This is a genomic window from Pseudoduganella aquatica (assembly GCF_009857595.1).
Taxonomy (GTDB): domain Bacteria; phylum Pseudomonadota; class Gammaproteobacteria; order Burkholderiales; family Burkholderiaceae_D; genus Rugamonas; species Rugamonas aquatica_A.
The window spans coordinates 173,014-282,558 of the sequence record NZ_WWCU01000004.1 but is presented as its reverse complement, the minus strand read 5'-3'; the positions used below and the strand labels follow the sequence as shown (position 1 = coordinate 282,558).

Below are 109,545 nucleotides of genomic sequence, written 5' to 3'. Positions count from 1 at the left end.
CGGCGCGGGCGATAGGCGCAACGCTGGCGCTGCGGCGGGCGGCGGGCTTGGCCGCCTGGCCGCCGCCGATGGTGAAGGCGGCCACTGCTTGCGACAGCTCCTCCGCCTGGTCGCGCAGCAGCTGGGCGGCGGCGGCGGTTTCTTCCACCAGCGACGCGTTTTCCTGCGTGACCTGGTCCATCTGCGTGATGGCCTGGTGCACCTGGGCGATGCCGGCGTTCTGCTCGTCGGTTGCGGCGCTGATGGCGGCGACGATGTCGGTCACCTGGCGCACGCTGGTCACCACTTCGCTCATGGTGGCGCCGGCCTGCTCCACCAGCTTGGTGCCGGAGCCTACCTTGTCCACGGAGTCTTCGATCAGCACCTTGATTTCCTTGGCCGCAGCGGCCGAGCGCTGTGCCAGGTTGCGCACTTCGGTGGCCACCACGGCGAAGCCGCGGCCCTGTTCACCGGCGCGCGCCGCTTCCACTGCCGCGTTCAGCGCCAGGATGTTGGTCTGGAAGGCGATGCCGTCGATGACGCTGATGATGTCGACGATCTTGCGCGACGAGTCGTTAATCGAGGACATGGTCATGGTCACCTGCTCCACCACGCTGCCGCCCTGCACCGCCACGTCGGACGCGGAACGCGCCAGCTGGTTGGCCTGGCGCGCGTTGTCCGCGTTCTGGCCCACGGTGGAGCTCAGTTCTTCCATGCTGGACGCGGTCTGCTCCAGCGCCGCCGCCTGCGAGGCGGTGCGCGAGGACAGGTCGCCGGTGCCGGCCGCGATCTGCTGCGAGGCCGAGCTGACGGTTTCGGTGGCGTTGCGCACCTTGCCGACCACGCCGCCGATATCGCTCAGCAGCTTGTTGAAGGCAACGGCGGTGTGGCCCACTTCGTCCATGCGCTCGACGCGCACTTGCTGCGTCAGGTCCAGCGACTGGCTCACGCTTTCCAGCGTGCCCTGGATGTTGCTCAGGCTGCCGCTGATGGTGCTATACAGCTGGAAGCCCAGCAAGGCGGTGACCACCAGGGCCGCGACGATCACGCCCACCAGCAGGTTGAAGGCGAATTTGTAGGCGGCGATCGATTCCTCGCGCACCTTGTCGATCAGGGTGTTGTTGTAGGCGATATGGTCGTCCAGCGCCTTCTTCACGCCGGCCGCGCCAACCGCCAGCGGCGAACCGCCCACCAGCGTGGCGCGCACGCCGTCCATATTGCCTGCGTAGGAAGCTTCCAGGAAGGGCACCAGCGCCTTGCGGTAGGTAGCCATAGCTTCGCGGTCCGCTTCCACCATTTTGCGGTCGGTGTCGTCGGTGGCGTTTTCTTTTTCGTACTTGGCCAGGATCTCGTCGAACTTGCCGTGGGCGTCGTTGTAGGCTTTGACCAGGGAGGCGCGGTCCGGCATCTTGCATGGGTCTGGGCACTCGGCTGGCGCCGGCGCGGAGAAGACCGACAGGCGGTAGCCTGCCAGGCGGCTGTCGGACACCGCGTTCTTTGCCATGTTCAGGCCGGCGATGCTCGGGATGAGCGAAGTCTGCACGGTGTCCAGGCGGGCCTGGGCGCGCTGCAGCTGCACTACGCCGCTGATGCCGACAAAGAGCAGCGCTAGCAGCGCCACGGACAGGGTCAGCATGAGGCGTTTGGTAATGGTCATGGTGTTTCTTCTCAGAGTGGATTGATACGGGCGATAGTTATCAAAAATGACTATCTTGTTACAAGGAAAGTAATTTCAGACTCAATTGTAACGAACCGTGTCCACTCTTGGCTATAATGCCCGGACCGCCGCTACGGCTTTTATCAAGGACTGTTGGGATGACACATCATGTTGCGGCTTGCCTCGCCTTTGCATCGATAGCGGCTTTTTCCATGCCAGCCACTGCGGGCGATGCGAACCCCTTTGAATTGGTCGAGGACAAGCCGCTGAGCGAGCTGTGGATCAACCCCGGGTTCTATTCCTACCATTTCGACCGCGAGCGCAATCTGAACGACCGCAATCCCGGCATCGGCGCGGAATACCGCTTCTCCACAGTCGCTGCCGCGACCGCCGGCCGCTTCTACAATAGCGACCGCAAATATTCCAATTATGCCGGCGTGTACTACCAGCCCTTCGCCATCGGCCCGGTGCGTTTCGGTGCAGTGGTGGGCGGCTTTAACGGTTACCCGAAAATGCGCGACGGCGGCTGGTTCCTGGCCGCCATTCCGGTGATGAGTTTTGAATACCAGCGCGTGGGCGCCAATATCGCCGTGATCCCGCGCTACAAGGACAGGCTGTACGGCGCCCTGTCGGTGCAGCTCAAATTCAAGCTGACCGACTAGGACTGCCTTGCGCCTTAGTTGGCTTTGCCCTTAGCCGAGACCGCGATCTGGTCAAGGATATGCTTGGGCACTTCGGCGTAATGCTTGAACTCCATGGTGTACGTGGCCCGGCCCTGCGTGAGCGAGCGTAGCGTGGTGGAGTAGCCGAACATCTCGGCCAGCGGCACAGACGCGCGGATGATCTTCCCGCCGCCGCCGGGGATCTCGTCCATGCCCTGCACCATGCCGCGCCGCGACGTGAGGTCGCCCATGGCGTTGCCCATGAACTCCTCCGGCGTTTCCACTTCCACGTGCATCATCGGCTCCAGCAGCACCGGCGACGCGCGCCGCATGCCCTCCTTGAAAGCCATCGAGCCGGCCATGCGGAAGGCGTTCTCGTTCGAGTCCACGTCGTGGTAGGAGCCGAAAGTGAGCGTGACCTTCACGTCCACCACCGGATAGCCCGCCAGCACGCCGTTCTGCAGCGTCTCCTGGATGCCCTTCTCCACTGCCGGAATGAATTCGCGCGGTATCACGCCGCCCTTGATGGCGTCCACGAACTCAAAGCCCTTGCCGGCGCCGGACGGCTCCACCGTCAGCACCGCATGGCCGTACTGCCCGCGCCCGCCGGACTGCTTGACGAACTTGCCTTCCACGTCGGTCGCCTTCTTGGTGATGGTTTCGCGGTAAGCCACTTGCGGCTTGCCCACGGTCGCCTCCACGCCGAACTCGCGCCGCATGCGGTCCACCAGGATCTCCAGGTGCAGCTCGCCCATGCCGGACATGATGGTCTGGCCCGATTCCTGGTCGGTATGCACCTTGAACGACGGATCTTCCTGCGCCAGGCGGTTCAGGGCGATGCCCATCTTCTCCTGGTCGGCCTTGGTCTTCGGTTCCACCGCCTGCGAAATCACCGGCTCGGGGAAGATCATTTTCTCCAGCACGATCACGTGGTCCGGATTGCTCAGTGTGTCGCCGGTGGTGACGGCCTTCAGGCCCACCGCAGCAGCGATATCGCCGGCGTACACTTCCTTGATCTCCTTGCGCTCATTGGCGTGCATCTGCAGGATGCGGCCCAGGCGCTCCTTCTGGCTCTTGGTCGGGTTGTACACCGTGTCGCCCGAATTCACCACGCCGGAATACACGCGGAAGAAGGTCAGCTGGCCCACGAAGGGATCGGTCATGATCTTGAAGGCGAGCGCGGAGAACGGCTCGTCGTCCGCCGGATGGCGCTCGATCGGGTTGTCCTGCTCGTCGTGGCCGGAAATGGCCGGCACGTCCAGCGGCGAAGGCAAATACTCGATCACCGCGTCCAGCATGGCTTGCACGCCGCGGTTCTTGAAGGCGCTGCCTGCCAGCATGGGCACGATCTCGTTGCGGATGGTGCGGTCGCGCAGGCCCTGCTTGATCTCGGCCTCGGTCAGCACGCCGCCGTCCAGGTATTTTTCCAGCAGCTCGGGCGAGCCTTCGGCGGCCGCCTCCACCATATGGTCGTGCCACTTCTGCGCCAGCTCTTTCAAGTCGGCGGGAATGTCCTCGTAGGTGAACTTCACGCCCAGGCTGGCGTCGTCCCAGTTAATGGCGCGCATCTTCACCAGGTCCACCACGCCGTGGAAATTGTCCTCGGCGCCGAGCGGAATCTGGATGGGCACGGCGGTGCCTTTCAAGCGGTCCTTGATCTGCTGCTGCACGCGGAAGAAGTCCGCGCCCACGCGGTCCATCTTGTTGATGAAGGCAATGCGCGGCACCTTGTACTTGTTGGCCTGGCGCCAGACGGTCTCGGACTGCGGCTGCACACCGCCCACCGAGTCGTACACCATGACGGCGCCGTCCAGCACGCGCATGGACCGCTCCACCTCGATGGTGAAGTCCACGTGGCCGGGGGTGTCGATAATGTTGATGCGGTGCTCGGGGAAATTGCCCGCCATGCCCTTCCAGAAGGCAGTGGTGGCGGCCGAGGTAATGGTAATGCCGCGCTCCTGCTCCTGCTCCATCCAGTCCATGGTGGCAGCGCCGTTGTGCACCTCGCCGATTTTGTGATTGACGCCGGTGTAGAACAGGATGCGCTCGGTGGTCGTGGTTTTACCGGCGTCGATGTGAGCGCTGATGCCGATATTGCGGTAACGCTCGATAGGTGTCTTGCGGGTCATCACAATCTCCTTGAAACGAGGCCCGGCTGCGGGTCGTCGTTGATTCTATCAGTAATGGATCACTGAAGTATGGCGTGCTTGGCCAAATTCAAGTGCATGCTGGCAAAAGTGCGCGGCATTTGCCAACAATCAATATAGACTGCCCACAAATATATTAAGCCCATCATCCCATGAAGATCAAAACCCCGCTGGCCATGCAATCCCTGATCGCCTTCGCCGCGCTGGCCCCTGCGGCCGCCCTGGCCCAGGACGCGTCCGAAATCGAAGTACTGCTGCAGCGCTGCTCGGTGCTGGGCGATCCCAGCTTGCGCCTGAGCTGTTATGACGCGCTGGCCAAGAAAGGCCCGCTGGCGTCCACGCCGCCCGCCGCCGGCGCAGCGGCCGCTACCGAACCGGCGGCGGTGATCGCGCCCGCCGTGGCGGCGGCGAAAGCCGAGGCGGCGGCCACGGCCATGGCGGCGGTGGCCGCCGCCGTGCCGGAGCAGCCATTGTCGCGCATGGTCCAGAAGTGGGAGCTGGACCAGCCGTCCAAGCGCGGCGTGTTCTCCTTCAGCCCGCACCGCGACACCTATCTGCTGCTGGCCAACTACAGCAACGGCACCAATGACGGGCCGTTCAAGGAATTTACGCCGGCCGGCCTGAAAAGCAAGCACGTGGAACTGAGCTACCAGCTCAGCTTCAAGATGAAGATGATGGAAAGTATCGCCGCCAGCCCCTTCGACCTGTGGTTCGCCTACACGCAGCAGAGCTTCTGGCAGGCCTACAACCGCTCGGCATCCAGCCCCTTCCGCGAAACCAACTACCAGCCCGAGCTGATGGCGGTGGCGCCGCTGAACGCCGGCATCGGCGAGGCGCGGCTGCGCTATGTGAATTTCGGCATGGTGCACCAGTCCAACGGCCAGACGTCCACGCTGTCGCGCAGCTGGAACCGGCTGTACGCCGAGGTGGGCGGGGAATGGGGGCCGCATTTCAGCGCCACCCTGCGCGTGTGGCAGCGGCTGGACAACGCCAAGTCGGACAACGACAACATCGACATCAGCGACTTCATGGGGCGGGGCGACCTGCGCCTGGCCTACCGCAACGCCGGCCACGAGTACGCGCTGCTGGCGCGGCGCAACCTGAGCACCAATCACGGTTTCCTGCAGCTGGGCTGGCACTTCCCGCTGCGCGACAATCTGAAAGGCTATCTGCAAGGCAGCACCGGCTATGGCCAGAGCCTGATCGACTACAACTATGCCCAGAAATCCGTGGGCGCAGGCGTGCTGGTGGAGTTCTAGCGGCCGGGAGAGCCGCGCAGCACGCGCGCAGGCAGCATGACGATGGCGCGCAGCAGGCCGAACACCGCATCCACGCCGATGCCGATCAGGCGGAACGGCAACAGCAGCAGCCAGACCAGCGGATAGAGCAGCAAAGCCAGCAAGGCCAGCGGCCAACACAGAAACAGCAGAACCAGCCACAGCATAAAACTCAGCATGATGCGCTCCAGGGAGGTACGTTTTCGACAACGTTAATGTAACCTAACTGGGCGCGCCAATTATGTCCATGCGACAAGCTGCAGCATGGACCGACCAATTGTGAAAATCCGGGGGTGAACGGCGCAGCGCCGGCGCGCTACAGTGCAATTAGTCCGGCAACTTGAGTGACAACAGGATGGCGCGTACGGCCGCCTTGAACAGCTCGTCCGGGTGCTCCTTTTTCAGGTAAAAACCCTTCAATTCCAGGCTGGCGATGCCGTGCAGCGCGGCCCACAGCAGGCGCGCGGCCGCCGTCGGACTGGATTTCGGCAGCAAGCCCTGCTCCATGCAGCGCTCGAACTGGCGTATCAGCGGCGTGAACGTGCCCCAGGCCGACACGCGCGACTCCAGCGGCGGGATAAAGCCGGCAATGGCGTCGCCGAACATCACCAGGTAGTAGCTGGGATTGCGGCGCGAGAAGTCCAGGTAGGCGCGTGCGCACAGCCACACGCCCTGTTCGGCATCCACTTTGGCCAGTTCCGCCTCGGTGGCCTCAAAGTCGCGCTTCAGGCGTTCGCAGCCCTCCAGGTAGAGCGCATTGCTGAGTCCGTCCTTGCCGCCGAAGATGGAATACAGCAGCGTGGTCGAACAATTGACGGCCTCGGCCACCTTGCGCACGGTGAGCGCGGCCGGCCCCTCCTCCACCAGCAAACGGCTGGCGGCGTCCAGCATGCCCTGGCGCAGCGCCCCCCGCAAATCTTCCTGTTCCTGGCGAAAATCGACAACTTTGGCTTTTGTCATGAAGTCATGCTCTAAAATTCAGTGGAAAAAACAGCGTTTTTTCTGATAACATCGTATCAGACCTAACCGGAGGAGCATATCATGACATCGAATCACATCCCAGAGGTACTGCGCAAACTGGCCCTGCCCGTGATCGGCTCGCCGCTGTTCATCGCCAGCGGCCCCAAGCTGGTGGCCGCGCAGTGCAAAGCCGGCATCGTCGGCTCCTTCCCGGCGCTGAACGCGCGCCCGGCCGAGCTGCTGGACACCTGGCTGACGGACTTGAAAGCCGAACTGGCCGCCTACCAGGAAGCCAACCCGGACGCGATAGTCGGCCCCATCGCCGTCAACCAGATCGTGCACCAGTCCAACACCCGCCTGGCGCATGACGTGGAGATGTGCGTAAAGCACCAGGTGCCCATCATTATTTCCTCGCTGCGCGCGCCGCCGAAAGAGATGCTGGACGCCATCCACAGCTACGGCGGCATCGTGCTGCACGACGTGGTGTCGATCCGCCATGCGAAGAAGGCGCTGGAAGCGGGCGTGGACGGCCTGATCCTGGTGGCGAGCGGCGCCGGCGGCCATGCGGGCACGCTGTCGCCGTTTGCGCTGGTGGGGGAAGTGCGGAAATTCTTCAAGGGTCCGATCGCCCTGTCCGGCTCGATCGCCACGGGCGACGCCATTCTGGCGGCGCAAGCCATGGGCGCGGACTTCGCCTACATCGGCTCGCGCTGGCTGGCCACGGAGGAAGCGAATGTGGACGACGGCTACCGCCAGGCCATTATCGAATCGACGGCGGCGGACATTGTCTACACCAACCTGTTCACCGGCGTGCACGGCAACTACCTGAAGAAATCCATCGTGGCGGCCGGACTGGACCCGGACGCGCTGCCCGAGGCCGACAAAACGGCCATGGACTTCGGCTCCGGCAGCACCGCCAAGGCCAAAGCCTGGCGCGACATCTGGGGCGCTGGCCAGGGCGTGGGCCTGATGGAAGACGCGCCGACGGTGGCCGAGCTGGTCCGCCGCCTGACAGCGGAATACGACAGCGCCCGCGCCCGCCTGCTGGACCTGCGCGCCGCTTAATAGTAGCCTACTGGCCGACGCAAATGATCTTGGTTTCGTACTCTTTTGCGTTCGGCTTCTTCTTCTGAGCCCAGGCGATAGCCTGCTCGGCTTCCGGCACGGTCAGGATGGTGGCCTTCTCCTTCGACTTAATGAAGGACACCCCTTCGAACACGCCTTCCTTGCTGCGCATCACCTTCGCAAACACAGGCGGCTTGTCGCCGTCGGCGATCTTCTTCTGCTGGATGATGTAGCGGCGATCTTCTTGTTCCATAGCAAATACGCTTTAATTAAAACCCCCGAGTATACAGCCATCCCGACGTCGGGGTCACGTCGGGGTCAGTTCTGTCATCACGTCATTTTGACGCAATGACAGAACTGACCCCGGGGTTGATCAACGAGTTTCAGGCGTAGGCAGGCGCGTAGTGGTGGGGCTGGAGGGCGGATTCGTACAGGACTTCGCAGCGCAGCGATGCTTGCAGCGAGGGCAGCGAGCCGCCGGCGCGGTATTGGAAGCTCACTTCCAGCACGTCGCCTTCTTTGGCCTGTACCGGCTTGGCCAGCGGTAGCGTCATGTAGTGGTTCAGCCAGTCTATCGTGCTGTTGCGCTCCTGGACCACGGAGAGGATGTTCTTGGTGACGAAGCGCATGGCGTTCACGCAGCCGCTGCGCTCTACCACGAACTTGCCTTGCCAGCCTATCATCATGTCGTTGGGCTGGGTGAAGTCGAGCACGCTGTACACGGCGGGCTGCGCCATTTCCACGGTGCCGGGGTAGATGACCTGGGTTTCCTGGAATTGCACGATGGGGGCGAAGAAGCCTTCAAAGTCGTATTCCTGCTGCAGCGGCTGGACCGCCATGATGACCGCTTCGGGCATGAACACCGGCAGCGGGCCGCCGAAGCGCTCGAGGTAGCGGCGCTTGAACGATTCGATCACTTCCACCTGCTTTTCACGCAGCATGCCGACGTGGATCATTTCGCAGATCACGACGTCCACCGGCTCGGGCGGCAAGTATTCGAAGGCGTCCGCGTGGATGACTTCGACCTTCTCGCCGTTCGGGTTGATGGCGAGGAATTTGCGCGCTTCCTTGACCATGTCCGGGTTGAATTCGACGCAATACACTTTGCTGGCCTTGGCCGCCGCAAAGAAGGAAAGCACACCGGTGCCGCCTCCCAGTTCCAGCACTTTCATGCCCGGCTTCACCGCGTAGGCTATGGCGGATTTGAAGCTGTGCATGCGGTTCTGGTCCATCAGCATATTGTGATGGTAGTGGACAGGGATAAACTGTCCGAGATAGCAGCTCTCTATTTCACGTTCATTCAGCATGGTTTTTCCTTGTTAGCGCAACGTAGCCATTATCTTTGCGGCAGGCGCAAAGCTAAGCGGCGAGTTGCGCCGGAAAAACCGTCTACTTTGCCGTTTTCGCGGCGAGATGGGCTTTGATGGCCTTGGCGATCCAGGGCTTTTCGGCGCGGATGGCGAACTCGGCGGCGTCCACGCGATAAGCGCCGTCCTTCAGCGTGGCGTCGGCGCCCTGCTCCAGCAGCAACTTGACGGCGTCTTCCATGCCTTCGCGCGCGGCCAGCATCAGCGGCGTGAGGCCGCTGGGCGAGCCGGCGTCGATGTAGGCGTGGTGCTCGAGCAGCATGTTCATGATGTCGAGGTCGCCCGCCGCCGCCGCGAAGTGCAGCGGCGTCCAGCCTTTGCGGTTCACTTGCGCGCCCTTGGCGATCATGGCGGCCACCGCTGCCTTGTTGTGCTTGAAGGCGGCCATCATCAGCGCCGTGCTCCCGTTGGCGGACTGCGCTTCGAGGTCGATCCTGGGATGCTGCAGCAGGATGGCGAAGACGCGGTTGGCGTCGTGCCGCATGGCGACGATGAGGCCGGTTTCGCCGCGTTCCGGCTCGTGCAGGTTGGGGTCCAGGCCGCGCTTGAGCACGTCGCGCACGACGATGACGTTGTCCACCTGGGCGGCGCGGAAGAAGTCGACCTGGTCTTCGGTTTCGGCAAGCGCCGGAACGGTCAGCATCAGGGCGATGGCGGACAGCAGCAGCCGGCGTTTGATGGTCATGTATTACCTGAGAAGATTAACGTACCACGTTGAATAATTTGAAGAAGTTGTCGCTGGTCTGCTGCGCCACCTGCTCCACGGACACGCCCTTGAGCTTGGCGATGTATTCAGCCACGTGGGCAACAAAGCCGGGCTCGTTCATCTTGCCCCGGTGCGGCATGGGGGCCAGGTAGGGCGAGTCGGTTTCGATCAGCATCTGTTTCAGCGGCACTTCCATGGCCACCGCCTGCAAATCCTTGGCGCTCTTGAAAGTGACGATGCCGGAGAAGGAGATGTAGAAGCCCATGTCCATGGCCGCGCGCGCCACTTCCAGCGATTCGGTGAAGCAGTGCATCACGCCCGCCACGCCGCCCTGGTCGGTGCCCGCGCCCTCTTCCTGCATGATGCGGATGGTGTCGGCGCTGGCGGCTCTTGTGTGGATAATCAAGGGCTTGCGCGTGATTCTTGAAGCTTTGATGTGGGTGCGGAAGCGTTCGCGCTGCCACTCCAGGTCGCCTTCCAGGCGGTAGTAGTCCAGCCCGGTCTCGCCGATGGCGATGATGCGCGGGTTGTCGGCCAGCTGCACCAGCTGTTCGACGCTGGGTTCCGGCGTGTCTTCATAGTCGGGATGCACGCCAACCGAGGCGTAGATGTGCGGATATTGTTCGGCCAGCGCCAGGACTTGCGGGAAGTCCGGCAGGTCGACCGACACGCAAAGCGCGTGGGTGACCTTGTTCTCGGCCATTTTGCCGAGTATCTCGGGCATGCGAGCAGCCAGCTCGGGGAAATTGATGTGGCAGTGGGAATCGATAAACATGCCGTGATTGTACGCGAGCGGCGGCGAGGCCGCCACGGCTAGGGTATCAGCCGGTTCGCCGCCAGGAAGGCCTTGATGCCGTTGGGGTGCGCTTGCTTCCACGCCTCGAACTCGGGGCGGTAGGCTTCGCGGTACATCAGCAGCAGCACGGCGGCCTCCAGCTGTTCCGGCGCGGCCAGCTTGCGCAGCGCCTGCAGCGCGGGCGTCACCGGCGCGGGGCCGCCGGCCTGCACCAGCTCGTCGGCCACCTTGAGGGCGGTGGTCCAGCCGGCCAGCTCCTGCGCGAACGGCGAGAGCTTGCGGCCGTCCTTTTCGGCGGCCGCGCGGGCGTTCACCTGGGCGACGGCGTAGGTCAGCCACATTGCGTAGTCGGTGTTGGCCTCGGCCTTGGCGTCCTTGAACTCGCCGTCCATCTGCACGGTGGACTTGCCGGACTTGGCGTCGAAGGACACCGAGGCCTTGCGTTCCAGGCGCAGGCGCGCGTAAGGCTGCTTGTCCAGCTCGGCGATCATGGCCAACCGCTCCCAGCTTGGCTGCTGTCCGGGCTGGGCCGCCACGGCGTTCAGCGCGGCGGCCTCGGCGCCGGCGCGGTTGCCCAGACGCATCAGCGCGTCGGCCTGGAAGCGCCAGGCCTGGGCGTTTTGCGGGTCGACCGCTGCCGCTTTCTGGAACAGCATTTCGGCGGCGGGCCAGTTTTTTTCGACGAAATAGGTGTCGCCCTCCATCAGCCAGGCGTTGGAGAACTTGGGATCGGCCAGCTGCGCTTCGCGGTATTTGACGCGCGCCGCTTCGTACTGTCCTTTATGGAACAGCACTTCGCCCTCGGCATAAGCCTGGCCCGCCGCTTCGCTGGGCTTGTAGGCGGGAACCACCGTCGGGTCCGACTGCATGCGCAGCACTTCGGCGGCCATGGGGTCGTTGGCGGCCAGTTTCAGCGCCGCGCGCGCCAGCGCTTCGGCTTGCTGCCGCACCTTGGCGGCGGACTCGGCGGGCATGCCGCCCGCCAGCGCCTGCAGCAGGTATGCCGCCGAGGACAGCGGGCTGGAAGCGTCCGGCGAAAGCTTGCGCGCCGCCTCGTATTTTTCCAGCGCTTCCTTGAACTGGCCGTTGGCCTGCAGGGCCTGGCCTTCTGACACCAGCTTCTGGCTTTCGGCGCTGCCCATCAGCACGGCCCTTGCCGGCTGTGCTGCGCAAATTCCGAGGGCTAGAACAAGGATGATTTTACGCAGCATGGCAGCTTTCGAAGGAGGTTGAAGGTTTAGGCCACGCGCTTGCCCAGGATGATAAGGTCGCGCTCTATGCCGTCCAGGTTGGCAACCTTGGGCAGATTGGCCCAGGTTTCAAAGCCGAAGCGGGAGAACAGGCCCAGGCTGGGCTGGTTGTGGCCGAAGATGAAGCCAAGCAGCGTGTGCACATTGATGCTGGGCGCGAAATCGATGGCTTCCTGCAGCGCGTAGCGGCCTATGCCCTTGCCGCGCGCCTCTTCGGCGATATAAATCGACACTTCCGCCGTGCCCGAATACGCGGGGCGGCCGTAGAAGTTGGAATAGGAAATCCAGCCCAGGATGGCGGGCGCAGCGGAATTGTCGTCCGCCCCTTCAATGACCCACAGCGGGCGGCGCTCCGGCGTGTGCTCATGGAACCAGGCCAGGCGGGACTCGACCGATACCGGCTCGGTGTCGGCGGTCACTTCGCGCGAGGCGATGGTGCTGTTGTAGATTGCGACGATGGTGGGCAAGTCGTTGAGCGTGGCGATGCGGTGGCGGTAGGACATGTATAAAAACGCGGAGATGGTTAAAGGGTGTGCGTGGCGCGCGACGAACGCAGCGCGGCGCCGAGGATTTCCTCGATGCGGGCGCGGACGCGGTGGCCGGATTCGTCGTCGGGGAAATGCAGGCCTATGCCTTGCGCCTTGTTGTGCGCGGCGCTGGGCGGCGTGATCCAGGCGACCTTGCCTGCGATCGGATATTTGGCGGTGTCGTCCATCAGCGCCAGGATCAGGTAGATCTCGTCGCCGATTTTGTGGGGCTTCTGGGTCGGCACGAAGATGCCGCCGTGTTTGAGGAACGGCATGTAGGCCGCGTAGAGCGCGGCCTTTTCCTTAATCGCCAGCGACAGCACGGTGGGCCGCGCTATCGGTACGGCATTGGGATCGATGGTGCTGCCGGTCAATTCGTTTCCTTTCAAGCGCAGCTGGCTGTGTAGTCCAGCAGCATATCCTCAATGAACAGCTTGGGCGACAAAGGATGGTCGGCAATCGCGCGGCGCTCGTTGACGCCCTTGATCGCCGCCATCAGCCTGGCGGTGTGCACCTTGTCCGCCAGTCCGGCCAGCTCCTTGCGGTAACGGGGATAATACCGGATGTTGCCTGATAGTTTGTAGGAAAACATATCGTAAAGCCAGCGCTGCAACCAGGAAACCAGGGAAGCGAGCGGCACTTTCTGCATTTTGTCGGCCGCCCGCAGCGCCGCCTCCACGCTGGGGTGGGCCAGCATCTGCAGCAGCATGTCCATTTCCTCGCGGCTGCCGGACTCGGACTGGGCCAGCGCGGCGAGCGGCGCACCGCCCTGCTCGCGCAGCCAGCTGTCGGCGTCGGCCACGCCTTGCGCCTTCAGCCAGGCCAGCGCCTCCTCGTGGCCCGGCATGGGCAGCGCGAACTTGCGGCAGCGCGACAAAATAGTGGGCAGCAAGCGGTCCAGGCTGTTTGACGAGAGCAGGAACACCGTGCCCGGCGGTGGCTCCTCCAGCGTTTTCAGCAGCGCGTTCGAGGCCGGCATATTCAGCGCCTCGGCCGGATACAGCACCACCACGCGCAAGCCCTGGCGGTGGGTGGAGATGTTCATGAAATCAGCCAGCGAACGGATCTGCTCGATCTTGATCTCTTTGGACGGGGTCTTGGACTTGGCGGCCTTCTTTTCCTCGCCCTCCTCGCCCTCGCCGCTCACTTCGTCCTCGAAGGACTCTGGACGCACGCGGCGGTAGTCGGGATGGTTGTGCTGGGCAAACCAGCCGCAGGAGACGCAGGCGCCGCAGGCATGGCCGCCCGGCCCGGCGTTTTCGCACAGCAGCGACTGGGCGAAATGCTCGATAAAGTCCGCCTTGCCGGTGCCCGCCGCGCCGTGGAACAGGATGGCGTGCGGCATCCGGGCGCGCAGCCCCTGCAGCTGCTGCCAGGCCGTTTCCTGCCAGGGGTAGATGGCCGTGGTCATACCAGCCCGTCCAGTATGCCTGCCAGTTCCTGCTGGATCTCGGCGATGCTGCGGGTGGAGTCGATCACGCGGAAGCGATGCGGCGCTTCGGCCGCGCGGCGCAGGTATTCGTTGCGGGTGGCATGGAAGAAGTCCTCCTGCTCGCGCTCGAACTTATCCAGCTCGCGGGTAGCGTCCAGGCGGGCGCGCGCCACTTCCAGCGGCACGTCGAACAAAAAGGTCAGGTCCGGCTCCAGGTCCGCATGCACCCAGTGCGCCAGTGTTTCCAGCTTGGCGCGGTCCAGGCCGCGTCCGGCGCCCTGGTAGGCGAAGCTGGCGTCGGTGAAGCGGTCCGTCAGCACCCAGTCGCCACGGGCCAGCGCCGGTTCGATCACTTGCGCCAGGTGCTCGCGGCGGCTGGCGAACACCAGCAGGGTTTCGGTTTCCAGGTGCATCTTCTCATGCAGGAACAGCTCGCGGATTTTCTCGCCCAGCGGCGTGCCGCCCGGCTCGCGCGTGCTGACCAGCTGCACGCCGCGCGCGCGGATAAAGTCGGTCACAAAGCCGATATGGGTGGATTTGCCGGCGCCGTCTATGCCTTCGAAACTGATGAACTTGCCGCTGTAGTGTTTCATGTAACTGTTGATTCTTTAACGTTGATACTGGTTCACTGCCCGGTTGTGGTCGGTCAGATTGTCGGAAAACTTGCTGGTGCCGTTGCCGCGCGAGACGAAATACAGCGCCGCCGTCTTGGCCGGGGCCAGCGCCGCCGTCAGCGACTGCACGCCCGGCAAGGCGATCGGCGTGGGCGGCAGGCCGGCACGGGTGTAGGTATTGTACGGGGTGTCGGTCTCCAGATCCTTTTTGCGGATCTTGCCGTCGTAGCGGGCGCCCATGCCGTAGATCACGGTGGGGTCGGTTTGCAGCAGCATGCCCAGGCGCAGGCGGTTGACGAACACCCCTGCGATCATGTTGCGCTCGGACTTCTGGCCGGTTTCCTTTTCCACGATGGAGGCCATGGTCAGCGCTTCATACGGGTTCTTGTAGGGCAGATTCGGATCGCGCTTTTCCCAGGCGTCGCTCAGCTTGGCGATCAGCATGGCGTGCGCCTGGCGGAAAATGGCCAGCTCGCTGGAACCCTTGGCGAACAGATAGGTGTCCGGGAAGAACAGACCCTCGGGTGCCTTGAACTCGGGGGACACCAGCGCCATCAGCTCGGTGTCGGACAGGGCGATGGTGTCGTGCTTCAAGCCCTTGTGGGCGGCCACGGCCTGGCGCATCTGGCGGAAGGTCCAGCCTTCGATGATGGTCAGCTGCTCCTGCGCGAACTCGCCGCGCACCAGCTGGTCGATCAGGCGCAGCGGCGTGGTGCCGGGCTTGAGCTCGTAGGCGCCGGCCTTGAGCTTGGACGACTTTTGCGTAAAGCGCGCCAGCAGGTTGAACAGCAGCGGCTGGATGGGAATGCCGGCCTCGGCGATCTGCTGGCCGGCCGCGTGCGCGCCGCTGCCCGGCACGATGGTGAATTCGATGGCGGGTTCTTCGGTGATAATCGGCTGCCCTGCCCACCAGGCAAAGCCGCCCCCTGCCGCCGCCGCGGCCAGGATGCCCAACATAATCGTCTTTTTTATGAATGCCATTTGCAAGCCACTTTAAGGCGGGGAAACCGCTTTTTTGCGGCGTCCGGCGCGAATTCTTCTACATCACTATAATTAGGCCGTAATGATAATGCTTTAATCGTCAAATTATTGGAATTTATGAGTAACTGGAATCAACTTTTAACGCCGCAGGGCAAGCCGCTGACCCCGACCGAACTGGCCGTGGGCTTTGTTGCCGCCGTCACCGACCAGGGCCTGATCGCATTGACCGGCCCGGATTCGGCCAGTTTCCTGCACAGCCAGTTGACCAACGACGTCGAGCACCTGGGCCTGGACGACGTGCGCCTGGCCGGCTATTGCAGCCCGAAAGGCCGCCTGCAAGCCACCTTCCTGCTCTGGCGCAATGAGGAATCCATCTTCCTGCAATTGCCGCGCGAAATCCAGCCCGCTCTGCAGAAACGCCTGTCCATGTTCGTGATGCGCGCCAAGACCAAGCTGGCCGACGCCACCGAGGCGCCCGCCACGCAGGTGGTGCTGGCCCTGGGCGGCGGCATGGCCGAGGCCGTGCTGCAGACCTGGTTCGAGCCGCTGCCGGAGCAGCCTTACAGCAAGATCGAGCACCCGCTGGGCACGCTGCTGCGCCTGGCGGACGCCTTCGGCGCGCCGCGCTACCTGTGGATCACGTCGGCCGAGATCGCGGAAACCGCCGCGCCCGTGCTGGCGGACAAGCTGAACGTGGGCGGCAACGAGGCCTGGCGCCTGGCCGAAATCCATGCCGCCGTGCCGCAAATCGGCGCCGCCACGCAGGAGCAGTTTGTGCCGCAGATGATCAATTTCGAGCTGCTGGGCGGCGTCAATTTCAAGAAAGGCTGCTATCCGGGCCAGGAAATCGTCGCGCGCAGCCAGTATCTGGGCAAGCTCAAGCGCCGCACGGCGCTGGTGCGCGTGGCCGATGGCGATGCCAAGGCCGGCACGGAAGTCTTTGCCGAGTCCGATCCGTCCCAGCCTTGCGGCATGGTGGTGAACGCCGCGCCGAACGGCCTGGGCGGCGTGGACGCGCTGGTGGAAATGAAACTGGAAGCGCTGGAACAGGGCGCGGTGCGCCTGGGTTCTGCGGACGGCGTGCAGCTGGAGTTCCTGCCCATGCCCTACGTGCTGGACAAGCTCGACGTCTAGCATGGCCGATTTGTACATCTACTACCAGGTGCGGGAGGCCGACACGGCCAGCCTGCACGGCGCGGTCACGGCCATGCAGGCCGGACTGGCCAGCGCCTGCGGCACGCCGCCGCAGCTGAAGCGCCGTCCGCAGGCCAAAGACGGCTTGCAGACCTGGATGGAAGTTTATCCGGCGGTGCCGGACGGGTTCGAGGCCGCGCTGGCGGCCGCCGTCCAGCAATCCGGGCTGCTGCCGCTCACGGCCGGCCCCCGCCACACCGAAGTTTTTACGGATTTCAACTCATGTGTTTGATCGTTTTCGCTTGGCAAGTGGTGCCGGCCGTGCCGCTGATCGCTGCTGCCAACCGCGATGAATATTACGCCCGCGAAGCGGCCCCGGCCGGGCCGTGGCCGGACCAGCCGCGCATCTACGCGGGCCGCGACCTGAAGGCGGGCGGCAGCTGGATGGGCGTCGCTCAAACCGATGCCGAAGCCGCCGGCGCATCGCCGCGCTTCGCCGCCATCACCAATATCCGCGCGCCGCTGGAGCACAAGGCCGACGCGCCCTCGCGCGGCCAGCTGGTGTCCGGCTTCCTGGCCGGCAGCATGTCGCCGGCCGAGTACGTGGAGCATATCCGCGCCGGCGCGGATGCCTACAACGGCTTCAACCTCGTCATCGGCGACCGCGACACCCTGATCTGGTACTCCAACAAGGGCGGCGACGACCCGCGCAACGGCCAGCCGCTCGCGCCGGGCATCTACGGCCTGTCCAACGCCACGCTGGATTCGCCCTGGCCCAAGGTGCTGAAGACCAAAGCCCAGTTCGCAAGCCTGCTGTGCCTGGGCGCGCCGGACGACGCCTACTTCGAAATGCTGGCCGACACCACCCGCGCGCCCGACCTGCGCCTGCCCGAAACCGGCGTGCCGCTGGAAGTCGAGCGCCTGCTGTCGGCCGTCCGCATCGAGTCCCCCGGCTACGGCACCCGCACCTCGACCGTGGTCAAGCTTTATGCCGATGGCCCCGCAGTGCTGCACGAAATGCTGATACAGTAAAGCGACGGCATTCAGCACGGAGGCAGTGATGAACACGAGAGACACAACGAGCTGGACGGTACGCATCCCACAGCCGCTCGCCGAGCGGATTTCTGCTTTGGCAAGCAGTTCCCAAATACCGGTGGACTCTATCGTGGAGCAAGCCCTGGTGCTGTGGGCGGAACGCGAGGACCGGATTTATCAAATGACCCTGGAAGGTCTTGCGGATGTTGATGCAGGCAGGGTCGTGGACCATTCAGTGATAAAAGCATGGGTTGAGGGCCTGAATACGGAAAATCCCCTACCTTTGCCTTAAGCATGAAAATCCTATGGACCAGCAAGGCGCAGTCTGACCTGGGCAGGCTGTATGCGTTTCTGGCCCCTCTCAACCCCTCGGCGGCGGCTCGCGCGATGGCGCAACTCTACGCCGCGCCAGAAAAACTATTCGCGAATCCACGCATAGGCGAACAGCTTACTGGATTCGGGAATCGAGAAGTGCGGCGCATTCTGGTTGGCAAATACGAACTGCGTTACGAGATCCGGGATTCAGCTATTGCCATCATCCGCGTTCGCCATACCCGCGAGCAACTGTAATCGATTCCCCCCTGCTGTAACGACCGCATGGACTAGACTGCGCAGCCAGCGGTGTGCCGGGTCGGCATCCATGCGGGGATGCCAGAGCATGGAGACCGTGATTTGCGGCGCCTCCAGCGGCAGCGGGAAGCTGTGCAGGCCGTCGCGCAGCTTCCCGGTCTGGCGCTCAGGGACGCTGGCGACCAGGTCCGAGCCGCGCACCAGCGCCAGCGCCGCCGAGAAACTGCCGACGATGGTGGCCACCTTCCGCTCCAGCCCGGCCCGGCTCAGCGCCTCGTCTATCTGCCCTCTTTCCTGTCCCTGCCGCGACACGGCAACGTGCCGTCCTTCGGCGTAGCGTGCCGCCGTTACCGTGCCTGTACTGAGCGGGTGCCCGGCGCGCACGACGCCCACGAAACGGTCCCGGAACAGCGCGCGGGTGCGCACTTCGGGGCCGGTCGCCTTGCCCACCACGCCGGTTTCCAGATCCACCGTACCGTCGCGCAAGGCCGTGCTTTCCTTGTCCAGCTTGTCCACGAAACACAAGCGCACGCCGGGCGCTTCGGCGGCGGCGCGGCAGATCAGCTCGGCGCCGAAATTGTCGATGAAGCCTTCCCTCGCCCGTATCGTGAATGTGCGCACCAGCGCGGCAAGGTCCAGCCGCTCCGCTGGCCGGAGGACGGATTCAGCGTCCTGAACCAGCTGGCTGACGCGCTCGCGCAGCTCCAGCGCGCGCGGCGTGGGCACGAGGCCGCGTCCGGCGCGGACCAGCAGCGGGTCTCCGGTAGTCTCCCGCAGCCGCGCCAGCGCCCGGCTCATGGCCGACGGACTGAGCCGCAAACGCCTGGCGGCGCGCGCTACGCTGCCCTCGGCGAGCAGCACGTCCAGCGTAATGAGCAGGTTGAGATCCGGAGTAGACATGCGGCAACGATAGCACGGAACCACGGCGTATATGGCGTGCGGTGCACTAATAAGCTGCAACCGCTGCGCCTTCCGCCATCTATGGCGCGCGGGTACGATCAATGCTGACCAATCCGCAGGAGAACCAGCATGAAAACCCGGCCCATCCAGCTTCCGGAAGCGATTCCAGGCGCGCTCCCCATCCCCCTCACGGCCGCAGCCCGGCAGGCGCTGGCCGCGCTTTCGCTGACGACGCTGCTGTCCTCGCTGGGCACCAGTATTGCCAACGTCGCATTACCGACGCTGGCGGCCAGCTTCCATGCGTCTTTCCAGCAGGTTCAGTGGGTGGTGCTGGCCTATCTACTGGCTATCACCACCCTGATCGTGAGCGTGGGACGGCTGGGCGACCTGCTGGGCAGGCGCAGGCTGCTCATAGCCGGGGTGGCGCTGTTCACGGTGGCCTCGGCCTTGTGCGGCCTGGCTGGGGAACTGTGGCAGCTGATCGCGGCGCGCGCGCTGCAAGGCTTGGGCGCCGCCGCCATGATGTCCCTGGCGATGGCGTTTGCAGCCAGCGCCGTGCCCAAGGAAAGGACCGGCACCGCCATGGGTCTGCTGGGCACCATGTCCGCCGTCGGCACGGCCCTCGGACCAACGGCGGGTGGCGGGTTGATCGCACTTGCCGGGTGGCCGGCGATTTTCTGGATCAGCGTTCCGCTGGGCGCGCTCGCCGCCCTGCTCGCCTATCGCTTCCTGCCCGCCGACGCCCCTGCTGCGGACGCTCCCCGGCCCAAATTCGACCAGCTGGGCACCTTGCTGCTTGCGCTGACGCTGGCCGCATTCTCGCTTGCCATGACGCTGGGACGCGGGCACTTCGGCTGGACGAACGCGCTATTGCTGCTGGGCGCGGCGGCCTGCGGCGGACTGTTCGCGCTGGCGCAGAAGAAGTCCGCCTCGCCGCTGATCCGCATGGAGATGCTGCGCCATCCCGTACTGGGAGCGGGTTTTGCTGCGAGCGCCCTCGTGACCACGGTGGTCATGGCTACGCTGGTGGTGGGGCCGTTCTATCTTGGGGGCATGCTGGGGCTGGAGGCGGCGCAAATTGGCCTGGTGATGTCGACCGGCCCGCTGGTGGCCGCGCTGAGCGGCGTCCCGGCCGGGCGCCTGGTGGATAGCATGGGCGCGCGCCGCGCAGGCCTGGCCGGATTGGCTGGTATGGCTGCGGGCGCAGCCGCCCTGCCCTGGATGGCCGCCAGTTACGGCGTGCCGGGCTACATCGCTCCGCTGGCGCTGATCACCGCAGGCTATGCCCTGTTCCAGGCGGCGAACAACACCGCCGTCATGGCGGACGTCGAAGCAAGCCAGCGCGGCGTGGTGTCCGGCTTGCTCAATCTGTCACGCAACCTGGGATTGATTACCGGCGCGTCGGCCATGGGCGCCCTGTATGCGCTGGGCGGCATGCAGGCCGCGTTCGGCGTCGCCGCCGTACTGTCCCTGGCCGCCGCAGGCATCATTCAAAGGAATGCGCCATCTCCACGTGCGGAATGCCCGCTTCCATGAATTCCTCGCCGACGATGGCGAAGCCGTGCTTTTCGTAGAACGCGGCGGCGTGCGTCTGCGCGCCGAGCACTACACGCTTGTGGCCGCGCAGCTTGGCCTGCTCCATCAGCCCCTCCAGCAGCGCGCCGCCGATGCCGGTGCCGCGCCCCGCCTTGCGCACCGCCATGCGGCCGATATGGCCGTCCGGCAGCAGGCGGCCGGTGCCGATCGGCAAGCCGGCCGCGTCATAAGCCACGGCATGCAGGCAGGCCGCGTCGTTGTTGTCCATCTCCAGTTCGGCGGGAACGTTCTGCTCCACCACGAAGACCTCCATGCGGATGATCTTCGCGTCCCGCTGCAGTTCGGTCCAGTCGCCGAAGCGGATATCGTGCCGAGTGCTCATGCCTGCTGTGCTCCATGAATGCGAAAGCACAATTGTCGCATGCAGGCCTCAGCCCGCGCTACCGCCTTTCACCATGTCCTTCAGCATCTGGCGGATGTGCGGGGTGGCGTCGTTGGGGTCGGTCGGGTTGCGGCCGGTGGTCATGTCTTCCATGCGCGTTTTCAAGCCGCCCAGCGCCTGCGGATGCGTGTAAATGTAGAACTGGCCGTCCGCGATCGCCTGGAAGGTGATGTTGGCCACATCCTCGGCGGTGACCTTGCCCGATGTGACGGCTTTGTCCGTCATCGCCTGCGAAGCCAGCTGGCTGCGCGTGGGCTTGGCGTCCATTTTCACGTCGTCCGGACGGTTGCGGTGCGACTGGTTGATGCCGGTCGGGACGAAGAACGGGCACAGCACCGACGCGCCGATGGGCGCATCCACCAAGTTCAGGTCGTGATACAGCGTCTCGGACAGCGACACCACCGCATGCTTGGACACATTGTAGACGCCCATCGCCGTCGGATTGACCACGCCCGCCATCGAGGACGTGTTCACGATATGCCCCTCGTAGCCCTCTTCCTTCTTCGCGCATTCCAGCATCAGCTTGGTGAAGATGCGCACGCCGTGGATCACGCCCCAGACGTTGACGCCCAGTACCCACTCCCAGTCCGCCACCGTGTTTTCCCAGATCAGCCCGCCCGAACCCACGCCGGCGTTGTTGAACACCAGGTGCACCGAGCCGAATTCCTTCATGGTGGCGTCGGCCAGCGCCTGCACCTGCTCGCCCTTGCGGACGTCGCAGATCAGGCCGATCACCTGCGCGCCCTGCTCCTTCAGCTCGGCCACGGTCTTGTCCAGCGCGTCCTGCTGCACGTCGGCCAGCACCAGCTTCATGCCCAGCTTGTGCGCCTTGATGGCGAACTCACGGCCCAGGCCGGCTGCGCCGCCGGTGATGACGGCTACTTTGTCTTGGAAATTTTTCATGAATGTCCGCCTTAGATGAGCTTGACCAATTGTTTACCGAAGTTCTTGCCTTTGAGCAGGCCCATGAATGCTTCCGGTGCGGCGGCCAGGCCGTCCGCTATCGATTCACGGTATTTCAGCTTGCCGGTGGCCACCAGCCCGCCCAGCTCGGTCAAGCCTTGCGGCCACAGCTCCATATGCTCGGAGACGATAAAGCCGCGCACCGTCAGCCGGTTGGTCAGCAGCACGCGCGCGTTTCGGATGGGGACGTCTTCGCCGTTGTAGCCTGCGATCATGCCGCACAGCGCCACGCGGGCGAAGGCGTTGGTGCGCGCCAGCGCCGCGTCGAACACGGCGCCGCCCACGTTTTCAAAGATGGCGTCCACGCCGTCCGGGGTGGCGGCGGCCAGGTCGCCCTCCAGATTGCCGGCCTTGTAGTCTATGCAGGCGTCGAAGCCCAGTTCATTGACCACGTAGTCGCATTTGTCCTTGCCGCCCGCAATGCCCACTGCGCGGCAGCCGCGCAGCTTGGCCAGTTGCCCAACCACGCTGCCCACCGCGCCGCTGGCTGCGGATACCACCACGGTCTCGCCGGCCTTGGCCTGCATGATCTGGTTGAAGCCGAACCACGCCGTCATGCCTGGCATGCCGACCGGGCCGAGATAGGCCGACAGCGGGATATGCGTGGTGTCCAGCTTGCGCAGCAGCGCGCCGTCGGACACGCCGATCTCCGACCAGCCAAACATGCCCGCCACGAAATCGCCGGCAGCGAACTTGGGGTGTTTGGATTCGACCACCTGGCCGACGGTGCCGCCTATCATGGTCGCGTCCAGCGGCTGCGGCTCGGCGTAGCTCTTGGCGTCGCTCATGCGACCGCGCATATACGGGTCCAGCGACAAATAATGGTTGCGGATCAGGATCTGGCCGTCCGCAATGGCGGGAACATCGGCCGTCTCCAGGCGGAAGTCGGAGGCTTGGACCTCGCCGCTGGGGCGGGAGGCCAGGACCATGCGCTGATAAGTGTTCATGCCGTTCTCCTTACAGTGCGGACACGCCGCCGTCCACCGGCAGGGTCTGGCCGGTGATGTGTTTGCCCGCGTCGGACGCCAGCAGCACCACGGGGCCTTTCAGGTCTTCGTCATCGCCCAGGCGACGCAGCGGCGCTTCGGCGGCCATCTGCTCCTCGCCCAGCGCGGCCAGCAGGCCAGCGGTCATCTTGGACGGGAAGAAGCCCGGCGCAATCGCGTTGACGGTAATGCCGTGCACGCCCCATTCCGCCGCCAGCGTGCGGGTGAAGTTGATCACCGCCGCCTTGGAGGTGTTGTAGGCGATGGTCTGCATGCCGGGCGGGTTGCCAGCCAGGCCGGCGATGGAGGCGATGTTGATGATGCGGCCGTATTTGCGCGGTATCATCGAACGCTTGCCCACAGCCTGCGACACCAGGAAGATGCTGCGGATGTTCAGGTTCATCACCTTGTCCCACGCCTCCAGCGGGTAGTCCTCGGCCGGCGCGCCCCAGGTGGCGCCGGCGTTGTTGACCAGGATGTCGATATGGCCGCCCAGTTTTTCCAGCGCCGCGTCCACCAGCGGGCCAACGGCCGCTTCCTTGGCCAGGTCCGCCGCGATGGCGTAGGCCGTCACGCCGTGCTTGGCCAGTATGGCCACGGCTTCATCCAGGTCCGACTGCTTGCGCGAGGACAGCACCACTTTGGCGCCCTGCTCGCCCAGCGCCAGCGCCATTTGCAGGCCCAGGCCGCGCGAGCCGCCCGTCACCAGTGCGGTTTTGCCTTGCAGGCTGAATAATTCTTGGGTAGTGCGCATATCTTGGTCTCCGGTCAGATTTAGTCGTTTTAGTTAGAACCACGCATCCTGCATGTCCAGCGTGGTTGTGTCTATGCTTTCCAGCAGCTCGAGCTGCTGCTGCACCTTGGGCAGCTCCCAGCGGAAGAAGTAGCGGCAGGCTTGCAGCTTGCCCTGGTAGAAGTTGGCATCATCGCCCGCCGCCCCTGCAGCCAGCGCGCCAGCGGCCACCACGGCCTGCTCCAGCCACATCCACGCCACCACGATATGGCCCATCGCTTCCAGATAGGTGCTGGCGTTGGCCAGCGTCTTGTTCATATCGCCCGCCGCGTACAGCGCCTGCGTAACGTGGGTGATGCGGCGCAGCGCAGCGGCCAGCGCGTCCGCCTGCACGCGCAGCTCGGCGGACAGCGCGTGCTGCGGATTGGCCGACGCGGCGCGGTCCACGGTCTTGCGCACCTGGCCGGCGAGGGCCTTGAACAGCGCACCGTCCTGCATAGCCACCTTGCGGCCCAGCAGATCCAGGCCGTGGATGCCGTGCGTGCCTTCGTGGATGGCGTTCAGGCGGTTGTCGCGGTAGAACTGCTCCACATTGTATTCGCGGGTGTAGCCGTAGCCGCCGTGCACCTGTATCGCCAGGCTGTTGGCCTCCACGCACCATTGCGAAGGCCAGGATTTGGTAATGGGCGTGAGGAAGTCCAGCAGCCGCCCCGCATGTTCGCGCGCTTCCGGCGTGGCGGCGGTCTGCTGCTCGTCCACCAGGCGGGAGCTGTACAGCACCAGCGCCAGTGCGCCTTCGCTGTAGGCCTTCTGCGCCAGCAGCATGCGGCGCACGTCGGTGTGCGCCATGATGGGCAGCTGCGGCTGCGCCGGATCCTTGGCGGCCGGGTGGCGGCCTTGCGGACGGTTGCGCGCGTAGTCCAGCGAGTGCAGGTAGCCGGTATAGCCCAGCACCGCAGCACCCGCGCCCACGCCGATACGCGCCTCGTTCATCATGTGGAACATATTGGCCAGGCCCTGGTGCGGATTACCGACCAGGTAGCCGATGGCGCCGCCCTTTCCCTGCGGCTTGAACTTGCCCTCGCCGAAGTTGAGCAGGCAGTTGCTGGTGCCGCGGTTGCCCATCTTGTGGTTCAGGCCCGCCAGCACCACGTCGTTGCGCTCGCCCAGCGTGCCGTCTTCGTTGACCAGGAACTTGGGCACGATGAACAGCGAGATGCCTTTGACGCCCGGGATCAGCTTGCCGTCCGCGCCGGGGATCTTGGCCAGCACCAGGTGGACGATATTGCCCGCCAAATCGTGCTCGCCGGCCGAGATCCACATCTTGTTGCCGCTCAGCCGGTACTGGCGCTCGCCATCCAGGCCTTGCACCGGGTCCGCGTCCGCGCGGGTGGTGATGTCGGACAGGCTGGAACCGGCCTGCGGCTCGGACAAGCACATGGTGCCGAAGAAGCGCCCCTCGAACATCGGCCGCACGTAGCGGCGCACCTGCTCCGGCGTACCGGTCTTCAGCAGCGTGTTGGCATTGCCTATGGTGAGGAAGAGATAGGACGTGGTCGAGACATTGGCCGCCGTGAAGTAAGCGGCCAGCACCTTCTCCACCGTGACCGGCAGCTGCATGCCGCCAAGCTCATAGTCCTGGCCCGCCGCCAGCAGGCCGGCGCCCACATAGGCGTCCAGCGCGGCCTTCACCTCGGGGATGATCTTCACTTCCAGGCAATGCTCGCCCGGCACCGCGTGCGGCTCCTGCAGGTCGCTCTTTTTGTTATGGGGCGCAAACAGGTCGGTGGCGATCTGCTCGGCCGTATCGATGGCCGCGTTGAAGGTCTCGCGGCTGTGGTCCTGGAAGCGCGGGCGCTGGTTCAGCGCCTCCACGTCCAGCCATTCATACAATAGGAAATCGATGTCGCGCCGCGACAGGAGTTTGGATTGCATAGGTAGTCTCAGGAATCTAATTATGAAACGGGCGCTTCTCCGAGCGCCCGTGCTTGCTGCTTTATACGACTTCGAACAGGCCCGCAGCGCCTTGGCCGCCGCCGATGCACATGGTCACCACCACGTATTTCACGCCACGGCGCTTGCCTTCGATCAGCGCGTGGCCGGTCAGGCGGGCGCCTGACACGCCGTAAGGATGGCCCACGGCGATGGCGCCGCCGTTCACGTTCAGGCGCTCCATCGGGATGCCCAGCTTGTCGGCGCAGTACAGCACCTGCACGGCAAAGGCTTCGTTCAGCTCCCACAGGCCGATGTCTTCCACCTTCAGGCCGGCCTGCTTAAGCAGCTTGGGTATGGCGAACACGGGGCCGATGCCCATTTCATCCGGCTCGCAGCCGGCCACGGCGAAGCCGCGGAAGATGCCCAGTGGCTGCAGGCCCTTGGCTTCCGCCACTTTCGCATTCATCACGATGGCGACCGAGGCGCCGTCCGAGAACTGGCTGGCGTTGCCGGCGGTGATCACGCCGCCCGGCATGGCGGTGCGGATCTTGGACACGGCTTCCAGCGTCGTGTCGGCGCGGATGCCTTCGTCCGCCGAGATGGTCACTTCACGGCTCAGCAGCATGCCGCTGGCCTTGTCGGCCACGCCCATGACCGTGGTCATCGGCACGATTTCGGCATTGAACAGGCCTGCCGCCTGGGCTGCGGCGGCGCGCTGCTGGCTTTGCACGCCGTATTCGTCCTGGCGCTCCTTGCTGATGCCGTAGCGCTTGGCCACGGTTTCAGCGGTTTGCAGCATGCTCCAGTAGATTTCCGGCTTGTTCTGCGACAGCCAGACTTCCTTGTACATATGCAGATTCATTTCCTGCTGCACGCAGGAGATCGATTCCACGCCGCCGGCGGCAAAGATGTCGCCCTGGCCGGCAATGATGGACTGCGCTGCGGTGGCGATGGTCTGCAGGCCGGACGAGCAGAAGCGGTTGATGGTCATGCCGGCGGTGGTCACAGGGCAACCGGCGCGCAGCGCAATCTGGCGCGCGATATTGCCACCGGTGGCGCCTTCCGGATTGGCACAGCCGATCAGCACGTCCTCCACTTCGCCCGCCTCGATATTGGCGCGCGCAATGGCCGCCTGCAGGGCGTGGCCGCCCAGCGTGGCGCCGTGCGTCATGTTGAAAGCGCCCTTCCACGATTTGGCCAGGCCAGTACGGGCGGTCGAAACGATCACGGCATCAGTCATCTTTGTCTCCTGGTGAGATGTTTATAGTCGATTTACCCAGAATATCATATTTTAGTACGGTCGTTCGCAAATTTTCCAGCGTGCTTTTCCAGCCCTGCTCACTTGTAAGCTTGCCGTAAGTTTCAAGCAAGCATGACGTAAGGTTAAGCGTCCATAGTGCATCCAAGCTAATGAAGTAACAACGAATTGGCTTTCGGGTTCAATAATTATATGGAGACAAATCATGGCAACAGCATCCGGCACCGCCAACGGCTTGCGCAACACGGGCGGCAAAGTATCGCCCATGACGGCGGAAGAAAAGAAAGTCATCTTCGCGTCCTCGCTGGGCACCGTATTCGAGTGGTACGACTTTTATCTGTACGGCTCGCTCGCATCCATCATCGCCAAGCAGTTCTTTATCGGCGATCCTACCACCACCTTCATTTTCGCCCTGCTGGCCTTCGCCGCCGGCTTCATCGTGCGCCCCTTCGGCGCGCTGGTGTTCGGCCGCCTGGGTGACATGATCGGCCGCAAATACACCTTCCTGGTCACCATCCTGATCATGGGTGCGTCCACCTTCATTGTCGGCCTGCTGCCGGGCTATGCCGCCATCGGCATCGCCGCCCCCATCATCCTGGTCACGCTGCGCATCCTGCAGGGCCTGGCGCTGGGCGGCGAGTACGGCGGCGCAGCCACCTACGTCGCGGAACATGCGCCGGAAGGCAAGCGCGGCTCCTTCACCGCATGGATCCAGACCACGGCCACCCTGGGTCTGTTCCTGTCCCTGCTGGTGATCCTGGGCACCCGCACCGCCACCGGCGAAGAAGCCTTCAACGCCTGGGGCTGGCGCATTCCCTTCCTGGTCTCCGTGCTGCTGCTCGGCGTCTCGGTGTGGATCCGCCTGTCCATGAATGAATCGCCAGCCTTCGCCAAGATGAAAGCGGAAGGCAAAACCTCCAAGGCCCCGCTGAGCGAAGCTTTCGGCCAATGGCGCAACCTGAAAGTGGTGATCCTGGCGCTGGTCGGCCTGACCATGGGCCAGGCAGTGGTCTGGTACACCGGCCAGTTCTACGCCCTGTTCTTCATGACCCAGGTGCTGAAGATCGACGGCCCCAACGCCAACATCATGACCGCGCTGTCGCTGGCGCTGGCAACTCCGTTCTTCATCTTCTTCGGCATGCTGTCGGATAAGATCGGCCGCAAATGGATCATCCTGGGCGGCTGCGTGATTGCTGCTGCAACCTACTTCCCGCTGTTCGGCGCGCTGACCCACTACGGCAACCCTGCACTGGAAGCCGCACTGAAAAACTCGCCAGTGGTGGTGGTGGCTGATCCAGCTTCCTGCCACTTCCAGTTCAACCCTACCGGCACCAAGAAATTCCCATCCTCGTGCGACATCGCCACCGGCATGCTGTCCAGCGCTTCGGTTGCTTACACCACTGTGGAAGCTGCGCCAGGCACGGTTGCCAAAATCAAGGTGGGCGACAAGGAAATCAGCGCCTTCAACGCCACCATGACGCCTGACGGCCTGAACTTCGACAAGGCCAGCAAGGACACCGAAGCGGCTCTGAAGAAGGAAGTCGCCGGCGCGATCAAGGCCGCAGGCTACCCAGCCAAGGCTGACGAAGCCCAGATGAACAAACCGATGATGGTACTGATCCTGTTCATCCTGGTGCTGTATGTGACCATGGTGTACGGCCCGATCGCCGCCATGCTGGTGGAGATGTTCCCAACCCGCATCCGCTACACCTCGATGTCGCTGCCATACCATATCGGCAACGGCTGGTTCGGCGGCCTACTGCCTACCATCTCGTTCGCGCTGGTGGCCTTCAAGGGCGACATCTACTACGGCCTGTGGTATCCGATTGTGATCGCGCTGATCACCGCAGTCATCGGCGCCCTGTTCGTGAAAGAGACCATCCACAACGACATCTACGCCGCCGACTGATTCCCCGGTACGGCGGGGCAAGCGCCCCGCCAGCGTTCCTTCCAGCCGCCCTTCCGGGCGGTTTTTTTATACCTGCAGCAGCGGCTGATAGACGCAGTCGCGCAGCTGCGCGTCGCTCCAGGGCTTGGGGAAGATGCGCCGTGCCGCGCCGCTGTTCAGGGCGTCCAGCGCCGCCGCGTAGCTGTCGTCGCCGGTCAGCAGGATGCGCTCGGCGCCGGGACGCTGCTCCGCCGCTTGGGCGAGGAAGTCCACGCCGCTCATATCGGACAGGCGCTCGCCGCACACCACCGCCTGCACGGGATTAATTTCCAGCAGCGCCAGCGCATCCGCGCCGCTGGACGCGGCCAGGATCTTGCTGCCGTCGCCCTTCAGCACGCGGTTCAGCGCGCGCAGCGTGGCCGCTTCCGCATCCACCAGCAGCAAGGTGTGCGTGACGGCGCTGGGCTCCGGCGCCTGCGTCGCCTTGGCCGTCACCGGCAGCTTCTTGCCGGAGGCGAGCAGCGCCGCATAGCCCTCGGCCGGCAGGGCCTTGCTGAACAGCGCGCCCTGCACCGCGTCGCAATGGCGCTGCTGCAGGCTGTGGAGCTGGGCTTCCGTCTCCACGCCGTCCGCCAGCACCTTCCCACCCAGCGTATGCGCCATCGACACAATCGCGCCGCACAGCACGGCCGCACCGGGCGAGACGCCCAGTTCGTGCACCAGCGCCGGGTCCAACTTCAAGCGGTCAAAGGGGAACTCTTTCAGGCAATACAGCGAAGCCTGGCTGCTGCCGAAATCGTCCAGCACCAGGCCCACACCCAGCTCCTTCAACTGCCGCAGCGTGGCGGCCGCAGCGTCCGGATTGTGCATCAGGCCTTGCTCGCCCACTTCCAGCACCAGCGAAGCGGCGGGCACGCCGCTGCTCTCCAGCGCATGCCGCACAGTGTCGGCCAGTCCGGGCAGCGAGAACTGGCTGGCCGACAGGTTGACCGCCACCGGCGGCATATGCAAGCCCTGGTCCGCCCATTCCTTCAGCTGCCTGCACGCCCGCTCTATGGCCCAGGCGCCGAATGGCAGCACCAGCCCGGTCTCCTCGGCCTGCCGGATAAAGTCCTGAGGCGCCAGCACGCCGCGCTGCGGATGCTGCCAGCGCAGCATCGCCTCGGCGCAAGTCACGCCGCCGTGCGCCAGGCTCGCTTGCGGCTGGTAGTACAGCAGCAGCTCGCGGCGCTCCAGCGCGCGGCCAAGCTCCAGCTCCATGGCGCCGCGCTGCGCCACCTGCGCATTGAGCGCGGTGGCGTAATAGCGGTAGGTATTGCCGCCTTGCTGCTTGGCTTGCTGCATGGCCTCCGCCGCATGCGCCAGCAAAGGACCGCCATCGTCGCCGTCGCCGGTGTCGTCGGGATACAGGCCGATGCCGGTGGAGCACATCAGCTTGAGCAGCGGCGTGTCCGGCGGCAGCAGGCTGGCGTCCACCGGCTGGGCCAGCGCGGCGGCCACGCGCGCCGCGATCTTGCCCGCGTGCGCCGCCGACACCAAGCATGGCAGAAGCACGATGAATTCGTCCGCGCCGGGGCGCGCCAGCACGGCCTTCTCGCCGGCTGCTTGCGCCAGCCGCAGCGCTGCCTGGACCAGCACCTGGTCCGCCACTTCCCGGCCCAGCTTTTCGTTGATCATGTCAAAGCTGTCCAGGTTCACATGCAGCGCGCCCAGCTTGCGGTGCGCTGCGGCGGCTTGCGCGGCCAGCGGCGCAACCTTGCGCTGCAAGGTCGCCAGCGTGGCCAGCCCGGTCAGGTCGTCGAAATAGACGGGATGCGCAGCCCGCTCTTCGGCCTCCGCTTCGGCGGCTGCGGCCACGGCCACGCACTGGGCATGCAGCTTGGTGCGGCCTATGCCCAGCACCAGGTCGTCCGCCAGGGTTTGCAGCAGCTTGAGTTCCTCGTCGTCGAAGCTTTCCGCGTGCACGGAATAGATGCCCAGCACGCCGAACGGCGCCGATTCCGGATCGGTACGCAAAGGCAAGGCTGCGGCGGCCAGCAGCCCGTGCGGCACGGCCGGGCGGTCGGCCGCATTGAACACCAGGTCGGTGACCAGCTGATTGGTCGTCATGGTGCGGTTCTGGTGGATGGCCGTTCCGAAGCCGCCCTGCTCGTGGACTTCCTCGCCCCAGCTCAGCGCCAGCTTGTGCACATAGTTCGCGTCCGTGCCGCCATGCGCGGCGACTTCGACACTGAATTTCTCGTCCTGACGCGCATAGCCCACCCAGGCCGCGCGGTAGCCGCCGTGTTCGCACAAATGGGCGCACACCGCGGCCAGCAGTTCCTTCTCGTCCTGCGCCCGCAACTGGGACTGCCAGCAGGCCGACAGCAGCGCCCAGGCGCGCTCCAGGCGGCGCAGGCGGGCGTTGTTATCGGCGTGGCGCTTGGCCGCGATGCTGGTTTCGTCGGCGATGCGGTTCATGGAACGCACCAGGATGTCGAATTCGCTGGCGCTGTCCGCGTCCGCGTCCAGCCGCTTGGCGCGGGCGCCGGCACGTGCGTGGCTGCCGCCGTGGCTGAAGTTTTCGGAGGCGATGGCGCCGGCGAAGGCGATGCAGTCGCGCAGCGTGCCGTCTATGCTGTGGGTGAAGCGCCGCGCCACCAGGATGCCAGCGCCGGTGGCCAGCGCCGGCAGCAGGAACATGGCCACCAGTGCGGTCAAGGCCAGCTGCGACGCGCGTTCGCGGGCGCGTTCGGACGCGTCGGCGGCGCGGGTGCTCAGCGTGTCGAGCAGCGGAGCCAGCGTGTTTGCAGCTTGCGGCGCCGCGCCGGCCTTGGCCTTTTCCTCGTATTCATAGCTGCTGGCGGTGACGGCCTGCGCCGCCCGGCGCACGCTCGATTCTCCGCTCAGACCGGCCACGTCGCGCATCTGCGCGCGCAGGGCCAGCAACGCCGCCGCCCGCGTGGCGGGAGCGTCCAGCAGGCGCAGATCCGCGCCCGCCTTGTGCGCCAGCTGCACCGCGTACTGTTCCTGGCCGCTGTAGGCGCGCCAGGCGTGCACCGCGTACAGGTGGACAAAACCGGCCAGCAGCGCAGCGGCCAGCATGGGCATGGCCAAACTGGCAACAACGGCCCACAGCCTGCTGTGCAGGCTTAGCCGCGCGAGGCGGCTGTCAAACTCCGCGAGCAGTGACATTTCGACATCTCCCATGTTCTAATAGTTAAGAACATAGTAGTCCGAAATTTGCCATATGGAAAGATTATCTTCGGGCGGAGAGTTCAGGCCGCCAGTAGCTGCTGGTGGCGAAACGCCTGCTGGACGCAGTCTCGCAGTTGCTCGTCATCCCAGGGCTTGGTGAAGTAGCGGTAGACGGCGCCGCGGTTGATGGCGTCGATCACGGAGTCCAGGTCGGCATAGCCGGACAGGATAATGCGGACGGTGTCCGGGTACAGGTCCTTCACGCGGCTAAGAAATTCAATGCCGGTCATTTCAGGCATGCGGTGGTCCGACAGCACCACCTGCACCGGACTCATGGCCAGCAGCTTGAGCGCATCGGACGCGCTGGTGGCGGCCAGGATCTTGTAGCCATCCAGCCGCAGCGCGCGGTTCAGCGAGCGGATGATATTCGGTTCGTCATCTAGCAGCAGCAAGGTGGGCGGGGTTTCCGCCGCATCCGGCAAGGCCAGCTTGTTGCCGCTTGCCAGCAACTGGGCGTAAGCGCCGGCCGGCACGGCTTTGCTGAACAGGTAGCCCTGCATGCTGTCGCAGTAGCGCCGCCGCAGGTAGTTCATCTGCTCCACGGTTTCCACCCCCTCGGCCACCACCTGCACGCGCAGATTGTGCGCCAGCCCGATCACCGCGTTGCAAATGGCCGCGTCGTCCGGCGACGTGGTGATGTCGCGCACGAAGGAATGGTCTATCTTCAAATGGTCGATGGTGAAGCGCTTCAGGTGGCTCAGCGAGGAATAGCCGGTGCCGAAGTCGTCCAGCGCGATGCCCACGCCCAGCTCTTTCAGTTCGCGCAGCGTGACGATGGCCGCCTCCACGTCCTGCATCACCGCGCTCTCGGTCAACTCCAGCACCAGCTGGCGCCCCACCACGCCGCTGCTTTCCAGCGCCCTGCGCACGGTCTGTACCAGGCCCGCTTGCTGGAACTGGCGCGCGGACAAGTTGACGGCCACTGGCGGTGATTTCACGCCCGCGTCGCGCCAGGCCTTGAGCTGGCCGCATACGTTCTCGATGGCCCACGCGCCTATCGGCAGCACCAGCCCGGTTTCCTCGGCCAGCTTGATGAATTCGCCCGGCGCCACCATGCCGCGCGTGGGGTGCTTCCAGCGCATCAGCGCTTCGGCGCCCACGACCACGCCGGTCTGCAGGCTGCATTGCGGCTGATAGTGCATGGACAGCTCGCCGCGTTCCAGCGCCCGGCTCAGCTCCGACTCCATGACGAAGCGCGAAGCCATGCGCGCGTTCAGCTCGGGCGCATAGTAGCGGCAGGTATTGCCGCCCTGCCGCTTCGCTTCCTGCATGGCCAGGCCTGCGTTGCGCAGCAGGTCGCCTATCTCGGCGCTGTCGTCGGGATACAGGCTGATGCCGATGGAGCCGAGCGGGCGTATGGCCGGCGCGCCGGGAGGCAGCAGTCCGGCGGCCAGCGGTTCAGCCAGCTGCGCCGCCATGCGGCTGGCCGCCTTTGCAGCGTCGCCCGGCGCGGCAAGTCCCGGCAGCAGGATGACGAATTCGTCCGCACCCGGACGCGCCAGTACCGCCCCCTCACCCGCGCAGTGGACCAGCCGCAGCGCGGCCTGCGCCAGCACCTGGTCGCCCACCGCGCGGCCCAGCGTGTCGTTGACGTCCTTGAAACGGTCCAGGTCCACGTGCAGCGCCGCCAGCGTCTTGCGGCCGGCGCGCGCTTGTTCCGCCAGCTGCAGCAGCTGTGCTTGCAGCGTTTCCAGCTTGGCCAGGCCGGTCAGGTCGTCGTAATTGACATGGCGCGCCAGCTGCGCCTCGGCGCGCTGGCGCTGCCCCGATTGGCGGCGGCTGACGATGCCGAAGGCCAGATCGTCCGCCAGGTCGTGCAGCAGCTGCAACTCCTCTTCCTCCACGGGGCCGCTCTGCTCGGAGTAGAGGCCCAGTACGCCGAACGCGGTGCGTTCACCATCGCCTTCGCCATCGCTCATCAGCGGCAGCGCCAGCGCGGACGCCAGGCCGTGCGGCGGCGTGAGTTCGCGCCAGCATGTGAAGACCAGGTCCGATGCGAGCTGGCTGGTGGCCACCGTGCGCACTTGGTGGATGGCGGTGCCGAAGCCGCCCTGCTTGTGCACGTCCGCGCCCCAGCTCAGCTGCAACCCGTTCACGTAATCCGCATCGGTGCCTGCATGCGCTGCGACTTCTATGGTCATGGCCTCGTCGTCACATGCGTAGCCCACCCAGGCCACGCGGTAGCCGCCCAGTTCCGCCAGATGCCCGCAGATGGCGTTCAGCAGCTCCGTCTCGCTGCCGGCTTTGGCCAGCGACTTGCTGCACGCGGACAGCAGCGCCCACGAGCGCTCCACCCGCTCCAGCCTTGCGGTCTGCGCGGCCGTACGCTCCGCGGCGGTGACGGTTTCGTCGGCGATGCGGTTCATGGAGCGCACCAGGATGTCGAATTCGCTGGCGCTGTCGGCGTCCGCATCCAGGCGGCGCGCGCTGGCGGCTGGTCGCGCCTGGCTGCTGCCGTGGCTGAAATTGCCCGCCGCGATTTCGCCGGCGAAGGCGATGCAGTCGCGCAGCGTGCCGTCTATGCTGCGCGTAATGCCGCTGGCCAGCACCAACGCACCCGCCGCCGCCAGCACCGGCAGCAGCACCATCGCCAGCAGCGCCACCCGTCCCGCAAGCACGGCGTGCGCATGCGCCTGCGCGGACGCGCCCGTAGCCTGTACTGCCAGCTCGTCGAGCAAGGGAGCCAGCGGTGGGGGTGCGGCGGCGCGGGCAGCCCGGGTGGTCTCGTATTCATAGGTAAGCAAAGCGACTGCCTGTGCTGCGCTGCGCACGTTCTCATCTCCGCTAACGCCGGCGATGTCGCGCATCTGCGCGCGCAAGCCGCTCAGCGTGGCGCGGCGCGTGGCCGCCACATCCAGCGCAGGCAACGCGGCGCTGCTCCGCAATGCCAGTTGCAGCGCACGCTGATCCTGTTCGGCAAAGGCGTGCCAGGCGGATGCGGCATACAAATGCAGCAGCACCACCACCAGCGCCGAGGCTAGCATGGGGATAGCCAAACAACTGATGACAGTTTGTAGTCTGGCGCGCAGACTGAGGCGGGCAAGGCGGGCGTGGAAGTTAGCGAGCAGTGCCATGGGCTGCGCCCGCGTGGCCGTGTTCAGGACAAACACTCAGGGTATTCATGCGGCATCTCCTGTAGTTCAGGCAGGCTGGCAGGAAGGACTGCGGAGTGATAGTACCGCGTTTTCAGCGGCGGGAAAAGAAGATGGCAACGCGGCGCGCACAAGCACGCGCCGCATTGCCATGCCGGCTTAGCCGATAATGCGCAGCGAGTAGTCCGTGGCGCGCACGTCCTTGGTCAGGCTGCCGATGGAGATGCGGTCCACGCCGGTTTCGGCGATGCCGCGCACCGTGTCCAGGTTGACGCCACCCGAACCTTCCAGCAGCGCGCGGCCCGCGTTGAGCTTCACTGCGGCGCGCATCATGTCGAGGTCGAAATTGTCGAGCAGGACCGAGGTGGCGCCGGCCGCCAGGGCTTCTTCCAGCTCGGCCAGGTTTTCCACTTCCACCTGTATGGTCACGCCCGCGCCGGCTTTGGCGGCCACGCGCTTGGCTTCCACCAGCGCGGCGGTGATGCCGCCCGCCGCCGCAATATGGTTCTCCTTGATCAGGATGCCGTCGTACAGGGCCAGGCGCTGGTTGGCGCCGCCGCCCACGCGCACCGCGTACTTCTGCGCCAGGCGCAGGCCGGGCAGCGTTTTGCGGGTGTCGAGCACGCGGGCTCCGGTGCCTTCCACCACTTGCGCGTAGCGGCGCGTGGCCGTGGCCACGCCGGACAACAGCTGCAGGAAGTTGAGCGCCGCGCGTTCGCCCGTGAGCAGCGCGCGCGACGGGCCTTCCAGCGTGCAGACCGCGCTGTCCGCCTTCATCATGTCGCCTTCGGCGTAGTGCCAGGTAATGCTGATGCCGCCGTCCACGGCCAGCATCACGCCTTCAAACCAGGGCGCGCCGCACAGCACCGCGTCTTCGCGCACCACCACGCGGGCGGTGCTGCGGCCTTCGGCGGGAACCAGCATGCCGGTCAGGTCGCCGGTGCCCACGTCTTCCAGCAGCGCGGCCAGCAGGTTGGATTCAAACGCCGCCTTCAACGGCGCGTCGAACGGCGCGTGGGGATTGCGTAAAGTACTCATGCCGGACCTATACCCTGGAACAGTTTTGCCTCTTGCGCCAGATCGGCGCTTGGCGCGACCTTGGCCTTCCTGGCTGCGGCGAAGTCCAGCATGCGGTCGATGGAGCGCTTGGCTTGCACACCGACGGCGGGGTCGACATGGATTTCGTTCTTCATATTCTCGAGCACGTCCGCCAGGTTCTGCAGGCCGTTCATGGCCATCCACGGGCAATGCGCGCAGCTCTTGCAGGTGGCGCTGTTGCCGGCGGTGGGCGCTTCGATGAAGGTCTTGCCCGGAGCGGCCTGGCGCATCTTGTGCAGGATGCCGTTGTCGGTGGCGACGATGAAAGTGTCCGCGTCCATGTTGACGGCGGCGGCAATCATCTGCGAGGTGGAGCCGACAACGTCGGCCTGCGCCACCACATTGGCCGGCGACTCGGGGTGCACCAGCACCTTGGCGTTCGGGTATTCGGCTTTCAGCAGATCCAGTTCCACGCCCTTGAATTCGTCGTGCACCAGGCAGGAGCCCTGCCACAGCAGCATGTCCGCGCCGGTTTCCTTCTGGATGTAGGAGCCCAGGTGCTTGTCCGGCGCCCACAGGATTTTCTTGCCCTGCTCGTGCAGGTGCTTGACGATGTCCAGGCCGATCGACGACGTCACCATCCAGTCGGCGCGCGCTTTCACGGCAGCGCTGGTGTTGGCGTAGACCACCACGGTGCGGTCCGGGTGCTGGTCGCAGAAAGCGGTGAACTCGTCGGCCGGGCAGCCCAGGTCGAGCGAGCAGGTCGCGTCCAGGTCCGGCATCAGGATGGTCTTTTCGGGGCTGAGGATCTTGGCGGTTTCGCCCATGAAGCGCACGCCCGCGACCACCAGGGTCTTGGCGCTGTGGTCGCGGCCGAAACGGGCCATTTCCAGCGAATCGGAAACGCAGCCGCCGGTTTCCTCGGCCAGGTCTTGCAGGTCGGCGTCCACGTAATAGTGGGCTACCAGTACCGCCTGCTTTTCTTTCAGCAGGCGCTTGATGCGTTCTTTGAGGACGGCGCGCTCGTCGGCGCTGGGGGTGGCCGGGGTACGCGCCCAGGCATGCGCGACGCAGCTGGTTCCTTGTTGCGGGTGCTCGTACTCGACTGGCTTGATGGCTAGAGTCTGTTGCATGATACTTAGAGGTGATGACGTGATGGCGACAATGACGACACTATCGCACATACAATAAAAAACTGCCCGGCGCCGCTCGAAAGCAGTGGCCGGGCAGATGGGGCAATTAGTTGATGCCCTGGCTGGTCAGGTATTCCTCGTAGTTGCCGCGGAAGTCGACGATCTCGTTTTCCTTGACCTCGAGGATGCGGTTGGCCAGCGAGGAAACGAATTCGCGGTCGTGCGAGACGAAGATCAGCGTGCCGGCGTATTTGTCCAGTGCGATGTTCAGCGATTCGATCGATTCCATGTCCATGTGGTTGGTCGGCTCATCAAGCAGCAGCACGTTGTGGCGGCCCAGCATCAGCTTACCGTACATCATGCGGCCCTTTTCACCGCCCGACAGCACGCGCACGGACTTCTTCACCTCGTCGCCGCCGAACAGCAGGCGGCCCAGGCTGGAGCGCACGGCCTGATCGTCGTCGCCTTCCTTGGTCCAGCGGCCCATCCAGTCGGTGAGGGTCAGGTCGGTGGCGAAGTCCTCGGTTGGATCCTGCGGCATGTAGCCCACGTTTGCGTTTTCCGCCCACTTGATGCGGCCGGTGTCGGCGTTCAGGCCGGTGATGTCCTCGCCGCCGATGCAGCGCAGCAGCGTGGTCTTGCCGGCGCCGTTGGCGCCGATAATGGCGATGCGCTCGCCCGCTTCCACCATGATGCTGAAGTTCTTGAACAGCTGGCGATCGTAGGCTTTGGAGATGTTCTCCGCTTCCACGGCCAGGCGGTGCAGCTTCTTCTCGCCGTCGAAACGCACGAATGGATAGGCGCGCGAGGACGGCTTCATGTCCTCGACCTTGATCTTGTCGATCATCTTGGCGCGCGACGTGGCCTGGCGGGCCTTCGACTTGTTGGCCGAGAAGCGGCGCACGAAGTCCTGCAGCTCGGCGACTTTCTCTTTCGCCTTGGCGTTGTTGGCCAGTTGCTGGTTGCGCGCTTGCGTGGACGCCAGCATGTACTCGTCGTAGTTGCCTGGGTAGATCTTCAGCGTGCCGTAGTCCATGTCGGCCACGTGGGTGCACACCTGGTTCAGGAAGTGGCGATCGTGGGAAATGATGATCATGGTGGAATTGCGCTCGTTCAGCACGTCTTCCAGCCAGCGGATGGTGTTGATGTCCAGGTTATTGGTCGGCTCGTCCAGCAGCAGGATGTCCGGATTCGAGAACAGCGCCTGCGCCAGCAGCACGCGCAGCTTCCAGCCTGGCGACACATTGCTCATCGGGCCCTGGTGCAGCGAAATGTCCACGCCCGCGCCCAGCAGCAGTTCGCCGGCGCGCGATTCGGCGGTGTAGCCGTCGTATTCCGAGACTTTGCCTTCCAGGTCGGCGGCGCGCATGTAGTCGTCGTCCGTGGCGTCCGGATTGGCGTAGATGGCGTCGCGTTGCTGCATGGCATCCCACATCTCGGTGTGGCCCATCATGACCACGTCCAGCACGCGCATGTCTTCATAGGCGAACTGGTCCTGGCGCAGCTTGCCCAGGCGCTCGTTGACGTCCAGCGCCACATTGCCGGCCGACGGCTCCAGGTCGCCGCCCAGGATTTTCATGAAGGTCGACTTGCCGCAGCCGTTGGCGCCGATCAGGCCATAGCGGTTGCCATCGCCGAACTTGACGGAAATGTTTTCGAACAGCGGCTTGGCGCCGAATTGCATCGTAATGTTTGCAGTGGATAGCACGTCTGAAGGCCCTTAAAGCGGTAAATTCACAACCTCGCATTTTACCACCCTATGGCCACAGCGTCAGCCAAACGCTCAGTGCACGTTTCTGGCGATGAAATACACAGCCGCCGTTAGCGAGCTGCAAATGACTATCATCGCGCCTATGACGCGCCGGGTATAGCGTGTGAACTCACCGTGCATCTCAGCTCTCAAGTTGCTCGTGTTTTCATTGGCTTTGGCGGTTTCACGTACCGTGAACTCGTTGACCTTGCTGAACTCCCGCACGGAGATCTCGTTAATCTTGCTAAACTCTCGCACGGAGAAATCGTTGGCCTTGCTAAACTCCCGCACCATAGTCTCGTTAGTCTTGGCGATCTTCTCGTGAACATTGGCAAATTCGCGGGCCATGTTTTCGCTAACCTTGGCAATTTTCTCATGCACATTGGAAAATTCACGCGCCATGTTTTCGTTGACCATGGCAATTCTGTCGTTGACCTTGCCAACCTCAATTGCCAAGTCTCCCTTGGTCACATAGTTGGAACGAATCACCTCAACCGTGGTCTTGACCACGGGGAGATTCTTTTCCACATTTGCAAGTCGCGAGAGCATGGCTTTATCATTGGCACGGCGCGGCTGGAAGTCAAGCGAGCCCGGGGATGGGGGCTGGTCGTTCGAGTTCATCATCGCTCCAGGCGGAGTACGGGGAATTGTCAGTATCCCCCTGCTACCCGCCCGGCGCTTTGCGCTTGCTCAATCGTCAGGCAGGCGCCAGGGTCGGGTAGCCGCTGGCCGTCAGGGTAAAGCTGCCAGCATCAGCGGCGGCGCTGTCCGATGCCAGATGCGCCCGCGCGCCGAAAGGCAGGGTGCAGCGCTCCTTGATGTGGCCGAACGGCAGCCCGGTCAGCACCGGGATGGACAGCCGCGAGCGGACGTAGGCCAGCATGGCGTCGAAATCGTAGCCGTTGTCGAAGGCCGCCAGGCGGTAGCCGGACACGTCGCCCAGCACCAGCGCCTTCTGCCGGTCCAGCACTCCTGCGTGCAGCAGCTGCAGCAGCATGCGCTCGATGCGGTATGGGTGCTCGTTGATGTCCTCCACGAACAGGATGCCGCCGTCAATCTGAGGGAAATACGGCGTGCCGAGCAGATGCACCAGCATGGCCAGATTACCGCCCCACAGCGTGCCCTGCAAATCCACCTTGGGATTGCCGCCCCCGCTCCCATGCACGCTATGGACCGGGCCGCGCAGGCAGTCCCACAGCTGGTTGAGCGTGTAGTCCACCGGCTCGTCGCGGATGAAATCGTCGCAGATCATCGGACCGGCGAAGCTGATGCGGCCCGTGGCCTGCAGCAAACCCATATGGAAAGCGGTGAAATCGCTGTAGCCGACAAACAGCTTGCCGCTGTCCGCCATGGCCCCGAAATCGATCTGCGGCAGGATGCGGCTGATGCCGTAGGAGCCGCGCAGCGCCATCACCACCTGCACCTGCGGGTCGGCCGCCGCCGCGTTGAGCTGCGCCAGGCGCGCCTCGTCGGTGCCGCCGAAACGCTGGTGCTTCAGCTCCGGCTCGTAGTAATTGTGGACCACGAAACCCTGCGCCTCCATGCGCGCGATGCCGCGCGCCAGCGCCTCTTCGTCCAGCGCGTAGCCGCCCGGCGCAGCGATTGCGATGCCCACGCCCTTCCCCATTTTTGAAGTACTCAAATCCGCTCAACCCAAGGTGACGCACCCGGGCGTTCAGGCAGCCTGGGAATGCCGGGCCATCTTACCCTGCACGTGCGGATCGATCAAGGCGAGCAGCCGCCCTATCAGCTGGGGCGGCAGGTCGTGGCCCATGCCTTCGATGATGTGCAGGTCCGCACCGGCGATCTGGCTGGCGGTGTCGATGCCGCAATCCACCGGCACCAGCGGGTCGTCGGCGCCGTGTATCACCAGCGCAGGCTTGCGGATCTGCTGGAGCAGCGGACTGCGGTCGCCATTGGCGGCGATCGCCACCAGTTGCCGCGCCACGCCGGCCGGATATACGCAGCGGTCCAGCGTGCGGCCTATGCGCGCCCGCAAATCATGCTCGGGCATGGGAAATCCGGGGCTACCGATCACGCGGAAGGTATCCACCAAGTGCTGCACCAGCTCCTCGCGGCTGCCGCCCTCCGGCGCCGGCGTGAGCAGCGATTTGCGCGCCGCCCGCGTCGGCCCCGGCAAACTGCGCCTGCCGCTGCTGGACATGATGGAAGTGAGGCTCAAGGTGCGCCGCGCGTGCCGCGCCGCGAACAGCTGCGCAATCATGCCGCCCATGGATACGCCGATCACATGCGCCTGCGGAATCTTCAGATGGTCCAGCAAGCCGTGCGCGTCGTCGGCCATGTCGTCCAGCGTGTAGGCTGGGCGTAGCGGCCAGCCTACGATGTTCTTCAAATAGGACAGCGGCAGATTCGGCACGCCCGCGCCGTCGAACTTGGTGGACAGCCCGCTGTCCCGGTTATCAAAGCGGATCACATGGCAGCCGCGCTCCACCAGCCCGTCGACAAACTCCTGCGGCCACGAAATCAGCTGCATGCCCAGGCCCATGATCAGCAACACCGGCGGCCCCGCCGTATCACCGCTGGTTTCATACGCAATGCTGATTCCGTTGGCGAGGGCGGTGGGCATGATTAGTACCATCCAAAAAGGTTTTGGAAAAACGGCGTCCGCTGGGGATCGAGATAGAGCAGCTTCTTGATGCCCGTGTGGGCCACGTGATCGAAACGGCGCCACTGTCCTTCGGGCTGCGCCAGCCTGTCGGCGACGGCGAACAGCGCGGTGGGATTGGCGCCCATGCCGACATGGCTGGCGTGCACTTCGATGTTCTCGGAGCTGGCAGTCTCCTCCTCCATGCTGCACTGCCAGGCCACCACGCCATCGGTGCGGCTGAAGATGGAGGTGGTGGGCACCGCTGGCCGCTGCTTGAGCATGGCGAAACGCGCCGAGTCGATTTCCTTCTCGCCCGATACCAGCTGGTACACGCGCCAGGCATTGGTAGCCTTGGGGCTGCCGGTAAACGGCGATCCCAGCGTGACGACCACGCGCACTTTATCGGGCAGCATCTTTGCAATTTCGCGCGCATACACGCCGCCCAGGCTCCAGCCCACCAGGCTGACGGTGCGGCCGGTGCGCGCGTGGATTTCTTCGATGCGCGCGATGCACGCTTCCAGCACGCCGGGCTTGGGGCCGAAGTTCAGGCCCTGCTCCCATGCGTAGGTGTCGTAGCCACGCTCGCTGAGGAAGCGCCGCAAAACAATGGTGGTGGTGTCGCCTGCAGCCAGGCCGGGGAATACCATGACGGGATGGCCGTCGCCAGAGGGAGCCAGGCGGGCGAAGGGGTAAGCCGCCAAAGCCGCACCCAGCTCCCAGGGTGCGCGCAGCTCCAGGGCCAGGCGCACAACGCCGGGCGCGCCCTCATCTTCTATTTGTTTGGGGGACCGCATTGAATCTCCTGCTTACAGGTAATGCCTGTTGCTGTTTGCATCAGCATAGCACCAACCCACAGCAGCAGGCGAACACGAATGGAGAGAGTGGCGTTTATTCCACAGCCGGCGGCAAGGCGGCTTTGCGCGCTTGCGCGGCAGCCGCGCGGCGGGCGGCGAAAAAGTCCTTCAGTACGCCGGCGCAATCGTCCGCCAGCACGCCGCCCACGGTCTGGGCGTGGTGATTCAGTTGTTCCTGCTCGAACAGATTGACCACAGAGCCGCAAGCGCCGGTCTTGGGGTCCGACGCGCCGTAGACGATGCGCGACAGGCGCGCATGCATCATCGCCCCGGAGCACATCACGCAGGGCTCCAGCGTGACGTACAGCTCGCAGCCCGGCAGGCGGTAATTACCCAGCGCGGCGGCGGCGGCGCGCAGCGCCACGATCTCCGCGTGCGCCGTGGGGTCATGCTTGCCTATCGGCTGGTTGTAGCCGCGCGCGATGACCACGCCGTCCTTGACCACCACGGCGCCCACCGGCACTTCGCCCTGGTCCCAGGCGCACTGCGCTTGGGCCAGCGCTTCGCGCATAAAGGCTTCATCGCCAGGAAGGGCCGGCGTTACATCAGGCATCGGTAATCTCTGCCCAGCAGTTCGGGGTTTCGTGCAGCACCAGCTTGTGCAGGTGCAGGCCGGTGCCGTAGCGGTCCTTGAAGGCCGCCTTCAGGATGTCGAAGGCCACCGCCGCCAGGTTTTCCACGGTAGGAATGCGGTCGATCACCACGGTCTTGTGGTTGGGCAGCGAAGCGAGGAATTCCTTGACCGCGTGGTCCTTCTCGTAGACCAGGAAGGCGTGGTCCCACACGTCCACCAGGTGTTCCTTGGCGATGGTCTTGACGTCCGAAAAGTCCATGATCATGCCGTTGTCCGAGTTGCCCTCGGCATTGATGACCTGGCCGGTCAGCGTGATTTCAAGGGTGTAGCGGTGGCCGTGCAGATTGCGGCACTGGCTCTTGTGGTCGGGAATGCGATGGCCTGCGTCGAACTCCAGCTTGCGGGTAATGGTCAGCATAGTAATAACTTAAGGTATTTGCAGCAGTTTATGGGTTTGCAGGCTCAGCTTCCATTTCGGATTGCGCTTGCAGGTTTCGATCGCCAGGGTGGTGTTGAACTCGGCCAGCGGGCCGTCCATCGGCTGCACGAAGAAGTTCTCGAAATCCAGGCCTTCGTAGGCGGACAGGTCCTGATCCTTTTGCGGGATCACCACCTTGATTTCATTGCCCTTGTGGACCGCCAGCGTGGAGCCCATCTTGGGGCTCACGCAGACCCAGTCCACGCCTTCCGGTACCGGCAGGGTGCCATTGGTCTCAATCGCAATCTCGAAGCCCACCTCGTGCATCGCGGCGATCAGGGCCGTATCCAGCTGCAGCAGCGGCTCGCCGCCGGTGAACACCACGTATTTGCTGGCAGGGTAGGTCTCAGGCCACAGGCTGTTGATCACCTCGGCCAGGGCCTGCGGCGTGGCGAACTTGCCGCCGCCCTCGCCGTCCGTGCCCACAAAGTCGGTGTCGCAGAACTGGCAGACCGCCGTGGCGCGGTCGCTCTCGCGGCCGGTCCACAGATTGCAGCCCGCAAAGCGGCAGAACACGGCAGGACGTCCGGCGTGGGCGCCCTCGCCTTGCAAGGTGTAGAAAATCTCTTTGATGCTGTAAGTCACGATGATTAACCCAATAGTCAACCTTCAATTATAGCGCAAAGCGGCGCGGTCATATAGTGTGGCGAAACTGTCAGGCATATGTGCAAGCCGCTTAACAGTTTGATATTTAGCAAAGTGCGCATATTGCTTCCGGGATATGTTGACAGCTGTTACGACAGCCGGAGGCCTCCATGACCGCATTCCACGTTGATATCCTGTCCGGCTGCTCCGTGCTTCTGGCGGCGCTGTCGCTGGCCTTGCTGTGGCGCTGCAGCAGATTGCAGCGCGCGCTGGAGGCGGCCCGCGCCTGCCATCCCCGCGTGCTGCACGAGGAGCGCCAACGCATCGCCGGCGATATCCATGACGACCTGGGCCAGAACCTGCTGACCCTGAAGATCGAGCTGGGCGCCCTGCAAAGCTTCCCCGGCATGCCGCCCTCGGCACGGGTGCACCTCGCCACCCTGCTCAGCCACACCGACGCCGCCGTGCGCTCCATGCGCGGCATTATCAATGGCCTGCGGCCGGTGGGCCTGGAGCACGGCCTGCGCTGCGCGGTGGAACGGCAATTGACGGAGTTCTCGCGCATCAATGGCATCCAGTACCAGCTCGAAGCGGCGCAATACGGCAGCGACGCGGCCTGCGCGGCAGACGCCACGCTGTTCCGCGTGCTGCAGGAATCGCTGTCCAATATCGCGCGGCACGCCAGCGCCACCGAAGTGCGCATCGCCCTGTGCCGCACCGCCGACGAATTGAGCATGACGGTGCGCGACAACGGCGTAGGCATGCGCGACGGTCCGCCGCGCCAGGGCTGTGGCCTGCTCGGCATCGAACACCGTGTGGCCGCCGCCGGCGGCTGCTTCGTACTGGCCAGCACGCCCGGCCGGGGCACGGCGCTCACCATCTCCCTTCCCACCGCCCCTGTTGCCGCCAATCAGCCATCCTTTGTTCCGCATCAAGCAAGGCGCTGAGCTGCCGCCGCACAATGAACCAAACGCAACAAATATAAGGAATCGTATGGCACAGGTTCTGCCTCTGTTCGACCCGGCCCAGGCCGGCCCCCATCAAGGCCTGGCGCTCAAGCTGATGGAACTGCTGGTGATCCCCACTTTTGTACTGGACCTGCACGGGCGGGTGCTGATCTGGAACCGGGCCTGCGAGCGCCTGACCGGGGTGCCGGCCAGCGAAGTGCTGGGCACGGCCGACCATTGGCGCAGTTTCTACCATCTGCCGCGCCCCACGCTGGCCGACCTGGTGGTGCAGGGCCGCAGCAGCGACGCGCCCCAGCTCTACGACCGCCACGTACGCCGCGCCGAAGACGCGGAAAGCCTGACGGCCGAAAACTGGTGCGATATGCCGCGCCTGGGCCGGCGCCGCTACCTGGCGGTGGACGCCAGCGCGGTCCGCGACAGCGACGGCGCCCTGGTCGCGGTGGTGGAAACCCTGCGCGACCTGACCGACGAAAAGAAGGCCCAGATCGCGCTGGAGCAGCTGGCCACGCGCGACGGCCTGACCGGCCTGGCGAACCGGCGCTGTTTCGACAGCACCCTGCAAGCGGAATGGCAGCGCGCCCTGCGCCAGCAGCAGCCGCTGTCGCTGCTGATGGTAGACGTGGACAACTTCAAGCAGTACAACGATGCCTACGGCCACCTGGGCGGCGACGAATGCCTGCAGCGCATCGCCACGGCGGTGGCCAGCGAAATGCGCGCCAACGACCTGGTGGCGCGCTACGGCGGCGAGGAATTCGCGGTGATCCTGCCCAACCAGTCGCTCAAGGGCGCGGCCATCGTGGCCGAACGCATACGCTGCCGCGTGGAGCAATTACAGCTGCCCAACCTGGGTTCGGGCAAGCAGTTCGTTACCGTCAGCATAGGCGCGGCAACCGCCCTGCCCGCGCCGGAAAACGACAGCTCCCAGCTGGTGGCCACGGCGGACGCCGCGCTGTACCGCGCCAAGCACATGGGCCGCAACCGCATCAGCCTCACGCAGGAGGTCCAGGACGGCTAGCCGTAGGGGGTGTATTCGATGCCGTTGCCTACCAGTGCGGCCACGCTGGCCTGGAACTCGGGCGACTCCGAAAAATTCAGCAGCTCCGCAGCGCGCGACAGGCCGGTGTGCAGCACGCCCACGTGCCAGGCCAGGCCCGCATCGTCCGGCGCTCGGTGCAGCACATTGTTGTACAGCAGGGTGACATATTGCGTGTCGTCCAGGGCGCCGTAGCGGTTGATGAACTCCGGGCTGCCCGCGAAGGAGGCTGCCGCGGAAACCAGGGCCAGTCCACGGTCCATGGCCCAGGTCCAGTAACCCTGCCCGGCGCTGTCGGGTGCGCGGTTCAGCGCACCCTGGTACAGCCGGTAAATCTGGCCGGACGCGCCGTCGATATCCAGCGCCACGGCGCCGTCGCTGAACAGCACGCGCTCAACCCCGGTCAGCACATCCACGCTGCCGCTGGCGTCGGTCACCGTGTAGCCCTTGCCGGACGCGCGTATCTGGGAGGCGCCGCGCGCGCTGCTGTAGACCAGCGTATCCAGCCCCAGGCCGCCGTCGATGAACTCATTGCCGGGCATGGCCGTGAAGATGTCGTTGCCATTGCTGGGGCCGCCCTGGCCCGCCAGAAGCAGATCGCTCACATTGACGCGCTTGTCGGCGAACTGCAGCACCTCCACGCCGGACAGCAAGTCCGTGCCCTGCCCTGTCACGCGCACCTGGTCCACCGTGCGGACAATGGCGTAATTGCCGTAAAACCCGCTGAACACCACCGTGTCTATCCCGTCGCCGGTGTTGATGATGTCGTCGCCCGCGCCCACGCGCACCACGTCCGCGCCGCTGCCGCCTTTCATGACATTGCCCGCGTCGTTCAGCGTGACCGTGGAGCCGCCGGCGCCGGTCACCACTGTGCGTATCGTTACGTTGTAGGCGATGGACACATTGGCCAGGCCGTTGCCGGTGCCGCTGAAGGCGCCCGCGTGCAGGTCGATCTGGGTGGCGCCGAAGCAGGCCGAAAAGTCGAAGGTATTGTTGCCGCCCGCGTCCCAGATGCAGACCGGCGCCTGGCTGCTGCCGAAGGAATACACGTCGTCGCCGGTGTGGTAGCTCATGTTCGCGCCGTACAGGTACTGGATAGCCTGTATGTCGTACAGCATGGGCGTGGTGTCGTAGCGGTTGTTGAAGGCCGACGAGTAGCGGTAGGACATCACCGAATAGTCGGTGTTGTCGGTGGCGGTGGGCAGGAAGGGGCCGTCCACGCTGCTGCCCGCCGAATCGTAGTTGCCGGGGTGCTTGAGGCCCAGCGTATGGCCAATCTCGTGCAGCAGCACGGCCGGGCCGAAGGTCCCGGCGGTAAATACGCTGTTGTAGTAGCCGCGGTTGTTCAGATACAGGTCCACTGCCGCCACGCCGGGTTCGGGCAGGTAGGCATAGCCGCTGCTGTTGTCCGCACTCTGGTCGTTGGTGCCGAAGCGCAGCTGGCCGCCGCTGGTCACCTCGACAAATGACACATTGGCCACATTGGCCCAAGCGTTCAGCGCCGCGCGCGTGGCCTGCTGCTGGGCGAACGACATGGCCTGGAAACCCTTGGCGTCGTCGCTGGTGGCGTCGCGCGGGGGGCTTTGCAGGAATTGGTAGGTCAGCGTTACCGCCGTCCCCGGCACACTGTTCCAGCTGCTATAGGCCAAGGCGTCTATGCTGTTGATACCGCTGCTCATACTCATAATGTGACGTGCGAAAGGTGAACCGATTTAACTTTGATGGTAGCACGCCGAAATGCCTAGGCATTCCAGCTTGAATATTTTATTCTTCCGCGTTGCCGCTCACCACCCGCCGAGCGGCATTTGACAATAAAAAGGAGAGAACCACGTGTCCAAGTTGTTACCATTCCTCACCCTGGCGCTAGCCGTGCCGGCCATGGCCGCACCGGCGGAGAGCGGCGCGGGCAAAGCCGACCTGCTGCCCTTCAAAGCCACCGAGAAAACCCTCGCCAACGGCCTGAAAGTGATCGTTGTGCCAACCGGCTTCCCCAACATCGTGTCGCTGCAGATCCCCGTGCAGACAGGCTCGCGCAACGAAGTGGAGCCCGGCAAGTCAGGCTTTGCCCACTTCTTCGAGCACATGATGTTCCGGGGCACCAAAGAATACCCGCCTGAAAAGTACCAGGACATTATCACCAAGGCTGGTGCGCGCCAGAACGCCTACACCAGCGACGACTTAACCAACTATTACACCACGTTCGCCAAGGATGACCTGGAAACCGTGCTGAAAGTCGAAGCGGACCGCTTCCAGCACCTGGACTACAGCGAAGACGTGTTCAAGACCGAATCGCGCGCGGTGCTGGGTGAATACAACAAAAACAGCGCCAATCCCATGTCCAAGCTGTTCGAGGTGATGCGCGACGCCGCCTACGAAAAGCACACCTACAAGCACACCACGATGGGCTTCATCAAGGACATCGAGGACATGCCCAACCAGTACGCCTACTCCAAGGTGTTCTTCGACCGCTGGTACCGCCCCGAGCGCACCACCATCATCGTAGCGGGCGACGTGGAGCCGCAGAAGGCCTTCGCCATGGTCGAGAAATACTGGAGCAAATGGCAGCGCGGCACCTACAAGACCGACGTGCCGGTGGAGCCGGCGGCCAAAGGCGCCATTTACAAGCACGTGCCCTGGGCCACGCCTACCCTGCCGCTGGTGACCGTGGCCTTCCGCGCCCCGGCCTTCTCCGAGAAAGCCAGGGAACAGGCCGCGCTGTCCATGCTGCTGTCGCTGTCCTTCGGCCGCACCTCGCCGCTGTTCAAGCGCCTGGTGCAGGACGAACAGAAGGTGGACCAGCTGTTCGACAGCACGCCGAACCGCGTCGATCCTACGCTGGCCATGGTGGGCGCGCGCGTCAAGCGCGGTGACGACGCCGTCTATGTACGCGACGCCATCATGCAAACCATCGCCAAGGCGCGCACCGAAGCGGTGAGCGACAAGACCCTGGCCGAAGCCAAGTCCGCGCTGAAATACGGCGTGATCCGCTCGCTGGACAACACCGAGCAGATCGCCGGCACGCTGGCCTCCTTCGTGCACTTCAACCGTTCCTACGGCACCATCAACAACTACTACCGTGTGCTGGACTCGCTGACTCCGGCCGACCTGCTGGCCGCCGGCCGCAAATTCCTGACCGACGACGGCATGGTGGTCACCACCCTGTCGCACTCCACCTTGCCGGCCGAAATCGCCACGCTGCCGAAACTGGCCAGATTCGAGCCCAAGACCGGCAAGGCCAATATCGACATCCTGGTGCAGAAGTCCGCGCTGCCGCAAATCCGCTACAAGCTGCTGTTCTCGGCCGGCGCCGCGCATGACCCGGCCGGCAAGGAAGGCCTGGCCGCGCTGACTGCGGCGATGGTGGCCGCAGCCGGCTCCAGCGACCGCAAGATCGACGAAATCGCCAAAGCATTCTTCCCGATGGCAGGCAGCTTCACCGAGCAGACCGACAAGGAAATGACCACCTTCACCGGTTCCATCCACAAGGACAACTGGACCGCCTTCAACGAGATCGCGCTGCCCATGCTGCTGTCGCCGGGCTTCCGCCAGGAGGACTTCCGCCGCCTGAAGGACGCCCAGAAGAACGCCCTGCAAACGGACCTGAAGGACAACAACGAGGAAGAACTGGGCAAGGAGCGCCTGCAGACCAATGTGTTCGCGGGCAGCGGCTACGGCCACGCGGCGCTGGGCACCGTCAAGGGCCTGGACAGCATTACGCTGGACGACGTGAAGAGCTTCTGGAAATCCGCCTACACCCAGGGCGCCGTGCGCGTCGGCATTTCGGGCGACGTCACGGACGCCATGACCGCCACGCTGAAGCAGGCGCTGGCCAAGCTGCCGGAAGGCGAGGGCCTGCCCGCCACCACGGCGCCGGTTGGAAAAATGCCGAACGGCCTGGAAGTGGAAATCATCGAGAAGAACACCCGCGCCACCGCGATTTCCTTCGGCCTGCCGCTGACGGTCACGCGTTCGCATCCGGACTTCCCTGCGCTGTGGATGGTGAAAACCTGGCTCGGCGAGCACCGTTCGTCCAGCGCCCTGCTGTACCAGCGCATCCGCGAACTGCGCGGCATGAATTACGGCGACTATGCCTACACCGAGGCTTTCCCGCGCGGTATGTTCCAGTTCTTCCCCAACCCCAACCTGGGCCGCAAGGCGCAGCTGTTCGAGGTGTGGATCCGTCCCGTGGCGCCTGAAAACGGCCACTTCGCGCTGCGCATCGCGCTGGCGGAGCTGGACAAGGCGCTCAGCAAAGGCATGAGCAAGGAGCAGTTCGACATCACGCGCGGCTACCTGATGAAGAACGTCTTCGTCATGACCTCGACGCAAGACCAGCAGCTGGGCTACGCGCTCGACTCGCAGTGGTACAACACGCCGGAGTTCACAAAACTGATGCGCGACGGCCTGTCCAAGCTGACCGTGGACGACGTGAACGCCGCCATGAAGAAGCACCTGTCGGCCAAAAACCTGTCGGTGGTGATGATCACCAAGGACGCCGCCGGACTGAAGGAAAAGCTGGTCAGCGACGCCCCTTCGCCTATCAAGTACGACGGCAACAAGCCTAAGGAAGTGCTGGACGAAGACCAGGTGATCGGCAATATGAAGCTGAACATCAAGCCGGAGGCGGTGAAGATCACGCCTGCGGCCGAGGTGTTCGCCAACTAAGCCAATATCTACGCGATACGGCGTATCACGCTGAAGCAGATCTCGCGGCGCACGACAAAGCCTAGTTTTTCATAGACTTGCTTTGCGCCGTTTTCCGTTTTCACATGCAGGAAAGGCGTCTTGCCGGACGCCTGGATCTGCGCCATCAGCGTCAGCATCAATGCCCGCGCGTGGCCTGCGCCGCGCGCCGCCGGGCTGGTGCAGACCGCACTAATCTCCGTAAACTCCCCCAGCGCCATGCGCGTGCCCGACATGGCAGACAGGCTGCCGCCCGCTGCGCGCACGCCAAGGTAGCGGCCCATGGTGATGGTCTTCTGCACGAAGGGACCGGGCTTGGTTTCCGCTGCCAGAGCGATCATGTCCGGCACATCGTCCGAACCCAGTTCCAGCAAAGGCGCTGCATGCGCGACCGGTTGCGCGCGGCCCTGGCCTGCGTACACCATCTGGTCGATGTAACGCACCCGCGCCAGTTCCCATTCCGGCGGCAGTTCCAACGGATTGGACGTGAGCAGCCACACTTCCTCATCCACTTCCACCATGGCGCGCAAGTCCGCGAAGGCTTGCGGCGATGGCTCGCGCAGGCCCACCAGCGGGGACACGTCGCGCGGGTAGCGCGCCGCCAGGCCGTTCCGCTGCGCCATGGCGCGGTGCCCGCTGCCCAGCGCACTCCAAACCGGATTGTCCAGCGCCAGCGGCTCCAGCTTGCGGTAATAGAATGTGGTGGCGCACAGCGCGCCGTCCGGCATCAGCGCGTAGTCCGGCACCACGCCAACGCGCAGCCAGCCCTGGCGCTCGTACAGGCGCTCGGCGTCCGCGCTGGCGGTGTCCAGCACCAGCAGCCATTTGCCGCAGTCGCGCGCTACCTGCTCCGCGTGCTGCATCAGCGCTTCGCCCAGGCCACGGCGGCGCGCGCGGCGCAGCACCAGCATCTTCGACACGTCGGCGCGGTGCGGCTGGTTGTCCGGCTGCGCCAGCACGAGCTGCACAGTGCCGAGGATGCCGCTCGCGTCCTCCGCCACGATCAGCGCGCGTTCGCAGCGCTCCACGCCGTCCGCCACGCCGCGCCAGAACGCCAGCGCCTTGTCCATCCCCAGCGGCAGCATGAAGCTGACCGACGCGCCGCCTTGAACGCAGTCGACCAGCAACGCGGCCAGCTCCTGAATTTGTGCCGCGCTGACGGAGGTCAGCCGGCGCACCTGGTAGTCACGCATTTCAGCTCCTGATAGTGGTAATGGCAACCGCGTAGCGCGTGGTGCTTGCGCTTGGGTTGTGGAAGGCCATGGGACGGTCCAGCTGCATCGCCAGGCAGTCGCCCGCGCCGAGCTGGAAAACCTCCTCTCCATAAGTGATGTCGATAACGCCCTCCAGCACCCACACCTGCTGGTGCACTTGCGCCTCGCGCGCGGCGGTTTCGTAGGCTACGCGCGCGCCGGGCGGGAATTCGACTTCCACCAGCTGGATGGGCGATCCCACGCCGGCCGGCGACACATTGCGCCGCACATAGCCGGAATGCGGGTCGCGCCAGGATTGCTGCTGGCCGCGCCGTGAAACCGGGTCTCCCGCCGCCGCAGGCGCTTCAAACAGCGAAGGCAGCGTCACGCCCAGGCCAGTGGCCAGCTTTTCCAGCACCACGGCCGTGGGGCTGCTTTCGCCGCGTTCGATCAAGGACAGCATGGAGCGGCTCACGCCGCAGTGCGTGGCAAGCGCTTCCAGCGATAAACCGCGCGCTGCGCGCAGTTCGCGCACGCGCCGGGCAATAAGGAGGTGTAGTGAGGAATCCGACATGGTGGATTGATTATCCAACATACTGGATTCTGTTGCAAGCGGCTACTTGTGCTTCCGCCCCATCAGGTCATCCGCCGCCGGCACGATGGCAGCAGCCACCAACAGCAGCGCCAGCGGCATGGTTGCCGCATAGCCCAGCGCCTGGAAGCCGAGCGCGCCCAGTACCCCGCCCGCGAAGAACGCGCACACCAGCGTTGCCAGCAATGCGAAGCGTCCGGGATTCGACTGGACCCGGTGCTGGCCCGCCTCGTGCTCGCGGTTCCAGTACAGCATTTTGCCCAGCTCGATGCCGATGTCGGTCACGATGCCCGTGATGTGGGTGGTGCGGATTTCCGCCTTGGAGACCTTGGTGATCAGCGCATTCTGCAGGCCCATGATGAAACACAGCAGCATCACCGTCAGCGGCACGAACAAGCCGTCTATATCGGCCAGCTGAACGCCCAGCATGCCGAAGCCCAGCAGCAGCACCGCCTCCAGCAACAGCGGCAGAGCGTACTCGCCATGCATGCGCCTGCGCCGCGCGTAGTTCACCATGATGGCGGAACAGGCCGCTCCCGCGAGGAAGGACAGCAAGGCGCCCAGGCCGGGCAGCACCAGGCTGTAGGCTCCCAGCGCCAGATGGTCGGCCATGGATGAGACGATGCCGGTCATGTGGGAGGTGTACTGCCGTACCGCCAGGAAGCCCCCGGCGTTGATGGCGCCGGCTACGAAACACAGCAAGGCGCCGAGGTGGCGGTTGCCCTCCGCGCTGCGCGCGCTGCCGGTCAGTTTTCTGGCGTAGTGGATGGGCATTGGGGCGCAGCGCGGGTGGAGTCAGGCGGGGAATGGAAGTGGCGCGAGATCCGGCTCTATCCAGGTGCGCCGCGCCGCCACGGAGAACAGCAGCGTTTGCGACCAGTGCCGCAGCAGCCAGTCCTTCTTGCCGTAGGGAGAGGCCAGCAAGGCGTTGCAGGCCGCATGCAGCGCCGTCCCTTCCGGCTGCGCGCGCAGGAAGGCCTCCACCGCCCGCAGCGAGGCTTGAGTAATGGTCTCGTGGTAACCGCCGGTGTCCGTATTGGCGACGCCGCTGGCTATGTTGTAGGCCGAGATGATGCCCGGCATATCGCGGGCGGGCAGCAAGTCCTTGCGCTCACTGATGATCCACGCAGCCGCCGCCAGGTGGGCCGCGTGCGTCCACTCCTGTTTGGGCAGCGTGCGGGCCAGTACTTGCGTTCCTATCGCGGCGATCTGCGCGTCGCTGGTGAAATGCGGCGCGCTCATGCCATCACCACGCCGGTGCAGATGGACCAGGCGGCGAACGCCAGCAAGGCGATACCGGAGACGGCTTCAATCGTCCGCAGCATACGGGCCGACACCGCGCGGCGGCTGGCGGCAACACCGCCCACCAGCATGGTCCACCACGCGATGGAGCCGGCGAAGACGCCCGCCACCAGTATCAATCCGCCCTGCATGCTGCCGTCCGGCGGCGCCAGCGCTGCAAGCAGGCCTGCAAAAGACAATATGGTCATGGGGCTGGACGCAGTCAGCGCGAAGGTGGTGCCGAAGGCGCCCAGCAGGCCTCGCGATGTCGCCGTACGTGCCGAACTGGCCGCATGGGGCACGCCCGTCGCCACCGGCTGCGCGGGACCGCGCGCGCGGCGCAAGGCGGCCACGCCCAGCACCGCCATCAGCAGGCCGCCGACTATGCGCAGCGTGGCTGCGTGTTCCAAAAGCAGCGCCGCAACGGCGCTTACGCCCAGCGCCGCAACCAGCCCATACATGGCGTCGGCCGTTGCCGCGCCGAGGCCGGAGGCCATCCCGGTGCGTGGACCGTGCGCGAAGGTGCGGCGGATGCACAGCAGCCCGACCGGACCGACCGGCGCCGCGATGGCAAAGCCGATCACCGCGCCGCGCGCCAGCGTGGAAGCGAACTCCATCATGGCGCCCCCTCCCCGTTCGCCGGAGCGAACGCCAGTTCGGACGTCTCTTTCGCCGTGTCGAGCGCGATAATGGTCTCGGTGCGCAGCACGCCGGGCACCGCCTTCAAACGCTGCGTCAGGAATAGCTGCAGGGCCGCAGTATCGCGCACCCGCACCTTCACCAGCCAGGAATGCGGGCCGGTGATGTGATGCGCCTCCTGCACCTCGGCAAAGGAGCGCACGGCCTCCGCGAACAAGGCCTCGTCCGCGCGCGGCTCCAGGTCCACGAAGACAAAGGCGCATACCGTCATGCCCACCCGCGCCGGGTCGATCACTGCCCGGTTGGCAACGACGGCGCCGGACGTTGTGTTCAACCGCCGCAGGCGGTCGCTGACGGCGGAAACCGACAAGCCGATTTCCTGCCCGATTTCGGCTGCGGAGCGCCGGTTGTCGGACTGAATCAGCTGTAAGATTTGCAGGTCGTGAGTATCCATGCAGTGATTCTGCCTTGAACTTAATCACTATGCAAGCATATTTACTGATCCACCCTTACGCGAAAGGATTTTTAACGCTTTGCACCACAGGGGGCGGCAATTTTGCCGGCAAGGTCTGCGCGTCGAGCTTGGCCAGCACATCGCTAAGCAGCTTGTGCAGCGCCCGGGCGTCCGCCTGGCCAGCCTGGTCCAGCGTCAGATCGATATCGCCAGCGATGGTGATGCGGTCCACGCGGTTCTCGATGGTCAGGCCGCCGATATGCAGCACATCGGCCTCGTTGGCGTAGGGGATGAATTTCTTGCTCATGATATGTCCTGTCAGCGTTTATCTTTGCGCGGCTTCGCGCTCGGCAAGCGCAGCATGGTTTCCTTCTGGCGCGCGGACAGCGACGGCAGCAGGTCGATGCCGATCTTCGCCTCCAGCTGCGCCACATTCATGGTCACATACTGCACGTCCGCCTTGTTCTCCACAAAGTAGGCGGCGCCTGCGCGCTGGCGCGGGCTGTACACCACCTTGTACAGATGGGTGGGCACCAGCACATTGCCCACCTTGCGCAAGTCGCTGCCGAGGAAGGCCGGGCCGGTAATCACGTACAGGTCGCCCTCCTTCTGCGCCAGCTTGCGCACGGCCTGCTCGATGCCGGCCCACACCTGGCGGTTGTTGTCCGAATCCTGCGGCACCATGTTCGCGAGCGTGAAGCTGTCGCGCTGCGCTGCGCGGTCCGGCATGTCGCCGTTGGGCGCCATGTGGCCACGGTCATAGCCGCTGCGCGCATAGTCCGACAGCTCCGCGCGCTCGCTGCGCGGCAAACGCGGCTCGGGGTGGAAGGAGTTTTCCCGGTCCAGCTCCCGCGCCTGCTCGACATTGCCCGAAGTCAGATGCTCGGCGGACCACAGCGGCGTGCGCGTGATCCCCGAATGCATGACGCCAAACACGCCGTAGCACAATTCCCTGGTGGCCGAAGCCAGCTTACCGTTGCGTATCTCCGGCGCGCGGCCATCGACATAATGCGAAGGGCAAGCGCCGGCCAGCGCCCAGCCCGACGCCAGCGCGAACGCGCCGGCGGCAATCAACTTCTGAATCATAAAGCCCTAATCGGTAAAAAAACCGCCGCATTCTATCGGACGGCGGCAATTTGCGACAGGCGCCGCGCAATCGTATCCAGCTCGGCGCGCAAAGCATCGGGCGCAAGGACGCGGAAGCCGAACGGCAGCGCCGCCAGCTGGCGCGCAAACCAGCCCAGGTCGTCGGACTGGTTATGCAGCAGCACGCCGTCGGCAGTCTGCTCAAACAGGCCGATGGCGTCCATCAGGAAGCGCCGCGCCGTGTGCAGGTCGGTATGCAGCAGCACCGTCGCGGCAAAGGCGCGCGGCATGGCCGCCAGCGAGGTGCGCAGATGCGCCAGCGCGTCGAAGCCGGCCGGCCGCTCAAACCCATGCGGCAGCACCGCCGCCGACGCAATGCGGTCCAGGCGGAAGGTGCGCATGTCCTGCCGAAGATGGCAGTAGCCGACCGCGTACCAGCAGCCGTCGAGAAAGGCCAGGCCATAGGGATCGAAACCGCGTTCGCTCGCCGCACTGCCCAGCGCCTGGTAGCACAGGTGCACGCGCCGGCGCGACTGCGCGGCGGAGCTGAGCGTTACCAGCGCCGCGTTGTCCCGTGGCGCCGTGCCGCGCGCCAGGTCCAGGCGCACGGTTTCGTCGATGGCGCCCACGCGCTGCTTCAGGCCGGCCGGCATGATGCGCTCCAGCTTGGCCTGCGCGCTGGCGACGGCGGGCGCGGCCTCGGCCAGCCCAAGGCTGCGCGCAGCCAGCAGGCCCAGGGACAAGGCCAACGCTTCGTCGTCCGTGAACATCATGGGCGGCAGCTTGAAACCGGGCATCAGGGCGTAGCCGCCATGCCGTCCGCGCTCGCTCAGAATGGGGATGCCGATCTGCTCCAGCATGACGATATAGCGGCGCAAGGTGCGGCCGTCCACTTCCAGGCGGCTGGCCATCTCGGCGCCGCTCATGCGGCCGTGGGTTTGCAGGAGTTCGAGCACAGCCAGAACCCGGGTGGTGGGATGGTACATGCAGCAAAGATAGCAGAGAATCAGGGCGGAATCTGCCCTATTTGCGTTTTATGCTGGTCCCATCGCACAAGGAGACCCTCATGGAACAAAGCACCAATCTGTGGCTGTATTTTATGGTTGTATTCGGCATCATCGTGTTGCCGGGGCTGGACATGGCCTATGTGATGGCCAGCTCCATCTTGGGCGGGCGCCGCGCAGGGCTGGCGGCGGTGGGCGGCATCATTGCCGGCGGCGTGTGCCATTTGCTCATGGCCAGCGCAGGCATCGCAGTGGTGCTGCAATTATGGCCGGGGCTGTTCAACGCGATGCTGCTGGCGGGCGCCGCATATATCGCGTGGATGGGGATTGCGTTCATGCGCAGCGACAGCGTGTTCCGTCCCAGCACTACGCCGCGGCAGCAGGTGCTGGCGCCGCCCGCCATCTTCCGCCGCGCCATGATGACCAGCCTGCTCAATCCCAAGGCCTACATCTTCATGCTGGCGATTTTTCCGCAGTTCCTCAAGCCCGGACTGGGGCCGCTCTGGCTGCAATCGGGCGTGCTGGGCGGCATCACGGCACTGACGCAGGCAGGGGTCTACGGCGCGCTGGCCTTCGCATCCAGCCAGGCCAGCGGCTGGTTCAACCAGCATCCGCGCGCGTCCGTTGCGGCGGCGCGCGCCATGGGCGTGCTGCTGGTCTTGACCGCACTGCTCAGCGCCGGGCAGGCGGTGCGCGGCCTGGCGCCGCAATGGCAGCCCTCCGAAGTCATGCTGGTGGTGGGCGGCCATACCGTGCGCTGAGCACGGGATCAGAGCGAGCGGCCGTCGTAGCGCTGCACAGGCAGCGCGTCGACATCGATGTTCTCGATGCAGTTGATATTCACGGCCGACATGGGATTGCCCTTGGGATCCACGCCCTCGCCATGCGTATGGATACCGCACACCGGACAAAACCGGTGGTGGATCACGTGCTTGTTGAAGGTGTAGGTGGACAGTTTGTCTTCGGGCGTGAGCAGCGTGAGCGCGCTGCGGGGGAAGAAAGCCATGCGCACACCCTTGCGCTGGCAGATGGAGCAGTTGCAGGTCACGGCGCTGGTAATCTCGCCTTCGACCCGGAATTTCACGTTGCCGCAGTGGCAGCTTCCAAGGTATTGCATGGCTGTCTCCTCAGGTTTTTTTAGGAGGTGGTGTAGCGCTCTTTGCGTCTTCCTTGGTCTCGCCGTTTTCCTTGCGCTGCTTGTTAACTATGCGCGCCGCCACCTCGGACTCGCGCCCCTTGTAGCGCCCTTCCTTCTCAAACTTTTCCTCGAGCTCGTTGTATTCGCGCTCTCGCTTCGCGTTGGCTCCGCGTGGCATGGCAGTACTCCCGGCAATGGTGTTGCAACGATCTTACATAGGCACAATCAAAGGTGGCGCACTGATCAGCTCAGCAGCGGCTGCGCCTGCGGTTTGCGCAGGGCCGCAGGTGCGGACACGGGCAGCGTGACGGTAAAGCAGGCGCCAGCGCCGCCGCCGCTGCCGGCCTCGATCTTGCCGTGCAGGCTGGCGGTCACCAGCTTGTAGACTATGTGCAGGCCCAGCCCGCTGCCCCCCTTGCCCATGCGTGTGGTGAAGAAGGGATCGAACACCCTCGCCAGGTTATCCGGTGGAATGCCGATGCCGTCGTCGCTGACGGTGATTGCGACCTGCCCATCCCCATCCCGCTTCGCAGCGATGGTCACGGTGCCGGACAAGCCGGGCAGGAAGGCGTGCTGCACCGCGTTGGCGATCAGCTGCGCCAGCACTTGCCGCAGCTGGTCCGGGTAGCTGTCCATTTGTATGCCCTCGGGAATGGTGCACACCACCCGGTTGCCGCTGTCGTCCAGCACCGCATCCAGGCCGGCCAGCACGTCGCGCACCGCCTCGCCCAGGTCGAAGCGCTGGCGGCCGTCGGCAGCCTGTTCGTCCACCACCTCCTTGAAGCTGCCCACCAGCTTGGCTGCATGATCCAGGCTGCGCATCAGGATGCCGGCGCCTTGCTCAACCGTGCCGGCGAATTCGCGCATGCGGCTGCGCGTCAGGCCGCGTTCCATTTCCAGCGCAAACTCGGCGGCGCGCGACTGCAGCGTGCTGGCGGCCAGCAGGCCGTTGCCGATGGGCGTGTTCAGCTCATGCGAAATACCGGCCACCACCGATCCCAGCGCGGACAGTTTTTCGGTGCGCAGCAGCTCTTCCTGCAAGCTGGTCAGCCGCATGAGCGCGGCATGCAGGTCCTGGTTGGATTGCGCCAGCTTGAGCGAGAAGGCCTCCTGCTGGCGCACCGCATGGCGCAGTTCGGTATTGCTGGCCACCAGCTGCTCCTGCTGCTGCATCAGTACGAAGTCGCGCTCTATGCTCTTCTTGATTTCCCACAGCAGCTCGACATACTTTTGATGATAGTTGCGCTTCTTGCTGTCAAGGACGCAGATGGTGCCGAACACCTCGTTGTCCGGCCACAGCAGCGGCACGCCAAGGTAGGAAATCATGTTCAGCGCCACATCCGGATTGTGGCGCCATTCCTCGTCCTCCAGCGCGTCCGGCACATGCAGCAGGCCGCGCGTGGCCATCACCGTTTCACAGTACAGGCCCGTGTTCAGCTTGGCCTTTTCTTCGTGCTCGTAGGGGTTGCCTTCGCTGTGGCTGGAAACCAGCACTTCGATCTGCTCCGGCAGCACGCGCATGATCAAGCCGGCGGGCACGTCGAAAATTCCGGCCATGACGTCCGTGGTGTTCTGCCACTTGGCCAGGAAGCTTTCCGGTATGGCGCTAGCGTGTAAGGTCACAGACCTGTCCTCCAGTGAAAGTTGCCTAATCAATATACTCCGGCGCCTGCCCGCAGGCAAGCTTCTGCACCGCAGCAATCGATTTTGCAACTTCTTATCAAGAAATATTTCTATCCAAATAAAAATGGCACTGTTACACTATTTTTTCATTTTCACAACATATTGCCATCACCATGAAGATTGCCGACATCAAGATTGGACATCGCCTCACCATAGCGTTTTCCCTGACCATCGTACTGATAGCGATCGTGGTTGCCGTCGGCGCCAGCCGCCTGCAAACCGTCAGCGATGAAATCGGCCTGACCATAGGCGACCGGTACAGCAAGATCGACCTGCTGAACGACATCAAGGACGCGTCCAATCTCCAGGCAACGGGCCTGCGGGAAGCGCTGCTGGTGCCAGACGCCGCCAGCGCGCAGCAGGCCCTGGAGCAGTCGGTTGCCAGCGGCAAGCAGGCGGATGCCGACCTGGCCAAGCTCGATGCCGTGGTGGCCTTGCCGGAAGGACGCGCCCTGCTGGGCCGCATACAGGCCGCGCGCGCCAGCTATGCGGCCAGCGCAGCCCAGGTGCTCGGCCAGATCAAGGCGGGCGACCGGGAGGCCGCCATCAGCGCCATGCACCAGCGCGTGCGCGGCGAACAGCTGGCTTACTTTGCCGCTGTGGACAAGCTGATCGACTTCCAGGAAGCGCTGATGCAAGCCTCCGGCCGCACCGCCCAGGACTCGGCCGGCCGCACGCGGCTGATCATGGCGCTGCTTGGCCTGTCCGGCGGCGCGCTCAGCCTCTTTACGGCCTGGTACATCACGCGCGGCATCGTGGGCCCCATCAGCCATGCGGTGAAAATCGCGCGCACCGTCGCGGACGGCAATCTGGACTCGCGCATCGAGGTGCGCTCCAGCGACGAGGCGGGCCAGCTGACTGCGGCGCTGCGCGATATGAACAACAGCCTGGTGCGCATCGTCAGCCAGGTGCGCGCGGGCACGGACAACATCGCCACGGCCTCGGCCGAAATCGCGGCGGGCAATGCGGACTTGTCCGCGCGCACCGAGCAGCAAGCGGGCTCGCTGGAGGAGACCGCCTCGTCGATGGAGGAACTGACCTCCACCGTCAAGCAGAACGCGGACAATGCGCGCCAAGCCAGGCAGCTGGCCTTGTCGGCCTCGGACGTGGCGGACAGGGGCGGCGCGGTGGTGGCGCAGGTGGTGGACACCATGGCCGGCATCAACGCCTCGTCGCGCAAGATTGTCGATATCATCGCCGTCATTGACGGCATCGCGTTCCAGACCAACATCCTGGCCCTGAACGCCGCTGTGGAGGCGGCGCGCGCCGGCGAACAGGGCCGGGGCTTCGCCGTGGTGGCCAGCGAGGTGCGCAACCTGGCGCAGCGCTCGGCGGCGGCGGCGCGCGAAATCAAGACGCTGATTGCCGATTCGGTGGACAAAGTGGACGGCGGCGCCAAGCTGGTCGACCAGGCCGGGCAGACGATGACGGAGATCGTGGCCAGCGTTCAGCGCGTGACGGACATCATCGGCGAGATCGCCTCGGCCAGCCAGGAGCAGCTGGATGGCATCGAGCAGATCAACACCGCCATCAGCGAGATGGACGAGACCACGCAGCGCAACGCGGCGCTGGTGGAGCAGGCCTCGGCGGCAGCGACGGCCATGCGCGAGCAGGCCGCTTCGCTGTCGGGAACCGTGGGCGTGTTCACGCTGGCCGCGGCCAGCGCGCATGGCGCCGCCCCTGCCTCGGCTGGCGCGAAGGTCAGCCATATGCCGAAACGCCGCCCGGCGGCACGCTTGCCGGCTCCCGTTTCGGCCCCCGCCAAAGCGCGCAAGACCGCCAACGGCGGCGAAGCCGACGACTGGCAGGAGTTCTGAGGGTACGACAGCGTACAGAGCGGCAGCCGAAAGGATGGCAAGCTGGCCTGAGGGCAAGCTGATGCCCATTCAAGGAGGCCGCGATGACCGAAATACGCAAGGGGCAAGCGCCCAGACCGCTGGAGCGCGGCGAGTTCCATCTACAATTCCGACGCTCCTTTCTTGATCCCGCTTTCAGCGCCGTGCGCGAGGCGCTGGACCAGGTCGAGGAAGTCGCCTGGGCCAACTACCATGCACACCGCAAAGCGCCTGTCACGCGGGCGGCCGGCCCGGGCTATGCGGATCCGGACTACGAATTGTCGGTCGACTGGCTTGCGGCGCGGGAACGGCTGCAGGCTGCCGAGCGCCGACAGAAAGACCCGCTCTCGCCGTCGCGGGCGCTGCTCATCATAGGGGCTGCGCGCAACGACGGCACCTGCCCCGGCGAAGTCTCAAAAACCTGGCGCATGGCGCAATGGGCGCGCGAAACGCTCGAATCGCAGCAGGTCGAAACAGAGATCCTGGACCTGAGCCTGCTCACTTCCAGCTACGACTTGCACATCCATCCCTGCAAAGGCTGCGTCTCCACCGCCATGCCCTTGTGCCACTGGCCATGCAGCTGCTACCCCAACCACGCCACGCGCCAGACCAGCGACTGGATGGCGGATATCTACGAAAAATGGGTTGCCGCACACGGCGTCATCATCCTGACGCCTGTGTACTGGTATCAGGCGCCAAGTCCACTAAAGCTGATGATAGACCGCCTGGTATGCGCAGACGGCGGCAATCCGGACCCCACCAGCACACACGGAAAGAAGGCTGAAGAAGCGAAGGCGCTGGAAGAGGCAGGCTGGGACTATCCCAAGCACCTGGCCGGGCGGGCCTACGGCCTGGTGGTGCACGGCGACGTGGCCGGCGCCGAAAGCCTGCGCCGCAATCTGTCGGACTGGCTCAGCTGGATGGGCTTGGCAAGCGCGGGCGGGCAGGCCGAATTGGACCGCTACCTGGGCTATTACGAATCTTACGCCGCGAGCCACGAGGTGCTTGATGAGGCCGACAAATTCCAGCAAGAAGTACGCACCGTGGCCAAAGCCCTTGCCAACGCCATCACCCTCCTCCGCGCCGGCGAGCCCCTGCGGCCGGATTCTGGCCTGGTTCCGCCCCGGCCTAAGTGAAGAGACCTTGCGCGGCCGCAAAGCAGTGCAACGAAGTTGAGCGACAGTGAGGTGTTATCCTCGTTGGAGCCCAGCCATGAGTCCAGCCCAGCTTGACAACCACAATCGCGCTGCCGAAGATGGTCATGAAGCACGGATAGTCCGGCTAGAGGCAAATATGGAAAACGTCGTTGCACTGATACATACGCTGCAGCAGCGCATGGATGACGGTTTTCAGCGCGTCGACGAACGCCTGCGCGCACTTCAGGGACAGCTCGAAGCTTACCGCCAGGAATGGCGCAAGGAGTTTTCCGCATTTGTCGAGGCCAGGCAAACGGAAGCGCTACGCATGGAAGAAAGGTGGCGCCAGGAAAGCAAGGAGCAAGCGGCCGCCAGACAAGCCGAATCATTGCGGTGGGAGGCCAAGCTGCAGGAAGATCGGGAACAGGCCGCAGAGTTCTGGCGGCGAGAGCACGAAAAGCACCTCCGTGAAAGCGAGGAGGCAAGCGAGCGCTGGTGGAAAGCGTTCGAACTGGCTAAAAACGAACACGAAAAGGCCGCGGAAATCGCGCAACGGGAACGTGAAAATGCCGCTGAATTAGCCCGTAGCGAACGCGAGAGAGCGGAAGTGCTGGCCCGCAGCGAACGCGAGAAATCGGAGGAGCGGGCTCGTATCGCACATGAGAAAGCGGAGGAGCTGGCCCGCAGCGAACGCGAGAAATCGGAGGAGCGGGCTCGTATCGCACATGAGAAAGCGGAGGAGCTGGCCCGCAGCGAAAGCGAGAAGGCAGAGGAGCGGGCTCGCCACGCATTTGAACTGGTCGAAGCGAGAAGCGAACGTCATGAGCAAGAACGCCAAGCCCGCTGGGACAGAGAAGTGGACCGGCGTATTGCGGCGGAATCGGAATTCCGCACCAGTATCCGCTGGATGTTCGGCATCCTGGCGACGCTGAGCGTCACCGCCGTGGGTATGCTCGGCAAAGCGCTTAACTTGTACTAAGGTTAAGCCGCCATGCCTTCCAGTATCCCCGTAACCTGGGCGGCCATGGCGTCGACCCGATAGCCCCGCGTGCGCTGGGCGAATGCCAGGGCACCGGCCGAGTAGCCGGGCGTTGCCAGCATGTGGCGGACGACCTCCCGCCAGCCCACCGGCTGCGCCAGCATGGCGGCGTTCACGCCCATGCCGGCGCTGGCGATGCGGCGCGCGGTGAGGAACTGTTCCAGCTGCATCGGCAGCATCAGCATGGGGACGCCGGCCAGCATGGCTTGCGCCAGCGTCGCTTCCCCGGCGTGCGTGACGCACAGCTGCGCGTCGGCCAGCGCCGCCCGCAACGCCACCGGGCTACGCGCGAAAGACACATTGGGCGCGGCGACCGGCGGCGCCTTGCCGTTGGCCACCTCCGGCAAATAGCACAGCACGCGGCAGCCTTCCTGCGCCAGGGCCAGCAGCACATCCGCATGGCTGGCGTGGCCGGCTTTCAGATAGGCGAATACTTTCGGGCCATCGCCTGCAGGCCAGACCGGCTCCTCCCCGCCAGCGGGCAGGAAGGCCGGGCCGAGCCAGACGGGAGCTGCCGCGCGGTCGTAGTGGTCAAGCTCCGGCCAGGTCGTAAGCAGCTGGGCATCGCCGGCAAGCAGATCGGCGGCCCAGGAAAGCAAGGGCGCTCGATGGTGCGCCAGCACGGCGTTCGCGGTTTGCAGAACGTGCGCTTCGGCGGCGGCCAGGCGCTGCGGGGGAATGTTTTCCCAGCCGCGCAGCGGCGGCAGCGCCTGCGCGGCGGGAGGCATCGAGAACGCCGATCCCACCGACGCACTGCGCACACCCATGCTGCGCGCAGCCAGTATCGCGGTGGGCGCGTAGTCGGCCACCACCACATCCGGCCGCAGCAGGCTGAACATGCCGCGCCAGGCGTCCACCACGCCCGCCAGCGGCGCGGGCTGCCAGTAGCCCGCAGCCATCAGGATCTCTGCATGGTTGCCGTGCTCGGGCGGCAGGCCCACCACATGGTGCAGCCAGAGCGGCGCCTGCAGCACAGGCGTGTTCAGTCCGGCGAACATGCCCTGCGCCTGCGCCACGTCGCGCAGGCTGACGCTTACCTCGTGCCCGCGCGCCAGCAAGGCCGCCGCCAGCAATTTGAGCCGCCCGGCATGTCCCAGGCCACCGCCGAGTTCCCAGCACAGATGGAAGCGCGCCACGGTTCAGTGCTCCGCGTCAGCCAGCGCCGCCAGTTCGGCATGCAGCGCACCCACGTCGTCGGCGATGCGCCAGGCGCCTGGAAAATCGTAATGGCGCGTCAGCTCGTTGCGCAGCACGATGCAGCGCAGGCCGGCCGCCTTGGCTGCCTGCAAGCCGCGCGGCGAATCCTCCACCACCACGCACTGCTCCGGCGCCAGCCCCAGCTTTTGCAGCCCCAGCAAATACGGTTCCGGTGACGGCTTGCTGTTGGCGTAGTGCTCAGCCGTCAGCACAAAGCGGAAGTGGCGCAGCAAGTCCAGCCTGGAATGGATCAGCTCGAAATGGCTGCCCATGGAGCTCGTCACGACGCCCATCGCCAGCCGTGGCGACAGCGCGGACAGCAGCTGCGCCACGCCGGCTATCGGCGCCACGGCCGCGCCCAGCAGCAGCTCCGAGTAGCGCCGGTTGCGGCCCTCGCGCAGTTCGGCGATGCGTTCCCCGCTCATGCCCAGGTGCTCCAGCAGATGCCAGGCGCCGCAGTTATCGGCCAGATACCAGTTGAAGAAGTCCAGCTCGGACAAGTCTATGCCGAAAGGCAGGAACAGCTCGCGGTTGGACTGGTAGAACAGCCGCTCGGTATCGACCAGCACACCGTCGTTGTCCCACAGGATGCCTTCCAGCCGCATCACAGCTTCTCCAGCTGCTGCCGTGCATAAGCCGCGCCGCTGCCGTTCGGCGCCAGCTCAAGGTAGGTCTTGTAAGCGCCCTGCGCCCGTTTCGCGTCGCCCGCGCGCGCGGTGGCGTCGCCCAGGTTCAGGTAGGCGATGGCGCGCGACGGGTCCATCTTGATGGTGTTCTCGAACCAGCGCGCCGCCTCCGGATAGCGCTCCTGCTTGTAGAACACAAAGCCGAGGTTGTTCGCCGCCAGCGCAAAGTCGGCGCGCAGCTTGAGCGCTTCGGTGAACTGCGCCTCGGCCGCCGCGTACTGCTTCTCCTTGTAGAGCTGCAAGCCCCTGTCGTTGGCGCGCTGCGCAAGCTGGCGCGCGGATATGGGCACTGCGGGCGGCGGCGTAATCGCCTGCTCCTTGCCGTGCAGGTCTTTGACCGTGACGGCGGCCGGCGTGGCGTCGGGCTTGCCGTCCGGCTTGGCGTCCAGCCTGACGTCCAGCTTGGAATTGAGCGCGATGGCGTCGTTGGAGAGCTGCACCGTGGCCGCGCCCAGGAACTCCGTTTCGGCCGGCAGCTCGAACACGAAGTCGCCGCCTTCCGACCCCGGCAGGCTGCCGAAGGCCGGGGTCTGGCTGGACACGCCCGCCACCGCCGGCGCCACATAGGCCGCCAGCTCGGTCGCCGTGATCAGGCCGTCGCCGTTCAGGTCGGCCTTGCCGCCCAGGCCTTGCAGCAGCGTCCAGGTGAACACCGAGTGGCCGTTCGGGCCGCCGTCCGCCACCAGCTGGTCGCCGCCGCCGGCCGTCAGCATCTGGCGGCCGATACGCTTGGCGTTGTCGCGCAGGAAGGAAGACGAGGAGCCGCCGCGCGTCAGGCCCAGGCCGCTGTAGCAGGCGTCCATCACGAACAGCACGTGCTTGGCGCTCAGGCTTTCCGCGATGTTCTGGATTTCCGTCATCGGAATCGCATCGGTGGCCAGCTGGTCCGGCGCCGCGTCCACCGGCACGATATAGCCGAGGTCGCGTCCCGAGCTGAGCTTGCGGGTGGCGCCGTGGCCGGCGAAGAACACAAAGATGCGGTCGTTCTTCTGCACGCCGCCATGCGCCAGCCTGTCGTGGAAGGCGCCCAGGATGCCGGCGCGGGTCGCCTCGCCATTCTTCAGCGTCACCACGCGCTCGGCGGCGAAGCCGAACTTGTCGATCAGGGTCTGCCGCACGCCCTGCGCGTCGCGCACCGCGTATTGCAGCTTGGGCCATTTGGCGTAGTCGTCGATGCCGATCACGATGGCCCAGGAATTGCCATACCCGGCGGACACCGGCGCCGCTGCGGCCTGGCCCTGCGCGGGCGTGCCTTGCGCCACCTTGAAGGTGCTGCCGTCCCAGCCTGCGAACTGGTAGCCCTCGGCCACCAGCCGGTCCAGGATGACGGGCAGCGCTTTCACGGTGCGCTCATGGATATCGTGGAACAGGATAATGCCGCGCCCTTCTTTCTCCAGCGCTTGGAGCACCCGTCCCGCGATGGAAGCGGGCACCGGATCGGCCCAGTCCAGCGAATCGATATTCCACATGACCGATTTCAGCTCGGCTTTATGCAACGCGGCCAGCCCCTCGCCGTTGCGCGCGCCATACGGGAAGCGGAACAGCGGCGAGCGGCCGGCGTCCACCGCTTTCAGCAGCAGGTCGGTATCGAGGATTTCGGCGCGCAGCTTGTCGCCGCTTTCCTTGGACAGCTGGGCATGGCTGTAGCTGTGGTTGGCCAGCGTATAGCCCGCCGCGCTGAGCTTGCGGCTCACTTCCGCGCCGCTGTTAAGCTTGGCCTGGTGCGAGGCGTCCACGCTGCCCAGGTTGCGGCCCACGGAAAAGAAGACCGCCGGCGCGCCATACTGCTTGAGGATGGCGGCGATCTCTTCGCTGTAGCGCTTGTGCGGACCGTCGTCGAAGGTCAGTACCACGGTCTTTTTGGGCAGGGACTTGCCGAAGATTTCGCCGTCTTCGGCACCGGCGGCGGAAGCGGCTGCCGCAGGCGGCGCCGGGGGCGTTGGATATGGCAGCACCACGCCGTATTCCTTGAGGATCTGCTCGCGGCTGTACAGCTTCTTCAGCCGCGCCACGTAGTCTTCCCAGCGTTCACGCTTCAGTTCTATGCCGCGCGCCTCGAAGCGGCCGAATATCTGTTTGATCTCCTGGTCGTAATTGCGCTCGATCTCGGCCAGCGCGTCCATATCCTCCGAAATGCGCTTGTGCAGCTTGATGGCGGGCAGCGAGCCGTCCTTGGCCACATGGCCGCGCAGCGCTTGCAGCAGCTCGCGGAAGGCCAGGCGGTCGGCGTCGTACAGGCCGGGGTCGGCCTCGATATAGTCCAGCAGCGCGCCCAGGGACGCGAAGCGGCCGCTGTCCGGCGAGGCTGCCAGCGCCGCCAGCGCCTCGTCCGCGCGGGCGATGCGCAGCTGGTTGTCATGGAACAGCCCCTGCCCCACACGGTTGGCCTGGGCCTTTTCCCCCTCGCCCAGCGATTTTTCGTCGGCCAGCAGCACGATGGTCTTGCGGTAGGCGGCCAGCACCTCGCCAAGCTGGCCCGCGATGGCCTGCTGCTGGGACTGCGCGGTGGCGGTGCCGCCAAGCCCGGGGGCGCTGGAAGCCGTCCCCTCAGCCGGCGCGGGCTGCGCGCGGTGGGTGTAGAAATACCCTGCGCCGGCGGCGGACAGGGAGGCGGCGGCAACAAGGGCCAACAGCTTGGGCTTGGAAATCACGGGGCATGACCTGATTTAGATGCAGTGCAGCAATTGTATGGCATGCGCGGCTTTTTGCAAAACTGGCAATCCTGCGGCGTGCACAGCCTTGCTAAATCCATAGCTAGCCGGGGCCGGGTGTGCAATACTCCACGCTACCGAACGATTTGCTACGACACATGGCCACAACCGGCTTCCTGCCACGCACCCTTAAATCCCGGATGACCGCGGTAGTCATCCTGTTGGTGCTGGCTGCCACCACGATCGTCACCATCCTGGCCCTGATGCTGGCCGAGCGCGACATGAAGGCCGTCATCGGCTCCCAGCAATACGCGGTGCTGTCCAGCGCAGCCGCCTACGTCGACGAGCAGCTGGAAACCAAGCGCGCCCTGCTCTCCACCCTGCCCGAGGGCCTGCCGCCCGGCGCCCAAAGCGATCCGTCCGCGCTGCAGGCCCTGCTGCTGGCGCGGCCTGCGGTGAGCGCCGAGTTCTACAATGTGGTGGCGTTCGACCGCAAAGGCAGGATGGTGGCCACGCTGCGCTCGGACTCCAAGGAGCCCAGCGTGGACGCCACCGGCCGCCCCTACTTCGACCAGACCATCCGCCAGCGCAAGGGGCTGATCTCCGCGCCGCTGATGAGCCGGCTGTCCGGCCGCCCCATCGTGGTCATGACCCAGCCGGTGCTCGACCAGCAAGGCGAAGTGGCCTACGTGATCGCCGCCAGCATCGATTTGCAGCAGTCCGACTTTTTCGGCCCCATCAACGCGCTCAAACCCGGCAAGACCGGCTTCATGTTCATCATGACGGCCGGCGGCATCCTGATCCACCACCCCACGCAGGAACGCCTGCTGCACCATATTAACGAACGCCCCGGCCACAACCGCGCAACGGAAATGGCGCTGAATGGTTTTGAGGGCTGGACCGAGGCCAGGAACAAGGACGGCAGCGAAGGCATCTACTCCTACAAACGCCTGAAAACCACCAGCTGGATAGTCGCCGCGCGCTTTCCCACCGACGAGGCCTTCGCGCCGCTGATCGAGCTGCGCCGGCAAGCCATCTTCGCCGCCAGCGTGTTCGCGGCGGTGGCCGGGCTGCTGGCCTGGCTGGTCATCCACCGCCTGCTGGCGCCGCTGCAGCGCCTGCACAGCCGGGTGGCCACGCTGCGCCAGGGCGGCGGCGACATCGCCTCGCTGCGCTCCATGCGCAAGGACGAGATCGGCGAACTGGGCGAGGCGTTCTACCAGCTCACCGCAGAGCGCGCCGTCACGCAGGACCGCGTGCTGGCCAGCGAACGCCGCAGCCGCATGATCGCCGACAATATGCCGGCGCTGGTGGCCTATATCGACTGCGACCTGCGCTACCGCTTCACCAACGAGCACTATCAGCAACTGCTGGGCGTGGACCCGGCCGCCATGCTGGGCAAGACCATCAGCGAAGTGTTTGGCGCAGATGTGTACGCGCACTGGAAAGACCGCATCGATGCTGCACTGCGCGGCGAGCGCGTGCACGAGGAGCGCGACAGCCTGGAAATGGGCCGCATGCTGCATCTGATGGTGGACCTGGTGCCGGACATGGACGCCGACGGCACCGTGCAGGGCTTCTACCTGATGTCGATGGACATCACCGAGCGCCGCAATGCCGAGCTGACCCAGGCTGCCAGTGAAAAGCGCCTGCGCCTCATCACCGACCACCTGCCCGCGCTGGTGGCCTATATCGACCGCGAGTACCTGCTGCGTTTTGGCAACGCCACCTTCAAGCACTGGATGGGCCTGGAACCTGCCAGCCTGGTGGCCCGGCCGCTGGCGGACGTGATGGGCGCCACCGCCTTTGCCAAGACGCTGCCCCACCTGGAGCAGGCCTTCAGCGGCGTGCACGTGAGCTTCGAGCACCGCGCGCGCCTGCACGGCGACCTGCGCACGCTGGAAACCACCTTCGTGCCCGACCAGCGCGCCGACGGCAGCGTGGCCGGCGTGTACTCGCTGACGCGCGACATGAGCCACATCAAGGCGGTCGAGCAGCAGCTGATCGAACTGGCGCGCATCGACCCGCTGACCGGCATTGCCAACCGCCGCAAGTTCGAGGAAGTGCTGCAGCAGGCCATGGCGCGCAGCCAGCGTCTGGGCCGCCGCATGGCGCTGGCCTATCTGGATATCGACAACTTCAAGACCATCAACGACAGCCTGGGCCACGGCGCCGGCGACGAGGTGCTGAAGGAGTTCGCCGGCCGCCTGACCGGCGCGGTGCGCGCGGTCGACCTGGTGGCCCGCCTGGCCGGCGACGAGTTCATTATCGTGTTCGAGAACGTGGACGAGGTGGGCGAAGCGGCCCAGCTTGCGGCCAAGATCGTGGCCACCGTGCGCGATCCCTTCACCGTGGCTGGTGCAGCCATGCAAGTGACCACCAGCGTGGGCCTGGCGCTGTTTGACGGCGGCAGCGACAACGACACGCAATCGGGCCTGATCGCGCGCGCCGACCACGCCCTGTACGCCGCCAAGCGCAACGGGCGCGACTGCTACGTGGTGGACGCGCAGGCGGTGTGACGGTCCCGCCGTGGCCGAATGTAAAAATGTGACGTAATTCTGCCACTGTGAGAATTGGTGATATTTGTACCTCCGGAACGCGTCACAATGATCCCACCGGCACGCGCCATCAGGAGGAAGCATGTTCAAGCACATGAAAATGGAAACCCGGCTGCACGTAGGGCTGGGCGGCATCGTGATACTGGTCATCCTGCTGGGCTTGACGGCCTTCGCCAGCCTGACCTCGTTGCACGGCCACTGGAACAGCATTGAAACGGTGACGCTGGCGCGCAAGGACGCCGTCATGGCCATCGTGGCGTCGCACGGCCGCGCCACTCACAACTTCAAGAACTATGTGCTGCGCGGCGGCGACTACGCAGGCAAGTTCCGGGCGGAGATCGCCGAGATCGACAAGGCCGTCAACGGCTACCTGTCCGGCACCGACCTCACGCGGGAGGAGCAGACCCTGCTCAATGACATCCTCGCGGCAACCAAGGAGTACAGCGTGCAGATGGCGCACCTGGAAGCGCTGCGCGAAAAAGGCGCCACGGTGGCCGAACTGGACAAGGCGGTGAAAGGCGCGGACGCCGCCATTACCGGCGCCAGCGCCCGGCTGCGCGAGGTCAACGCCGCCGAGACCAAGGCCGAGTCCGACGAGATGAGCGACATAGCCCAGCAAGCCAAGCGCGTGATCCTGGGCTTCGCGGTGGTGATCGCGGTACTGGGCTGCGGGCTGGCGGTGTGGATCTCGCGCAGCCTGAGCAGCATCGTGCGCGACATCCAGCAGGTAGCCGCCGTGCTGGCCAGCGCCTCCGGCGAAGTCAGCGCCACGGCGCAGTCGCTGTCGCAGGCGTCCAGCGAACAGGCCGCCAGCGTGGAGGAAACCAGCGCCTCCATCGAACAGATGACGGCCTCCATCTCCCAGAACGCCGAGAACGCCCGCGTCACCGACGGCATCGCCACCAAGGCGGCGCAGGAAGCGGCCAAGGGCGGCGAGGTGGTGAAAGCCACGGCGGCGGCCATGCGCCAGATCGCGAAAAAAGTCAGCATCATCGACGACATCGCCTACCAGACCAATCTGCTGGCCCTGAACGCCGCCATCGAGGCGGCCCGCGCGCACGAGCACGGCAAAGGCTTTGCGGTGGTGGCCGCCGAGGTGCGCAAGCTGGCCGAGCGCAGCCAGGTGGCGGCGCAGGAGATAGGCGAAGTGGCGGCCAACAGCGTGGAGCTGGCCGAACAGGCCGGCGTGCTGCTGGAAGCCATGGTGCCCAATATCCGCCGCACCTCGGACCTGGTGCAGGAGATCGCCGCCGCCTCCGAGGAGCAGTCCGCCGGCGTGGGCCAGATCAATTCGGCCGTGGTGCAGCTCAGCCAGGCCACCCAGACCAACGCCGCCAGCTCGGAGGAACTGGCCGCCACGTCGGAAGAAATGAATACCCAGGCCGACCACCTGGCGCAGCTGATGGCCCTGTTCAAACGCTACGCCATCGACGGCCAGCCGGACCGTTCCAATGTGCGCTCGGTCAAATCCGGCAAGCCGCGCGCGCACCGCAGCGCCGTGCAGCCGGCCGGCCTGGCGCCCGGCGCGGCCGGACTGGACGAGTCGCAATTCACCAAGTTCTGAGCGGCGCCGGCCCTCAGGCGCTGGCCGATACAGCCACGCGCAGCCGATTGCATCCGGCTACCCGTTCATAAGCAATGCTGGATGAAAGCTGGCGTATCAAAGGCAGGCCTGCGCCGCCCACGTGCTGGTCCGCCACGGGTTTGGCCGGATCGGGCGCAATTCCGGACGGGCCGTCGGCCAGCGGATTGAAGGCCGGGGCCGCGTCGGTGTAGCAGAAACCGCCGGCATCCGGCGCGATCCAGAGTGGCTGGCCGCTGTCGCCCCGGTAACCGTGCAGGATGGTGTTGCGCACCAGTTCCTCCAATATCAGCTCGGCGCGCAGCACCGCTTCGGGCGGCGCGCCGGCGGCGTGCATGCCTGCAACAAGGCATGCCGTGGCGGCTGGGACGCACGCCAGCCTGGCCTCAAAGCGCGTGCCAATTTCACAACCGCCAGCGGCAGAATTGGTTTCCTTTTCCTCCATTCAAGCATATTATCGGAATGTCTAGTGATGGAGGGCATCATGCGCACAATAAACCTGCGGACTGTCGCGGCCATGCTGCTGGCGCCGGTACTGCCAGTGCTGTTTGCTACCGCCCTGCCCGCCCAGGCCGCCGAGCCGGCCGGCATGATCAAGACCGCCAAAGGCAGCGTCAGCATAGAGCGCGAAGGCAAGAAGATGGGCGCGCCGGTCGGTGCGGCCGTGCTGGCCAGCGACTCCGTCATCACCGGCACCGACGGCAGCGCGGGCATCACCCTGCGCGACGAGACCTTGCTGGCGCTCGGTCCCAACACCACGCTGGCCCTGCAGAAGTTCGCCTTCAACGCCACCACCCACGAAGGGGAACTGGACGCTTCGGTGCGGCGCGGCACGCTGGCCGTCATTTCCGGCAAACTGTCCAAGCAGTCGCCCAAGGCGGTGAAATTTTCCACGCCCAGCACCGTGCTGGCCGTGCGCGGCACTGAGTTCGTGATCGAGGTGGGCGACGGAGCCGGCCAATAATGGCCGCGCTACTGTGGATAGTCTGCCTGGTGGCCGCGCTGTCGCAGCATGGCAGCGGGCCTAAGGAGCGCATCACGCTGCTGCCCAGCCAGGACGGGCGGGCCAGCGCCGTGGTGGTGACCTCGTCCAAAGGCGAAGCCCTGCTGGACCAGCCTTACCAGAGCGCCGCCGTGGACGGCGCGGCCGTGCTGCTGGTGGGCGCGGGCAACCCGGCCGATATCCAGCAGCGCTACCGCGAGCAGCTTGCCGCCCTGCCGCAGCGCGCGGCGGTGTTCATGCTGTTCTTTGAAACGGGCGGCGACACCCTGGTGCCGGAGTCCGCCGCGCGCCTGCCGCAGATCAAGGCGGAACTGGCGGCGCGGCCCGCCGCCGAGGCGCTCGTGATCGGCCATACCGACCGGGTGGATACCATGGCGTTCAACGACGCGCTGTCGCTGAAGCGGGCCGAGTCGGTCAAGCGCTGGCTGGTGGAAGGCGGCGTGCCGGCCGACGCCATCGCCGTGTCCGGACGCGGCGAGCGCGAGCTGGCGGTGCAGACTGCGGACGGAAAGGCGGAACAGGCAAACCGGCGCGTGGAGGTGCGGGTACGCTAGCCGCCTGGCGGGTTACGCGGGCAAGGCCCGCTAACCCGCCCTACGAAACATCGACGCCGCAGGCCGTAGGGCGGGTTAGGCGGAGCCGTAACCCGCCAGTGCATTAACGCAGCGTTTCGGTCAGCACGCGGCCTTCGGCGCCGGCGGGCGGACGCACGCGCAGCAGGTGCGCCAGCGTCGGCGCAATGTCCACCACTTCCGCGTATTGGCCGTAAGCGCCCGGCTTGATCCACTGCTTGCCCATCACCATCAACGGCACGTTGGTGTCGTAGGCGTATGGCGAGCCGTGGGTGGTGCCGGACGTGCCGGATCCCACGTACCAGAACGGCTTGTGCACCAGGATCAGGTCGCCCGAGGCCTGGTGGTTGAAGGCGCGGCGCATCAGCAGCGACTGGCGGGTGCCGTTGGCGCCGCCGTTTTCGATCTGCTGGCGGCGGTACACTTCGTTCACGCCCGGCTGCGCTTCCAGCCACGCGGCGGCGGCTTTCTCCACATCGTCCGGCTTGAGCTTGTTCTTTTCCATCAGACCGTGGTCCAGATAGATATTCGGCAGTACATTGCCCTTGGCGGAGCCGACCACCAGTTTTTCCACGCCGAACACCTTGGCCAGCTGCGCATCCAGGCCTTGCATCAACTTGTTGCCGTCGATGCGCTGCGCTTCCACGCGGCGGCCTTGCGAGAACTCGGCCGTGTTGGCGAAGCCGTGGTCTGCGGTCAGCACCACCATCACGTTATCCATGCCGATGCGCTTGTCGAGATAGCTGAAGAAACCGGCGATCATGCGGTCCAGGCGCTGCAGGTGGTCGTGCGACATGCGGCTTTCCGGGCCGTAGGCGTGGTTGACGTAGTCGTGCGAGGACAGGCTCACACCCAGCAGGTCGGGCACGCCCGCCGCGTTCCTGCCCAGGTTTTCGCCTTCCACGGCGGCGCGCGCGAACTCCAGTGTCAGCTCGTCCAGGTAGGGACCTGTACGCAGGCGTGCGTAGTAGCCGCTGTCCAGCTCGCCGCTTTCGCTGTAGTACGAGAATGGGAAGCCGTTGCGCGCGCCGCCCACCACCGGAGCCGGGTCGGGCATGTCGTTTGCGTAGGCGGATTCGGGCAGCAGCAGATTCCAGTTCTTGCCGTAGTAGCGGTTCTGCGGCTTGCCCGCCTGGTAGCGCTGCACCCACTCCGGATGCTGCGCCATATAGTAAGTCGAACTGGCGAAGTTGCCGGTCTTGTCCATGTACATATAGGCCGTGCCGGTTTTGCCCGCCAGCAGAATCGCGCCACGGTCTTTGCCGGACACGGTCACCACTTTGGCGCGGTTGCCGCTGGCGTAGCGCAGCTCGTCGCCCAGCGTGCTCACACGCAGGCGCGCGGGCGAGGTGCCGTCCAGGCGCTTGGTTTCTTCGCCGATGTAGGAATAGGACGCGTCGTCCGTGCAATATACCTGCTCGCCGGTGGCTGCATCAATCCAATTGTTGGCGATGACGCCATGCTGGTAGGGATAGGCGCCGGACAGCACCGCCGCGTGGCCCACGGCCGTTACGGTGATGCCATGGGCCTGGTGCGCGTTGCTGAACCAGGCGCCCTGCTCCAGCAGGCGGCGGAAACCGCCCTGGCCGAACTGGTCGCGGTAACGCAGCACTTGCTCGTTGGGCAGGCCGTCCACCACCAGGACGACGACCAGCTTGGGCTGGGCCGGCGCGGCGGTTGGTGCAGCCGCTTGGGCCTGGAATGCAGCGGCCAGGGCGGCGGCTACGAAAATAGAATGCGAAAATTTATGGATCATGGTGGCTCGATGGTGAACTAGCGCGCGATGTTATACGGCCAATGTTTCAGGATGATGACCATGCCAGCGCACCACCAGCACCGTGATGTCGTCCCACGGCTCCACGCTGCCGACATGGCTGCGCACGTCTTCTCGCATGGCGTCCACCAGCCCTTGCGGCGGCATGCCGCCCGCGCCGGCCAGCAAGGCATCCATCCGCTCCATGCCGTACTGCTTGCCGCCCTCGTCCATCGCTTCCGGGATGCCGTCGGTGACCAGGCACAGGGTATCGCCCGGCGCCAGGCGATAGCGCTGCACCGGGTACTCGAAGTTGTCGATCACGCACAGCGGCGGGCCGTCGGCAGCCTGGAGGCGTTCCAGCGCGCCGCCTGCGCGCAGCACGCGCGGCGCGTCATGCCCGGCGTTGCACAGCACCAGCTCACCGCTGCCCGCGTGCAGGATGCCCGCAATCGCGGTCACGAACAGCATTTCAGGATTTTCCCGCAGCAGCTCCCGATTGGCGCGGTTCAGGATGGCGCCAGGGTCCGGCACGGCGGCCGTTTCGCGCAGCGCGATGCTCTTGGACAGCGCCTTGGCCACCACCATGAACAGGCTGGCCGGCAGCCCCTTGCCGGACACGTCTCCGATCAGGAACAACAGGTGCTCCTTGTCCAGCATAAAGAAGTCGTACAGGTCGCCGCCCACCTCGCGCGCCGGTTCGAGCAGCGCCGCCACGGCGAAACGCGTCTCGGCCGGGAACACGCTGGCCGCCTGCGGCAGGCTGGCCATCTGGATGCGGCGCGCCGCGCCCAGTTCGCCGGCCGCCTTGGCCGCGCCCTCGCGCGCCAGCTGCAGGGCCGCGTCGCTGCGCCGGTGCGCGGCCTTCTCGCTGACGAACAGGCTGGCCAGCAGGCTCACGCTGGTCAGGCTCATGGCCAGCCACACCGCCAGCGCGTCGAACAGCAGCCCTGCGCGCGCGAACAGCAACGCGCCGCCGCCGAACAGCAGCAGCGACAGCGCCGCCCAGGCCAGCGCGGCGAAGCGCAGCCGCAGGCGCGGCAGCATCCACACCAGCAACAGGCTGCACGCCAGCAGCGCGCCCGACTCGGCCCAGCGCATGTGGTCCGGGCGCAGCAGGAAGCGGCCGTCGAAGAAGCTTTCGATCAGCTGCGCGTGCACGTCCACGCCCGGCATGAAGTCGCCGCGCGCGTTGGTCTTGTAGTCCATCAGGCCCAGGCCGGTCAGCGCGACGATGACCAGTTTGTTGTTCAGGAAGTCCGGCGGCGCGCTGCCGTCCAGCAGCTCGCTGGCTGAAATATAGCGCTCCGGCGCGGGGCGCGAGAAATGCACCCACACCGTGCCGGACGGCTGGCTGGGCACGTGCAGGTCGCCCAGGTTCACGCTGCGCGCGCCTTCCGGCCCCAGTTCCAGCCGGACCGCCGGCGCGCGCGTGGCCACGCGCAGCATTTCCACGGACAGCGAAGGCAGCACGGCCCCGCCTATGCGCGCCACCAGCGGCACACGCCGCACCACGCCGTGCTCCAGGTCCGCCGACAGCAGGCCTTGCCCGCTGGCCGCCGCCTGCAGCGCGGGCAGGCTGCCCAGCGCCAGCGGGAAATTGCGCAGATGGCGCTGCGGCTCGCCGCCCCGCGTCACCACCGGCCAGGTGCGCAGCGCCGCTGTGGCGCCCGGCGTGGGCACGTCGAAACCGGCGGCGCCCAGCACCACCGGCGCGCGCTGGATGGACGCGGCCAGCACGTCGTCGTAGCCGGGCAGCTTGAGCAGGCTGGCCTTCAGCGCCGCCTCGCCGTCCGGCAGGCGCGCGGCCAGGGCTTCCGGCGAACTGGTGTCCGCTTCGGGCATAAAAATGTCGAGGCCGATCGCCAGCGGCCGCTGCGCGTTCATCCGGTCGATCAGCTCGGCCAGCCGGGTGCGCGGCCAGGGCCACTGGCCGTAGCGCTTGAGCGACGCTTCGTCGATGGCCACGATTTCCACCGGGCCGGAAAGGCGTTCGCGCGGCATGGCGCGCTGGTAGCCGTCGAACAAGGCCAGCCGCAAACCGGGCAACAGGCCGTCGCCGGGGACCGCCAGGAAACAGGCGAAGATCAGCGCCAGGGCCAGCGCCAGCGGCCGCCCGCGCACGCGCAGGCCGATGGCCAGCCGCTTCAGGAAGCGGCGCATGGCGGCCACGGGCGCGGCGCCCTAGAGTTCAATTTCCATGCCGTCGTAGGCGGCAACCACGTCCAGCGGCGCCTCGCCGGTCAGCTCGGCGAAGCGCCGGGTTTCCGCCAGCACGCGCGCGATCTGCGCGTCGTCGTAGATGGGCTCGTGGTGGAACAGGCATAGCTGGCGCGCGCCCGCCAGCTGGCACAGCTCCACGCCCACCACGTTGCTGGAATGGCCCCAGTCGGCTTTGACGGAAATGGAGTCGGCCAGCGAGTACATGGCGTCGAAGATCACCAGGTCGGCGTTGCGGAAGAAGTCGACAAAGCCCTGGCGCGCGGCGCTGTCCTCCAGCTTGTGCTCGGAATCGGTGGTGTAGATCAGCGTGCGGCCGCCGTGCTCCAGGCGGTAGCCGTAGGAGTCGCCCGCGTGCAGCTGCAGCTTGGCGGTGATGCGCAGGCCGTTGATTTCGATGGGTACGCCCGGCTCCAGCTGGCGGAACTCGATCTTCGCGCCCAGCTGGTCGAAGCTCACCGGGAAGCTGATGGACTCCTGCTGGCGGCGGAACGCGGTCTCCAGCTGCGCGTGGCAGCCGTAAATAATGATGCGGTTGCCGGGGATGTAGGCGGGCGTGAAAAAGGGGAAGCCCATGATGTGGTCCCAGTGCAGGTGGGACATGAACACATGGTAGGTCTGCGGCTTGCCCGGCCCGTAGCGCGCCAGCTTGGCGCCGCCCAGCGGACGCACGCCGCTGCCCATGTCCAGTATCACGTGTTCGGCGCAGTTGTCCGGATCCCATACCTGCACTTCGACGCAGCTGGAGTGGCCGCCGAAGGTGCCGCGCACGTCGAAGCCCAGGCTGTCGACATAGCCGGCGATCTTTTCGCTGTTGTCCAGATCCCGGCCTATGGCGCCTTCCAGCGCGGCCACCAGCTTGGCCCGGATTTGCGTATGGGTGAGCGCCACCGGCAGCGAACCGCGCGCGCCCCAGATGCGGGCTTTCATGCCGCGCGGCCGGCCGTCAGCGCGGCGACGGCGGCCTGCTGGTCGGAGAAGATCTCGAACAGCAGGTCGAAGCGGCTGATCTTGAACACCTCCAGCACCAGCGGCGTAAGCCCGGCCAGCACCAGCCGGCCGCCTTGCGGCTTGACCTGCTTGAGCGCCAGCATCAGCGCGCGCAAGCCTATGCTGCTGATGTAGCTGATGTCCGCCATGTCGATCACCAGGCTGGTGCCGCCCGCGATGCAATCGCGCAAATGCGGCGCGAGCGCCTGCTGGAATGCGTCCGCATGGGTGTGGTCGATGCGTCCCTGCGGACGCAGCACGGTCGCGCCGCCTGCTGCCAGAGGCCGGAGTTCCATGATGTTGCCTCGCTATGCTTGTATGCGTATGGGAATAGATTGCCCTCAGGAAGTGTACCACCGGCGCGCTGAAAATAGCTTCCTTACATGACTTTTTACCATTGTCAGTCTAGTCTTACAGAGTGGCGGGAATATCACCGCTACGCACAGGCGCAACAATTTTGCATACTGGAAAAATTCTAGCCAGAGCGAGATCTTCATGCTGAGTCAACTTGCCTCCTCCGATACACCGTCCCGTATCTATGCCGTGCTGTCCTCGGCGAACGAATCCCTGCCGGTGGGCGATGCCGCCGCTTATTTGCGCAGCCAGTTGAACGCGGCGGCCGCCCAGCCGCCGCTGTTGCCTTTGCGCTACGATGAGCTGGCGGCGTGGATCGGCCACCATGCCCAGGCGGCGGCGGACGCCTATCACCGCTACCAGGTGGCGCGCGAGTACGGTGCGCCGCGCCGCCATTTCGCCACCATTGCGCAGGCACGCCATTTCCTGCGTGAAGCCGCTCCCGGCCGCCTGGCCGACGGCGCCTCGCTGTATGGCGTGGTGGAGCGCTGGGACGACGTCGATTTCCAGCCCATGATCGCCAGCTATCTGGAGCAGCTGGGCCACGGTGTGCCGGACCGCAACCGCTATCTGCTGTACCGCGATTTGCTGGCCTCGGGATCAGGCGCAGCGGACGCCGGCCCGGTCGGCGGCGCGGCGGCCCCGGACCGCTGGCGCAGCGGAGCGCTGGAACTGGCCCTGGCGCATAGCGGGGAGGATTTCCTGCCAGAACTGATCGGCTACAACCTTGGCCGCCAGCAGCCTTGCACGGATCTGTTGGTGGCGCGCCACGAATTGGCAGAACTGGGCCTGAACGCGGATGCCTTTGCGTCCGCCGGCGTGGCGGCGGGCAGCGGGCCGTCCGCGTTGCTCAGCCTGCGCGGCATCATGGCGCGGGTTGGCGACCCGGCCGCGTTCTACCGCCGCGTGGCCGACGGCTACCGTCTGCACGCGCTGGCCACCCGCCTGCCCTTGCCCGCCGCCTCCGACGCCATGGCGCCGCTGGGCGCCGAACCGGTCCTGCCGCCGGATGCCGTTGCAGACCGCGCCGCTCCGCCGCCCGTCCCACAGCCCCCGCAAGCCTCCGCCGGAGACGATCACGGCCCGCACATCGCTCGCTCCGGCCAGGCCGCGCAAGCCGGGCCGGGCATGCAAGCCGGACGCGCCGAGCAGGCGGGCAGCAGCGAGCACGGCTTGGCAGCCGAGCCGCAGCAGCGCGTACGCGCCGAGCGGCCGGTGATCCGCCACCATTTCCCTGCCGACGAACACGCCTGGGAAGCGATAGGCTGCGAACTGCGCCTGCTGGAAGCGCGGCTGGCCGCCTCGGACAGCAAGGAAGAAGCAATGGCCACGCTATCGCGCCTGCTCGCCCCGGCCTTGCAGCACAGCCCGGCCGGCCTGATGGCGGCGCGCATCTATACGCAGCTGTTCAATTTGTAGGCGGTCGGGACTCCGGCTCGGAACCATTCCCGGGCCGGAGCGGCAGCCGCACCGCCACGCTGGTGCCCCGTCCGCGCCCCGGGCTGGCGATACTGATGGTCCCGCCGTGCATTTCCACCAGGCGGCGCACCAGCGTCAGCCCGATGCCCAGCCCGCCCTGCGCGCGCTGCAAGGTCTGCTCGCCCTGCACAAACGCATTGAAGACATGCGGCAGCAGCTCGGGCGCAATCCCCAGGCCTTGGTCGCGCACGGTCAGTTCGGCCATGCCGTCCTGCTGCGCCACCTGAACCTCGATGGCAGTGCCGGCGGGACTGTACTTGAGGGCATTGTCCAAAATATTGTCGATCACCTGGGCCAGCCGGGTTGCATCCGCAAACACCGGCGCCGGCGCGGCGCGCAATTCCAGGCTATGGTTGTCCAGCCGGCCGCCGGTTTGCAGGGTTTCCAGGCAGCCGCGCGTGGTGTCCGCCAGGTCCAGCTCGCGCCGGTTCAGCGCCAGCTTGCCCATCAGCGCGCGGTTGACTTCCAGCAGGTCATCCACCAGCGAGCGCAGGTGCGCGGACTGCCTGCGCAGCACGCCGCGCGCGGCATCCGCAGCCTGGGCCGGCATGCCCGCCTGGCCGCTGTGGTCCAGTACCGCCACAGCGCTGACGATGGCCGCCAGCGGATTGCGCAGCTCGTGGCCCAGCAGCGCCAGGAATTCGTCCTTGGCCGCGTTCTGCCGCTCGGCGTGCTCGCGCGCCGCCCGTTCGCGCACCAGCAGCTCGTTGCGCTCCAGCTCCACATTGGCGCGGGTCTCCATCTCTGCCCGCAGCCGCATGTCCGCGTCGCGGATCGCGTCGTTCAGCGCTTCCATCTCGCCGATATTGGAATGCCGCAGGCCGGACACAGGCTTCGGTCCGCCCAGCGTGCGCGCCGCCTTCGATGCGCTGGACACAAAACGCACCAGCCGGCGCCCGGTGTACACGCCCAGCAACAAGGCCATGCCCAGCGCGAGCACAAAGCCAGCAATGGCCACCGACATGCCCTGCACCACGGCGGCGTTAATCTCTTCCTCCGGGGCGGACACCATCACCGTCCAGTCGGACAAGGCCGAGTGCACAAAGTAGGCAACCAGGGCGGTGCCGGAATCGGCCTCGTGGCGCAGCGTACCGGCCGCCGCAGAGTGCAGGCGCGCCAACTGGTCGGCAGGCATGCGTATGCCGGAAACCCCGTCCACTCCGCCGCCCTGCGCGATAAGCACGCCGCTGCCGTCGATCACGCGTCCCATCCAGCTCGGTGGTATGGTGCGGCCCTTGAAACTCTGCGCGAAGTAGGACGGCGTAAATGCCTGCGCGATCACGCGCCGGTCGCCTGCGGCCGTGACCACCGGCAGTTCGACGGTGACAAAAGTGCGTTTCAGGTCCAGCCCCCATTTGACGCCGGACACCAAGCCGTTGCCGGTATCGATCTGCTGCGCCACCACACCGGGGTCCGGCCGCACGGGCAACGGGCCGCCGAACGGCAAACGAGTGTTGACCAGTTGCTGGCCACTGCGCTCGTAGAGGATGATCCAGCCGCCGTGGCCGGCGTTGGCGGCGCTGGCCTCCTGGTGGAAGCGGCGCAAATCGCCCGAGGCCAGCGAGTGCGAATTCGCCAGCACCCGCAGTACGGACTGGGCGCGCCGGATTTCGGCGTCGATCTCCAGCGCGGCGGAGCGCGCGCTTTCTTCGATATGCCGCATGGCCGTGGCCCGCTGTGCCGTCAACAGCATATCGAGGGCGATGCTGCAAAACACGGCCACCGGCAGCACGATGGAAATAGCAAGCAGCCAGTAGTGAGTCCGTAATCGCATCGCCGCTTCGTGGTTCGGGTGGGTGCCTATTCTATAACAATGCAGCCCAGCCGCAGAGATGATTATCGTGCGGCGCCCAGCAGGGATGCGCGCAGCAGCCCAGGCGTCTGGCCGGTCCAGCGCTTGAAGGAGCGGCGGAAGTTGGTGGCGTCGTGGAAGCCGAGGTGGCGGGCCACGTCCTCGTTGTCGGCGCGGCGGGTCTGGAACAGGTAGAGCGCGACGTGGGTGCGCACCTGGTCCAGCTCGGCCTGGAAATGGGTGTTGTGGCGCGCCAGGTGGCGTTTCAGCGTGGCCGGGCTGACCGCGAAGTCCGCCGCCGTCTGCTCCAGCGTGGGCGCGGTGCGTACACGGGCCAGCAGGTAGTCATAAAGCGCGGTCAGCAGGCTGGGGGGCGTTGCTGAAGCCGGGCTTGCAGGCGGGGCCGCCGGTGCTGCCGTCGCGGGCCACGGGCGGTCCAGCCAGGCGCTGTCGATCAGCATGGCGTCCAGATGGCAGTCGAAGCGCAGGTCGGCGCCAAGGTGTACTTCATGCTGTTCCGTGTAGCGCGGGCGGGTGCGGTTGAAGCAGAAGCGCCACGGCAGCCGCTCGCCGCTCAGCCAGCGGCACATCGACGCCAGCGCGGTCATATGCATCTCGGCCAGGAAGGCTAGCTGGCTGGGCGCGCCATAACAGTCGGTCCAGTACAGTGCCGCCAGTTCCCCTTCCTGCCGGAAGCGTGGGCACAGCAGCGGCGAGAGCGCGCGCTGGCTGCCCGCAAGCGTCTCCAGCGCCTCGCGCAGGCTGCCCGACGCCAGCAGCGCCGCGCTGGCCGCGCCGTACTGGCCCGGCAGCATGTGCTGGCCCAGCATGAAGGCGGTGTCCGCGCTGTCCAGCACGCGGGCCGCGTTTTGCAGCAGTTGCAGGTACTGCTGCGGCGCCAGCTGCAGGTCTTCGGGCGGCGGCTCGGGGCCAGCAAGCCCGGTTCCCCGCCACAAGGCAGGCAAGGCGGCGTCGCGGCTCGCCGCGTAGTCCAGGACCAGCCAGGGCTGGTGCCGCGCAGGGATTACCGCGTCGCCGGCGCCGTGATATGCGACCGCGCCATCGTCGGGGTGGATCACGCCATCGCCGGCTTGCGCCGCACGTCGGCGTGCATGCGGTCCGCCTCGCCGTCCTTGCCGCTTGCCTGCGCGGACGCCAGGTCGACCGCCTTGCCCAGTTCGGCCAGCAGCGCCTCGGGATTGCCTTCGGCCATCGTGCAGGCGTGCCGCAGGCCGACCCGGACCCGCCCGCCCGGCGCCGAATGCCGCATGCTGCCCACCATGGCGCACACATGCTCGGCCAGTTCCTGCGCCTCGGCCTGTCCCATCCCCGGCAGCAGGATGGCGTAGCGGTCCCCCGCGTAGCGGCACAGCAGGTCTTCATTGCGCAGGTTGAGCAGCAGCATATGGCCCACCGCCTGCAGTACCCGGTCGCCCTCGCGCTGCCCCAGTTCGCGGTTGATTTTATGGAAGCCGTCTATATCCAGCAGCACCAGCGCACAGGCCGTGCCGGGCGCGCGCTCGTGCTCAAGCCTTATCTGCGCGCGCAGATAGTCCGCGCCGGCCAGCTGCGTCACCCGGTCGAAAGCGCGGTGGTCGCGGAACAGGCGTTCGCGCTTCTGCAAGTGCTCGTTCAGGTTGAACTGCTCCTGGCGCCAGTAATACAGGCCGGCCGTCAGCGTCAGCATCCCCAGCGGCATCAGCGCCTCCAGCCAGTTGTCCCACACCTGGTCCTTGGCGATGTGGAAAAACTCGTCCAGGCAGTCCGCCCATGAACCCAGCATGATGGCCGCCAGCCCCAGCGCCAGCAGGCGCGTGACCAGGCCGCCCGGCCTGCTGCTCAGGGTAATCAGCAGCCAGATACCCGCCATGGCGGCGGTGCCGCCCTCGCAGAAGATATCCAGCCACTTCCAGTGCGACAGTGGCTTGGCCACGCCCAGGCTGGCGTAAAGCATGGGGAACAGCAGCAGGCCAAGGGCCGACAGGATCAGATAGGGACGGTGCAGTTTTAGCATCGCGGCAGCATAGCCGCGCGATGTGACCGCAGTGTGACAGCCTCGTCACACAAGGGGGAGGTGCAAACGGCTCACTCGCCGCCCCCTCTTTGTAACAGAAGCGACATATTCGATTCCTACAATGCGCAGCGTTCTCTCAACTATTCAACCAAGCAAAAAAATCATGAATATCCCAACTGCGCCAACGTTCCGCTTGTCCGCCCTCAGCATGGGCGTACTGGCCATGCTGACTTCCCTGGGCGTGCACGCCCAGGTCGTCGAATCGACCGCCATGGCGGGCGTCGTGGTCGTCACCGGCCAGCAGGCCAGCCTGCGCAAGTCCATCGCCGCGCAGGACAAGGCCGACAACATCATCAGCGTCGTCAGCAGCGACGACATCGGCGGCCTGCCGGACAAGAACGCCGCCGAAGCGCTGGCCCGCCTGCCGGGCGTGTCGGTGCAGCGCGACCAGGGCGAAGGCCGCTATATCACCGTGCGCGGCCTCGGCCCGGACCTGAACGCCGTCACCATCAATGGCGCACTGGTGCCGTCGCCTGAATCGGGCCGCCGCGCCGTGGCGCTGGACATCCTGCCGGCGGGCCTGATCCGCTCCCTGGAAGTGAGCAAGACGCTGACGCCGGACATGGACGCCAACTCCCTGGGCGCCACCGTGGAAGTGAAGTCGCTGTCCGCCTTCGACCTGCCGGGCAAAGTGCTGTCCGTCACGGCGGCGGCGAGCCGCGACCAGAACACCGAGCAGACCAGCCCGAGCGCCGGCCTGCTGTGGGCGCAGCGCTTCATGGACGGCAAGCTGGGCGTGGCCGTCGGACTGAGCGGCGAAAAGCGCAAGTTCGGCTCCGACAACGTGGAAACCGGCGGCGCCTGGGACGGCGACAAACTGAGCGGCTTTGAATTCCGCGACTACCTGCCCGTGCGCGAACGCCGCGCCGCCGCCGTCAATCTGGACTACCGCCCCGCCGCCGGCAGCAACTGGTTCATGCGCAACCTGCTGAGCCGCTTCAGCGATGACGAAGTACGCGACCGCCTCACCATCAGCAGCATCACCGGCGGCAGCGTCACCGATGGCGCCACGGCCGGCGCGCGCGGCGAACGCCGCCTGCGCCAGCGCAAATACACGCAGGAGATCCGCTCCACGGTACTGGGCACGGAACAGAAATTCGGCGACTGGCAGCTGAACGTCGAGGGCGGCGCCAGCCGCGCCAACGAGGACACGCCGGAATCCATCAACGACGCGCGCTTCCGCGGCAACGCCAACTTCGCAGGCGTGGGCTTTACCGACGGCGGCAAGCCGCAGCTGGTGGCGCCGGCCGGCATCTACGATCCGGCCAACTACAGCCTGAACGCCATCACGCTGCAGCAGCGCTACTCGGAAGACAAGGAACACCACGCCCGCATCGACCTGTCGCACACCTTCCCGCTGGGCGAAATGCGCTCCACGCTGAAGGTCGGCGCCAAGACCAGCCGCCGCGAAAAGACCAACGACACCAACCAGTGGGCCTACAACAGCAGCAAGGCCACCAGCGGCAACTATTGGGGCACGGGCTCGACTGCCATGACGGCCTTTGTGGGCGCGAATGAGCTGGACTATAAACTGGGCCGCATCGGCGCCGCCATCGACCCGGCCGCCGTGCGCGCCCGCATCGCAGGCCTGGACCGCAACGCCGCACGCCTGGCGTCCGAGTCCGCCATCAACGACTACCGCATGAACGAGGACATCGATTCGGCCTATGCGCAAAACACGCTGTCCTGGGACGCATGGCGCGTGCTGGCCGGCGTGCGCGCCGAGCGCACCAGTTTCGACGCCGCAGGCTCGCAGATCAACGGCACGGCCATTACGCCATTATCCCGCGAGCGCTCCTACACCAACTGGCTGCCGTCGCTGCAGGCACGCTACGACGCCGATGAACACACCAGCATCCGCGCCGCCGTCACCAAGGCCGTGGTGCGCGCCAACTTCAGCCAGTTGGCCCCGGGCGTGACCCTGGCCAGCGCCACCGAAGCAACCATCGGCAACCCGGAACTGGCGCCGCTGCAGGCGCGCAACCTGGACCTGGGCGTGGAACGCATCCTCGGCACCGATGGCACCATTTCCGCCTATGCCTTCCACAAGGACATCAAGAACTTCACCTACACCACCAACCTGGCGGGCACCGGCAAATGGGTGGGCTACACCACCGCCACGTCCTACGCCAACGGCGACAAGGCCAGCGTAAAGGGCCTGGAGCTGGCGTGGACCCAGCCGCTGCGCATGCTGCCGGCGCCGTTCAACAACCTGCTGGCGGGCGTGAACGCCACGCTGAGCGACTCCAAGGCCAACGTGGCACGCTTCGACACCAGGGCGGGCAAGGTCCTGTCGCGCAACATCACCATGCCGGGCCAGTCGGACCGCGTGATGAATGTGATGCTGGGCTACGAACAAGGCCCGGTCAGCACCCGCCTGGCGCTGAACTACAAGTCCGAGTACCTGCTTGAAATGGGGAGCGACATCCTGAACCCGGCGCAGGACCGCATCGTGGACAGCCAGAAGCAGCTCGACTTCTCGTTCGCCTACCAGATCAGCAAACAGCTGCAACTGCAGTTCGAGGCGTCCAATCTGAACAACGAGAAGTACTACGTCTACCAGGGCGTGAAAAACCACAACGCGCAGTACGAACAGTATGGCCGCACCTACAAAATCTCCCTGAAAGCCAACCTGTTCTGATGATGAAGACTCAAACAACTACGATTGCAGCGCTGATCGCTGCGCTGTCCGGAATCGCCGCCGCGCAGCCGGCGGCGGCATCCGGCGCCCAGGCCAACGGCGTGGCCGCCGCCATCAGCACCGTGGCCGGCGCCGCCGAACTGGCGGCCTTGCCCGACGGCGGCTGGCTGGCGCTCGACAAGAACGCCTTGCGCCTGCTGGACGCCGGCGGCAAGGAGCGCGCCCGCTACGCCGTGCGCGGCAAGCAGCTCGATACGCGCAGCCAGTCAGGCGGCGTGCTCGCCACGCTGGTGGACTCGAATACCGAGCGCGCCGTCGCCATCGACGCGGACCTGGTGGCAGGCACGCTGCGCCTGCAAGCGCCCTTCCCTGCGCCCTCCTTCGCCGCCGAAGCGGCCTGCCTGTACCGCGACGCCCAGGACATCAGCTACCAGTTCCTGATCGCCAAGGACGGCCAGAGCGAACAGTGGCTGCTGGACGGCGCCGAGCGCAAGCTGGTGCGCAAGCTCGCCCTGCCGACGCACGTGCGGCACTGCCGCGTGGACGACGCCACCGGCACGCTGTTCGTCAGCGAATCCGGCATGGGCCTGTGGGCCTACCGGGCGGAAGCGGAAGGCGCGGGCGAGCGCCATGTGCTGGCCCTGCGCCAGCCCTACGGCAAACTGTCCGGCGGCCCGGGCGCGCTGGCGCTGCTGCCCGGCGGCGTCGCCATGCTGGACGCCAAGGGCAAGCAGCTCTACGTGTTCGGCCAGCGCGACGGCGCATGGCAGGCGCAGGCGCCACGCGCTCTGGCCGACGCAGCCAACAGCCGCGCACTGGCCAGCCGCATATCCGGCGCCGGCGCCGCCGAGCTGCTGCTGAACAGCGAGGACGCAAAACATTGGCGCGCGGTGCCCGCCGGCCTGCCAGCGCAGGCAGGCGCCTCCCGCACCGCCGCAGTTGCCTCCGCAGCGCCGGCCATCGTGCTCCCACGCGCACAGACCGAACCCATGGCCCGCCTGGGCGACGCTGCGGACGATCCGGCCATCTGGGTCCATCCATCCAGCCCTGCCGCGTCGCGCGTGCTCGGCACCAACAAGAAACAAGGCTTGCTGGTCTACGACATGCAAGGCGAACAGACCCAGTTGCTGGAGTCCGGCCGCCTGAACAATGTGGACCTGCGCCAGAACGTGCTGCTGGACGGCGCCCGCCATGACCTCGCCCTGGCCACCCAGCGCGACGACAACACCATGGTGCTGTTCACGATAGACCCCAACGGTACAGTGGCCGAGGCTGTACGCTTCCCCACCGGCCTGGAGAAAATCTACGGCATCTGCGTCTACCAGCCAGCGGGCGGCGGCCTGGAAGCATTCGTCAACGACAAGGACGGCACCTTCCAGCACTACCGCATAGGCCGCAAGGACGGCACTTTTACCAGCACCCTGCTGCGCAGCTTCAAGGTCGCCACCCAGCCGGAAGGCTGCGTCGCGGACGACCGCAGCGGCCGGTTGTTCGTGGGCGAGGAAAAGCGCGGCGTGTGGACGGTGCCCGCAGCGGCGGACCAGGGTTCGGCCATGCGCATGATACTGCCGGTGGGCGGCGTGCTGACCGCCGACGTGGAAGGCATGTCGCTCTATCACGGCGCACAGGCGAGCTACCTGGTGGTCTCCAGCCAGGGCAGCAACAGCTACGTGGTGCTGGACGCGGACGCGCCGCACAAGGTGCGCGGCAGCTTCCGCATCGGCGTGAACGTGGCGGCGGGCATAGACGGCGCGTCGGAAACCGATGGCCTGGATGTCAGCTCGGCCAATCTGGGCGGGCCATACGCCGAAGGCATGCTGGTGGTGCAGGACGGCTACAAGCGCCTGCCGGACGGCCCGCAGAACTTCAAGTATGTTGCCTGGTCCGACATTGCCAGCGCCCTGAAGCTGCGCTAGAATGCGTGCGCTGCCCAATTTTCGGGCAGCGCTTTTTCAGGAGTAAACGCCGATGCGCAAGTAAGCCCCCTCAGCAAGAGATCGCAAGTCCGCAACGCGGCATGCGAGTGACGATGCGTCCGCACCATGCGGCTGCATGACCCGTCTGGAGCTTACTTATGGCAAATCATATCCACGCCACCGCTGCGGTGGCAATGGCGCAATCCAATGCGCCCGCGTTTTCGGGCGCGTTCTCCATCTCCCTGCGAGACGTATCCTTCGCGCTTCCCACAGGGCGGCTGCTTTTCGACCGCCTGGAAGCCTGCTTCCACGCCGAGCGCACCGGCCTTGTGGGCGCCAACGGCACGGGGAAAAGCCTGTTCGCGCGCATGCTGGCTGGCCAATTGGCGCCCGGCAGCGGCACGGTGCTGCGGTCCGGCAGCCTGGCATACGTGCCGCAGGAGGTACGCCCCGCTGCCGGAGACACTGTGGCCGCAGTCGCCGGCCTGGCCCCGCTGTTCGATGCACTGGCGCGCATGGACGCAGGAGAGGTCCGCGCCGAAGACCTGGACCTGCTGGAAGGCCGCTGGTCCATCGCCTCCGAGTTTGCGCAAGCGCTGTCCGATTGCGGCATGCCCGGTCTGCGGCCCGGCGACAGAGCCGCAAGCCTGAGCGGCGGCGAGTTGATGCGCATTGCGCTGGCGGGCGCCTTCCTGTCCCAGGCGGACGGACTGGTGCTGGATGAACCGACCAACCACCTGGACCGCGCAGGCCGCGCGTGGCTGCAGGCGCGCCTGCTGGCCTGGCGCGGCGGCGCCGTCATCGTGAGCCATGACCGCGAACTGCTGGAGGCCATGGAGCGCATCGTGGAGCTGGACGCCGCAGGCCTGCACAGCTACGGCGGCAACTACAGCCACTATGAAGCACAGCGCGAAGCGGCAGGAAATGCGGCGCACGGCGCGCTGGAACACGCCCGCAACGAACGGGACGCCGCCCAGCGCGCACTGCGCAAGCAGCACGACACGCAGCAGGCACGTGCCGCCCGCAACGCCAGGGCCGGCAAGGAAGCCAACATCGCCCCCATCCTGCGCGGCAAACTGAAACGCCAGGCCGAAGCGACGGCGGGCCGCGACACGCAGCGCCGCGCGGAGACCATCGCCGCGCACGACGAAGCGGTGCGCGAAGCCGCATCCCGCGTCAACGCGCCTGCGCCGGTGGCCCTGCTGCTGCCGGCGAGCACAGTCCCGCCGGGCAAACGCGTGCTCGAGTTTGACGCGCTAATGCCCCCTTTTCCTCTGCCGCGAGATCCGCGTGCGCCCGAACAGCGCTCGCTCGGCGACGCGCCGGCAACGCTGGACTTCACGCTGTCCGGCCCTGTGCGGCTGGCCATCACTGGTCCCAATGGCTGCGGCAAGACCACGCTGCTGAAGATAATGGCAGGCTTGCTGCCGCCGCTGTCCGGCGCCTGCCGCGTCAGCGTGCCCCATGCCTGGCTGGACCAGCACGCCGCCGCGCTGCTGCCTGCGCACATGACGGTGCTGGAGCGCCTGCGCGAGCTCGATAGCCCGCTGCCGGAAGGCGAGTTGCGCAGCCGCCTGGCGCTGCTCGGCCTCCACGCCGCGCAAGTCCATACCCCGTCAGAACGTCTAAGCGGCGGCGAAAGACTGAAAGCCGCCCTGGCCTGCGCCCTGTGGCGCAATCAGCCCGCCCAGTTCCTGCTGCTCGACGAGCCCACCAACCACCTCGATCTGGCCTCGGTGCGGGCGCTGGAACACGCCCTGCAAGCCTACACCGGCGCGCTGGCCGTGGTCTCGCACGACGCCCGCTTCCTCGAAGCGCTGCGAGCTACCCATGCGCTGAATTACCAAAACGGCATTTGGTCGCTGGCCGGGAAATGATATGCTTCTTCCAACACAATCACGGGAGCCGCAATGTCCATCGCTGAAAAGCTGTTCAAACTAAAAGAAGCCGGCTCGGACGTGCGGACGGAAACGGTGGCGGGCATCACCACCTTCCTCACCATGGCGTACATTATCTTCGTCAATCCCGCCATCCTTGGCGACGCCGGCGTGCCCAAGGAAGCCGTGTTTGTCGCCACCTGCCTGGCTGCCGCGCTGGGCACCGCCGTCATGGCGCTGTACGCCAACTACCCCATCGGCATGGCCCCCGGCATGGGCCTGAACGCCTACTTTGCCTATGCCGTCGTGCTGGGCATGGGCATTCCCTGGCAATCCGCGCTGGGCGCGGTGTTTATTTCGGGCTGCCTGTTCGTCGTCGTGAGCCTGCTCGGACTGCGCGGCATGATAGTCAACGGCATTCCGCACGCGCTGCGCACCGCCATTACGGTCGGCCTGGGCCTGTTCCTGGCGCTGATCGCGCTCAAGAGCGCGGGCATCGTCACCGCCAATCCAGCCACCATGGTCACGGCCGGCGACCTGCACAAGCCGCCCGCGCTGATGGCCATTTTCGGCTTCATGCTCATCGTCGCGCTGGACAAGCTGAAAGTGCGCGGCGCCATCCTGATCGGCATCGTCGCGGTCACCCTGCTCAGCTTCGTCTTTGGCGGCAACCAGTTCAAGGGCGTCTTCTCCGCCCCGCCGTCGCTCGATCCAACGCTGCTGAAACTGGACGTCAAGGGTGCGCTGTCAGTCGGCATCGTCAACGTGGTGCTGGTGTTCTTCCTGGTTGAACTGTTCGACGCCACCGGCACGCTGATGGGCGTGGCCAACCGCGCAGGCCTGCTGGTGCCGGGCAAGATGGAACGCATGAACAAGGCCCTGCTTGCCGACAGCGCCGCCATCGTGGCCGGTTCGCTGCTGGGCACTTCCAGCACCACCGCCTACGTGGAAAGCGCGGCGGGCGTGCAGGCCGGCGGTCGCACCGGGCTGACCGCGCTGGTGGTGGCCGCGCTGTTCCTGGCCTGTTTGTTCATTGCGCCGCTGGCGGGTGCCGTGCCGGCCTACGCCACCGCGCCCGCGCTACTGTTCGTGGCCTGCCTGATGCTGCGCGACCTGGCGGACATAGACTGGTCCGACACCACGGAAAGCGTGCCGGCCGGTATCACCGCCATGCTGATTCCGTTCACGTACTCGATTGCGCACGGCATCGCCTTCGGCTTCATCACCTACGCGGTGCTCAAGCTGCTGACCGGCCGCGCCCGCGAGGTGAAACCCATTGTGTGGGTCATCGCCGCCGTGTTCACGTTCAAGTACGCCTACCTTCCGGCTTAATCCCGTCTCCTTGATGGCCAGGATGCCGACGACGTTGTGCAGCCGCATGCGGCACAACGTCAGAAGATCCTCCTCCGGCGCGGCCAGCCGCATCCAGACCTCCATCCCTTGCGCACACTGGCTGATGCGCATGTCGCGCAAGGTAATGCCGGCCCGGCGCACAATCGCGAGCGCGTTCTCGAGCGTGGACAGGGCTGCTTCCGCTTCTATCGTGAAGCGCAGGTTTTTCAGGGCGGTGGCGGTGGATGTGTTCATGTAAGAACTATACGGCCGCAAGGTAAAAATAGGCTTCCTGAAATTACCTAGTTTTAGCTAGAATGAAGAACATTCTTCTTCATTCCAGGCGGAAACGTGAATAGTTCACCAAGCATCGATGAAACCGACCGCCGCATCCTGCGCGCGCTGCGCCGCGACGGGCGGCTGAGCAACACCAAACTGGCCGAACAGGTTGGCCTGTCCACCACGCCGTGCTGGAACCGCGTGCGGGCACTGGAGGAAAGCGGCGTGATCGAAAGCTATACGGCGGTGCTGAACCAGCAGGCGCTCGGCCTGCCGGATACCGTCATCATCGAAGTAACGCTGGACCGGCACGACGACGACATCTTCGAGAAGTTCGGCCAGGCGCTTGCGGAACTGCCGGAAGTAATCGAGGCCTACCTGCTCACCGGCGAGTACGATTATCTGATCAAGGTGGCGGTGGCGGGTACGGCGGGCTACGAGGAATTCCTGCGCCGCAAACTGTACAAGCTGCCCGGCCTGCGCCACAGCCGCTCCACCTTCGTGCTGCGCTGCCTCAAGCGCGCGCACTCGGTGGAGCCTTAGGCGTTGCGGCTGCCTAATAATTCCGGCTGTCAAGCAAGGCCACCATTTCCGGCTTCCGGAAATGCTCCACCACGTGGTCGACAAAGACCCGCGTCTTTGCGGGCAGCAGCTTCTTGCTCGGGTAGTAGACCGATACCGGCCCCGCGTCCCCGCGCCAGCCGGGCAGGAGCCTGACCAGCGCTCCGCTTTTCAGCCAGCGCGCCGCATGCGGCATGGGCAGCAGCGCCACGCCCAGGCCGCGCATGGCCGCGTAGGCCATCGCTTCCGGGTCGTCAAAGATGATGCGGGGGCGGCCGGCGGCCAGCGCTTCGTCGCCGTTCTCGTGCCTTAGCGTCCACACCTTGGCGCGGCCCGTGCCCGCCGAACGGCGCACGATGCTGTCGAACTCCGCCAGCTCTGACGGGTGCTCCGGCATGCGCCGCTGCGCCACATAGGCCGGCGACGCGGCGGCCACCACGTGCGCCCGAGCCAGCTCGCGCGCCACCACGCCCTGCGTCAGCTCTATGCCGCCGCCGATGGCGGCGTCGAATCCGTCGCCGATCAAATCCACCGCGCGGTTGTCGAAGTGCCAGTCCGGCAGCACGGCAGGATAGCGCTCCAGGAAGCCATCCAGCATGGGCAGCACATATTCGCGGCCGAAAGCCAGCGCCATGCCCACCTTCAGCACACCCGAAGGCTGGCCCTCGTCCGCCGCCGCATTGACGATGGCGTCCTGCACCGTGGCGAAGGCGCCGCCTATCTGGTGCAGGAAGCGCTCGCCGCCGCTGGTAAGCGTCAGGCTGCGGGTGCTGCGCTGGAAAAGGCGCAGGCCCAGGCTCGCTTCCAGCCGCGCCACGTTCTTGCTCACGGCGGCGGGCGTCAGCCCCAAACGGCGCGCGGCGGCCGAAAAACTGCCGGTTTCCGCAGCCTGGATGAAGGATTCAAGGTAGTTGAGCGGTTCCATCAGGCTATTTTATACCATTGGTTGAAACTGATACGGCAGATTACCACCTAGCGCAAGCCTAATGCGTGGGACATACTGGATTCATCAACCAACCCCAAGGAGATTCAAAATGACCACCGCAACCATCACCACCGCTACCACCTTCGCTAACAAAGTCGCCTTCGTGACCGGCGGCGCACGCGGCATCGGCGCAGCAACCGTCCGCCGCCTGGCCGAAGGCGGCGCCGCCGTCGCATTCACCTACCAGTCCTCGTCCGCCGTGGCGGACGCGCTGGTGGCCAGCATCACCGCCGCCGGCGGCCGCGCGCTGGCCCTGAAAGCCGATGCAGCCGATTCCGATGCCGTTATCGCCGCCATCAAGCAGACCGCCGCGCAATTCGGCAAGATCGACATCCTGGTGAACAACGCCGGCGTGCTGCGCATGGGCGACGTGGCCGAGTTTTCGCTGAAGGACTTCGACGACACCGTGGCCGTCAACATCCGCGCCGTGTTCGTGGCGGTGCAATCGGTGCTGCCGTTCATGGACAAGGGTGGCCGCATCATCAACATCGGCAGCACCAACGCCGTGCGCATGCCGTTCGCCGGCGGCGCCGCCTACGCCATGAGCAAATCCGCCCTGACCGGCCTGGTGCAAGGCCTGTCGCGTGACCTGGCTCCGCGCGGCATCACTATCAACAACGTGCAGCCTGGCCCGGTGGACACCGACATGAACCCTGAGAACGGCGACTTCGGCGCAGCCCTGCACGCCCTGATGGCCATCCAGCGCCACGGCCGTCCGGAAGAAATCGCCGGCATGGTGGCCTACCTGGCCAGCCCTGAAGCAGCCTTCGTCACCGGCGCCAGCCTGACCATCGACGGCGGCTTCGCAGCCTAAGCAGTATCGTAACGGAATGTCACATGTGCGGCTGGGCCAGTATCAATCGGGTACAATGCTGGCTCACCGTATTCAGACCGGCCCGCCGGCACGGCACTTCGCACATGAAACTGATATCCCTGATCGCGCTGACGCTGGCCGTCGCGCACGGCGGCGCAGCCGCCCAAGACATTCCCGAACGCACCTGGTCCACCTCCGCAGAACTCGGCGCCATCACCACCACCGGCAACACCGTCGGCACCTCCGTCACCGGCAAGATCGACGCGCGCCAGGAGCTGGAAAACTGGAGCAACGAGTACATCCTGAGCGGCTATTTCAAGGAAGACGAAACCCACACCGACAACGGCAGCAAGCTGCGCGAGCGCTCGGCCGAGCGTTTCGCACTGTCCGCCAAGGCCGCGTACAAGCTGCTGGACGATAACAAGAAGCTGTTCGTGCTCGGCTCCCATGTGGACGACAAGTTCGGCGCCTACACCACTTACAGTTCGCTGTCGGTCGGTCACAGCTCGCGCTGGTACAAATCGCGCGACAAGACGCTGGATGTGGAGCTGGGTCCGGGCTACTTCACCGGCACGCGCGCCACCGGCGAGTCCGAGAACGGCATGACCGTGCGCGGCGCGGCATCGATGCGCTGGCAGCTCAGCCCTTCGGCTATGTTCACGCAAACGGTGAGCATGGAACGCGGCACGTCCAACCTGCACTCGCAGGCTGAAACGGCGCTCAGCACCAAGATCAACGGCACCATGCAGATGAAGGCCGCCTTCAGCGCCCGCAGCGACACCAACGTGCCCGACGAGAAGAAGAATACCGATACGCAAACCTCGCTGACGCTGGTGTATTCGTTCTAAGTCCCATCAATCCGCCATCATGCGCGGCAGCCATGCCGCCAGCACGCCCTGCGCCGCCGTGCAGTACCAGATCAGCGCCACATTGTTCAGCGTGGCCCGGCTGGCGGCGGTGAGATGCCGGCGCCAGGAGCGCGCGCACAGATACGGCCCCGCCAGCGCCAGCAGCACCACGTGCAGCCCCTGGTAAGAAGTCAGCACCGCAACCGACGCACTCCACCCATCCCGCCTCGGCGACAGCCCGGCTTCCATCTGGCTTCCGATATCGCAACCCATGGCAGCCAGCGTGCAAGCCAGCGCCGCCATCACCAGCAGCCGCAAGCCGCGCTGCGACACGCCTTCCTGCATGCGCGCCGGACGGCACGCCAGCGCGATCAGACCCGCCGAGGCCAGCCACAATGCGCTGGACAGCCATGCCCATGGCGCCCCTGCCAGGCTGGCGCCCGGCGGCGGACACACCTCCAGCCGCATCGCCAGATGGATGTGGGCGAACGCGAACGAGGCGAAGATGCAGCCGTCCACCACCAGCATGATGACGCAAGCCCACCACGCATGTCCCCTGCCGCCGCGCTCGCCCACCGGCAGCAGCAGATTGTCGGCCACCCTGGCGCTGGCCATCGGCGGAATGCGGTCGGTCTGCCACAGCCATGCCATCACCGCGCCAAGCGCCAGCAGGCCGCACAGCCATGCCGTCGCGGTCCATTTCACGGTCAGCAGCAGGAAGTAGCCTGCCGTGCCGGCGGCCGCCGCCAGCGGCCACCAGCTGTCACCCGCCAGCACCAGCAGGTAGCGCGGGCTGGCATCCTTCCAGCTCGTGAACATGGTTTCGCGCCGCCCGGTGGCGGTGCCGGGCAGGAAATGCGCGCCCTGCTCCACCTGTTCCGCCAGCCCTTCCTGCTCCCACAGCGGCTCGGTGGACGCCACCAGCGGAATGCTGCGCGGACCGTACTCCTTTTCCGGCAGCCATTCCATGGTCGGTGCGCCCCAGGGGTTGCCCTTGTCCTTCTTTGGGCGGCACAGCGTGCGCACCACGTCCACAGTGAACAGCAGCACGCCCGCCGCGAACACGAAGGAACCGATGGTGGACACCATGTTCAGGCCATTCCAGCCCAGGTCCGCCGGATAAGTGTAGACCCGGCGCGGCATGCCTTGCAGGCCGGTGATGTGCATGGTGAAGAAGCCGAGATTGAAACCGCCGAACATCAGCCAGAATGACCAGCGCGTCCAGCGTTCGGACATGGTGTGCCCGTTCAGCAGCGGCAGCCAGTAGCAGATGCCCGCGAAGACCGGGAACAGCATGCCCCCCACCAGCACATAATGCAAGTGGGCGACGATGAAGTAGCTGTCGTGCGCCTGCCAGTCGAAGGGCAGCACCGCCACCATCACGCCGGTCAGCCCGCCGAGCGCAAAGATGAACAGAAAGCCCAGCATGAACAAGGCGGGTCCGTTCATGCCCGCGCCGCGCCGCACGCTGCCGCGCCACATGGTGGCGATCCAGGCGAACACCTGCACCGAGGCGGGTATCGCCACCACCATGCTGGCCGCCGAGACCAGGCTGGCGGACAGCAAGGTGAGCCCGCCGGTGAACATATGGTGGGCCCACAGCGCGAAGCTGACGATGCCGGTGGCGGCCATGGACCAGATCACGGCGCGCCGTCCCACCAGCGGCGTGCCGGCAATGGCGGGCAGCATGGTGGACACCAGCCCGGCGGCTGGCAGGAAGATGATATACACCTCGGGATGGCCGAAGAACCAGAACAAGTGCTGCCACAAGGCGGGGTCGCCGCCGCGTTCCGGGATAAAGAACGGCCAGTCCCAGGCGCGTTCAAGCTCCAGCAGCGCGGTGCCGGCGATCACCGCCGGGAAGGCGAACACGATCATCAGGCCGACGATCAGCATGGCCCAGGCGAACACCGGCATGCGCGCCAGCGTCATGCCGGGCGCGCGGGTGAACAGGATGCCGATCACGAGCTCGATGGCGCCGGCGATGGCGGATATCTCGATGAAGCCTATGCCGAGCAGCCAGAAGTCGGCGCCCAGGCTCGGCGACCAGGCTTTGCCGGTGAGCGGCGGATACATGAACCAGCCACCGTCCGGTGCGAGGCCGGCAAACAGCGTGCAGAAGAAAGCCAGGCCGCCTATGGCGTAGGCCCAGTAGGCGTAGGCCGACAGGCGCGGGAACGGCAGGTCGCGCGCGCCCTGCATGGCGGGCAGCAGGTAGACGGCGAACGCCTCCACCACGGGGATGGCGAACAGGAACATCATCACCGTGCCGTGCATGGTGAAGACCTGGTTGTAGGTGGCGGCGTCCAGCAGGGTGTTGTCCGGCACGGCCAGTTGCAGGCGCATCAGCAGGCCAAGTACGCCGGCCAGCAGGAAGAACAGCAGCGCGGTGGCAAGATACAACCGTCCGATATTGGTGTTGTTGACGGTGCTGAAGTGGCGCCAGCCGGCGGGCGTGCGCCACACGCGCTCCAGCTGTTCCAGTTCGCCGGGCGGGCGCGGGAGGCTGCTGGGCAGGCGGCTCATTTCAGTTGCTCCAGGTAGGCGGCCAGCGCCTGCAGCGATGCCGGGTCCATGCCTGCGGCGGCGGGCATGCGCACTCCCCGCTTGTGGACATGGGGATCGGCTATCCACGCTGCCAATGCGCCGGGATCGTTGCGCAGCGTCCCGGCCGCCAGGTACATGCGGCTGGCCACGTGCGTCAGGTCCGGACCGGCGCCGGGCAAGCTTGCGCGCGCCGGCGCTGCCCCAGATTCGGACCTGCTGATGGCGGTGCGGACGGCATGGCAGGCGGCGCAATGCCGCTCGAACGCGCTGCGGCCCAGCGCCAGGCGCGCGCTGGCTTCGCCGTCCGCCACGCTGCGGCCATCATGGCCATTTGCGGCCGTGGCGCGCGTGAACGGCGACGGCTGCGGGCGGGCCTGGTGCGCCAGCCAGGCGCCGAAAGCGGCAGGCGGCTCGACGACCACGTGCAGCGCCATCCTGGCGTGCTGGAGGCCGCAGTATTCGGCGCACTGGCCGCGATACACGCCCGGCCTGGACGGCCGCAGCGCAAGGCCGGTCATCCGGCCCGGCACCATGTCCATCTTGCCCGCCAGCGCGGGCACCCAGAAGCTGTGGATCACGTCCGTGCTGGTGAGGGCCAGGTACACCGGGCGGCCTGCCGGCAGGTGCAGCTCGTTGGCCAGCACGATGTCCGTGCCACCGGATGGATCGCGGTAGCGCACCTCCCACCACCACATCCTGGCCGTCACCGACACCACCAGCGCGCCTTGCGAGGTCTGCGTGGCCAGTTGCGTGCTGCGCCGGACATTGTAGGCCATCAAGGCCGACAACACGGCGATGGGCAGCAACAGGCCGCCGCCAACGATCCACAGGCCAGGCCGCAGCGTTCCGGCACGCCGGCGCAGGCTGAGTCCCATCAGCAGCATCACGCAGCCGAAGACCAGCGCGGCGCCAGCGATCAGCACCCATGCCATCTGCGCGATGATGGCGGCATCGGCGCTGGCGGGGGCGAGGACGGCGTCCATGGTCAGCGCAGCGTGTAAAGATAGGCCGCCATGTCACGCGCATCGGCCGGCGAAACGCCCATGGCGGGCATGGCGGTACCGGGCTTCATGGCCGCAGGGTTGGCAATCCAGCGCTGCAGCACGTCCGGCGAATTGGGCAGGTCTCCGGCGATATAGCTCGCGCGCCCGAAGGTATCCAGCGCCGGGCCGGTTCTGCCTTGCGCGCCTTCGACGCCTGGAATGCTGTGGCAAGCCGCGCAGTGGTAGCGCTCCAGCAGTACCCTTCCCACACCTGCATTGCCACCGGGCACGGGAATGCCGGCCGGACCGTCGTCGCCGCACCCGGCCAGTGTAGCCAGGGTCAAAGCCATGCAGCAGACTGTCCGGTAGGTGCGCACCGTAGAACTCCTGTGCTGATGAGGTCACTGGCTATAATACAAGAATGCCAAAATTGGCTAATTTCTATTGACCACACACAATGCCATCCAACCGGCGCCGGCTGATGCTCAACACTGTGGCTGCGACAGCGGCCGGGCTGGCTGCGCTTGGCGCGCTGGGGGCCTACGTGGTGGTGGAAGGCGGCTGGTACGACGTGGCCGCCAACCGCCAGCACCTGCAGCCGGTGCACACGGTGCTGGAACAGGCCATGCACGCGTCGGTGCGGCGCCATGCGCGCGATATCGCCGCGCCGCCGCTGGACGAGCCGGCGCTGATACGTCGCGGCGCGGCCATGTACCGCAGCCATTGCGTGGCCTGCCACGGCGGCCCCGGTGTGGCGCAGGAGAAGTTCGGCCAGAGCATGCAGCCCGTGCCCGGCCCGCTGGTGGACGCGGCGCGCCGCTGGCGCCCGGCCGAGATGTACTGGATCATCCGGCACGGCATCAAGATGAGCGGCATGCCGGCGTGGGAGTACCACATGGAAGAGCAGGACCTGTGGGGCACGGTGGCCTTCCTGGCCGAGCTGCCCAGGATGACGCAGGCCGGCTACCGCAACTGGATGGCGGAAGCCGGCACCGCCGGCAGCGGCGGCCCGCCGCGCGCGCCCGCTTCCGCACAAGCTCCGGCCGCGATGCTGCCCGGCCGGGCCGGGCGCGGACGCGTCGCGCTGACGCAGTACGCCTGCCACGCCTGCCACATGGTTCCCGGCGTGACCGGCTCGCGCGTCTACGTCGGCCCGCCGCTGCAAGGCATCGCCGGCCGTGCGCTGATCGCCGGGCGCCTGCCCAATTCCACGGCCAACCTGGTGCTCTGGATACGCGACCCGCGCCACGTCGAGGCCAACACCACCATGCCCGTGCTGGGCGTCTCCGAACAGGACGCGCTGGACATCGCCGCCTACCTGCAAACGCTGTATTGAACGCGCCGTGCGTCACGCATTCGCGAAATGCGCAATCATATACGGATGAGCAACGACCATCCCCCGCAGGCGGCCGATACCGGCCAGCGCGGCTTCCTGCACCGCGTTGTGCTAATGGACGGCATCGCCGCCCTCTTCCTGCTGACCCTTGCCGCGCTGTGGTTCGCGGCCGACGCCCTGCTGCTCATCTTCGCCTGCATCCTGTTCGCCATCCTGCTCAACGCCTTGGCCCGCATCGCCTGCCGGCGCCTGCACCTGCCATCAAAGCGCCTTGCACTGGCGCTGGTGCTGGCGCTGCTGGCGCTGCTGCTCGGCGTGGGCGGCTGGCTGATGGCGCCGCAGCTGTCGGAGCAGGCCAGCCACCTTGCGCAGGTGGTGCCCACCTCGCTCGACCAGGTGCGCACCGACCTGGCGCGCTACCCCAGGCTGCGCGCCCTGCTCAGCGAACTGCCCAGCAACAAGGAGCTCATGCGCCAGATGTCCGCCCTGGTGCCCAACGCCGGCCTGTTCTTCTCGGGCGTATTCGGCGCGCTGGGCAACGCCCTCATCATCATCGTGGTGGGCATCTACTTCGCCATGCGCCCGCAGCTTTATGTGAACGGCATCGTCAGGCTGGTGCCGCCCAGCCGCCGCCCGCGCGCCCGCGCCGTGCTCGACGAAATCGGCGGCACGCTGTCCAAATGGCTGGTGGGGAAAGCCTGCTCGATGGTGGCGGCCGGCGCCATGACCGCCATCGGCCTTAGCCTGCTCGGCGTGCCGATGGCGCTGCTGCTGGGGATTATCGCGGGCCTGCTGGACTTCATTCCCTATGTGGGACCGCTGATGGCGGGCGTACCGGCCCTGCTGATCGCCTTCCCGGACAGCCCAGCGCTGGCGCTCTACGTGCTGCTGCTGTTCGGCGGCATCCAGCTGGTGCAGGGCTATCTGCTGGAACCGCTGATCGACCAGCACACCGTGGCGCTGCCGCCCGCGCTCACCATCGCCATGCAGGTGACCTTCGGCGCGGTGTTCGGCATGGCCGGCGTGGCGCTGGCCACGCCGATGACGGCGGTGCTGATGGTGCTGGTGGTGATGCTTTACGTGCAGGACGTGCTGGGCGACGATGCCCGGCCGCCCGCGCGGATAAAGGACTAGCCCGGCACCGGCGCCTGTTTCTGCGTCTGGTACAGGCGGGAGTAATGGCCGCCGCGCGCCAGCAGCGCGTCGTGGCTGCCGGATTCGGCGATGCGGCCTGACTCCATCACCACAATCCGGTCCGCCTTCTCGATGGTGGACAGGCGGTGCGCGATGACCACCGTGGTGCGGCCCTGCATCAGCACTTCCAGCGCGGCCTGCACCTGGCGTTCGGACTCGGTATCCAGCGCGCTGGTGGCTTCGTCCAAAATCAGGATGGGCGCGTTCTTGTACAGCGCGCGCGCAATCGCCATGCGCTGGCGCTGGCCGCCGGACAGGCGCGAACCATTCTCACCCACCTGGGTTGCATAGCCCTGCGGCTGCTTCATGATGAAGTCGTGCGCGTAGGCCGCGCGCGCCGCCGCTTCCACGCGCGCCTGGTCCGGCGCCGGGTCGCCGTAGGCGATGTTGGCGGCCAGCGTGTCGTTGAACAGCACCACGTCCTGGCTCACCAGCGCGATCTGCGAGCGCAGGTCGGCCAGGCGGTAGTCCCGCAGGTCGTGGCCGTCAAGCAGGATGCGGCCCTGGTTCACATCGTAGAAGCGCGGCAGCAGGCCGGCCAGCGTGGTCTTGCCGCTGCCCGAACCGCCCACCAGCGCCACCGTTTCGCCGGCGGCAATGTCGAGCGACACGTCGCGCAGGGCCGGCGCCGCGTCCGAGTCCGCCGGGTTGTACTGGAAGCCCACGCCCTGCAGCGAAATGCCGCCGCTGGCGCGTTTCAGCTCGCGCCTGCCCTCGTCCACTTCGGCCGGCGCGTCGATCAGGCCGAATACCGACTGGGCCGCGGCCAGGCCGCGCTGCAGCGGCTCGTTAATCTTGGTCAGGTTCTTGATCGGCGACTGCATGGACATCAGCGCCACCATGAAGCCGACGAAAGCGCCCGGAGTCAGGTGGCCGGCGCGGGCGCGCAGCAGCGCGAAATAGATCACCGCCGACAGCGTGATACCGACCAGCATCATGATCGCGCCAGAGTTGATGGCGGCAGTGGCGGCGTGCTTGACCGCCAGGTGGCGGTTATGCTTGACCACGCTGTGGAAGCGGCGCTGCTCATATTCCTCGCCGGCGAAAATCTTCACCACGCGCTGGCCGCCTATGCTTTCGTCCAGCACGCTGCTCAATTCGCCCATGGCCGATTGCGCGTCGCCCGCCAGGCGGCGCATGCGGCGCCCGGCCACGGTCACCACCACCGCCACCAGCGGCAGCAGGCCGAAGCAGAAGCAGGCCAGCTGCCAGTCGTAGCTGATCAGCAGGATCAGGTAGCCAACCGAGGCCACCGAATCGCGCACGAACACGTTCAGCACGCTCAGCCCGGCCTGGGCCACCTGGGCCGCGTCGTAGGCCACGCGCGACAGGGTGGCGCCGGTGGAGGTCTGGTCGTAGTACTTGTTGGGCAGGTGCAGCAGGCGCGCAAACATTTCTTCACGCAGATTAGCCTGCACCCGGCTGGTCAGCCAGGCCGAGCCATAATCGCCGGAAAACGTGCTGACCATGCGCAGCAGCGCCAGGCCGGTAATGACTAGCGGAATGCTCCACAGCGCCGCCTCGGTCGGGTTGCCCGGCAACAGCGAGTCCAGCCAGCCCTGCACCGTCAGCATCATGCCGCCCGTCGCACCCTGGATGCCGCCCAGCGGACCGCTCTCCGGACCGGCCGGACGCAAGGCGTCCACCACATTCTGCAACTGGCGGATCAACAGCACGTCGGTGGCAGCCGCCACGCCGATGGCGGCCAGCGTGGCCAGGACGGCGCCGAGGTAGGGACGGAACTGCCTGAGCAGGCGGAAGTAGAGTTGGCGGCTTTGCACTAGAGCACTGTTTCTAATAACGGAAGCCTGCATTGTAATCGCATTAAAATGCCCACGGCACCCCATCATCCTAATAAAAGAGACCTCCATGACCTACGAAACCCTGCAAGTCACCCTGGAACAGCATGTCGCCGTGATCCGCCTGAACCGCCCGGACAAGGCCAACGCCATGAACCTGGCCATGTGGCACGACATCCGCACCGCTTTCGAGTGGGCCGACAGCACGCCGGACGTGCGCGCGGTGGTGCTGGAAGGCGAAGGCAAACTGTTCACCTCCGGCATCGACCTGCAGATGATGATGGGCCTGGCCGCCTCCATCCGCAACGACTGCGACGGCCGCACCCGCGAGAACCTGCGCCGCACCATCCTGGACCTGCAGGACTGCCTGAGCAGCCTGGAGCGCTGCCGCAAGCCGGTGCTGGCGGCCATCCACGGCGCCTGCATAGGCGGCGGCATCGACCTCATCACCTGCGCCGACATGCGCTACTGCTCGGCGGACGCCTGGTTCAGCGTGAAGGAAATCGATATCGGCATGACGGCGGACGTGGGCACCTTGCAGCGCCTGCCGAGGCTGATCGGCGAAGGCATGGCGCGCGAACTGGCCTACACCGCCCGCAAGGTGGACGCGGCCGAGGCGCGCGAGATCCGCCTGGTGAACCGCGTGTTCGAGTCGCGCGAGGCGCTGGCCGGCGGGGTGCGCGAGATCGCCGCCGGCATCGCCGCCAAGTCGCCGCTGGCCGTGCGCGGCACCAAGGAAATGATCAGCTACGCGCGCGACCACAGCGTGGCCGACGGCCTGAACTACATCGCCACCTGGAACGCGGCCATGCTGATGTCGAACGACTTGCAGGCGGCCATGATGGCCAATATGAGCAAGCAGGCCCCGGTATTCGACAACTGATCAGTTGATCTCCCTCAAACACCGGACGAATAGCAATATATAAACGTTGCACTTCCCTACACACTGGACCGTAGCGCTGCACCTTGCGCCACGCGAAATTTCTCAGTGAAAAGGAGAGTGCATCATGAAAATATTTTACGCGCTCATGGCGGCCGCGGCCTTGGTGGCCATACCGCCGGCGCAGGCCGGGGTGACCGTCCTGAGCGCCGGGTTTGACAACGTGGGGACGCTCAGCGGCTGGCTGTTCGTCAACCAGAGTTCGCCGGCCGGCACGCCCTGGTTCCAGGGCAATGGCGGCATCTTCCCGGCCCAGGCGGGCAGCGGGAACGCCTACGCCGCCGCCAACTTCCTGAGCGCCGCGCAAGGCAGCGGCACCATAGACAACTGGCTGATCACGCCGCTGCTGAGCCTGCCTGGCGCGGCCACGCTGAGCTTCTACACGCGCAGCGCCGGCACGCCAGGCTTCAGCGACCAGCTGGAGATACGCTATTCGACCGGCGGCTCGTCGATCGGCGACTTCAGCCACTTGCTGATGACGGTGGGCGGCGCCAGCGCTTATCCGGCTGACTGGCAGCAATACACCCTGAGCGCCGATCCCGGCGGCAGCGTGCGCTTTGCCTTCCGCTACACGGGCGCGGCGGCCAATGCCGACTATATCGGGCTGGACACGCTGGTGGTGAACGCCGTGCCCGAACCGGCCGAGTGGCTGATGCTGGCCGCAGGCTTGCTGCTGGTGCGATGGCGGGCAAGGCGGCGCGCAGCTCTGCCGACACGCCTGTTTGCGGCTGCGGCGCTGCTGCTTGGCGCGCAAGCTGCTACAAGCGCCACCGCAGCCGGTCAGGACGGCATGATCATGGTGCGCGACGAGGAAACGGGCGCCATGCGCCCCGCCACGCCGGCCGAATTCGCGGCGCTGCGGGCGCAGCAGCTGCGCGGGCCGATAGTACCGCCCCAGGTCCAGCAGCGTTCGGACGGAACCCGGCAGTCGCGCGTCAGCACGCGCGCCGTCTATTCGGTGGCCGCGCGCGGCGCCGACGGCGCCATCTCCAGCATCTGCGTGCAGGGCGCCCAGGCGGCCGAGGCGGCGCTGCGCAAGGGCGATGCCCGGCCCGCCGCAGAACAAAGCAAGCATCAAAGCGGGGAGCACAGCCATGAACGCCGCTAACTTCATGCACACCCTGCGCGCAGCGGCCGCAGCCGCGCTGCTGGGCTGCGCCGGACTGGGCGCCGCATTGGCCGCCGTGCCCATCGTCATCATCAACGGCAACGGCCCGGGAGTAGGCTTCAACGATCCCACGCCCGCCACGCCGGTGGGCGGCAACAGCGGCACCACGCTGGGCCAGCAGCGCCTGATCGCTTTCACCTACGCCGCCAATATCTGGGGCAGCCAGCTCACCAGCAGCGTGCCGGTGCGCATCCTGGCCAGCTTCGAACCGCTGCCCTGCACCGTCAACAGCGGCGTGCTCGGCTCGGCCGGCGCCTGGGACGTGTTCTCCGACTTCCCCGGCGCGCCCAAGCCCAACACCTGGTATCCCGCCGCACTCGCCAACAAGCTGCACGGGGCCGACCTGTCCGCCCCCAGCGACCCGCACATCGGCGCCACCTTCAACTCCCGCCTCGGACTGGCCTCGGACTGCCTGCCCGGCGCCGGTTTCTACCTCGGCCTGGACGGCAATTTCGGCAACGGCACCGACTTCGTTACCGTGCTGCTGCATGAAATGGGCCACGGCCTGGGCTTCCAGACCTTCACCGACGAGACCAGCGGCGACTACTACGCCGGCACCCCCTCCATCTGGGACCACTACCTGCTGGACAACAGGCTGGAACACGAATGGGTGGAAATGACGGCGGGCCAGCGCGCCGCCTCGGCCATCAGCAGCGACGGCCTGTCGTGGAACGGCCCGCTGGTCACCGCCGCCGTGCCGGGCGTGCTGGATCCGGTGTCGCGGCTGGCCATCGCCGGGCCGGCGGCCGGCCCCGCCGCGCACGACTACGAGGTGGGCGACGCCTCCTTCGGCCCGCCGCTGGCCAATCCGCCGCTGCTGGGCCAAGTGATGCCGGTGGTGGACCAGACCGACGGCCGCGGTCTGGCCTGCAACCCGCTGTCCCCGCTCAACGCGCTGGCCGTCAACGGCAACGTGGCGCTGGTGGACCGGGGCAGCTGCACCTTCGTGCTGAAGGCGCGCAACGTCCAGGACGCGGGCGCCATTGCCATGATCGTGGTCGACAACGCGCCCGGACCGGTTACCGGCCTGGGCGGCGCGGACCCGGCCATCACCATCCCCTCCGTGCGCGTGTCGCAGGCGGACGGCAATGACATCCGCGCACAGTTGCAGCGGCGTTCGCGCACCCGGTCCGGCGTGACGGCCAGCCTGGGCGTCAATCCCGCCAAGCTGGCCGGGGCCGACGCGCAAAAGCGCATCCTGATGTACGCGCCGAACCCGGTGGAGCCGGGCTCGTCGGTCTCGCACTACAGCACCGCCGCCAAGCCCAACCAGCTGATGGAACCGGCCATCAACGGCGACCTGACGCACGACGTGGCGCCGCCGCGCGACCTGACCCTGCCGCTGCTGAAGGATATCGGCTGGTAATATGGGCGCATGTCCCGATCCAGCGCCCTGTTCAAACTCCACTTCGCCGCCGTGCTGTTCGGCAGTACCGCACTCTTCGGCCACGCCATGCGCGCCAGCCCCACCATGATCGTGCTGGGGCGCACGGCGTTTGCGGTGCTGGCGCTCGGCCTGTTTGCGCTGCATGGCCGGCGCGCGCCGTGGCACGGCCTGGCGGCGCGCGACATCGCCAGGCTGATCGCGGCCGGCCTGGTGCTGGCCCTGCACTGGGTCACTTTCTTCATGGCCGTGCGCAGCGGCGGCGTGGCGCTGGCCACGCTGGGCTTCGCCTCCTTCCCGGTCTTCGTGGCGCTGCTGGAACTGGCCATACTCGGCGAGCGCCTGCGCTCCCGCGACGTGGCCGTCCTGCTGCTGGTGCTGGCCGGGCTGTTCCTCATCACCCCGGCCTTCGACCTGCGCAACGCATCCACGGAGGGCCTGCTGTGGGGCATCCTTTCCGGCGCCATCTACGCCTGCATCGCGGTATTCAACCGCTATTTGTCGAACGCCGCGAGCGGCACGCAGTCGTGCTGGTGGCAGTGCCTGGCGGCTGCCTGCCTGCTGGCGCCCTTCGGCTGGCGCGAAGCGGCCGCGCTGCCCGCCAGCGAGTGGCTGCTGCTGGCCTGCCTGGGCGCCGTCTGCACCGCCCTGGCCTACACCATGCTGATCCATGCGCTGGAAAAGGTGAAGGCGCAGACCGCCGCCATCGTTATCTGCATGGAGCCGGTGTACGCCATCGCCCTGGCCTGGCTGCTGTTCGGCGCCGCGCCCGGCGGGACCGTGCTGCTGGGCGGCGCGCTGGTGGTCGGTGCGGTACTGCTGTCCTCGCTTCAGCCGAAAAAACTTGTTTAAATGGTAAAATACATCCCATTAAAGACGACACAGATGAATCATGGCTAAAAATCGGACGCTATTGCCCGGGGTGGCGGTTTCCCTGTTGCTGCACGCGGTGCTGATCGCCATGTTCATCGCGCCCAGCCGTCCCGAGCCGCAGGCCGACGCGCGGCGCATGATGGTCTGGCTGAATCTGCCCGCCAAGCCCCTTACCCCGGTCCAGCCGGTCAAACCGGCTCCAGCCGTCGCCGCCGTCCGCCAGCCCAAGGCAGAAACTAGCACGAGCCCGCAGCAGCGCAGCACCCGGCCCGAAGAAACCGTGGCTGCCGCCCAGCCCCAAGCGCAAACTCAGCCGCAGCCGCAAGCGCCGGCCCAGGCCGAAGTCCAGCTGCCGGCCGACCCGTTCGCGGCCGCCCCGGCGCCGGCCCAGGGCAATTTCGACGTGAACGCCGCCATGAAATCGGCCCGAAAACTCGCCACAGCCAAGTCCACCAAGGGCGATCCGCCGGTGGCGCAAATCTACGACAAGCCCCTGTACGGCCTGCCCGGCGACACGCCGCTGGGCAGCTCGGTGGCCCGCACCGCCCGCGCCGACTGCAAGAACGTGGCGGCCGGCACCGGCATCCTGGCGCTCATTATCGTGCCCGTCATGATATTGACCGACAAAAAGGACTCCGGCTGCAAGTGGTAGGCCGGATGTCTATACAACAGCAAAATGAAGATGTTTTTGAGCAATAGCCCCTGCCGTGGTACATTTTTGTACACGACAACCCCCACAACGCCGCCGCCGCCCCTTGCCTGACCTGGACTTTCGCCATCGCCGTCTTGTGCTGACCCTGCTGCCTTCGCTGTGCGCAGTGCTGGCGAGCGGCCGTGCGCTTGGCGCGCCTGCGGCGGAATCCCTCGCCGTGATCTTCCCGGACATCGGCCAGCCGCACCGCAAGATCTTCACCGAAATCATCGAAGGCATCGAGGAGCAGGCCAAGCTGCGCGTGCGCGGCTACCCGGTGGCCGCCAATGCCGATTTCACCGAACTGCAAGCCCTGCTCAAGCGCAACGGCGGCAAAGTGGTGATCGCGCTCGGCCGCCAGGGCCTGCAGGCGGCCAGCGCCTTCGACGCCTCCACCGGCGTGGTGGTTGGCTGCGTCAGCTCGGTGCCGGACAGCGAACGCCTGCGCGGCATCAGCCTGCAGCCCGACCCGGCGCTGCTGTTTTCCAACCTGAAAAGCATGATGCCCCATGTGCGGCGCGTCATCGTGGTCTACAACCCGCAGACCAACGCC

99 protein-coding genes and 1 pseudogene (1 of these 100 only partly in view) are annotated in these 109,545 nt (G+C 65.9%); 37 read left to right on the top strand and 63 right to left on the bottom strand.

Going from position 1 to position 109,545, the window contains the following annotated elements; all coding sequences use genetic code 11:
* Positions 1-1,636 (bottom strand): methyl-accepting chemotaxis protein (locus GTP77_RS06305; protein WP_161071322.1); only part of this gene is annotated, 1,636 nt, incomplete at its 3' end.
* A gap of 212 nt (positions 1,637-1,848) precedes the next feature.
* On the opposite strand from GTP77_RS06305, the gene GTP77_RS06300 reads away from it, so the two are divergent.
* Positions 1,849-2,298, top strand: a complete 450-nt coding sequence (locus GTP77_RS06300; protein ID WP_161071321.1) for a hypothetical protein — start codon at positions 1,849-1,851, stop codon at positions 2,296-2,298.
* A 14-nt stretch (positions 2,299-2,312) separates the two neighbouring features.
* Here the strand turns inward: GTP77_RS06300 and fusA are convergent, their stop codons facing one another.
* Positions 2,313-4,427 (bottom strand): elongation factor G, encoded by a 2,115-nt coding sequence (gene fusA / locus GTP77_RS06295; RefSeq protein ID WP_161071320.1) that lies wholly within the window; start codon positions 4,425-4,427, stop codon positions 2,313-2,315.
* 170 nt (positions 4,428-4,597) lie between these two features.
* Here fusA and GTP77_RS06290 point away from each other — a divergent pair, with 170 nt between their 5' ends.
* Positions 4,598-5,704 (top strand): phospholipase A, encoded by a 1,107-nt coding sequence (locus GTP77_RS06290; RefSeq protein ID WP_161071319.1) that lies wholly within the window; start codon positions 4,598-4,600, stop codon positions 5,702-5,704.
* Here the strand turns inward: GTP77_RS06290 and GTP77_RS06285 are convergent.
* The gene (locus GTP77_RS06285) at positions 5,701-5,901 is read right to left on the bottom strand and encodes a hypothetical protein (RefSeq protein WP_161071318.1); all 201 of its coding nucleotides are present in this window, start codon (positions 5,899-5,901) and stop codon (positions 5,701-5,703) included. The two genes, GTP77_RS06290 and GTP77_RS06285, sit on opposite strands and share 4 nt — an antisense overlap.
* 148 nt (positions 5,902-6,049) lie before the next feature.
* Complete coding sequence (locus GTP77_RS06280) at positions 6,050-6,682, bottom strand: TetR/AcrR family transcriptional regulator (RefSeq protein ID WP_161071317.1); 633 nt, start codon at positions 6,680-6,682, stop codon at positions 6,050-6,052.
* 81 nt (positions 6,683-6,763) lie between these two features.
* Here GTP77_RS06280 and GTP77_RS06275 point away from each other — a divergent pair, with 81 nt between their 5' ends.
* Complete coding sequence (locus GTP77_RS06275) at positions 6,764-7,747, top strand: NAD(P)H-dependent flavin oxidoreductase (RefSeq protein ID WP_161071316.1); 984 nt, start codon at positions 6,764-6,766, stop codon at positions 7,745-7,747.
* Positions 7,748-7,754: 7 nt separating this feature from the next.
* Here the strand turns inward: GTP77_RS06275 and GTP77_RS06270 are convergent, their stop codons facing one another.
* The 10 genes from GTP77_RS06270 to mltG all read right to left on the bottom strand — a co-directional run bounded on the left by GTP77_RS06270 (position 7,755) and on the right by mltG (position 15,420).
* Positions 7,755-8,000 carry a hypothetical protein gene (locus GTP77_RS06270; protein WP_161071315.1) on the bottom strand — a complete coding sequence of 82 codons (246 nt, stop codon included), beginning with the start codon at positions 7,998-8,000 and terminating at the stop codon, positions 7,755-7,757.
* A 130-nt stretch (positions 8,001-8,130) separates the two neighbouring features.
* Complete coding sequence (locus GTP77_RS06265) at positions 8,131-9,054, bottom strand: class I SAM-dependent methyltransferase (RefSeq protein WP_161071314.1); 924 nt, start codon at positions 9,052-9,054, stop codon at positions 8,131-8,133.
* 82 nt (positions 9,055-9,136) lie between these two features.
* Positions 9,137-9,799 carry an ankyrin repeat domain-containing protein gene (locus tag GTP77_RS06260; protein WP_161071313.1) on the bottom strand — a complete coding sequence of 221 codons (663 nt, stop codon included), beginning with the start codon at positions 9,797-9,799 and terminating at the stop codon, positions 9,137-9,139.
* Between the two features lie 16 nt (positions 9,800-9,815).
* The gene (locus GTP77_RS06255; RefSeq protein ID WP_161071312.1) at positions 9,816-10,595 is read right to left on the bottom strand and encodes a TatD family hydrolase; all 780 of its coding nucleotides are present in this window, start codon (positions 10,593-10,595) and stop codon (positions 9,816-9,818) included.
* A gap of 38 nt (positions 10,596-10,633) precedes the next feature.
* A complete protein-coding gene (locus GTP77_RS06250) occupies positions 10,634-11,758 on the bottom strand; it encodes a tetratricopeptide repeat protein (protein WP_161071311.1) in 1,125 nt (374 codons plus the stop codon).
* A gap of 95 nt (positions 11,759-11,853) precedes the next feature.
* Positions 11,854-12,369, bottom strand: coding sequence for a GNAT family N-acetyltransferase (locus tag GTP77_RS06245; protein WP_161071310.1), 516 nt, complete (start codon positions 12,367-12,369; stop codon positions 11,854-11,856).
* A 20-nt stretch (positions 12,370-12,389) separates the two neighbouring features.
* A complete protein-coding gene (locus tag GTP77_RS06240) occupies positions 12,390-12,767 on the bottom strand; it encodes a PilZ domain-containing protein (protein WP_161071309.1) in 378 nt (125 codons plus the stop codon).
* An 11-nt stretch (positions 12,768-12,778) separates the two neighbouring features.
* Positions 12,779-13,804: a DNA polymerase III subunit delta' gene (locus tag GTP77_RS06235; RefSeq protein WP_161071308.1), complete on the bottom strand. Its 1,026-nt coding sequence runs from the start codon at positions 13,802-13,804 to the stop codon at positions 12,779-12,781.
* A complete protein-coding gene (gene tmk / locus GTP77_RS06230; RefSeq protein ID WP_161071307.1) occupies positions 13,801-14,418 on the bottom strand; it encodes a dTMP kinase in 618 nt (205 codons plus the stop codon). The genes GTP77_RS06235 and tmk overlap by 4 nt, the downstream gene beginning before the upstream one ends.
* A gap of 15 nt (positions 14,419-14,433) precedes the next feature.
* A complete protein-coding gene (gene mltG, locus GTP77_RS06225) occupies positions 14,434-15,420 on the bottom strand; it encodes an endolytic transglycosylase MltG (protein ID WP_187358623.1) in 987 nt (328 codons plus the stop codon).
* A 117-nt stretch (positions 15,421-15,537) separates the two neighbouring features.
* Here mltG and ygfZ point away from each other — a divergent pair, with 117 nt between their 5' ends.
* The 5 genes from ygfZ to GTP77_RS06200 are packed head-to-tail and all read left to right on the top strand — an operon-like array spanning position 15,538 to position 18,159.
* The gene (gene ygfZ / locus GTP77_RS06220; protein WP_161071306.1) at positions 15,538-16,554 is read left to right on the top strand and encodes a CAF17-like 4Fe-4S cluster assembly/insertion protein YgfZ; all 1,017 of its coding nucleotides are present in this window, start codon (positions 15,538-15,540) and stop codon (positions 16,552-16,554) included.
* Position 16,555: 1 nt separating this feature from the next.
* On the top strand, positions 16,556-16,846 hold the full coding sequence (locus tag GTP77_RS06215; RefSeq protein WP_161071305.1) for a DUF4936 family protein: 291 nt from the start codon (positions 16,556-16,558) through the stop codon (positions 16,844-16,846).
* Positions 16,837-17,586 carry an NRDE family protein gene (locus tag GTP77_RS06210; protein ID WP_161071304.1) on the top strand — a complete coding sequence of 250 codons (750 nt, stop codon included), beginning with the start codon at positions 16,837-16,839 and terminating at the stop codon, positions 17,584-17,586. The genes GTP77_RS06215 and GTP77_RS06210 overlap by 10 nt, the downstream gene beginning before the upstream one ends.
* 28 nt (positions 17,587-17,614) lie before the next feature.
* Complete coding sequence (locus GTP77_RS06205; RefSeq protein WP_161071303.1) at positions 17,615-17,881, top strand: CopG family ribbon-helix-helix protein; 267 nt, start codon at positions 17,615-17,617, stop codon at positions 17,879-17,881.
* Positions 17,882-17,883: 2 nt separating this feature from the next.
* Positions 17,884-18,159, top strand: coding sequence for a type II toxin-antitoxin system RelE/ParE family toxin (locus GTP77_RS06200; protein ID WP_161071302.1), 276 nt, complete (start codon positions 17,884-17,886; stop codon positions 18,157-18,159).
* On the opposite strand, the gene GTP77_RS06195 is transcribed toward GTP77_RS06200, so the two are convergent.
* Positions 18,112-19,059 (bottom strand): LysR family transcriptional regulator, encoded by a 948-nt coding sequence (locus GTP77_RS06195; protein ID WP_161071301.1) that lies wholly within the window; start codon positions 19,057-19,059, stop codon positions 18,112-18,114. The two genes, GTP77_RS06200 and GTP77_RS06195, sit on opposite strands and share 48 nt — an antisense overlap.
* Before the next feature lie 129 nt (positions 19,060-19,188).
* On the opposite strand from GTP77_RS06195, the gene GTP77_RS06190 reads away from it, so the two are divergent.
* Positions 19,189-20,595 carry an MFS transporter gene (locus tag GTP77_RS06190; RefSeq protein WP_161071300.1) on the top strand — a complete coding sequence of 469 codons (1,407 nt, stop codon included), beginning with the start codon at positions 19,189-19,191 and terminating at the stop codon, positions 20,593-20,595.
* On the opposite strand, the gene GTP77_RS06185 is transcribed toward GTP77_RS06190, so the two are convergent.
* The 6 genes from GTP77_RS06185 to GTP77_RS06160 all read right to left on the bottom strand — a co-directional run bounded on the left by GTP77_RS06185 (position 20,546) and on the right by GTP77_RS06160 (position 26,894).
* Positions 20,546-20,977 (bottom strand): GNAT family N-acetyltransferase, encoded by a 432-nt coding sequence (locus GTP77_RS06185; RefSeq protein ID WP_161071299.1) that lies wholly within the window; start codon positions 20,975-20,977, stop codon positions 20,546-20,548. The genes GTP77_RS06190 and GTP77_RS06185 overlap by 50 nt on opposite strands.
* 48 nt (positions 20,978-21,025) lie before the next feature.
* Positions 21,026-21,940 carry an SDR family oxidoreductase gene (locus GTP77_RS06180; RefSeq protein ID WP_161071298.1) on the bottom strand — a complete coding sequence of 305 codons (915 nt, stop codon included), beginning with the start codon at positions 21,938-21,940 and terminating at the stop codon, positions 21,026-21,028.
* Between the two features lie 11 nt (positions 21,941-21,951).
* Positions 21,952-22,947, bottom strand: coding sequence for an NADP-dependent oxidoreductase (locus tag GTP77_RS06175; RefSeq protein WP_161071297.1), 996 nt, complete (start codon positions 22,945-22,947; stop codon positions 21,952-21,954).
* A 10-nt stretch (positions 22,948-22,957) separates the two neighbouring features.
* Positions 22,958-23,740, bottom strand: a complete 783-nt coding sequence (locus GTP77_RS06170) for an SDR family oxidoreductase (protein ID WP_161071296.1) — start codon at positions 23,738-23,740, stop codon at positions 22,958-22,960.
* Positions 23,741-23,773: 33 nt separating this feature from the next.
* A complete protein-coding gene (locus GTP77_RS06165) occupies positions 23,774-25,654 on the bottom strand; it encodes an acyl-CoA dehydrogenase (RefSeq protein WP_161071295.1) in 1,881 nt (626 codons plus the stop codon).
* Positions 25,655-25,715: 61 nt separating this feature from the next.
* Positions 25,716-26,894: an acetyl-CoA C-acyltransferase gene (locus GTP77_RS06160; RefSeq protein ID WP_161071294.1), complete on the bottom strand. Its 1,179-nt coding sequence runs from the start codon at positions 26,892-26,894 to the stop codon at positions 25,716-25,718.
* 223 nt (positions 26,895-27,117) lie between these two features.
* Here GTP77_RS06160 and GTP77_RS06155 point away from each other — a divergent pair, with 223 nt between their 5' ends.
* Positions 27,118-28,821 (top strand): MFS transporter, encoded by a 1,704-nt coding sequence (locus tag GTP77_RS06155; RefSeq protein ID WP_161071293.1) that lies wholly within the window; start codon positions 27,118-27,120, stop codon positions 28,819-28,821.
* A gap of 66 nt (positions 28,822-28,887) precedes the next feature.
* On the opposite strand, the gene GTP77_RS06150 is transcribed toward GTP77_RS06155, so the two are convergent.
* The 12 genes from GTP77_RS06150 to queE form a co-directional block, all read right to left on the bottom strand.
* Positions 28,888-31,974 (bottom strand): EAL domain-containing protein, encoded by a 3,087-nt coding sequence (locus tag GTP77_RS06150; RefSeq protein ID WP_161071292.1) that lies wholly within the window; start codon positions 31,972-31,974, stop codon positions 28,888-28,890.
* Between the two features lie 83 nt (positions 31,975-32,057).
* A complete protein-coding gene (locus tag GTP77_RS06145; RefSeq protein ID WP_161071291.1) occupies positions 32,058-35,021 on the bottom strand; it encodes an EAL domain-containing protein in 2,964 nt (987 codons plus the stop codon).
* Between the two features lie 267 nt (positions 35,022-35,288).
* Entirely contained in the window at positions 35,289-36,167 is an 879-nt protein-coding gene (nadC, locus tag GTP77_RS06140; RefSeq protein ID WP_161071290.1) for a carboxylating nicotinate-nucleotide diphosphorylase, read from the bottom strand.
* On the bottom strand, positions 36,164-37,300 hold the full coding sequence (nadA, locus tag GTP77_RS06135) for a quinolinate synthase NadA (protein ID WP_161071289.1): 1,137 nt from the start codon (positions 37,298-37,300) through the stop codon (positions 36,164-36,166). The genes nadC and nadA overlap by 4 nt, the downstream gene beginning before the upstream one ends.
* A 106-nt stretch (positions 37,301-37,406) precedes the next feature.
* On the bottom strand, positions 37,407-39,008 hold the full coding sequence (locus GTP77_RS06130; RefSeq protein WP_161071288.1) for an ABC-F family ATPase: 1,602 nt from the start codon (positions 39,006-39,008) through the stop codon (positions 37,407-37,409).
* Positions 39,009-39,083: 75 nt separating this feature from the next.
* A complete protein-coding gene (locus GTP77_RS06125) occupies positions 39,084-39,674 on the bottom strand; it encodes a hypothetical protein (protein ID WP_161071287.1) in 591 nt (196 codons plus the stop codon).
* 73 nt (positions 39,675-39,747) lie between these two features.
* Positions 39,748-40,677: a muramoyltetrapeptide carboxypeptidase gene (ldcA, locus tag GTP77_RS06120; protein WP_161071342.1), complete on the bottom strand. Its 930-nt coding sequence runs from the start codon at positions 40,675-40,677 to the stop codon at positions 39,748-39,750.
* A gap of 48 nt (positions 40,678-40,725) precedes the next feature.
* The gene (locus GTP77_RS06115) at positions 40,726-41,637 is read right to left on the bottom strand and encodes an alpha/beta fold hydrolase (protein WP_161071286.1); all 912 of its coding nucleotides are present in this window, start codon (positions 41,635-41,637) and stop codon (positions 40,726-40,728) included.
* Between the two features lie 2 nt (positions 41,638-41,639).
* The gene (locus GTP77_RS06110; RefSeq protein ID WP_161071285.1) at positions 41,640-42,452 is read right to left on the bottom strand and encodes an esterase/lipase family protein; all 813 of its coding nucleotides are present in this window, start codon (positions 42,450-42,452) and stop codon (positions 41,640-41,642) included.
* A gap of 94 nt (positions 42,453-42,546) precedes the next feature.
* Positions 42,547-43,065 (bottom strand): tRNA adenosine(34) deaminase TadA, encoded by a 519-nt coding sequence (gene tadA, locus GTP77_RS06105; protein WP_161071284.1) that lies wholly within the window; start codon positions 43,063-43,065, stop codon positions 42,547-42,549.
* On the bottom strand, positions 43,058-43,504 hold the full coding sequence (gene queD / locus GTP77_RS06100) for a 6-carboxytetrahydropterin synthase QueD (protein WP_161071283.1): 447 nt from the start codon (positions 43,502-43,504) through the stop codon (positions 43,058-43,060). The genes tadA and queD overlap by 8 nt, the downstream gene beginning before the upstream one ends.
* A gap of 9 nt (positions 43,505-43,513) precedes the next feature.
* Positions 43,514-44,149: a 7-carboxy-7-deazaguanine synthase gene (gene queE, locus GTP77_RS06095; RefSeq protein ID WP_161071282.1), complete on the bottom strand. Its 636-nt coding sequence runs from the start codon at positions 44,147-44,149 to the stop codon at positions 43,514-43,516.
* A 170-nt stretch (positions 44,150-44,319) separates the two neighbouring features.
* On the opposite strand from queE, the gene GTP77_RS06090 reads away from it, so the two are divergent.
* Together GTP77_RS06090 and GTP77_RS06085 are read left to right on the top strand one after the other, a co-directional pair.
* Positions 44,320-45,096, top strand: a complete 777-nt coding sequence (locus tag GTP77_RS06090) for a sensor histidine kinase (protein ID WP_161071281.1) — start codon at positions 44,320-44,322, stop codon at positions 45,094-45,096.
* A 46-nt stretch (positions 45,097-45,142) separates the two neighbouring features.
* Positions 45,143-46,132, top strand: a complete 990-nt coding sequence (locus GTP77_RS06085) for a sensor domain-containing diguanylate cyclase (protein WP_228892758.1) — start codon at positions 45,143-45,145, stop codon at positions 46,130-46,132.
* Here GTP77_RS06085 and GTP77_RS06080 read toward each other — a convergent pair.
* On the bottom strand, positions 46,129-47,835 hold the full coding sequence (locus tag GTP77_RS06080) for a DUF4214 domain-containing protein (protein WP_187358620.1): 1,707 nt from the start codon (positions 47,833-47,835) through the stop codon (positions 46,129-46,131). The two genes, GTP77_RS06085 and GTP77_RS06080, sit on opposite strands and share 4 nt — an antisense overlap.
* Before the next feature lie 145 nt (positions 47,836-47,980).
* On the opposite strand from GTP77_RS06080, the gene GTP77_RS06075 reads away from it, so the two are divergent.
* Positions 47,981-50,815 carry a M16 family metallopeptidase gene (locus GTP77_RS06075; RefSeq protein WP_371869330.1) on the top strand — a complete coding sequence of 945 codons (2,835 nt, stop codon included), beginning with the start codon at positions 47,981-47,983 and terminating at the stop codon, positions 50,813-50,815.
* An 8-nt stretch (positions 50,816-50,823) separates the two neighbouring features.
* Here the strand turns inward: GTP77_RS06075 and GTP77_RS30555 are convergent, their stop codons facing one another.
* The 10 genes and pseudogenes from GTP77_RS30555 to GTP77_RS06030 all read right to left on the bottom strand — a co-directional run bounded on the left by GTP77_RS30555 (position 50,824) and on the right by GTP77_RS06030 (position 57,034).
* The gene (locus tag GTP77_RS30555; RefSeq protein WP_260048641.1) at positions 50,824-51,117 is read right to left on the bottom strand and encodes a GNAT family N-acetyltransferase; all 294 of its coding nucleotides are present in this window, start codon (positions 51,115-51,117) and stop codon (positions 50,824-50,826) included.
* 396 nt (positions 51,118-51,513) lie between these two features.
* Positions 51,514-52,026, bottom strand: a pseudogene (locus tag GTP77_RS30550) (GNAT family N-acetyltransferase); the annotation flags it as partial.
* Position 52,027: 1 nt separating this feature from the next.
* Positions 52,028-52,621, bottom strand: a complete 594-nt coding sequence (locus tag GTP77_RS06065; RefSeq protein WP_161071279.1) for a helix-turn-helix domain-containing protein — start codon at positions 52,619-52,621, stop codon at positions 52,028-52,030.
* 21 nt (positions 52,622-52,642) lie between these two features.
* Complete coding sequence (locus tag GTP77_RS06060) at positions 52,643-53,392, bottom strand: YoaK family protein (protein WP_161071278.1); 750 nt, start codon at positions 53,390-53,392, stop codon at positions 52,643-52,645.
* Between the two features lie 21 nt (positions 53,393-53,413).
* On the bottom strand, positions 53,414-53,860 hold the full coding sequence (locus tag GTP77_RS06055) for a hypothetical protein (RefSeq protein ID WP_161071277.1): 447 nt from the start codon (positions 53,858-53,860) through the stop codon (positions 53,414-53,416).
* Complete coding sequence (locus GTP77_RS06050) at positions 53,857-54,519, bottom strand: LysE family translocator (RefSeq protein WP_161071276.1); 663 nt, start codon at positions 54,517-54,519, stop codon at positions 53,857-53,859. The genes GTP77_RS06055 and GTP77_RS06050 overlap by 4 nt, the downstream gene beginning before the upstream one ends.
* Positions 54,516-54,992 carry an Lrp/AsnC family transcriptional regulator gene (locus tag GTP77_RS06045; protein ID WP_161071275.1) on the bottom strand — a complete coding sequence of 159 codons (477 nt, stop codon included), beginning with the start codon at positions 54,990-54,992 and terminating at the stop codon, positions 54,516-54,518. Before GTP77_RS06045 ends, GTP77_RS06050 begins: the two co-directional genes overlap by 4 nt.
* Positions 54,993-55,047: 55 nt before the next feature.
* Positions 55,048-55,299 carry a hypothetical protein gene (locus GTP77_RS06040; protein WP_161071274.1) on the bottom strand — a complete coding sequence of 84 codons (252 nt, stop codon included), beginning with the start codon at positions 55,297-55,299 and terminating at the stop codon, positions 55,048-55,050.
* A gap of 11 nt (positions 55,300-55,310) precedes the next feature.
* Positions 55,311-56,078 (bottom strand): DNA/RNA non-specific endonuclease, encoded by a 768-nt coding sequence (locus tag GTP77_RS06035; protein WP_161071273.1) that lies wholly within the window; start codon positions 56,076-56,078, stop codon positions 55,311-55,313.
* A gap of 32 nt (positions 56,079-56,110) precedes the next feature.
* Positions 56,111-57,034, bottom strand: a complete 924-nt coding sequence (locus tag GTP77_RS06030) for a helix-turn-helix transcriptional regulator (protein ID WP_321170260.1) — start codon at positions 57,032-57,034, stop codon at positions 56,111-56,113.
* 110 nt (positions 57,035-57,144) lie between these two features.
* On the opposite strand from GTP77_RS06030, the gene GTP77_RS06025 reads away from it, so the two are divergent.
* Positions 57,145-57,843 carry a LysE family translocator gene (locus tag GTP77_RS06025; protein ID WP_161071271.1) on the top strand — a complete coding sequence of 233 codons (699 nt, stop codon included), beginning with the start codon at positions 57,145-57,147 and terminating at the stop codon, positions 57,841-57,843.
* 8 nt (positions 57,844-57,851) lie between these two features.
* On the opposite strand, the gene GTP77_RS06020 is transcribed toward GTP77_RS06025, so the two are convergent.
* The 3 genes from GTP77_RS06020 to GTP77_RS06010 form a co-directional block, all read right to left on the bottom strand.
* Positions 57,852-58,199: a GFA family protein gene (locus tag GTP77_RS06020; RefSeq protein WP_161071270.1), complete on the bottom strand. Its 348-nt coding sequence runs from the start codon at positions 58,197-58,199 to the stop codon at positions 57,852-57,854.
* 10 nt (positions 58,200-58,209) lie between these two features.
* Positions 58,210-58,398: a hypothetical protein gene (locus GTP77_RS06015; RefSeq protein WP_161071269.1), complete on the bottom strand. Its 189-nt coding sequence runs from the start codon at positions 58,396-58,398 to the stop codon at positions 58,210-58,212.
* A gap of 65 nt (positions 58,399-58,463) precedes the next feature.
* Entirely contained in the window at positions 58,464-59,843 is a 1,380-nt protein-coding gene (locus GTP77_RS06010) for a GAF domain-containing sensor histidine kinase (RefSeq protein WP_228892767.1), read from the bottom strand.
* Between the two features lie 173 nt (positions 59,844-60,016).
* Here GTP77_RS06010 and GTP77_RS06005 point away from each other — a divergent pair, with 173 nt between their 5' ends.
* The 3 genes from GTP77_RS06005 to GTP77_RS05995 all read left to right on the top strand — a co-directional run bounded on the left by GTP77_RS06005 (position 60,017) and on the right by GTP77_RS05995 (position 63,853).
* Entirely contained in the window at positions 60,017-61,720 is a 1,704-nt protein-coding gene (locus tag GTP77_RS06005) for a methyl-accepting chemotaxis protein (protein ID WP_161071268.1), read from the top strand.
* Between the two features lie 83 nt (positions 61,721-61,803).
* Positions 61,804-62,874 (top strand): flavodoxin family protein, encoded by a 1,071-nt coding sequence (locus GTP77_RS06000; RefSeq protein ID WP_161071267.1) that lies wholly within the window; start codon positions 61,804-61,806, stop codon positions 62,872-62,874.
* Between the two features lie 76 nt (positions 62,875-62,950).
* The gene (locus tag GTP77_RS05995) at positions 62,951-63,853 is read left to right on the top strand and encodes a coiled-coil domain-containing protein (RefSeq protein ID WP_161071266.1); all 903 of its coding nucleotides are present in this window, start codon (positions 62,951-62,953) and stop codon (positions 63,851-63,853) included.
* 2 nt (positions 63,854-63,855) lie between these two features.
* Here the strand turns inward: GTP77_RS05995 and GTP77_RS05990 are convergent, their stop codons facing one another.
* Genes GTP77_RS05990 through GTP77_RS05980 form a run of 3 tightly spaced genes read right to left on the bottom strand, consistent with a single transcriptional unit; the run spans position 63,856 to position 68,447 of the window.
* Positions 63,856-65,049 (bottom strand): glycosyltransferase, encoded by a 1,194-nt coding sequence (locus GTP77_RS05990; RefSeq protein ID WP_161071265.1) that lies wholly within the window; start codon positions 65,047-65,049, stop codon positions 63,856-63,858.
* 3 nt (positions 65,050-65,052) lie between these two features.
* Positions 65,053-65,715, bottom strand: a complete 663-nt coding sequence (locus tag GTP77_RS05985; RefSeq protein ID WP_161071337.1) for an HAD family hydrolase — start codon at positions 65,713-65,715, stop codon at positions 65,053-65,055.
* On the bottom strand, positions 65,715-68,447 hold the full coding sequence (locus GTP77_RS05980; RefSeq protein WP_161071264.1) for a polysaccharide deacetylase family protein: 2,733 nt from the start codon (positions 68,445-68,447) through the stop codon (positions 65,715-65,717). Before GTP77_RS05980 ends, GTP77_RS05985 begins: the two co-directional genes overlap by 1 nt.
* 200 nt (positions 68,448-68,647) lie before the next feature.
* On the opposite strand from GTP77_RS05980, the gene GTP77_RS05975 reads away from it, so the two are divergent.
* Both GTP77_RS05975 and GTP77_RS05970 read left to right on the top strand, forming a co-directional pair.
* On the top strand, positions 68,648-70,966 hold the full coding sequence (locus GTP77_RS05975) for a diguanylate cyclase domain-containing protein (protein ID WP_161071263.1): 2,319 nt from the start codon (positions 68,648-68,650) through the stop codon (positions 70,964-70,966).
* A 121-nt stretch (positions 70,967-71,087) separates the two neighbouring features.
* On the top strand, positions 71,088-72,569 hold the full coding sequence (locus tag GTP77_RS05970) for a methyl-accepting chemotaxis protein (RefSeq protein ID WP_161071262.1): 1,482 nt from the start codon (positions 71,088-71,090) through the stop codon (positions 72,567-72,569).
* 13 nt (positions 72,570-72,582) lie between these two features.
* On the opposite strand, the gene GTP77_RS05965 is transcribed toward GTP77_RS05970, so the two are convergent.
* Positions 72,583-73,032: an ATP-binding protein gene (locus GTP77_RS05965; protein WP_161071261.1), complete on the bottom strand. Its 450-nt coding sequence runs from the start codon at positions 73,030-73,032 to the stop codon at positions 72,583-72,585.
* 39 nt (positions 73,033-73,071) lie between these two features.
* Here GTP77_RS05965 and GTP77_RS05960 point away from each other — a divergent pair, with 39 nt between their 5' ends.
* Both GTP77_RS05960 and GTP77_RS05955 read left to right on the top strand, forming a co-directional pair.
* Positions 73,072-73,551, top strand: a complete 480-nt coding sequence (locus tag GTP77_RS05960) for a FecR family protein (protein WP_161071260.1) — start codon at positions 73,072-73,074, stop codon at positions 73,549-73,551.
* Positions 73,551-74,144, top strand: a complete 594-nt coding sequence (locus tag GTP77_RS05955) for an OmpA family protein (RefSeq protein ID WP_161071259.1) — start codon at positions 73,551-73,553, stop codon at positions 74,142-74,144. Before GTP77_RS05960 ends, GTP77_RS05955 begins: the two co-directional genes overlap by 1 nt.
* 103 nt (positions 74,145-74,247) lie before the next feature.
* On the opposite strand, the gene GTP77_RS05950 is transcribed toward GTP77_RS05955, so the two are convergent.
* From GTP77_RS05950 to GTP77_RS05935, 4 genes are read right to left on the bottom strand one after another with little or no spacing between them, the layout of a single operon-like run.
* Entirely contained in the window at positions 74,248-75,918 is a 1,671-nt protein-coding gene (locus GTP77_RS05950; protein ID WP_161071258.1) for an alkaline phosphatase family protein, read from the bottom strand.
* Between the two features lie 30 nt (positions 75,919-75,948).
* The gene (locus GTP77_RS05945) at positions 75,949-78,078 is read right to left on the bottom strand and encodes a CHASE2 domain-containing protein (RefSeq protein ID WP_161071336.1); all 2,130 of its coding nucleotides are present in this window, start codon (positions 78,076-78,078) and stop codon (positions 75,949-75,951) included.
* A gap of 21 nt (positions 78,079-78,099) precedes the next feature.
* The gene (locus GTP77_RS05940) at positions 78,100-79,065 is read right to left on the bottom strand and encodes an MBL fold metallo-hydrolase (RefSeq protein ID WP_161071257.1); all 966 of its coding nucleotides are present in this window, start codon (positions 79,063-79,065) and stop codon (positions 78,100-78,102) included.
* On the bottom strand, positions 79,062-79,421 hold the full coding sequence (locus tag GTP77_RS05935; protein ID WP_161071256.1) for an STAS domain-containing protein: 360 nt from the start codon (positions 79,419-79,421) through the stop codon (positions 79,062-79,064). The genes GTP77_RS05940 and GTP77_RS05935 overlap by 4 nt, the downstream gene beginning before the upstream one ends.
* A gap of 199 nt (positions 79,422-79,620) precedes the next feature.
* Between GTP77_RS05935 and GTP77_RS05930 the strand changes: the two genes are divergently transcribed.
* On the top strand, positions 79,621-80,898 hold the full coding sequence (locus GTP77_RS05930) for a heme oxygenase-like domain-containing protein (RefSeq protein WP_161071255.1): 1,278 nt from the start codon (positions 79,621-79,623) through the stop codon (positions 80,896-80,898).
* Here the strand turns inward: GTP77_RS05930 and GTP77_RS05925 are convergent.
* The 3 genes from GTP77_RS05925 to GTP77_RS05915 form a co-directional block, all read right to left on the bottom strand.
* The gene (locus GTP77_RS05925; protein WP_161071254.1) at positions 80,888-82,732 is read right to left on the bottom strand and encodes a sensor histidine kinase; all 1,845 of its coding nucleotides are present in this window, start codon (positions 82,730-82,732) and stop codon (positions 80,888-80,890) included. The genes GTP77_RS05930 and GTP77_RS05925 overlap by 11 nt on opposite strands.
* 62 nt (positions 82,733-82,794) lie before the next feature.
* Positions 82,795-83,829 (bottom strand): AraC family transcriptional regulator, encoded by a 1,035-nt coding sequence (locus GTP77_RS05920; protein ID WP_371869329.1) that lies wholly within the window; start codon positions 83,827-83,829, stop codon positions 82,795-82,797.
* Entirely contained in the window at positions 83,826-84,764 is a 939-nt protein-coding gene (locus tag GTP77_RS05915) for a GGDEF domain-containing protein (protein ID WP_161071253.1), read from the bottom strand. Before GTP77_RS05915 ends, GTP77_RS05920 begins: the two co-directional genes overlap by 4 nt.
* A gap of 163 nt (positions 84,765-84,927) precedes the next feature.
* Here GTP77_RS05915 and GTP77_RS05910 point away from each other — a divergent pair, with 163 nt between their 5' ends.
* From GTP77_RS05910 to GTP77_RS05890, 5 genes are all read left to right on the top strand, one after another.
* A complete protein-coding gene (locus tag GTP77_RS05910) occupies positions 84,928-87,465 on the top strand; it encodes a TonB-dependent receptor (RefSeq protein WP_161071252.1) in 2,538 nt (845 codons plus the stop codon).
* Positions 87,465-89,381: a phytase gene (locus tag GTP77_RS05905; protein ID WP_229202100.1), complete on the top strand. Its 1,917-nt coding sequence runs from the start codon at positions 87,465-87,467 to the stop codon at positions 89,379-89,381. Before GTP77_RS05910 ends, GTP77_RS05905 begins: the two co-directional genes overlap by 1 nt.
* Before the next feature lie 194 nt (positions 89,382-89,575).
* Positions 89,576-91,258, top strand: a complete 1,683-nt coding sequence (locus GTP77_RS05900) for an ABC-F family ATP-binding cassette domain-containing protein (protein WP_161071333.1) — start codon at positions 89,576-89,578, stop codon at positions 91,256-91,258.
* A 33-nt stretch (positions 91,259-91,291) separates the two neighbouring features.
* On the top strand, positions 91,292-92,590 hold the full coding sequence (locus GTP77_RS05895; protein ID WP_161071251.1) for an NCS2 family permease: 1,299 nt from the start codon (positions 91,292-91,294) through the stop codon (positions 92,588-92,590).
* 351 nt (positions 92,591-92,941) lie between these two features.
* On the top strand, positions 92,942-93,412 hold the full coding sequence (locus GTP77_RS05890; RefSeq protein ID WP_161071250.1) for an Lrp/AsnC family transcriptional regulator: 471 nt from the start codon (positions 92,942-92,944) through the stop codon (positions 93,410-93,412).
* Positions 93,413-93,425: 13 nt separating this feature from the next.
* On the opposite strand, the gene GTP77_RS05885 is transcribed toward GTP77_RS05890, so the two are convergent.
* Entirely contained in the window at positions 93,426-94,355 is a 930-nt protein-coding gene (locus GTP77_RS05885) for a LysR family transcriptional regulator (RefSeq protein ID WP_161071249.1), read from the bottom strand.
* 109 nt (positions 94,356-94,464) lie between these two features.
* Between GTP77_RS05885 and GTP77_RS05880 the strand changes: the two genes are divergently transcribed.
* Positions 94,465-95,229: an SDR family oxidoreductase gene (locus GTP77_RS05880; RefSeq protein WP_161071248.1), complete on the top strand. Its 765-nt coding sequence runs from the start codon at positions 94,465-94,467 to the stop codon at positions 95,227-95,229.
* Between the two features lie 104 nt (positions 95,230-95,333).
* Complete coding sequence (locus GTP77_RS05875) at positions 95,334-96,077, top strand: DUF481 domain-containing protein (protein ID WP_161071247.1); 744 nt, start codon at positions 95,334-95,336, stop codon at positions 96,075-96,077.
* Positions 96,078-96,083: 6 nt separating this feature from the next.
* On the opposite strand, the gene GTP77_RS05870 is transcribed toward GTP77_RS05875, so the two are convergent.
* Genes GTP77_RS05870 through GTP77_RS05860 form a run of 3 tightly spaced genes read right to left on the bottom strand, consistent with a single transcriptional unit; the run spans position 96,084 to position 99,957 of the window.
* A complete protein-coding gene (locus GTP77_RS05870) occupies positions 96,084-98,603 on the bottom strand; it encodes a cbb3-type cytochrome c oxidase subunit I (protein ID WP_161071246.1) in 2,520 nt (839 codons plus the stop codon).
* On the bottom strand, positions 98,600-99,607 hold the full coding sequence (locus tag GTP77_RS05865) for a cytochrome c oxidase subunit II (protein ID WP_161071245.1): 1,008 nt from the start codon (positions 99,605-99,607) through the stop codon (positions 98,600-98,602). The genes GTP77_RS05870 and GTP77_RS05865 overlap by 4 nt, the downstream gene beginning before the upstream one ends.
* A 2-nt stretch (positions 99,608-99,609) precedes the next feature.
* Positions 99,610-99,957, bottom strand: a complete 348-nt coding sequence (locus tag GTP77_RS05860) for a c-type cytochrome (RefSeq protein ID WP_161071244.1) — start codon at positions 99,955-99,957, stop codon at positions 99,610-99,612.
* Positions 99,958-100,088: 131 nt separating this feature from the next.
* Between GTP77_RS05860 and GTP77_RS05855 the strand changes: the two genes are divergently transcribed.
* A complete protein-coding gene (locus GTP77_RS05855) occupies positions 100,089-100,943 on the top strand; it encodes a c-type cytochrome (RefSeq protein ID WP_229202098.1) in 855 nt (284 codons plus the stop codon).
* A gap of 45 nt (positions 100,944-100,988) precedes the next feature.
* Entirely contained in the window at positions 100,989-102,077 is a 1,089-nt protein-coding gene (locus GTP77_RS05850) for an AI-2E family transporter (protein ID WP_229202097.1), read from the top strand.
* On the opposite strand, the gene msbA is transcribed toward GTP77_RS05850, so the two are convergent.
* Entirely contained in the window at positions 102,074-103,918 is a 1,845-nt protein-coding gene (gene msbA / locus GTP77_RS05845) for a lipid A export permease/ATP-binding protein MsbA (RefSeq protein WP_161071241.1), read from the bottom strand. The two genes, GTP77_RS05850 and msbA, sit on opposite strands and share 4 nt — an antisense overlap.
* Before the next feature lie 88 nt (positions 103,919-104,006).
* Between msbA and GTP77_RS05840 the strand changes: the two genes are divergently transcribed.
* The 6 genes from GTP77_RS05840 to GTP77_RS05815 form a co-directional block, all read left to right on the top strand.
* Entirely contained in the window at positions 104,007-104,819 is an 813-nt protein-coding gene (locus GTP77_RS05840; protein ID WP_161071240.1) for a crotonase/enoyl-CoA hydratase family protein, read from the top strand.
* A gap of 124 nt (positions 104,820-104,943) precedes the next feature.
* Complete coding sequence (locus tag GTP77_RS05835; RefSeq protein WP_161071239.1) at positions 104,944-105,984, top strand: choice-of-anchor J domain-containing protein; 1,041 nt, start codon at positions 104,944-104,946, stop codon at positions 105,982-105,984.
* Positions 105,971-107,410 (top strand): PA domain-containing protein, encoded by a 1,440-nt coding sequence (locus GTP77_RS05830; RefSeq protein WP_229202096.1) that lies wholly within the window; start codon positions 105,971-105,973, stop codon positions 107,408-107,410. The genes GTP77_RS05835 and GTP77_RS05830 overlap by 14 nt, the downstream gene beginning before the upstream one ends.
* Before the next feature lie 9 nt (positions 107,411-107,419).
* Entirely contained in the window at positions 107,420-108,280 is an 861-nt protein-coding gene (locus GTP77_RS05825) for a DMT family transporter (protein ID WP_161071238.1), read from the top strand.
* A 40-nt stretch (positions 108,281-108,320) separates the two neighbouring features.
* The gene (locus GTP77_RS05820) at positions 108,321-108,953 is read left to right on the top strand and encodes a hypothetical protein (protein WP_161071237.1); all 633 of its coding nucleotides are present in this window, start codon (positions 108,321-108,323) and stop codon (positions 108,951-108,953) included.
* 103 nt (positions 108,954-109,056) lie between these two features.
* Positions 109,057-109,545, top strand: partial view of an ABC transporter substrate-binding protein gene (locus GTP77_RS05815; RefSeq protein ID WP_228892825.1) — the 5' portion only. The gene runs 471 nt beyond the window's last position; 489 of the gene's 960 nt are visible here — the first part of the coding sequence; it begins with the start codon at positions 109,057-109,059; its stop codon lies off the right edge, out of view.

Excerpts from the sequence above, each read along its gene's own strand:
- GTP77_RS06290 (WP_161071319.1), top strand. The coding sequence starts at position 4,598 with ATGAAGATCAAAACCCCGCTGGCCATGCAATCCCTGATCGCCTTCGCC.
- GTP77_RS05820 (WP_161071237.1), top strand. The coding sequence starts at position 108,321 with ATGGCTAAAAATCGGACGCTATTGCCCGGGGTGGCGGTTTCCCTGTTG.
- GTP77_RS06000 (WP_161071267.1), top strand. The coding sequence starts at position 61,804 with ATGACCGAAATACGCAAGGGGCAAGCGCCCAGACCGCTGGAGCGCGGC.
- GTP77_RS06085 (WP_228892758.1), top strand. The coding sequence starts at position 45,143 with ATGGCACAGGTTCTGCCTCTGTTCGACCCGGCCCAGGCCGGCCCCCAT.
- GTP77_RS06245 (WP_161071310.1), bottom strand. The coding sequence starts at position 12,369 with ATGTCCTACCGCCACCGCATCGCCACGCTCAACGACTTGCCCACCATC.
- GTP77_RS06270 (WP_161071315.1), bottom strand. The coding sequence starts at position 8,000 with ATGGAACAAGAAGATCGCCGCTACATCATCCAGCAGAAGAAGATCGCC.
- GTP77_RS05865 (WP_161071245.1), bottom strand. The coding sequence starts at position 99,607 with ATGGACGCCGTCCTCGCCCCCGCCAGCGCCGATGCCGCCATCATCGCG.
- GTP77_RS06200 (WP_161071302.1), top strand. The coding sequence starts at position 17,884 with ATGAAAATCCTATGGACCAGCAAGGCGCAGTCTGACCTGGGCAGGCTG.
- GTP77_RS05870 (WP_161071246.1), bottom strand. The coding sequence starts at position 98,603 with ATGAGCCGCCTGCCCAGCAGCCTCCCGCGCCCGCCCGGCGAACTGGAA.
- GTP77_RS05995 (WP_161071266.1), top strand. The coding sequence starts at position 62,951 with ATGAGTCCAGCCCAGCTTGACAACCACAATCGCGCTGCCGAAGATGGT.
- GTP77_RS06045 (WP_161071275.1), bottom strand. The coding sequence starts at position 54,992 with ATGGATACTCACGACCTGCAAATCTTACAGCTGATTCAGTCCGACAAC.
- GTP77_RS06215 (WP_161071305.1), top strand. The coding sequence starts at position 16,556 with ATGGCCGATTTGTACATCTACTACCAGGTGCGGGAGGCCGACACGGCC.
- GTP77_RS05840 (WP_161071240.1), top strand. The coding sequence starts at position 104,007 with ATGACCTACGAAACCCTGCAAGTCACCCTGGAACAGCATGTCGCCGTG.
- GTP77_RS06185 (WP_161071299.1), bottom strand. The coding sequence starts at position 20,977 with ATGAGCACTCGGCACGATATCCGCTTCGGCGACTGGACCGAACTGCAG.
- GTP77_RS06190 (WP_161071300.1), top strand. The coding sequence starts at position 19,189 with ATGAAAACCCGGCCCATCCAGCTTCCGGAAGCGATTCCAGGCGCGCTC.
- GTP77_RS05915 (WP_161071253.1), bottom strand. The coding sequence starts at position 84,764 with ATGCTAAAACTGCACCGTCCCTATCTGATCCTGTCGGCCCTTGGCCTG.
- GTP77_RS06175 (WP_161071297.1), bottom strand. The coding sequence starts at position 22,947 with ATGAACACTTATCAGCGCATGGTCCTGGCCTCCCGCCCCAGCGGCGAG.
- GTP77_RS06015 (WP_161071269.1), bottom strand. The coding sequence starts at position 58,398 with ATGCCACGCGGAGCCAACGCGAAGCGAGAGCGCGAATACAACGAGCTC.
- GTP77_RS06260 (WP_161071313.1), bottom strand. The coding sequence starts at position 9,799 with ATGACCATCAAACGCCGGCTGCTGCTGTCCGCCATCGCCCTGATGCTG.
- GTP77_RS06090 (WP_161071281.1), top strand. The coding sequence starts at position 44,320 with ATGACCGCATTCCACGTTGATATCCTGTCCGGCTGCTCCGTGCTTCTG.
- GTP77_RS05935 (WP_161071256.1), bottom strand. The coding sequence starts at position 79,421 with ATGGAACTCCGGCCTCTGGCAGCAGGCGGCGCGACCGTGCTGCGTCCG.
- GTP77_RS06160 (WP_161071294.1), bottom strand. The coding sequence starts at position 26,894 with ATGACTGATGCCGTGATCGTTTCGACCGCCCGTACTGGCCTGGCCAAA.
- GTP77_RS05850 (WP_229202097.1), top strand. The coding sequence starts at position 100,989 with ATGAGCAACGACCATCCCCCGCAGGCGGCCGATACCGGCCAGCGCGGC.
- GTP77_RS06205 (WP_161071303.1), top strand. The coding sequence starts at position 17,615 with ATGAACACGAGAGACACAACGAGCTGGACGGTACGCATCCCACAGCCG.
- GTP77_RS06050 (WP_161071276.1), bottom strand. The coding sequence starts at position 54,519 with ATGATGGAGTTCGCTTCCACGCTGGCGCGCGGCGCGGTGATCGGCTTT.
- GTP77_RS05965 (WP_161071261.1), bottom strand. The coding sequence starts at position 73,032 with ATGGAGGAAAAGGAAACCAATTCTGCCGCTGGCGGTTGTGAAATTGGC.
- GTP77_RS06265 (WP_161071314.1), bottom strand. The coding sequence starts at position 9,054 with ATGCTGAATGAACGTGAAATAGAGAGCTGCTATCTCGGACAGTTTATC.
- GTP77_RS05925 (WP_161071254.1), bottom strand. The coding sequence starts at position 82,732 with ATGCGATTACGGACTCACTACTGGCTGCTTGCTATTTCCATCGTGCTG.
- GTP77_RS06060 (WP_161071278.1), bottom strand. The coding sequence starts at position 53,392 with ATGCCCATCCACTACGCCAGAAAACTGACCGGCAGCGCGCGCAGCGCG.
- ygfZ (WP_161071306.1), top strand. The coding sequence starts at position 15,538 with ATGAGTAACTGGAATCAACTTTTAACGCCGCAGGGCAAGCCGCTGACC.
- GTP77_RS05900 (WP_161071333.1), top strand. The coding sequence starts at position 89,576 with ATGGCGCAATCCAATGCGCCCGCGTTTTCGGGCGCGTTCTCCATCTCC.
- GTP77_RS06300 (WP_161071321.1), top strand. The coding sequence starts at position 1,849 with ATGCCAGCCACTGCGGGCGATGCGAACCCCTTTGAATTGGTCGAGGAC.
- GTP77_RS06055 (WP_161071277.1), bottom strand. The coding sequence starts at position 53,860 with ATGAGCGCGCCGCATTTCACCAGCGACGCGCAGATCGCCGCGATAGGA.
- GTP77_RS06080 (WP_187358620.1), bottom strand. The coding sequence starts at position 47,835 with ATGAGTATGAGCAGCGGTATCAACAGCATAGACGCCTTGGCCTATAGC.
- GTP77_RS05835 (WP_161071239.1), top strand. The coding sequence starts at position 104,944 with ATGAAAATATTTTACGCGCTCATGGCGGCCGCGGCCTTGGTGGCCATA.
- GTP77_RS06255 (WP_161071312.1), bottom strand. The coding sequence starts at position 10,595 with ATGTTTATCGATTCCCACTGCCACATCAATTTCCCCGAGCTGGCTGCT.
- GTP77_RS05860 (WP_161071244.1), bottom strand. The coding sequence starts at position 99,957 with ATGGCTTTGACCCTGGCTACACTGGCCGGGTGCGGCGACGACGGTCCG.
- GTP77_RS05880 (WP_161071248.1), top strand. The coding sequence starts at position 94,465 with ATGACCACCGCAACCATCACCACCGCTACCACCTTCGCTAACAAAGTC.
- GTP77_RS06170 (WP_161071296.1), bottom strand. The coding sequence starts at position 23,740 with ATGCGCACTACCCAAGAATTATTCAGCCTGCAAGGCAAAACCGCACTG.
- GTP77_RS05975 (WP_161071263.1), top strand. The coding sequence starts at position 68,648 with ATGACCGCGGTAGTCATCCTGTTGGTGCTGGCTGCCACCACGATCGTC.
- GTP77_RS06150 (WP_161071292.1), bottom strand. The coding sequence starts at position 31,974 with ATGTCACTGCTCGCGGAGTTTGACAGCCGCCTCGCGCGGCTAAGCCTG.
- GTP77_RS06285 (WP_161071318.1), bottom strand. The coding sequence starts at position 5,901 with ATGCTGAGTTTTATGCTGTGGCTGGTTCTGCTGTTTCTGTGTTGGCCG.
- GTP77_RS05945 (WP_161071336.1), bottom strand. The coding sequence starts at position 78,078 with ATGCGCCGCTTCCTGAAGCGGCTGGCCATCGGCCTGCGCGTGCGCGGG.
- GTP77_RS06065 (WP_161071279.1), bottom strand. The coding sequence starts at position 52,621 with ATGTTGGATAATCAATCCACCATGTCGGATTCCTCACTACACCTCCTT.
- GTP77_RS06165 (WP_161071295.1), bottom strand. The coding sequence starts at position 25,654 with ATGCAATCCAAACTCCTGTCGCGGCGCGACATCGATTTCCTATTGTAT.
- GTP77_RS05970 (WP_161071262.1), top strand. The coding sequence starts at position 71,088 with ATGTTCAAGCACATGAAAATGGAAACCCGGCTGCACGTAGGGCTGGGC.
- GTP77_RS06020 (WP_161071270.1), bottom strand. The coding sequence starts at position 58,199 with ATGCAATACCTTGGAAGCTGCCACTGCGGCAACGTGAAATTCCGGGTC.
- GTP77_RS30555 (WP_260048641.1), bottom strand. The coding sequence starts at position 51,117 with ATGGGCCGCTACCTTGGCGTGCGCGCAGCGGGCGGCAGCCTGTCTGCC.
- GTP77_RS05825 (WP_161071238.1), top strand. The coding sequence starts at position 107,420 with ATGTCCCGATCCAGCGCCCTGTTCAAACTCCACTTCGCCGCCGTGCTG.
- ldcA (WP_161071342.1), bottom strand. The coding sequence starts at position 40,677 with ATGGGGAAGGGCGTGGGCATCGCAATCGCTGCGCCGGGCGGCTACGCG.
- GTP77_RS05960 (WP_161071260.1), top strand. The coding sequence starts at position 73,072 with ATGCGCACAATAAACCTGCGGACTGTCGCGGCCATGCTGCTGGCGCCG.
- GTP77_RS05855 (WP_229202098.1), top strand. The coding sequence starts at position 100,089 with ATGCTCAACACTGTGGCTGCGACAGCGGCCGGGCTGGCTGCGCTTGGC.
- GTP77_RS06275 (WP_161071316.1), top strand. The coding sequence starts at position 6,764 with ATGACATCGAATCACATCCCAGAGGTACTGCGCAAACTGGCCCTGCCC.
- GTP77_RS06035 (WP_161071273.1), bottom strand. The coding sequence starts at position 56,078 with ATGATTCAGAAGTTGATTGCCGCCGGCGCGTTCGCGCTGGCGTCGGGC.
- mltG (WP_187358623.1), bottom strand. The coding sequence starts at position 15,420 with ATGGCATTCATAAAAAAGACGATTATGTTGGGCATCCTGGCCGCGGCG.
- GTP77_RS06005 (WP_161071268.1), top strand. The coding sequence starts at position 60,017 with ATGAAGATTGCCGACATCAAGATTGGACATCGCCTCACCATAGCGTTT.
- GTP77_RS05950 (WP_161071258.1), bottom strand. The coding sequence starts at position 75,918 with ATGATCCATAAATTTTCGCATTCTATTTTCGTAGCCGCCGCCCTGGCC.
- tadA (WP_161071284.1), bottom strand. The coding sequence starts at position 43,065 with ATGCCTGATGTAACGCCGGCCCTTCCTGGCGATGAAGCCTTTATGCGC.
- GTP77_RS06110 (WP_161071285.1), bottom strand. The coding sequence starts at position 42,452 with ATGCGGTCCCCCAAACAAATAGAAGATGAGGGCGCGCCCGGCGTTGTG.
- GTP77_RS06280 (WP_161071317.1), bottom strand. The coding sequence starts at position 6,682 with ATGACAAAAGCCAAAGTTGTCGATTTTCGCCAGGAACAGGAAGATTTG.
- GTP77_RS05875 (WP_161071247.1), top strand. The coding sequence starts at position 95,334 with ATGAAACTGATATCCCTGATCGCGCTGACGCTGGCCGTCGCGCACGGC.
- GTP77_RS06155 (WP_161071293.1), top strand. The coding sequence starts at position 27,118 with ATGGCAACAGCATCCGGCACCGCCAACGGCTTGCGCAACACGGGCGGC.
- GTP77_RS06040 (WP_161071274.1), bottom strand. The coding sequence starts at position 55,299 with ATGAGCAAGAAATTCATCCCCTACGCCAACGAGGCCGATGTGCTGCAT.
- GTP77_RS06115 (WP_161071286.1), bottom strand. The coding sequence starts at position 41,637 with ATGCCCACCGCCCTCGCCAACGGAATCAGCATTGCGTATGAAACCAGC.
- GTP77_RS05930 (WP_161071255.1), top strand. The coding sequence starts at position 79,621 with ATGCTGAGTCAACTTGCCTCCTCCGATACACCGTCCCGTATCTATGCC.
- GTP77_RS06180 (WP_161071298.1), bottom strand. The coding sequence starts at position 21,940 with ATGAAAAATTTCCAAGACAAAGTAGCCGTCATCACCGGCGGCGCAGCC.
- GTP77_RS05895 (WP_161071251.1), top strand. The coding sequence starts at position 91,292 with ATGTCCATCGCTGAAAAGCTGTTCAAACTAAAAGAAGCCGGCTCGGAC.
- GTP77_RS05910 (WP_161071252.1), top strand. The coding sequence starts at position 84,928 with ATGAATATCCCAACTGCGCCAACGTTCCGCTTGTCCGCCCTCAGCATG.
- GTP77_RS06250 (WP_161071311.1), bottom strand. The coding sequence starts at position 11,758 with ATGGGCAGCGCCGAAAGCCAGAAGCTGGTGTCAGAAGGCCAGGCCCTG.
- GTP77_RS05830 (WP_229202096.1), top strand. The coding sequence starts at position 105,971 with ATGAACGCCGCTAACTTCATGCACACCCTGCGCGCAGCGGCCGCAGCC.
- GTP77_RS06025 (WP_161071271.1), top strand. The coding sequence starts at position 57,145 with ATGGAACAAAGCACCAATCTGTGGCTGTATTTTATGGTTGTATTCGGC.
- GTP77_RS05985 (WP_161071337.1), bottom strand. The coding sequence starts at position 65,715 with ATGCGGCTGGAAGGCATCCTGTGGGACAACGACGGTGTGCTGGTCGAT.
- GTP77_RS06145 (WP_161071291.1), bottom strand. The coding sequence starts at position 35,021 with ATGCTAGCCTCGGCGCTGGTGGTGGTGCTGCTGCATTTGTATGCCGCA.
- GTP77_RS06235 (WP_161071308.1), bottom strand. The coding sequence starts at position 13,804 with ATGACCACGGCCATCTACCCCTGGCAGGAAACGGCCTGGCAGCAGCTG.
- GTP77_RS06210 (WP_161071304.1), top strand. The coding sequence starts at position 16,837 with ATGTGTTTGATCGTTTTCGCTTGGCAAGTGGTGCCGGCCGTGCCGCTG.
- GTP77_RS05940 (WP_161071257.1), bottom strand. The coding sequence starts at position 79,065 with ATGAAAGCCCGCATCTGGGGCGCGCGCGGTTCGCTGCCGGTGGCGCTC.
- queD (WP_161071283.1), bottom strand. The coding sequence starts at position 43,504 with ATGCTGACCATTACCCGCAAGCTGGAGTTCGACGCAGGCCATCGCATT.
- nadA (WP_161071289.1), bottom strand. The coding sequence starts at position 37,300 with ATGCAACAGACTCTAGCCATCAAGCCAGTCGAGTACGAGCACCCGCAA.
- fusA (WP_161071320.1), bottom strand. The coding sequence starts at position 4,427 with ATGACCCGCAAGACACCTATCGAGCGTTACCGCAATATCGGCATCAGC.
- GTP77_RS05885 (WP_161071249.1), bottom strand. The coding sequence starts at position 94,355 with ATGGAACCGCTCAACTACCTTGAATCCTTCATCCAGGCTGCGGAAACC.
- GTP77_RS06195 (WP_161071301.1), bottom strand. The coding sequence starts at position 19,059 with ATGTCTACTCCGGATCTCAACCTGCTCATTACGCTGGACGTGCTGCTC.
- GTP77_RS05955 (WP_161071259.1), top strand. The coding sequence starts at position 73,551 with ATGGCCGCGCTACTGTGGATAGTCTGCCTGGTGGCCGCGCTGTCGCAG.
- tmk (WP_161071307.1), bottom strand. The coding sequence starts at position 14,418 with ATGAAACACTACAGCGGCAAGTTCATCAGTTTCGAAGGCATAGACGGC.
- GTP77_RS06125 (WP_161071287.1), bottom strand. The coding sequence starts at position 39,674 with ATGATGAACTCGAACGACCAGCCCCCATCCCCGGGCTCGCTTGACTTC.
- nadC (WP_161071290.1), bottom strand. The coding sequence starts at position 36,167 with ATGAGTACTTTACGCAATCCCCACGCGCCGTTCGACGCGCCGTTGAAG.
- GTP77_RS05905 (WP_229202100.1), top strand. The coding sequence starts at position 87,465 with ATGATGAAGACTCAAACAACTACGATTGCAGCGCTGATCGCTGCGCTG.